109 protein-coding genes, 5 pseudogenes and 2 riboswitches (2 of these 116 cut by a window edge) are annotated in these 115,343 nt (G+C 39.3%); of the genes and pseudogenes, 33 read left to right on the top strand and 81 right to left on the bottom strand.

The window, feature by feature from the left end; genetic code table 11:
* From thrC to QYG89_RS06005, 4 genes are all read right to left on the bottom strand, one after another.
* Positions 1-259, bottom strand: the 5' end (the start) of a protein-coding gene (gene thrC / locus QYG89_RS06020; RefSeq protein ID WP_404315555.1) for a threonine synthase. The gene continues 803 nt to the left of window position 1, outside the view; 259 of the gene's 1,062 nt are visible here — the first part of the coding sequence; its start codon is at positions 257-259; the stop codon falls past the left edge of the window.
* On the bottom strand, positions 256-1,557 hold the full coding sequence (locus QYG89_RS06015; protein ID WP_404315553.1) for a homoserine dehydrogenase: 1,302 nt from the start codon (positions 1,555-1,557) through the stop codon (positions 256-258). Before QYG89_RS06015 ends, thrC begins: the two co-directional genes overlap by 4 nt.
* Before the next feature lie 527 nt (positions 1,558-2,084).
* A complete protein-coding gene (locus tag QYG89_RS06010) occupies positions 2,085-2,708 on the bottom strand; it encodes a hypothetical protein (protein WP_404315551.1) in 624 nt (207 codons plus the stop codon).
* Between the two features lie 134 nt (positions 2,709-2,842).
* Positions 2,843-3,901: a hypothetical protein gene (locus tag QYG89_RS06005; protein ID WP_404315549.1), complete on the bottom strand. Its 1,059-nt coding sequence runs from the start codon at positions 3,899-3,901 to the stop codon at positions 2,843-2,845.
* A 227-nt stretch (positions 3,902-4,128) separates the two neighbouring features.
* Here QYG89_RS06005 and QYG89_RS06000 point away from each other — a divergent pair, with 227 nt between their 5' ends.
* Positions 4,129-4,821 (top strand): hypothetical protein, encoded by a 693-nt coding sequence (locus QYG89_RS06000; RefSeq protein ID WP_404315547.1) that lies wholly within the window; start codon positions 4,129-4,131, stop codon positions 4,819-4,821.
* Between the two features lie 57 nt (positions 4,822-4,878).
* Positions 4,879-5,328 (top strand): SgcJ/EcaC family oxidoreductase, encoded by a 450-nt coding sequence (locus QYG89_RS05995; protein ID WP_404315545.1) that lies wholly within the window; start codon positions 4,879-4,881, stop codon positions 5,326-5,328.
* A gap of 254 nt (positions 5,329-5,582) precedes the next feature.
* Here the strand turns inward: QYG89_RS05995 and QYG89_RS05990 are convergent, their stop codons facing one another.
* The 13 genes from QYG89_RS05990 to QYG89_RS05930 all read right to left on the bottom strand — a co-directional run bounded on the left by QYG89_RS05990 (position 5,583) and on the right by QYG89_RS05930 (position 20,534).
* Positions 5,583-5,843: a hypothetical protein gene (locus QYG89_RS05990; protein WP_404315543.1), complete on the bottom strand. Its 261-nt coding sequence runs from the start codon at positions 5,841-5,843 to the stop codon at positions 5,583-5,585.
* 788 nt (positions 5,844-6,631) lie between these two features.
* Positions 6,632-6,838: a transcription initiation factor TFIIIB gene (locus QYG89_RS05985; protein ID WP_404315668.1), complete on the bottom strand. Its 207-nt coding sequence runs from the start codon at positions 6,836-6,838 to the stop codon at positions 6,632-6,634.
* A 91-nt stretch (positions 6,839-6,929) separates the two neighbouring features.
* Positions 6,930-9,419, bottom strand: coding sequence for a sensor domain-containing protein (locus QYG89_RS05980; RefSeq protein WP_404315541.1), 2,490 nt, complete (start codon positions 9,417-9,419; stop codon positions 6,930-6,932).
* A 1-nt stretch (position 9,420) separates the two neighbouring features.
* The gene (locus QYG89_RS05975; protein WP_404315539.1) at positions 9,421-9,600 is read right to left on the bottom strand and encodes a hypothetical protein; all 180 of its coding nucleotides are present in this window, start codon (positions 9,598-9,600) and stop codon (positions 9,421-9,423) included.
* Between the two features lie 18 nt (positions 9,601-9,618).
* Positions 9,619-9,703: riboswitch (cyclic di-GMP riboswitch) on the bottom strand.
* Between the two features lie 301 nt (positions 9,704-10,004).
* Positions 10,005-10,259, bottom strand: coding sequence for a BBE domain-containing protein (locus QYG89_RS05970; protein ID WP_404315537.1), 255 nt, complete (start codon positions 10,257-10,259; stop codon positions 10,005-10,007).
* Positions 10,172-10,366 carry a hypothetical protein gene (locus QYG89_RS05965; protein ID WP_404315676.1) on the bottom strand — a complete coding sequence of 65 codons (195 nt, stop codon included), beginning with the start codon at positions 10,364-10,366 and terminating at the stop codon, positions 10,172-10,174. The genes QYG89_RS05970 and QYG89_RS05965 overlap by 88 nt, the downstream gene beginning before the upstream one ends.
* A gap of 720 nt (positions 10,367-11,086) precedes the next feature.
* Positions 11,087-12,889, bottom strand: coding sequence for an IucA/IucC family protein (locus QYG89_RS05960; protein WP_404315535.1), 1,803 nt, complete (start codon positions 12,887-12,889; stop codon positions 11,087-11,089).
* Positions 12,886-14,049: an MFS transporter gene (locus QYG89_RS05955; RefSeq protein ID WP_404315666.1), complete on the bottom strand. Its 1,164-nt coding sequence runs from the start codon at positions 14,047-14,049 to the stop codon at positions 12,886-12,888. The genes QYG89_RS05960 and QYG89_RS05955 overlap by 4 nt, the downstream gene beginning before the upstream one ends.
* Positions 14,050-14,055: 6 nt before the next feature.
* Complete coding sequence (locus tag QYG89_RS05950) at positions 14,056-15,345, bottom strand: lysine N(6)-hydroxylase/L-ornithine N(5)-oxygenase family protein (protein WP_404315533.1); 1,290 nt, start codon at positions 15,343-15,345, stop codon at positions 14,056-14,058.
* Positions 15,324-15,923, bottom strand: a complete 600-nt coding sequence (locus tag QYG89_RS05945; protein WP_404315531.1) for a GNAT family N-acetyltransferase — start codon at positions 15,921-15,923, stop codon at positions 15,324-15,326. Before QYG89_RS05945 ends, QYG89_RS05950 begins: the two co-directional genes overlap by 22 nt.
* A complete protein-coding gene (locus QYG89_RS05940; protein ID WP_404315529.1) occupies positions 15,920-17,671 on the bottom strand; it encodes an IucA/IucC family protein in 1,752 nt (583 codons plus the stop codon). Before QYG89_RS05940 ends, QYG89_RS05945 begins: the two co-directional genes overlap by 4 nt.
* A complete protein-coding gene (locus QYG89_RS05935; RefSeq protein ID WP_404315527.1) occupies positions 17,649-19,169 on the bottom strand; it encodes a pyridoxal phosphate-dependent decarboxylase family protein in 1,521 nt (506 codons plus the stop codon). Before QYG89_RS05935 ends, QYG89_RS05940 begins: the two co-directional genes overlap by 23 nt.
* A gap of 3 nt (positions 19,170-19,172) precedes the next feature.
* Positions 19,173-20,534 (bottom strand): aspartate aminotransferase family protein, encoded by a 1,362-nt coding sequence (locus QYG89_RS05930; protein ID WP_404315525.1) that lies wholly within the window; start codon positions 20,532-20,534, stop codon positions 19,173-19,175.
* A gap of 460 nt (positions 20,535-20,994) precedes the next feature.
* Between QYG89_RS05930 and QYG89_RS05925 the strand changes: the two genes are divergently transcribed.
* The gene (locus QYG89_RS05925) at positions 20,995-21,477 is read left to right on the top strand and encodes a DUF2798 domain-containing protein (RefSeq protein WP_404315523.1); all 483 of its coding nucleotides are present in this window, start codon (positions 20,995-20,997) and stop codon (positions 21,475-21,477) included.
* 129 nt (positions 21,478-21,606) lie between these two features.
* On the opposite strand, the gene QYG89_RS05920 is transcribed toward QYG89_RS05925, so the two are convergent.
* The 3 genes from QYG89_RS05920 to QYG89_RS05910 form a co-directional block, all read right to left on the bottom strand.
* Positions 21,607-21,780, bottom strand: a complete 174-nt coding sequence (locus tag QYG89_RS05920; RefSeq protein WP_404315521.1) for an asparagine synthase — start codon at positions 21,778-21,780, stop codon at positions 21,607-21,609.
* A gap of 127 nt (positions 21,781-21,907) precedes the next feature.
* Positions 21,908-22,936 carry a spore photoproduct lyase gene (gene splB, locus QYG89_RS05915; RefSeq protein ID WP_404315519.1) on the bottom strand — a complete coding sequence of 343 codons (1,029 nt, stop codon included), beginning with the start codon at positions 22,934-22,936 and terminating at the stop codon, positions 21,908-21,910.
* Positions 22,937-22,950: 14 nt separating this feature from the next.
* Positions 22,951-23,196: a transcriptional regulator SplA domain-containing protein gene (locus QYG89_RS05910; protein ID WP_404315517.1), complete on the bottom strand. Its 246-nt coding sequence runs from the start codon at positions 23,194-23,196 to the stop codon at positions 22,951-22,953.
* A 207-nt stretch (positions 23,197-23,403) separates the two neighbouring features.
* On the opposite strand from QYG89_RS05910, the gene QYG89_RS05905 reads away from it, so the two are divergent.
* Positions 23,404-23,769 carry a carboxymuconolactone decarboxylase family protein gene (locus tag QYG89_RS05905; protein ID WP_404315515.1) on the top strand — a complete coding sequence of 122 codons (366 nt, stop codon included), beginning with the start codon at positions 23,404-23,406 and terminating at the stop codon, positions 23,767-23,769.
* Between the two features lie 107 nt (positions 23,770-23,876).
* On the opposite strand, the gene QYG89_RS05900 is transcribed toward QYG89_RS05905, so the two are convergent.
* The 4 genes and pseudogenes from QYG89_RS05900 to QYG89_RS05885 form a co-directional block, all read right to left on the bottom strand.
* Complete coding sequence (locus QYG89_RS05900) at positions 23,877-26,105, bottom strand: MMPL family transporter (protein ID WP_404315664.1); 2,229 nt, start codon at positions 26,103-26,105, stop codon at positions 23,877-23,879.
* Positions 26,106-26,179: 74 nt separating this feature from the next.
* Positions 26,180-26,812 carry a TetR/AcrR family transcriptional regulator gene (locus tag QYG89_RS05895; RefSeq protein ID WP_404315513.1) on the bottom strand — a complete coding sequence of 211 codons (633 nt, stop codon included), beginning with the start codon at positions 26,810-26,812 and terminating at the stop codon, positions 26,180-26,182.
* Positions 26,813-27,019: 207 nt separating this feature from the next.
* Entirely contained in the window at positions 27,020-27,511 is a 492-nt protein-coding gene (locus QYG89_RS05890) for a hypothetical protein (protein WP_404315511.1), read from the bottom strand.
* Positions 27,512-27,676: 165 nt separating this feature from the next.
* Positions 27,677-27,979 (bottom strand): annotated as a pseudogene (locus QYG89_RS05885) (TerC family protein); the annotation flags it as partial.
* A gap of 424 nt (positions 27,980-28,403) precedes the next feature.
* Between QYG89_RS05885 and QYG89_RS05880 the strand changes: the two are divergent.
* On the top strand, positions 28,404-29,693 hold the full coding sequence (locus QYG89_RS05880; protein WP_404315509.1) for a carbohydrate binding domain-containing protein: 1,290 nt from the start codon (positions 28,404-28,406) through the stop codon (positions 29,691-29,693).
* A 67-nt stretch (positions 29,694-29,760) separates the two neighbouring features.
* Here QYG89_RS05880 and QYG89_RS05875 read toward each other — a convergent pair.
* From QYG89_RS05875 to QYG89_RS05845, 7 genes and pseudogenes are all read right to left on the bottom strand, one after another.
* A pseudogene (locus QYG89_RS05875) lies at positions 29,761-30,059 on the bottom strand (transposase); the annotation flags it as partial.
* Positions 30,049-30,387, bottom strand: a complete 339-nt coding sequence (locus QYG89_RS05870; protein ID WP_404315507.1) for a hypothetical protein — start codon at positions 30,385-30,387, stop codon at positions 30,049-30,051. The pseudogene QYG89_RS05875 and the gene QYG89_RS05870, both read right to left, overlap by 11 nt.
* Before the next feature lie 70 nt (positions 30,388-30,457).
* Entirely contained in the window at positions 30,458-30,883 is a 426-nt protein-coding gene (locus QYG89_RS05865; RefSeq protein WP_404315505.1) for a hypothetical protein, read from the bottom strand.
* 298 nt (positions 30,884-31,181) lie between these two features.
* On the bottom strand, positions 31,182-31,847 hold the full coding sequence (locus tag QYG89_RS05860) for a TerC family protein (protein WP_404315503.1): 666 nt from the start codon (positions 31,845-31,847) through the stop codon (positions 31,182-31,184).
* A gap of 371 nt (positions 31,848-32,218) precedes the next feature.
* A complete protein-coding gene (locus QYG89_RS05855) occupies positions 32,219-33,289 on the bottom strand; it encodes an LLM class flavin-dependent oxidoreductase (RefSeq protein WP_404315662.1) in 1,071 nt (356 codons plus the stop codon).
* Between the two features lie 540 nt (positions 33,290-33,829).
* Positions 33,830-34,204: a YmaF family protein gene (locus tag QYG89_RS05850; protein ID WP_404315501.1), complete on the bottom strand. Its 375-nt coding sequence runs from the start codon at positions 34,202-34,204 to the stop codon at positions 33,830-33,832.
* Between the two features lie 66 nt (positions 34,205-34,270).
* Positions 34,271-34,891, bottom strand: a complete 621-nt coding sequence (locus tag QYG89_RS05845) for a phosphatase PAP2 family protein (protein WP_404315499.1) — start codon at positions 34,889-34,891, stop codon at positions 34,271-34,273.
* Between the two features lie 203 nt (positions 34,892-35,094).
* Between QYG89_RS05845 and QYG89_RS05840 the strand changes: the two genes are divergently transcribed.
* Positions 35,095-35,868, top strand: a complete 774-nt coding sequence (locus QYG89_RS05840) for an alpha/beta fold hydrolase (RefSeq protein WP_404315497.1) — start codon at positions 35,095-35,097, stop codon at positions 35,866-35,868.
* A gap of 241 nt (positions 35,869-36,109) precedes the next feature.
* The gene (locus tag QYG89_RS05835; RefSeq protein WP_404315495.1) at positions 36,110-36,727 is read left to right on the top strand and encodes a DUF2238 domain-containing protein; all 618 of its coding nucleotides are present in this window, start codon (positions 36,110-36,112) and stop codon (positions 36,725-36,727) included.
* A 110-nt stretch (positions 36,728-36,837) separates the two neighbouring features.
* Here the strand turns inward: QYG89_RS05835 and QYG89_RS05830 are convergent, their stop codons facing one another.
* Together QYG89_RS05830 and QYG89_RS05825 are read right to left on the bottom strand one after the other, a co-directional pair.
* Positions 36,838-38,106, bottom strand: coding sequence for a saccharopine dehydrogenase NADP-binding domain-containing protein (locus QYG89_RS05830; RefSeq protein ID WP_404315493.1), 1,269 nt, complete (start codon positions 38,104-38,106; stop codon positions 36,838-36,840).
* Positions 38,107-38,316: 210 nt separating this feature from the next.
* Positions 38,317-39,894, bottom strand: coding sequence for an FAD-dependent oxidoreductase (locus tag QYG89_RS05825; RefSeq protein WP_404315491.1), 1,578 nt, complete (start codon positions 39,892-39,894; stop codon positions 38,317-38,319).
* A 251-nt stretch (positions 39,895-40,145) separates the two neighbouring features.
* Between QYG89_RS05825 and QYG89_RS05820 the strand changes: the two genes are divergently transcribed.
* From QYG89_RS05820 to QYG89_RS05790, 7 genes are all read left to right on the top strand, one after another.
* A complete protein-coding gene (locus QYG89_RS05820) occupies positions 40,146-41,501 on the top strand; it encodes an arsenic transporter (protein ID WP_404315489.1) in 1,356 nt (451 codons plus the stop codon).
* Between the two features lie 134 nt (positions 41,502-41,635).
* Entirely contained in the window at positions 41,636-42,430 is a 795-nt protein-coding gene (locus QYG89_RS05815) for a hypothetical protein (protein WP_404315487.1), read from the top strand.
* Positions 42,431-42,642: 212 nt separating this feature from the next.
* A complete protein-coding gene (locus QYG89_RS05810; protein ID WP_404315485.1) occupies positions 42,643-43,728 on the top strand; it encodes a CotH kinase family protein in 1,086 nt (361 codons plus the stop codon).
* A gap of 55 nt (positions 43,729-43,783) precedes the next feature.
* Positions 43,784-44,164 (top strand): SET domain-containing protein, encoded by a 381-nt coding sequence (locus QYG89_RS05805; protein WP_404315483.1) that lies wholly within the window; start codon positions 43,784-43,786, stop codon positions 44,162-44,164.
* A gap of 557 nt (positions 44,165-44,721) precedes the next feature.
* Positions 44,722-45,783, top strand: coding sequence for a glycosyltransferase family 4 protein (locus QYG89_RS05800; protein ID WP_404315481.1), 1,062 nt, complete (start codon positions 44,722-44,724; stop codon positions 45,781-45,783).
* A gap of 291 nt (positions 45,784-46,074) precedes the next feature.
* Positions 46,075-46,221, top strand: a complete 147-nt coding sequence (locus QYG89_RS05795; protein WP_404315479.1) for a hypothetical protein — start codon at positions 46,075-46,077, stop codon at positions 46,219-46,221.
* A 223-nt stretch (positions 46,222-46,444) separates the two neighbouring features.
* Positions 46,445-46,837: a hypothetical protein gene (locus QYG89_RS05790; RefSeq protein WP_404315477.1), complete on the top strand. Its 393-nt coding sequence runs from the start codon at positions 46,445-46,447 to the stop codon at positions 46,835-46,837.
* Between the two features lie 27 nt (positions 46,838-46,864).
* On the opposite strand, the gene QYG89_RS05785 is transcribed toward QYG89_RS05790, so the two are convergent.
* From QYG89_RS05785 to QYG89_RS05775, 3 genes are read right to left on the bottom strand one after another with little or no spacing between them, the layout of a single operon-like run.
* Entirely contained in the window at positions 46,865-47,371 is a 507-nt protein-coding gene (locus QYG89_RS05785) for a (2Fe-2S)-binding protein (RefSeq protein WP_404315660.1), read from the bottom strand.
* 2 nt (positions 47,372-47,373) lie between these two features.
* A complete protein-coding gene (locus tag QYG89_RS05780; protein WP_404315475.1) occupies positions 47,374-48,207 on the bottom strand; it encodes an FAD binding domain-containing protein in 834 nt (277 codons plus the stop codon).
* On the bottom strand, positions 48,204-50,549 hold the full coding sequence (locus QYG89_RS05775; RefSeq protein WP_404315473.1) for a xanthine dehydrogenase family protein molybdopterin-binding subunit: 2,346 nt from the start codon (positions 50,547-50,549) through the stop codon (positions 48,204-48,206). The genes QYG89_RS05780 and QYG89_RS05775 overlap by 4 nt, the downstream gene beginning before the upstream one ends.
* A gap of 257 nt (positions 50,550-50,806) precedes the next feature.
* Here QYG89_RS05775 and QYG89_RS05770 point away from each other — a divergent pair, with 257 nt between their 5' ends.
* Both QYG89_RS05770 and QYG89_RS05765 read left to right on the top strand, forming a co-directional pair.
* Positions 50,807-51,442, top strand: coding sequence for a DUF2238 domain-containing protein (locus QYG89_RS05770; RefSeq protein ID WP_404315471.1), 636 nt, complete (start codon positions 50,807-50,809; stop codon positions 51,440-51,442).
* 119 nt (positions 51,443-51,561) lie between these two features.
* Positions 51,562-52,089 carry a PepSY domain-containing protein gene (locus QYG89_RS05765; RefSeq protein WP_404315469.1) on the top strand — a complete coding sequence of 176 codons (528 nt, stop codon included), beginning with the start codon at positions 51,562-51,564 and terminating at the stop codon, positions 52,087-52,089.
* Positions 52,090-52,232: 143 nt separating this feature from the next.
* On the opposite strand, the gene cspD is transcribed toward QYG89_RS05765, so the two are convergent.
* Positions 52,233-52,433 carry a cold-shock protein CspD gene (gene cspD / locus QYG89_RS05760; RefSeq protein ID WP_049661945.1) on the bottom strand — a complete coding sequence of 67 codons (201 nt, stop codon included), beginning with the start codon at positions 52,431-52,433 and terminating at the stop codon, positions 52,233-52,235.
* Between the two features lie 325 nt (positions 52,434-52,758).
* On the opposite strand from cspD, the gene yhfH reads away from it, so the two are divergent.
* Positions 52,759-52,890, top strand: a complete 132-nt coding sequence (yhfH, locus tag QYG89_RS05755; protein ID WP_404315467.1) for a protein YhfH — start codon at positions 52,759-52,761, stop codon at positions 52,888-52,890.
* A gap of 253 nt (positions 52,891-53,143) precedes the next feature.
* On the opposite strand, the gene QYG89_RS05750 is transcribed toward yhfH, so the two are convergent.
* The 4 genes from QYG89_RS05750 to QYG89_RS05735 all read right to left on the bottom strand — a co-directional run bounded on the left by QYG89_RS05750 (position 53,144) and on the right by QYG89_RS05735 (position 58,036).
* Positions 53,144-54,121, bottom strand: coding sequence for a metal ABC transporter solute-binding protein, Zn/Mn family (locus tag QYG89_RS05750; protein WP_404315465.1), 978 nt, complete (start codon positions 54,119-54,121; stop codon positions 53,144-53,146).
* A gap of 287 nt (positions 54,122-54,408) precedes the next feature.
* Positions 54,409-55,152: a type I methionyl aminopeptidase gene (gene map / locus QYG89_RS05745; RefSeq protein WP_404315463.1), complete on the bottom strand. Its 744-nt coding sequence runs from the start codon at positions 55,150-55,152 to the stop codon at positions 54,409-54,411.
* Positions 55,153-55,225: 73 nt separating this feature from the next.
* Positions 55,226-56,404, bottom strand: a complete 1,179-nt coding sequence (locus QYG89_RS05740; RefSeq protein WP_404315658.1) for a M20 metallopeptidase family protein — start codon at positions 56,402-56,404, stop codon at positions 55,226-55,228.
* 42 nt (positions 56,405-56,446) lie between these two features.
* The gene (locus tag QYG89_RS05735) at positions 56,447-58,036 is read right to left on the bottom strand and encodes a GGDEF domain-containing response regulator (RefSeq protein ID WP_404315461.1); all 1,590 of its coding nucleotides are present in this window, start codon (positions 58,034-58,036) and stop codon (positions 56,447-56,449) included.
* A gap of 290 nt (positions 58,037-58,326) precedes the next feature.
* Here QYG89_RS05735 and QYG89_RS05730 point away from each other — a divergent pair, with 290 nt between their 5' ends.
* Positions 58,327-59,067 (top strand): YwaF family protein, encoded by a 741-nt coding sequence (locus QYG89_RS05730; protein WP_404315459.1) that lies wholly within the window; start codon positions 58,327-58,329, stop codon positions 59,065-59,067.
* A 55-nt stretch (positions 59,068-59,122) separates the two neighbouring features.
* Here QYG89_RS05730 and QYG89_RS05725 read toward each other — a convergent pair whose 3' ends face one another.
* The 14 genes from QYG89_RS05725 to QYG89_RS05660 form a co-directional block, all read right to left on the bottom strand.
* Positions 59,123-59,860: an ABC transporter ATP-binding protein gene (locus tag QYG89_RS05725; RefSeq protein ID WP_404315457.1), complete on the bottom strand. Its 738-nt coding sequence runs from the start codon at positions 59,858-59,860 to the stop codon at positions 59,123-59,125.
* Positions 59,853-61,031 (bottom strand): ABC transporter permease, encoded by a 1,179-nt coding sequence (locus tag QYG89_RS05720; protein ID WP_404315455.1) that lies wholly within the window; start codon positions 61,029-61,031, stop codon positions 59,853-59,855. Before QYG89_RS05720 ends, QYG89_RS05725 begins: the two co-directional genes overlap by 8 nt.
* Positions 61,015-62,259: an ABC transporter permease gene (locus QYG89_RS05715; protein WP_404315453.1), complete on the bottom strand. Its 1,245-nt coding sequence runs from the start codon at positions 62,257-62,259 to the stop codon at positions 61,015-61,017. The genes QYG89_RS05720 and QYG89_RS05715 overlap by 17 nt, the downstream gene beginning before the upstream one ends.
* Before the next feature lie 12 nt (positions 62,260-62,271).
* Positions 62,272-64,170 carry a hypothetical protein gene (locus QYG89_RS05710; RefSeq protein ID WP_404315451.1) on the bottom strand — a complete coding sequence of 633 codons (1,899 nt, stop codon included), beginning with the start codon at positions 64,168-64,170 and terminating at the stop codon, positions 62,272-62,274.
* A 268-nt stretch (positions 64,171-64,438) separates the two neighbouring features.
* Positions 64,439-65,452 carry a ThiF family adenylyltransferase gene (locus QYG89_RS05705; protein ID WP_404315449.1) on the bottom strand — a complete coding sequence of 338 codons (1,014 nt, stop codon included), beginning with the start codon at positions 65,450-65,452 and terminating at the stop codon, positions 64,439-64,441.
* Positions 65,453-65,467: 15 nt separating this feature from the next.
* On the bottom strand, positions 65,468-65,671 hold the full coding sequence (gene thiS, locus QYG89_RS05700; RefSeq protein ID WP_404315447.1) for a sulfur carrier protein ThiS: 204 nt from the start codon (positions 65,669-65,671) through the stop codon (positions 65,468-65,470).
* Positions 65,655-66,287, bottom strand: coding sequence for a thiamine phosphate synthase (locus QYG89_RS05695; protein WP_404315445.1), 633 nt, complete (start codon positions 66,285-66,287; stop codon positions 65,655-65,657). Before QYG89_RS05695 ends, thiS begins: the two co-directional genes overlap by 17 nt.
* Positions 66,229-67,407 carry a 2-iminoacetate synthase ThiH gene (gene thiH / locus QYG89_RS05690; protein WP_404315443.1) on the bottom strand — a complete coding sequence of 393 codons (1,179 nt, stop codon included), beginning with the start codon at positions 67,405-67,407 and terminating at the stop codon, positions 66,229-66,231. Before thiH ends, QYG89_RS05695 begins: the two co-directional genes overlap by 59 nt.
* 14 nt (positions 67,408-67,421) lie before the next feature.
* A complete protein-coding gene (locus QYG89_RS05685) occupies positions 67,422-68,186 on the bottom strand; it encodes a thiazole synthase (protein WP_449727742.1) in 765 nt (254 codons plus the stop codon).
* A gap of 68 nt (positions 68,187-68,254) precedes the next feature.
* A riboswitch (TPP riboswitch) is annotated at positions 68,255-68,356 on the bottom strand.
* Between the two features lie 7 nt (positions 68,357-68,363).
* A complete protein-coding gene (gene mscL, locus QYG89_RS05680; RefSeq protein ID WP_404315656.1) occupies positions 68,364-68,780 on the bottom strand; it encodes a large conductance mechanosensitive channel protein MscL in 417 nt (138 codons plus the stop codon).
* 193 nt (positions 68,781-68,973) lie between these two features.
* On the bottom strand, positions 68,974-71,400 hold the full coding sequence (gene parC / locus QYG89_RS05675) for a DNA topoisomerase IV subunit A (protein WP_404315439.1): 2,427 nt from the start codon (positions 71,398-71,400) through the stop codon (positions 68,974-68,976).
* Positions 71,401-71,404: 4 nt separating this feature from the next.
* On the bottom strand, positions 71,405-73,360 hold the full coding sequence (parE, locus tag QYG89_RS05670; protein ID WP_404315654.1) for a DNA topoisomerase IV subunit B: 1,956 nt from the start codon (positions 73,358-73,360) through the stop codon (positions 71,405-71,407).
* Positions 73,361-73,601: 241 nt separating this feature from the next.
* Positions 73,602-74,012, bottom strand: a complete 411-nt coding sequence (locus QYG89_RS05665; RefSeq protein WP_404315437.1) for a CoA-binding protein — start codon at positions 74,010-74,012, stop codon at positions 73,602-73,604.
* Positions 74,013-74,054: 42 nt separating this feature from the next.
* On the bottom strand, positions 74,055-75,359 hold the full coding sequence (locus tag QYG89_RS05660; RefSeq protein ID WP_404315435.1) for a purine/pyrimidine permease: 1,305 nt from the start codon (positions 75,357-75,359) through the stop codon (positions 74,055-74,057).
* A gap of 180 nt (positions 75,360-75,539) precedes the next feature.
* On the opposite strand from QYG89_RS05660, the gene plsY reads away from it, so the two are divergent.
* Positions 75,540-76,121, top strand: a complete 582-nt coding sequence (plsY, locus tag QYG89_RS05655) for a glycerol-3-phosphate 1-O-acyltransferase PlsY (RefSeq protein WP_404315433.1) — start codon at positions 75,540-75,542, stop codon at positions 76,119-76,121.
* 89 nt (positions 76,122-76,210) lie between these two features.
* Positions 76,211-76,507: a HesB/YadR/YfhF family protein gene (locus tag QYG89_RS05650; RefSeq protein ID WP_404315431.1), complete on the top strand. Its 297-nt coding sequence runs from the start codon at positions 76,211-76,213 to the stop codon at positions 76,505-76,507.
* Positions 76,508-76,636: 129 nt separating this feature from the next.
* Here the strand turns inward: QYG89_RS05650 and QYG89_RS05645 are convergent, their stop codons facing one another.
* Positions 76,637-76,939 carry a hypothetical protein gene (locus tag QYG89_RS05645; protein ID WP_404315429.1) on the bottom strand — a complete coding sequence of 101 codons (303 nt, stop codon included), beginning with the start codon at positions 76,937-76,939 and terminating at the stop codon, positions 76,637-76,639.
* Positions 76,940-76,957: 18 nt separating this feature from the next.
* Complete coding sequence (locus QYG89_RS05640; RefSeq protein WP_404315427.1) at positions 76,958-77,380, bottom strand: acyl-CoA thioesterase; 423 nt, start codon at positions 77,378-77,380, stop codon at positions 76,958-76,960.
* A gap of 148 nt (positions 77,381-77,528) precedes the next feature.
* Here QYG89_RS05640 and QYG89_RS05635 point away from each other — a divergent pair, with 148 nt between their 5' ends.
* Positions 77,529-78,665, top strand: coding sequence for a M20 family metallopeptidase (locus QYG89_RS05635; RefSeq protein WP_404315425.1), 1,137 nt, complete (start codon positions 77,529-77,531; stop codon positions 78,663-78,665).
* Positions 78,666-78,690: 25 nt separating this feature from the next.
* On the top strand, positions 78,691-80,379 hold the full coding sequence (gene ggt / locus QYG89_RS05630; protein WP_404315423.1) for a gamma-glutamyltransferase: 1,689 nt from the start codon (positions 78,691-78,693) through the stop codon (positions 80,377-80,379).
* Positions 80,380-80,473: 94 nt separating this feature from the next.
* Here the strand turns inward: ggt and QYG89_RS05625 are convergent, their stop codons facing one another.
* From QYG89_RS05625 to QYG89_RS05615, 3 genes are all read right to left on the bottom strand, one after another.
* Positions 80,474-80,617 carry an FbpB family small basic protein gene (locus QYG89_RS05625; protein WP_404315421.1) on the bottom strand — a complete coding sequence of 48 codons (144 nt, stop codon included), beginning with the start codon at positions 80,615-80,617 and terminating at the stop codon, positions 80,474-80,476.
* A gap of 194 nt (positions 80,618-80,811) precedes the next feature.
* Positions 80,812-83,535 (bottom strand): aconitate hydratase AcnA, encoded by a 2,724-nt coding sequence (gene acnA / locus QYG89_RS05620; RefSeq protein WP_404315419.1) that lies wholly within the window; start codon positions 83,533-83,535, stop codon positions 80,812-80,814.
* Positions 83,536-83,698: 163 nt separating this feature from the next.
* A complete protein-coding gene (locus tag QYG89_RS05615; protein WP_404315417.1) occupies positions 83,699-84,640 on the bottom strand; it encodes a magnesium transporter CorA family protein in 942 nt (313 codons plus the stop codon).
* Between the two features lie 210 nt (positions 84,641-84,850).
* Here QYG89_RS05615 and QYG89_RS05610 point away from each other — a divergent pair, with 210 nt between their 5' ends.
* Positions 84,851-85,147, top strand: a complete 297-nt coding sequence (locus QYG89_RS05610; protein WP_404315415.1) for a hypothetical protein — start codon at positions 84,851-84,853, stop codon at positions 85,145-85,147.
* Positions 85,148-85,272: 125 nt separating this feature from the next.
* Here QYG89_RS05610 and QYG89_RS05605 read toward each other — a convergent pair whose 3' ends face one another.
* Positions 85,273-87,435, bottom strand: a complete 2,163-nt coding sequence (locus QYG89_RS05605; RefSeq protein ID WP_404315413.1) for a type IA DNA topoisomerase — start codon at positions 87,433-87,435, stop codon at positions 85,273-85,275.
* Positions 87,436-87,890: 455 nt separating this feature from the next.
* On the opposite strand from QYG89_RS05605, the gene QYG89_RS05600 reads away from it, so the two are divergent.
* Positions 87,891-89,357, top strand: a complete 1,467-nt coding sequence (locus QYG89_RS05600) for an HNH endonuclease (RefSeq protein ID WP_404315411.1) — start codon at positions 87,891-87,893, stop codon at positions 89,355-89,357.
* Between the two features lie 242 nt (positions 89,358-89,599).
* On the opposite strand, the gene QYG89_RS05595 is transcribed toward QYG89_RS05600, so the two are convergent.
* Positions 89,600-90,016, bottom strand: a complete 417-nt coding sequence (locus QYG89_RS05595) for an Lrp/AsnC family transcriptional regulator (RefSeq protein WP_404315409.1) — start codon at positions 90,014-90,016, stop codon at positions 89,600-89,602.
* A gap of 130 nt (positions 90,017-90,146) precedes the next feature.
* Here QYG89_RS05595 and QYG89_RS05590 point away from each other — a divergent pair, with 130 nt between their 5' ends.
* The 4 genes from QYG89_RS05590 to QYG89_RS05575 all read left to right on the top strand — a co-directional run bounded on the left by QYG89_RS05590 (position 90,147) and on the right by QYG89_RS05575 (position 93,896).
* Positions 90,147-90,911 (top strand): MBL fold metallo-hydrolase, encoded by a 765-nt coding sequence (locus QYG89_RS05590; protein ID WP_404315407.1) that lies wholly within the window; start codon positions 90,147-90,149, stop codon positions 90,909-90,911.
* A gap of 239 nt (positions 90,912-91,150) precedes the next feature.
* Positions 91,151-92,335 (top strand): MFS transporter, encoded by a 1,185-nt coding sequence (locus QYG89_RS05585; protein WP_404315405.1) that lies wholly within the window; start codon positions 91,151-91,153, stop codon positions 92,333-92,335.
* Between the two features lie 53 nt (positions 92,336-92,388).
* Positions 92,389-92,943, top strand: coding sequence for a GNAT family N-acetyltransferase (locus QYG89_RS05580; protein WP_404315403.1), 555 nt, complete (start codon positions 92,389-92,391; stop codon positions 92,941-92,943).
* Positions 92,944-93,437: 494 nt separating this feature from the next.
* Positions 93,438-93,896, top strand: coding sequence for a hypothetical protein (locus tag QYG89_RS05575; RefSeq protein ID WP_404315399.1), 459 nt, complete (start codon positions 93,438-93,440; stop codon positions 93,894-93,896).
* On the opposite strand, the gene QYG89_RS05570 is transcribed toward QYG89_RS05575, so the two are convergent.
* From QYG89_RS05570 to QYG89_RS05545, 6 genes and pseudogenes are all read right to left on the bottom strand, one after another.
* Positions 93,839-94,393: a recombinase family protein gene (locus QYG89_RS05570; RefSeq protein ID WP_404315397.1), complete on the bottom strand. Its 555-nt coding sequence runs from the start codon at positions 94,391-94,393 to the stop codon at positions 93,839-93,841. The genes QYG89_RS05575 and QYG89_RS05570 overlap by 58 nt on opposite strands.
* A gap of 305 nt (positions 94,394-94,698) precedes the next feature.
* Positions 94,699-95,295 (bottom strand): YdhK family protein, encoded by a 597-nt coding sequence (locus QYG89_RS05565; protein WP_404315652.1) that lies wholly within the window; start codon positions 95,293-95,295, stop codon positions 94,699-94,701.
* Between the two features lie 127 nt (positions 95,296-95,422).
* Entirely contained in the window at positions 95,423-97,840 is a 2,418-nt protein-coding gene (locus QYG89_RS05560) for a heavy metal translocating P-type ATPase (protein WP_404315395.1), read from the bottom strand.
* A gap of 151 nt (positions 97,841-97,991) precedes the next feature.
* Positions 97,992-98,195, bottom strand: coding sequence for a copper chaperone CopZ (gene copZ / locus QYG89_RS05555; protein ID WP_404315393.1), 204 nt, complete (start codon positions 98,193-98,195; stop codon positions 97,992-97,994).
* Positions 98,196-98,299: 104 nt separating this feature from the next.
* A complete protein-coding gene (locus QYG89_RS05550) occupies positions 98,300-98,587 on the bottom strand; it encodes a metal-sensitive transcriptional regulator (protein WP_404315391.1) in 288 nt (95 codons plus the stop codon).
* Between the two features lie 453 nt (positions 98,588-99,040).
* Positions 99,041-99,502, bottom strand: a pseudogene (locus QYG89_RS05545) (cytochrome c biogenesis CcdA family protein); the annotation flags it as partial.
* Positions 99,503-99,518: 16 nt separating this feature from the next.
* Between QYG89_RS05545 and lgt the strand changes: the two are divergent.
* From lgt to QYG89_RS05530, 3 genes and pseudogenes are all read left to right on the top strand, one after another.
* Positions 99,519-100,115: pseudogene (gene lgt, locus QYG89_RS05540) on the top strand (prolipoprotein diacylglyceryl transferase); the annotation flags it as partial.
* A 102-nt stretch (positions 100,116-100,217) separates the two neighbouring features.
* The gene (locus QYG89_RS05535; RefSeq protein ID WP_404315388.1) at positions 100,218-100,937 is read left to right on the top strand and encodes an urease accessory protein UreH domain-containing protein; all 720 of its coding nucleotides are present in this window, start codon (positions 100,218-100,220) and stop codon (positions 100,935-100,937) included.
* Positions 100,938-102,195: 1,258 nt separating this feature from the next.
* Entirely contained in the window at positions 102,196-103,686 is a 1,491-nt protein-coding gene (locus QYG89_RS05530) for a multicopper oxidase family protein (protein WP_404315386.1), read from the top strand.
* A 206-nt stretch (positions 103,687-103,892) separates the two neighbouring features.
* On the opposite strand, the gene QYG89_RS05525 is transcribed toward QYG89_RS05530, so the two are convergent.
* From QYG89_RS05525 to QYG89_RS05515, 3 genes are read right to left on the bottom strand one after another with little or no spacing between them, the layout of a single operon-like run.
* Positions 103,893-104,867: a F510_1955 family glycosylhydrolase gene (locus QYG89_RS05525; RefSeq protein WP_404315384.1), complete on the bottom strand. Its 975-nt coding sequence runs from the start codon at positions 104,865-104,867 to the stop codon at positions 103,893-103,895.
* A 36-nt stretch (positions 104,868-104,903) separates the two neighbouring features.
* The gene (locus QYG89_RS05520; RefSeq protein WP_404315382.1) at positions 104,904-105,581 is read right to left on the bottom strand and encodes a response regulator transcription factor; all 678 of its coding nucleotides are present in this window, start codon (positions 105,579-105,581) and stop codon (positions 104,904-104,906) included.
* Complete coding sequence (locus QYG89_RS05515; RefSeq protein ID WP_404315380.1) at positions 105,578-106,960, bottom strand: sensor histidine kinase; 1,383 nt, start codon at positions 106,958-106,960, stop codon at positions 105,578-105,580. The genes QYG89_RS05520 and QYG89_RS05515 overlap by 4 nt, the downstream gene beginning before the upstream one ends.
* Positions 106,961-107,103: 143 nt before the next feature.
* Between QYG89_RS05515 and QYG89_RS05510 the strand changes: the two genes are divergently transcribed.
* Positions 107,104-107,430 (top strand): four-helix bundle copper-binding protein, encoded by a 327-nt coding sequence (locus tag QYG89_RS05510; RefSeq protein WP_404315378.1) that lies wholly within the window; start codon positions 107,104-107,106, stop codon positions 107,428-107,430.
* 226 nt (positions 107,431-107,656) lie between these two features.
* Here the strand turns inward: QYG89_RS05510 and QYG89_RS05505 are convergent, their stop codons facing one another.
* The 6 genes and pseudogenes from QYG89_RS05505 to QYG89_RS05480 all read right to left on the bottom strand — a co-directional run bounded on the left by QYG89_RS05505 (position 107,657) and on the right by QYG89_RS05480 (position 112,444).
* Complete coding sequence (locus tag QYG89_RS05505) at positions 107,657-108,286, bottom strand: toprim domain-containing protein (RefSeq protein ID WP_404315650.1); 630 nt, start codon at positions 108,284-108,286, stop codon at positions 107,657-107,659.
* 314 nt (positions 108,287-108,600) lie between these two features.
* Positions 108,601-108,939: pseudogene (locus QYG89_RS05500) on the bottom strand (toprim domain-containing protein); the annotation flags it as partial.
* Positions 108,940-109,315: 376 nt separating this feature from the next.
* A complete protein-coding gene (locus QYG89_RS05495; RefSeq protein WP_404315376.1) occupies positions 109,316-110,293 on the bottom strand; it encodes a ring-cleaving dioxygenase in 978 nt (325 codons plus the stop codon).
* 26 nt (positions 110,294-110,319) lie between these two features.
* On the bottom strand, positions 110,320-111,288 hold the full coding sequence (locus QYG89_RS05490) for a ring-cleaving dioxygenase (protein WP_404315374.1): 969 nt from the start codon (positions 111,286-111,288) through the stop codon (positions 110,320-110,322).
* Between the two features lies 1 nt (position 111,289).
* Positions 111,290-111,910: an alpha/beta hydrolase gene (locus tag QYG89_RS05485; protein ID WP_404315372.1), complete on the bottom strand. Its 621-nt coding sequence runs from the start codon at positions 111,908-111,910 to the stop codon at positions 111,290-111,292.
* Between the two features lie 135 nt (positions 111,911-112,045).
* The gene (locus QYG89_RS05480) at positions 112,046-112,444 is read right to left on the bottom strand and encodes a DoxX family protein (RefSeq protein ID WP_404315370.1); all 399 of its coding nucleotides are present in this window, start codon (positions 112,442-112,444) and stop codon (positions 112,046-112,048) included.
* 863 nt (positions 112,445-113,307) lie between these two features.
* Between QYG89_RS05480 and QYG89_RS05475 the strand changes: the two genes are divergently transcribed.
* The gene (locus QYG89_RS05475; protein ID WP_404315368.1) at positions 113,308-113,454 is read left to right on the top strand and encodes a hypothetical protein; all 147 of its coding nucleotides are present in this window, start codon (positions 113,308-113,310) and stop codon (positions 113,452-113,454) included.
* Positions 113,455-113,575: 121 nt separating this feature from the next.
* Here the strand turns inward: QYG89_RS05475 and QYG89_RS05470 are convergent, their stop codons facing one another.
* The 4 genes from QYG89_RS05470 to QYG89_RS05455 form a co-directional block, all read right to left on the bottom strand.
* On the bottom strand, positions 113,576-114,310 hold the full coding sequence (locus tag QYG89_RS05470) for a DUF6843 domain-containing protein (RefSeq protein WP_404315366.1): 735 nt from the start codon (positions 114,308-114,310) through the stop codon (positions 113,576-113,578).
* Positions 114,311-114,639: 329 nt separating this feature from the next.
* On the bottom strand, positions 114,640-114,795 hold the full coding sequence (locus QYG89_RS05465) for a hypothetical protein (protein WP_404315364.1): 156 nt from the start codon (positions 114,793-114,795) through the stop codon (positions 114,640-114,642).
* A 4-nt stretch (positions 114,796-114,799) separates the two neighbouring features.
* On the bottom strand, positions 114,800-115,099 hold the full coding sequence (locus QYG89_RS05460) for an S-layer homology domain-containing protein (RefSeq protein ID WP_404315648.1): 300 nt from the start codon (positions 115,097-115,099) through the stop codon (positions 114,800-114,802).
* Between the two features lie 210 nt (positions 115,100-115,309).
* Positions 115,310-115,343: the end of a hypothetical protein gene (locus tag QYG89_RS05455; RefSeq protein ID WP_404315362.1), read on the bottom strand. It continues 281 nt past the right edge of the window; the window shows 34 of its 315 coding nt (coding positions 282-315); its start codon lies beyond the right edge, outside the window; its stop codon occupies positions 115,310-115,312.

Raw genomic sequence — 115,343 nt, 5'->3', positions numbered from 1 at the left:
TGTTGCCAGTGGAAGCACAGATCACCGTATTGCTGCCTTCTTCTTTCGCTTTAGCTACTGCCATTACCATACCACGGTCTTTAAAAGAGCCTGTTGGATTCGTCCCTTCTGTTTTCACATAAAGGTTGATGTCCAGCTTTTTAGATAGGTTATGGAGCGGAATCAGCGGTGTGTTTCCTTCCATTAAAGACAGCTGTGGAGTATTTTCATTTACAGGTAAAAATTCCCCGTATTGTTTAATTAGGCCTTCCCATTTCATTTCGTTCCCTCTCCTTCGACCCGGTAAAAGCTTTCCACTGCTTTTACTACACTCAGATCGTTTACTTGTGCTAGTACGTTTTGATAGTTTTCCATCGATGCTTTATGAGTCACGATCACGATCTCAGCAACTCCCTCTTCTTCAAGCGGCAGCTGAAGAATCTTTTCAAAGCTGATCGAATGGTTTGAGAATAATTTTGTCAGTTCAGAAAAAGCACCGACTTCATCACGGACGTGCAAACGAATGAAATATTTAGCAAAGCGCTCATTCGCTTCTTTCATTTGTCGATCAAACTGTGGAGCCAGCACACTGTGGCCATTAACACCAAGACGCATATTTTTCACAACAGCAAGGACATCGCTCACGATCGAAGTAGCTGTTGGCAGGCTTCCTGCTCCCGGTCCGTAAAACATCGTTTCACCGACTGCTTCACCGTACACATATACAGCATTGTATTCATTGTGAACAGAGGCAAGCGGATGACTCTTTTCTAAAAAGGTCGGCTGAACACTCGCTTCTACACGATCATTTTCCTGATCAGCATAGCCGATTAATTTCATCGTATAACCAAGCATGCTGCCATATTTTAAATCATCCTTTGTCACGCTTGAAATTCCACTCACAGATACATCATCAAGTTCTACATCCATAGAGAAAGCAAGGCGTGCTAAAATGGCCATTTTCCGCGCTGCATCCAGCCCTTCTACGTCAGCTGTTGGATCCGCTTCAGCAAAGCCCAAATCTTGCGCATCCTTTAAAGCTGTTTCGTAAGAAAGTCCATCTTCCGTCATTTTTGTTAAAATATAGTTTGTCGTTCCGTTCACAATTCCCATGATTTTTTTAATTTTATCAGAAGCAAGACCGCTAGACAATCCTTTAATAATCGGTACCCCGCCGGCTACACTCGCTTCATAGAATAAATCACAGCCATTTTCTGCAGCGATTTGCTGCAGCTCTGAGCCGTGCATCGCAATTAAGTCTTTATTCGCTGTCACAACTTGTTTCTTTAGATTTAAAGCGTCGATTATGTATTGACGTGTCTTGTCAATTCCGCCCATCACTTCAACAATCACATCAATTTCCGGGTCATTGATCACATCATATGGATCTGTAGTGAGGAGGCTGCTGTCGAGTTCGACATCACGGGATTTATCCAGGCTCTTCACTAGTACCTTCTTAATTGATACCGGACATCCTACTTGGTGAACGAGCTGCTCTTGATGATTTTGAATCATCTTTACAACTCCTGTACCAACCGTGCCTAACCCTAATAAACCTACTTTAACGTTGTCTTTCACAATTCCTCACTCCTATGTGTTTTTTTCTAGTGTACATTTGTTTTTCTATAGTAGACATTATATCGGTTTTCTTCATTCATGACAACCTATGATTTTATTAAAATCAAATCCTTTTGTCATTTCTAAATTTTATAAAAATTATTCACTCTTGTCACTTGATTTAATCATAAAAGACTGCCCGATTTCTATTCAACAGGCAGTCTGTCTTCTTTTGTTTCCTATGTAATTGTTAGCTAGTCAGCCATGCGGCAATCAACACGGCCGATGAACAACCACCGTATACGCCGTTCTCATGGATTTTATCGAACTTATCAGCTGTGAGTCTTCAACTTTGATTGAAAAGAAGTTTGAATCTTGAGCTCTAAGCACTGATCTTTGAGCTTTGAACTTTTATCCTAGTGTGCGAGAGCTTCGCATCGAATGTTTATACTATCTCATTATGATAAAAGTTATGAGCAGCTGTAAGGTCAAAGCTGCCGGCACCTGTTCAGTTTGATTGATTTTCGACTAACTAACAATAAGTTTATTTATTCAGGAATCTCGATTTCTGTCAACGTATTGGATGTAGATAGAACAAAATCTACCTCTGTCAAATACTCATCAATTTTCTTTTCAAGTTTTTCACATTCATTCCGCAGCTTCAACGGGTCAATGATCTTTGCTTCGTTTTTTTCCCGATAGCTTTTTATTAACTCGTTACTTTCGTCCACTTTCAACTTAGCTTCACGCCCGTATAGCACTTCTAGTTGACGATCCAATTGCTGCTTGACTTCTTCATTGATGTCTTCTACTTGCTCCGTGACAATTGAAAATTCTCTCTTCAGCTTTTGAAGAAGCTGCTGCTCATATTGAATAGATGTTTTTCGTTCAATCGCTTCCGCTACTGTGTACTTATTCCCTGCGATTTCTACTTGTGTCATGGCATTAGATAAGACAATAGCTGACTTGATCGCGTTCCGGCGTTTAATCAAATCCAACGTCGATTGATATGCTGAACGTGCTTTGTCTTCAAATTCTTTTGTTGTCGCAAAACCATTTACCAGCTTCTCCCCAATCGAAAAATCGATGAGTTGCGTTGAATCCATCGTTGAGCGGATACGCTTATCTAAAAGTTTCAGTTCAGCTAATGCTCTCGTAATAGATATTTTCACAAGTGGTCCCCTCCATTTTTTGCTTCAATATATTGATAGTACATGCTTTTAACATTTTCCAACATAAATCTCTCTTTAATCATATGAAAGATGCAAGTCCAATCACAATATTACTTATATGAACTTAACAAGACTCACGCCTTCCATTTACCTGCCCGTGTTTTTAGTTCTTGAACAATTTTTTCGGCTAATACGCCTTTATGTAATTTTCCAAATACCGTACGTACAGGAAGGTTATATCCTAATCGAGCTGCCTCGCTTGAAGTTATCCCTTGATTTTCAGGAACAATGACTTCCCATTCAACTTGTAAATGATATTCATCGGGCTGCTGTTCTCCGTCGGCGTTGATAAATATGCCTTGTCCTTCCTTCACCTCTCCATTGATTACTTTTCCAACAGCACAGATCCCCTTTTTATTTACATATGCCAGGATACTATCCCCCGTAGAGCTGCCCTCTAAGTTCCTTGAACCATTATCATACCCGTAAATGGCGGCAACATTTTTTTCAAACATCCTTTTGTAGGCTCCCTTGCCGTAACTCTCATTCGTATTAAAGATCCAGTGCCCAGCCCATGCTCCTTCAGCTTCGACTGATTCTGGCGTGTCTGTTACTCCATGCATTTTGAATAGCTTTGGATGTCCATTTTCATCAACGAATAATTCAAATGGCACAAATTCAATCGGCACACCGTACGACCTTAACCATTTGACTACTTTTTTTAGTCCTTCATCAGATTGGGGAGCTACGATGATAACACGCTGTCTTTTCCCAATCTCACTTATATTCATATCCTCCCGCTCGCTAAACTCCTTGAAGGCGTCATAAAGATTTCCCGCTCTCCATTTTGTATACTTATTAGCGATCTCATTCAGCTGATCATATCTAACCTCTGTCAACTCAGAGGCATAATCTAATAACTGGCCTACTGTTGTTCTATTAGACCATTCTCTTTTTATTTCCACAACGATTAAATTTCCTTTTGCATCTAATGCGAGGACATCGGCCATGTTTTTATAAGCAATAGACTGTCCGATGATCAGAACCTCCTCGTTTGGAAATAATACCTCTGGATGATCAGCGATTAAATCTTCAATATCCTTTTCTTTAATCCCTACTTGGGAAGCTGGTTTAACACTATATTTTTGACCTATTTTAAAAGTATTATTATCTTTTTCAATGTCAAATAACAATTCTATCAATCCTTTATCATGTTTTAATTATGTATGAGAGATGTCATCAATTTTGTGGAAGTCATCTACAATATTACCATAAATGACTTATTTTTCTGTAGAGGCGAAACTATATTAAACGACAATCAACTGTTAAACAAAAAGAATGAGTTGGGACAGTTCACTGTAAGAAGAAACCATTATAACCTATAATTTAGAAATAAGTATTTTACTGTGAGGATGGACAAATGAAAGACCTATTAACCAATTTAATTGAAAATGAATACTTGGAAAAATACCCGTCATTTAAAGAGTTCTGTCTCTATAAAGAAAAAGGCCTGCGTAAAAAAGCATTTAATTCGTTACATTCATTTATCGAAGAGGCAAAACATTGGGATCAAAATCAAAAGAAAGATTTTGTTAGTTGGCTTTTTAAGGTGTTCGAGAAATCAGAAAATGTACATCATATACTTGTGCACCCTCTAGAAGAAAATTTATTAAAACCGTTTCTTAAAGAATGGATGAGTGAAGAATCAAAAGACCCGCTGCCTTTTAGATGGTATGGTTTATTCTTTAATACCGAGAATCGTATGAAATACTTAGAAAAGGCACTCGAAATTGGAGGCAAAGGGGAACAACGGGTTTTACTAAAGATGATTGATATGTACTTCTATTCTCTGTGGTATTCTTTTCATCATATTTCGGAAGACTTATACCTCGGTGATGTAGAAGAAGATAAAAATATACTTTTAAAAACAGAAGAGCTTTGCATAGACGTGAAGGACGTTCATAGTAAAAAGAACGTAATTGAAACTGTTGATTACTACCAAAACCTATTGAAGGATTGGATTGATTTCAAAAGCCAAGATAAAGAAGAGTTTGTCAAATGGTGTGCTGATAACGGAAAAGAGTATGAGTGGACTGATTCATATTATTATTAAAATCGCCTTTCCCTCGAGATATAATATATTTGGAAGACTTTAAAAGGAGGAAAGAATGTGAATGATTCTTTTTACGATGAAGTCCGTGATCTTTATCAAAGACTGATCAATGCATGGAATAACCGGGATGCCCAAGGAATGGCCGAACAATTCACAGAGCAAGGAGTACAAATTGGGTTCGATGGAAGCAAAACAATTGGACAGGAAGACATTTTATCACATCTCACCCCCATATTTGAAAATCATCCTACACCTCCTTTTATAACGAAGGTGAGGGATATACGTCGTTTGGGAACTGATGCCGCAATTTTACACGCCATTGCTGGCATGATTCCACATGGAAAAGCAGATATTGAACCCGCAGTAAATGCTCATCAAACGATGGTTGCAGTTAAGAAAAACAATCACTGGCAGATTGAACTCTTTCAAAACACCCCGGCTCAGTTTCATGGAAGACCCAAGTTAGTTGAACAAATGACTGAAGAGTTAAGGCAATTAATCAAGTAGCTTTTCCTTGATTGTGCCATCCCCCCTTCGTTTTGGGTCTGCTCGGTTTGGCAGCCACCCACACCCAAAAAAATTGATCCAATCAAGGGAAAAGGGTAGAGATTTTTTGAGCGGTCTTCTCAATAAATACTACCCGTCCCTTGGTTGGATCAAAGCGGTCTTTATATCAGATGATGCTTCCCCACTCCAGCGCCGAAGCCAGGCGCGGTTTGTTAGTGTGAACTTCCACATACGGTGAATACAAACTCCTGATTTTACAAACCATCAACTTCTCTGTTTTTTTCCATTTTTTCATTGACTCTAGTTAATTGCTCGATTACTTCAGCCAATCCAAATAGTAATAGCGAAAAGATGATTGCAAATCCCCAAGTGACAAAAGCTGTTCCCCAGTTAAAGATTGAATTGCTTCCTGCCGTTACCGTTCCTAGGTATGGTGCAACAAACAAAGCGAGGACTATTAAAAACCAGCCAAATCCAGTGAGAACCTCTGCAAATTTATTTTTGCGTTCTTCCATTAAATCTCCCCCCTTTAATAAATTCTCGAACTTGTTACTTTGATACATCACTTTATCTTTGTAATATGTCAAAACAGACAAAATTAGAAGGACATAAAACCACATTTTCTTCTTTTCAAGAAAGGTTTCGTTCTTTCTATGTAAAGATGTAAATCTTAACAGATGACCTTGGAGTCCATGCTGGATGGGCATCGAAAAGGGAATTGCGGCCTTTTTGCTGAACACCCCTCGGGTATGTACTCCTATAAAATAAAGCAAGCAACGGTTCGATAGAACCATTGCTTGCTTTACAATGTAAAATCCAGTTACGAAAGTGTAACCAAGAAAAAGATAGTTTATTTTTCATCATACTTACTTTTACTTTGAATATGTCCCATTAAATGCTGCTGCCATAACGTGCGAGTAGGAATACGCAGCTTTTTTTACTTTAATGGAATTTCTATCTCGGATAAAAGTAATTCGGCAAGTTGGATGATCGTAAAATCCTTCGAATGCATTGATATACTATACTGCTGTTTTATCCTTAAATTTTTGCTGCTCCATCAATTTCATCTACATGTTCATCAACCACAACGTTAATATGAAAATCAAAGCTATTGATTGATTACTTCCTTCTCTTATTCTTGCAAAATACTCCCTCGAATAGAGCGTCCGACTTCTGAGTTCTTAACGGAGTGTGAACGGAGAAGCTGGACGCGGCTGCTCTTATTAAACTAGACCGATTTCGAATTTATTATTTTTTCTCCTGTCCTGATCAAATCTACAGATCTTATTTTACCTTCACATTCTTAAAAAAGTGTCCCCTTAAATTTTTCTGGCTTTTTTACATAACTCTCAATTATAAAGCCACATTCTGTGCAAATAATGTATTCAACATCCGAACCGAAGCTCATCTTATTGGCTGGGTACATCATCCCATATCCACTCTGCTTGCCCTTTCCTAACTCTTTCCCACCACATTTTGGACATTCTGTTACTTTCGCATATTGGTTCATTGAAAGACCCCTTTTTAAAAAAGTCACATCTATCTGCTTCATTTACTCTGTACCACCTTCAACAGAATGAACTTTGTCTTGTAATGCAAAATCATTCAATAGCAGAAAGCTGATTTAATAATCTTGATAGCTCTGAGCGTTCCTTTTCTGCCACTAGGAACTCTAGCCCGTATTGGAAAATGTCCGCCTGTACTTCGTTCATCCAGGAGACCGAGCCATACATTTTAATTGTTTGATGAAATAATTTCGTTTCAAATTCCAATATAATATTGGGATGAACGGTTAATCGCATATCCGATAAAAACCGCATCCCCTCTAAACCAATATTCTCAATCAATACATTAGTCTTCCCCAGCTCCACTCTTCGGCCGCCGATTTGAACGAGTGTCATAGAGGCTACTAAAGGAAAGTCAAGGTTCATTCCAGCATACCTACGTCTTCCATCTAACGTGTTAATACCTTCACCGTGACTTTTTTGCAGAATCTCAAATTTCCCTTTCTGTAATAATTGAACGAATTCATCAGCCGGGACAGGTTTTGAGAAATAGTAACCTTGAATCGTCTCACAATTGTAATTCTTTAGTATTTGGAGTTGTTCCTCAGTCTCAACGCCTTCTGCCACAACTTCCATCTTAAGGTGTTGGGCTAATTCAATAATCGTTTTCGTTATAAAATTAGAGTTATCTGGATCTTCTTTATTTAAGTCTTTAATAAAGGAGCGGTCAATTTTTAATGTATGAATCCTTCCTTTAAATCGTTTGAGGTAGGAAAGAGAGGAATAGCCGGTTCCAAAATCATCTAAAGAGATTCTAACACCAATACTTTTAAGTTCATCTAAGGTAGACAAAACGACCTTCTCATTTTCTAACACAGATGTTTCCGTTATTTCAATTTCTAAATATTTTGGATCAAGTTGGGTTTCTTCTAGAGTTTGTATAATATTCTTTACTAAATTCTTTTCCATAAATCGCCTGGCTGAGATATTAATAGATATAGGAATGGCTGGTAATCCCGCGCGCTGCCATGCTTTGTTTTGAGCACACGCAGTGTATTTAACCCACTTTCCTAATTCCGTAATTAAACCCGTTTCTTCTGCCAGTGGAATGAACTCTCCAGGTGATACCAATCCCCATTCCGGATGATTCCAGCGAATTAATGCTTCAGCACCTGTGATCTGAAAGGTTTGTGCACATACCTTTGGCTGATAATAAAATTCTAATTGATTCATCTCAATTGCGTTTCGAAGTCCCAATTCTAGACTAAAGGTTTTGTATGTTCCAATATTCATAGAAGAAGAATAGATATAATAGGTGTTTTTGCCACTCTCCTTCGATTTATAAAGAGCAGAATCTGCATTTTTCATTAAAGTCTGAGCATCCTGGCCGTCATTTGGATAAATACTTATTCCAATACTTGTTGTAATAAAAAGTTTATATCCTTCAATAAAAAATGGATCCTCTAACGATTCTATAATCGTTAGAGCATGCCTATTTATTTGATCCTCTCTCGTAATATTAGGTAAGATAACAGAAAATTCATCCCCGCCTAATCGAGCCAGTATATTTTTTTCACCCAGGCAAATATTTAATCTTTTTGAGATTTGTTGTAATAACTTATCTCCAATAGAATGACCGAGTGTATCATTTATATATTTAAATCGATCTAAATCTAAATACATGACAGCCAATTTCTGTTGCAGCGTGTTACTTATAATTAAGTTTTCTTCTAATTTTTCTTGAAAGAACCTTCTGTTTGGCAATTCTGTTAACGGATCATGATAAGCTAAATATTTGTTTAATTCCTCTGCTTTTTTCCGTTCCGTCACATCTTGAAGGGTTCCAACGATGGTGGATTTATTATGAGAATAGATTCTCTTCGAATGCGCTTCTACATCAATGATAGAGCCGTCCTTATTAATTATTCTAAAGGTATGATCTAACCCTGTATTACCCACAATTAATTGATTTGCCACAGCTATCATTCCAGCATGATCATCGGGATGAACATAGTCCAGAAAAGTGATTGGACTTGTTGAATCTTCAGCTCCTAACAAGCTGTGTAAACGGGGATTACCGTATATTAATTTTCCATTTTGAAGAATATAAACTCCAACAAAAGCCTCTTCTATTAAACTTTTGAACTTTAACTCTGTATCTATCAATTCATTTGCCGTTTCTTTTTCTTCCGTAATATCCTTCGCTATTCCTCCGACACCAATGACTTTCCCCTGAAATTTTGCCGGTATAAGTGTTAGGTTTATTTGAAGCAGTCCTTTGTTTTTATGAATAAAAATGGTATCAAGTTGCTGCACTCTCCCGGAAAGAACTTTATGGAAGCAATCTTTATATAACGGGACTTCACTTTCTTCTAAAAAGTGTTCTATTGAATTTGATACTATTTCTTCCTTTGTATAACCAAGAATGTCAGAGAATCCTTCGTTCGGTTTTTCGATAACACCCTCCGTATCTAGAAAAAAGACGGTATCCGGGTTGTGTTCAAATATGGCACGATAAAATAAGTTTAAATCATCTGGTTCTGTATGATTTGATCGAAGCTTCATCGTTTTGTTATTTGAGTCCACATTATATCCCCCTTTCCGCTAGATCGGCAGATACTTCCGCAAACTGATAACCATTTTTTCTGTGATGCTTGGTTTTATACATAAATTCATCAGCCTTTTTTATTAACGTTGTTGCGTACTTCCCATCTTGAGGATACAAAGAAATAAAAATTTTCTTCATTCTTAAAGTGATTTTTTTCATTTCTACATAAGTGCTCCTTTCGATAACCCAGCCGCCATAGTATTTTCCCCTTAGGCCTGTGGCTTTGCGCCATCGCTTTTCAACGATTTTGCCATTTTCGAGGTTCAAAATTAGAGATAACTCTGCATTGTTTCTTTTCAAATACAAAAAAACTTCTTGAATATGCCTCTCATAAATGAAAGATGGAACATTAAACTTACATAGTAAGTGAAGGCTATATATAATGTTACCATACATTTATCACCTTTCCACATGATCCAAACTATGTTAAATATTAGTACTTGAAAACTCCTTGCTTAATGTTCATAATCCCTAAAATCAGCCTGGCACTCGTTTGGCACCAGGCTTGTTATAATTTCATTTCATGGAATAAGGGCTGCAACAGCATTTAGCTGATTAACGATTTATGACCAATCAGCTCCTATTTGCGATTCAAGAAAAGACGCACTATTACTTTTTAACGGAAATCCTTCCGGGCTAATATTATAATTATGACGGAATCTATTATTCGGATCATAAGCTTTCTTTACTTCTACTAGCCGATCATAATTTTGTTGAAACGCATTAGTGGTTACACTTTCGCTTGCACCAATTCCATTAAGGTATAGGCATGTTTGCGGGACAATGGAAGCAGTCCTCCGTATAAAGAGTCGATCCATTGTTTACATACACCATCGTCTCCTGCCAGCGCTATAGCATCTACCAATAGGACAAATTTTGCATCCCGAATGGCAAATGGATTGGCCTGAATAGGCACCCGATTCATCTGTCCGCCAAGTGCCCATAGCTGCACAAGTATACTTGAGGCTGGAGCATTGTCTATTTTATAGAGAAGCTGATCAATGACTTCATCATTTCATCTATCAAAGTAAAGAGAAGTTGCATACACAGGGACGTGGTTCGGCATCATTGGGTCTAGCTTCTTTTAAAATTCTACAAATGGCACGACTCCTGTTTGATCAACAATTGGTTCGGCTAATTCGCGCAGCGGCTGAATGATCGTTTCTCCTTCTTTCGCATCACCTGCGTATATCCCTAAAAGCATAATGACCTTTTTATGATGCAAAAATCAGGGGGAAAATGGCGCAGGCGGCAGCTGTTATATTCATGGATATCGCTTCATCAGGGGCTTGAGCTAAAAATCGCTGCGCTTTTTTAAAATTTCTTTTGCATCCCTAAAAGCGTACATAACATCCAAAGCTAACAGTTCTGGACCTACAGCATGCAAGGCAAATTCAAACCCTTTAAAAACGATTAAATTTTCAGATTTTTTCTTCGAATCATCAACTTGTTATTTGCACTCAATCCAAAACACATAGATATGTAGCTATTTCACATAAAAAACCGCAATGACGAAGAATAAAAACTTCGTCATTGCAGCTTACGCTGGCATACCGTCCGATACATTCAACGATGCTCCTGTCATCGTACTTAGTGTATTATGTTTTTTTATACACTCCATAGTTAAACATTATCAAACTTACGTTTATTTCACTAACACACTAACCTCGTATAACGCATTCCTCACCTTCCCATATTCGCTTGCGTGAGGACGATCTCCGTCATCCGCATACCCATAATCAAACATTCTATTTCGGTTCAATGTTATTTTGGTGACTGTAGGACAAAATAAATCAAATAATGCAAACCGATCGCCTAACTGTGGATTCTGTGATTGGTAACGTAAAATTTCATTACGAACACTGCTCCAAAATCCGTGTTCAGTTACCCCTTCATGTTCTTCTAAAATCGTCGCTAAGTAGCGGAAATGACAAATAAATAAACCACATAAAATAAACTGCGTTAATCCTTCTGGCGCTTCACTTCTTAATACACTCTTAAGCTCTTCGGATAATGTTTGTAACTCTTCAAACGGTTGATCAGTTATATTCACATCATCAACAAAGTCTTTCATAATAATCCGGACAGGTGTAAAATCCTTTAACACAAGCACAGTGTTTTGACCATGGGGGGAAAATACCGTTCCGTATTGGTATAAATAATGCAATAGTGGCGGCAATATGGCCTTCATTAATGAATCAACCCATTGTTTCGGTGTTAAACCGGATTTTTGAATATACATTGAAACAAGCGCCTTCCCTGAATAATCTAGATGTAATAAAGCAGCTAATGTAACCGCCTGTTCTCCTTCTTCTAACTCTTCATAGACACTTTCTCTCCACACAACTCCAAGCATTTCTAAGTATTGATAAGGGGCATTTCGAATATTTGTAAACGTTGGATGATGAACATTTACTGTGGCTACTTCACCTAGTAACCCTATCTTGCACGTATCCCTTAAAAATGCATCCCGATCGCGAATACCTTTAATATATTCCGTTACTTGAGGCGCTATAACCGTACGCTCACTCGGCAGTCCCCGGTAAACAAGTGTATTTAATATACTCATCGGAAGCTTCACATGAAACTTTTCCCGATGAGTCGTATTCACAAATGTTCGAATAGACTGTTGGGGCAAATAGCTGTCTTCACCTTCCCCAAGCGGAACGATCCAATCATTGGCGATATACTCCGCAAAAAGGGGAACAATGATATTCACCCACTGCCATTCATGAACAGGTATATAATAGTAATCACTAGATGCCAGTCGGCGTTCCTTCAATATATCAGTAAATGATTCCAGTATCGCTTCACTTAATTCTTGCTTCATCATTTTTTCAAATGACAGTTCAGCTATTGAATGAAAAGAACACACTTGTTTGGCAACAGCAATCCATGAGAGCTGAATATGATTTTTCTGCTCTGGAGCAAATCTCACATAGTCATCAAAGCCAAAACCAATTCTCCCCTTGTTATATGTAATCCACGGATGTCCCGTCATTTCGCCTTCCAACTCGGCATAATCCATAGTAGAAAGTTCCTCTGCTGATGTTCGATTCTGCAAATACAAGTCAGCAACTAATGTATGAAAATACTCTTTCGCTAAATGTCCTGCCGTGGAGCTTGTCATTCCTTCTTCTTCTGACAATCCAATTAACAATTGCAGAGCTTGAGAAAGTCCTATTTCTTCGCCTTTAGACGTTACTTTTATCGTATCAGCAAGAACAGAATAGCTGTCAAAGAACCTTTCTTTTGCCTGATACGTATATGTTACTCCTTTTTTATCTTTCCATTGATACAATGTTACCTCTGATTGTTTTTGTATTTCTGTTGGTTCAATAATATGTTCATACATAAACTCTTGCAGCATTTTTGCAAGCAGCTGTTGATTGACTTTTTCCCACGATTGTTTCGTAAACTTCGAAAGATCTGTTTGGACAATCTTCATCCTTCATTCTCCTTTACTTCTTTATAAAGTACTAATGGTCTGTTGCGGATGGTGATGGCAATGACCGCTGCCACTAATAACAATGCACCGCATAGCAAAGGTGTATAAAAACCTGCTTTACTCACAGTTAATGCCAACAAAGGAGCAAAGAGCAGCGCCACATTTTGTACAGCAATGAACCAACTATAATAGTAAGCTGCCGCTTCCTGACACTGTCGAAATAAATAAATGTCTAGTACAACCATACTGAGATAAAAACAGGCTCCATACAACATTCGACTGATCATAAATATCCATAAGTTCTCAACCGATGCTTGTATCACTAATGAAAACGCACTAAGTGCCGTCACTATATAAAACAGCAGAATATCTCGATCTTTGAATATACGAATTGGCACACAACACTTCAATACAATAGCCATAATACTTGGCATCACATAGAGTAAAGCATTCATTTGATTGCTCACCTCGTACCGATCATCGACAAACAAAGTGAAATAAGGACGAATGACATGATGGCCAAGATGAAAGAAAAAGATAGCCGCCATATAGAAGAAAATGAGCTGTGCCTTAACTTTGAGATGTGTTCGCCCATCCTTCTCTGCCAAAGGTGATGTTAATAGTTTTGTCACTAGTAACACCAGCAGCATACAAAGATCCATACAAGCAAATACGAGATATACTTTAAGCGGAATGTCCCATGTAATGACGACACTTCCTAATACACTCGAAACAATAATAGCCGTATGTACAACCACCACATAAACGGTTGTTTTTTTCATTTTCTCTTCTTGTTGTTCTATCCTTCCTACTAAATAGGGATATAACAGATAGAAGCTGCTTTGAAATACTAGCAATAAAATCGATAGGATGAAAAAACTTGTGAATGTTGTACTTTCACTCAGAAGGGCCTTGAAAACAGCTGTCATAAAAAGTGAACATCCCACAACTTGCTGCATGGACCATTTCTTTAATACGATTCCCCAAACCGGTGTCATAATGATGACAACAAATCGGCAGCAAATGATGAACAAAGAAGTCATCTCTACTCCTTTTACACCAAATGCCTCCGAAAAATACTTCGGATAAAATGGAGATAATAACACTTCAGACGTGACCGTTAAAAACAAACATGCAAAGACAAATTGAGCTCGAGTCATCACTCATTAAAATCCAAACTGCTGAAAGACATTTCGTTTATACAGTGTATACACTTCTTTTCCAGCAATTTGATTAATAATGGCTGCATTTCTATATGCACCAAGTCCTAAATCAGGCGCTCCTACTCCGTGTGTATGAATCTCACCATTTTGAATAAACAATGAAGCTCCTTCAACACTTGTTTTGACTTTATATTGTTCATCAATTTCCAGCTGTCCATGATCCGCCAATTGCAAATATGGTTTCATTCCTTCTAAAAAGGAAGGGATTGTGTTTTGATAGCCGGTTGCCATAATCACCATATCACTTACTGCTTTTTCATATATCCCTTGTTCATATTGATACAATGTTAATACGTGACTATCTTCTTTTCGTTCGATATTCGTTAATTCGGTTAATGCTTGAATTTTGATTGGAGTTTTCTGTCCGCCAATGGTCCGTTCATACAACAGATCATAAATATCACTAATGGTTTTGAAGCTAATTCCTTTATAAAGCAGCGCTTGATTTTTTAACGCCTGCTCCTTCTTTTCCTGTTCTAAATGATAAAAGTAATGCGTATAGTCCGGAGAAAAATGCTCTAAACCAAGTTTTGAATACTCCATCGGATAAAATCCTTTGGAACGTGTATACCAACTCAGCTCATATTTCCGCTCACTTTGCTGCTGTAATAAATCGTACACAATTTCAGCTGCACTTTGGCCCGAGCCGACCACTGTAATACTTCTTGCCTGCAGCGTCTGCTCACGCTTCATCTTATAATGAGCAGAATGATACAATTGATCACTATACATCCGCTGAAAATCTTTTGGAATTATCGGCTGCGTCCCGACACCCATTACTACATGGCGGCTATAATACGTTTTATCAGCCTCCCCTTGTTGAACCGTTACTTCATAATACGTGTCTCCTTCTGTATGAAGCGTGATTGTTTTCACTTCACTGCTAAACTGCAAACCTTTTAAACTATTTGCGACCCACTGACAATAATGATTGTATTCATGGCGGGGAATGTGAAACCTTTCAAAAAAGTAAAATTGATACAGCCGTTCATGCTCATGCAAATAATTTAAAAAGCTATATGGACTTGCCGGGTCCACCATCGTTACAAGGTCAGCCATAAACGGAACTTGTAAAGTGGTTCCTTCAAGAAGCATACCGGGATGCCAATCAAATGTTGGCTTTTGTTCAAAGCACTTATATGTACATTCCGTTTTTTCAAGCAGGGCTGCTAACCCTAAATTAAATGGACCAATCCCCACGCCAATAACGTCTAAAATGTCCCGTTGTTCCATTCACTCCACCTTCTTTCAAACACTTTTCGTTCACAACTAAGCAGCAATCCCGTCTTATCGGGTAAATTTACTTTTTTTATAGGCTGAAAACCGCATTTCCTAAATACGGCTATCATTTTTTCATTACGAATATCCGGTTCTGCTACAACTCTTTTCGTTTCAGCGATTTCAAACTTTCTCTTTAGCAGGCTTAATAGCAATGGATAAATATATCCCTTTCCTAAGTAGCCTGGTTCTCCGATTAACAAGTGAATCCCCTGATCGTTTGGATCGTACGAATAATATTCGCCTATCACATCGCCTTCGACCGTATAGGATTCCCAATAGCTCATCGGCACTCCGTCTATTTCCCCTATGAGTAATTGTTGATGAGAATCATTTAAAAATGTTTGCAAATGATTCATATAAGCATCTTTATCAATATTTAAATTCCAATAAGGAATCACATGCGGTTCATGCATCCATTTATATAAATGGTCAAAATCCTCTTGTAAAGAGACAGGACGAAATGTAATATCTTGTTTCACTTGAGAGTCTCTCATTGTAAATGGATAGTCGGTTTGTAACGCCGGTTTCATTGTTTTACACCCGCCAATTGATACAATGGATTATCTATTTTTACATACACCGATTGGGTTTCCATGGCCCCAACTAATTCATCCATATCATGAACACGTGTTAAGAAATTGGCTTTGCAGGGAAGTTCTTTAGTTTCAAGCAGCGATACCACAAGCTGAGTATGATCTTGTGAAAGATACGATGTAAGTTCTTCTCGTAAAATCAACAGCAGATCCCGTTCATCGATCAGTCCACCCACTCCAAACGCATTGATCAGCCCAAATATATGATTAAAAAACAAGTAATAACGAAAACGCTCTTCAGCCACTGCATCATCACATACGGTATCGCTCTCTTCATTCAATGTTGGCAGCCATTCACGCAATTCCAATTCTTTTGATTTCATAAAATAGTAGCCTTGATTGTCTCGGTAATAAAATGTTGCTGGATATCCATCTTGATCCAGTTGAATAATTGAATTTTGTTGATGGGCCTCTAATGCAATTCCTTTCTGGGTATATAACCACATCATTGGTTTTAAGGTAATATCGATATAACGCTTAAACCAAATTTCACTCGCTTGTTCAGCCGTCAGATTTTCACTTCCGGCAATTTTTTTAATGATGTTTGCCAGCTGTGATGATTCATCGAATACATGGTCTTGACACAGGCCTGCTAGAAGGGTTGCATTATCTCCTTTTTTTCTAAACGGATTGTCGCGAATCATGACTTCAAATCCAAGCTCTTCATCACCTAACATGACATAAGCCGGATCTTTAATAAATTGAAAATCGGGATAATGGACATGTAACTCTCTTTCCAAACCTGCCTGCAGCAATCTCGTTACTTCCACACCGCGATGCAATTCCTTTACTTTATTTACACGCAGAGAGTTTGTAATTTTTACTGGAATCGAGAATTTATACATCACGTCAGCATCCGGACTATAGACGGTACGTACAGAGGATGTTGGATAAAATGGGACACCTTGCGGACCTAAGTAGGCAAGCTTTCCTCTTCTCATCCAATGAGCAACTTCCTCTTTCCCTAGTAAAAATCGCGCTTGCAGTGGATGCATCGGTATGAGTGTATACTCATCATGCTGACAATATTCCGAGACAAATTCTTCTTTGATCATTTTATCTTGTGTTAATTGCTTCTTTATGATATTCGTTGCTGACTGACTATACGCCGATTGCTCTTTAACGATTGAACGATGTGCTCTAAAATAATGAAGCTGAAACTTTCCTTTTAATTCAGGTGCAAATATGGATTCTTCTTCAGGTAAAATACCTTGATGGCTCTTTGGCGTTGGATGAAGCTGGTGACCAATTAACAATGATTGCTCTGATTGTAAAAATGTCTTATTCCACTTGTAACATTCTTCTAATTCGTGTTGCCTTTTTTCAATAAATAGATTCATATTTTCATAACTTAAAAGAACACGTACAATTAGCTCATTTACTCGTGAAAGATCATCCGTTACTTCTTTCAATAACATTGAAAGAAGCGTAATCATATCAAGCTCTTGTATTTCATGATGATCGACTTGATAACGTAACTCCCGCTTAAATAAGTGCCTCCCTGTTACAGAACGATATTTGACGGGGAAATAAAGCGTGACTGGCTGTTTCTGTAATTCAATGACCAACAATTCTTCGCTAGTTAATCCGTTTGCCGATTGCCATATCCCTTGTCCTGTTTCCCGAATATAACAATTGATTAGATTTTGCATTGTAATAAAATTAGCTGGTAACTGAGTGTTCACGTAAGTGTGCCCCCTTTTTCTCTAGATCTTTCCCGAGATGAATCACTTCAACTAACCGTTTAACCGTTTCATCAAAGGTAATCAATGGATTTAACATGGTTAATTTCAAATAGGATTTTCCTTGATCTTTTGTTTTCGCCATAATCAATCGGCCTGTTTCATAGAGCTGCTGTTGAATGGAATGATTGATCTTATTTTCATAGAATCGTTGCTTTTGACTGTCCGTGTAATAAATGTTCGGTTGATAACGAAAGACGATGGCATTCATTTCAGGAATATTCAACACGTCAATGTCTGTTCTTTTCAGTAAATAATCAGCTGTCTGTTTAGCTGTTTGGATCGTATGATCAATCATGTCACCAAACTCTTGTTGACCGACCGCTTGAAACGTCAACCACACTTTAAGGGCATCAAATCGTTTTGTCGTTTGAATACTACGATCGACTAAATGAAACCGTGAATCTTCTTCCGGATTTAAATAATCGGCATGCAGCTTGATGTGTTGGAACATAGAAGCGTTTCTCACAAAAAATGCACCGCAGCTAGCCGGCTGATAAAACCATTTATGAAAATCTATTGTAATAGAGTCTGCTTTATTTAAATGAGCTGCCAGATGACTATACTTGTGTGAGAATAATAAGGCTCCCCCATATGCAGCGTCTGCATGGAGCCATATATTCTCCCTTTCGGTTAATTGACTTATTTCACTAAGAGAGTCAATACTTCCAAAATCCGTTGTTCCAATCGTGGCGACAACCGCCAATGGGAGATTCCCTTGTTTTTTTACTTTTTCTATCTCTTCATACAATGTATCTATGCACATTTCATAACGGTCGTTTGTTTTTATACTGACAACGGATTCCATCCCTAAACCTAACTGAGCGGCTGATTGCTGGACGGTAAAATGAGCTTTTTCCGAGCAAAAAATCCGTAGTTTCTGCGCTTCTGCCGGCAGCCCTCGTTTACTTACATTTATAGAAAAATGCTTGGCGCAATATTCATTCCGTGCTAACAGCAAAGCCATATAGTTGGATTGCGTTCCGCCGCTTGTAAACACCCCTGAAGCTGACTCGGGATAATTGATCTTTTTAATCATTTCCTGAATCACACCATCTTCTATATAAGTAGCTGCTGGGCTTTGATCCCACGAGTCCATCGATTGATTTAAGGCTGAAATGATGACTTCAGCAGCAAGCGCTGGAATGATAGGCGGACAATGCAAATGAGCCATCGCACCAGGATGTGAAATATGCAGCGAATGCTCCATTACCAAACGCTGTATAGATCCCAAAATATGATCTAATGATTTTCCTTCATTTCCAATTATCATAAAATCCTCAATTTTATTTTGAATATCCGCCGTATCAATATGTTCATATGGTCTTTCAAGGCCTTGATAGTGATCACCAATTATCTCTGCTGCTTCTGACATATATTGATAATAATTCTCAATACTATTTGAAGATGAGGATAAAAACCATTGATTGAATGTATTCACGATTTACTTCACCCATTTCTTTTCAGCAGCTTTTATCGCGTCTTCCAAACGAACAAACACTTCATCCACTTGTTGCTTTGTTATAATTAACGGCGGCAATAGCCGAATCACCGCTCCGTGTCTTCCTCCTACTTCTAAAATGACACCGCGATCAAAACATTCTTGTTGAATCACTCTTGCAAGTTCGCCATTCCCCGGATAGCTTCCAATCGAATTAGGTGCTTTCGTCTTATCGACTATTTCAACGCCGATCATAAGACCGCGGCCGCGTACATCCCCAATTGACGTTACTTGATGCTGAAGGTTTTTTAGCTGTTCTTGAATATATTGTCCAAGTTGATGGGCATATTCAGGCAATTGATGTTCCTTGACATATTGTAATGTGGCTCGTCCCGCTGCCATTGCTAATTGATTGCCTCGGAACGTTCCGATATGTGCACCTGCTTCCCATTGGTCCAATTTTTTATCGTAAATAACAACAGATAATGGCAAACTTCCACCAATTGCTTTTGATAAAACAAGAACATCTGGTTCAATATCAGCATGTTCAAATGCAAACATCTTTCCTGTACGGCCGATGCCTGTTTGTACTTCATCAATAATTAGTGGGATATTTCTTTCTTTTGTTATACGCCGCAATTGTTTCAGCCATTCAATCGGTGCAGGAATGGATCCACCTTCACCTTGAACGATTTCTACAATGATTCCTGCCGGGGTGACAATTCCGCTTTCAGGGTCATCTAAAGTGTTTTCAATATACGTACTAATAAATTCATGTCCCTTCTCCCCCATTCCAAACGGGCAGCGATATTCATATGGATAAGGTAAAAAATGAGTATCAGGTACAAGAGCATGTATATATTTCTTTGGACTCGTCGTTCCACTAATGCTTAACGTGCCGTGAGTCGATCCATGATAACCACCTTGAAAAGATAGAATCGTGCGATTACCTGTTGCTGTTTTTACGAGCTTAAGCGCTGCTTCAATGGCATCTCCGCCAGTCGGTCCACAAAATTGAATTTTAGCCTTACGCGCAAATGACTCTGGTAAACTAGCAAACACTTCATCGACAAATGCTTCTTTCACCGGGGTCGTTAAATCTAATGTATGTAAAGGAATGAAATTGGCTAACACCTCTTGGATCGCCTGACGAACAACGGCATGGTTATGGCCAAGAGCTAACGTACCTGCTCCCGCTAAACAATCAATGTATTCTTTGTTATCCATATCCGTTATGATGGCACCCTCTGCTTTTTGAATGGCTAATGGCAAACGTCTTGGATAAGACCTTGCATTGGACTCGCGAATGTTTTGCATAGAAAGCAATACCTCATTTGAAACAGATGGTTTAACTAGAGTAGACATATCATATCCTCCTATCAACTTTTAACTGATAATGATTTTCATTAACAATTAAAATAATAATTGAAAATGATTTTCAATGTCAATTATTATTGTTAAAACACTACATTACTACTAATTTCAACCAATAATTTTTTAAGTTATTAAGACCTTTTGATCTACATAAGTTCAATCTAACTATTCTTTTATATAAGAGAAGGAGTTTTCTCATAAAGATCTGACGTTTTGGTTTTGAAACAACCCTACACAAAAAAGCTGTCTGTTAGTTGATATATAATTTTGACAAAATCTAACAGGATTAATGCGACTATCTATTTCAATCAATCATGTACTACTTTATTTTCCACCTCAAAACAACGGCGTCATTTAACATCATCTAAAACGTTCACAGAAATGTCACTTATGCAAAAAAATCTAAGCCTATATAATTACATTTATTCTCTATAAGAAAGGATGTTTTTATTTGCCTAGTAATAAAAAAGAAGGCATTATTTTTGGGCTATTTATGTGTTTTGGAATGGTTCTTATTATGTCAGCTTACAACACAGCTTTACATGGATTTTCCTCGTTTACAGCAGGGGGCGCAGCGATTCAATTTGTTATAACATTTATCATCGCTTTTATCGCAGAGTCACTAGTGGAACCGAGTGCACGTAAAATTGCATTATCGCTGCCTTACGATAAGTCAAAAGAAATCAACTTTATTATGGCTATAGCTTTTTGTATGGTTCCTATAATGGTCCTGTTTATGTCATCATACGGGCTTATTTTAACGGCATTAGTGACAGAAATTGAAGGTTCAATTTTCACTGCTTACCTTAAAACAGTTTGTCTAAACTTTATCGTGGCGCTTCCTTCACAATTACTAATTGTTGGACCAATCTCACGCAGGCTATTGACTAAATACATTAAACCATTAACCCAAAAGCCCAAATTAAACATGTAAACACAAACAAGCTGCTTTTTGGTATCTGATTTATTTTAGTTAGAGCTTTCAAAATAGAGGTCAATGTCTTGCCCTTTGATTGAACAAAAAAGAAGAAGGCGCGCCCTATGGGACTACGCCTTCTCCTAACTAACGCCGATGTTCAATAAGGTCAATGACACCCAATACCACATGTGCTAAACCGAAACCAAAAACGGTGTTGGCAATCATTTTATTTGAGCCTTGTTTTTGTTTCAAAGCATACCCTGTCGCAGTGACAGCTGAACCTAATGCAGTTGGAATTAGACCTTCACGAATGTTCATAGTAACATCCCCCTACACCGAAGTTAGTTGGTGTGTAGACACCATCCTTATTGTTTCCTCAATGAGCAGAGATATACGGATTTGATCACTATTAACTTCTCGCAAATACATGGTTAGGCTCGTCCTTCTATGTGAAATATTCTAATTTGGCATCTGGAAAAAATCTCATCATATAGGTATGGAGATGCTCTTTTATGTCCTCTTCTTCCTCTTTTTGATAGATGTATTTTCCAATTCCGTATTTCCCCCATTTATATCTTCTTTTTTCCTCGTCCAATTCTAATTTTGTCATCGGGTAATTTTTTTCGATCACTTTTTTGGCAGGCTTTGTAAAGCGGTGTTGAATAAACTCAAATGTTAAATCCTTTTTAGCTTCTGGAGGCAACTCCGCCGCAAGACGCTCAAACATATGATAGTATCCCTCTTCCCATCCTTCATGAAGATAAATGGGAGCGACAATGAATCCAAGTGGATATCCTGCTCTTGCGACTTTTCCGGCGGCCTCTAACCGTTTTTCTAATGGGGAAGTGCCGGGTTCAAAATTTTTTATGACATAATCTGCGTTTATGCTAAAACGAAATCTTGTTTTTCCATTATGTTTGGCATCAAGTAAATGATCAACATGATGGAATTTCGTTACAAACCTCAATTTTCCATATTGGGATTGTCCAAAATGTTCAATCGCCCGCTTTAACGTATGAGTCAAGTGATCAATTCCCACAATATCAGACGTACACGCTGCTTCAAATCGTGTGATTTCAGGCGCACGTTCTTCCATATATTGATCGGCCGCTTCTAAAATCTCATCAACATTCACATATGTACGAATATATGGTTTACTGCCCATCGTTGTTTGCAGGTAACAATAATGACAATGTCCCATGCAGCCTGTAGCAAATGGAATAGCGTATTCTGCGGAAGGTTTTGACGTATCAAATTTAAGCGTTTTTCTAATTCCTACTACTAGTGTAGATTTTGCTACCCGATACCTTTGGAAATCATTCTCTCCCGGAAGGTTTCGCACTTGATTATGGGAAGTGGTATAACGAATCTCCACATCCATTTTTTCAAACTTTTCTTTTAGCTCTTTTCCTAATGGATAGTCTAATGCTTTTGGCTCAAAATAAACGAGCTTTGGTGTAAATGGTTTCACCATTCCAATGCCCCCCTTTAAATGCCTCCAAAATAATGATGATAAGCCTGTTCCGCCTCTTCTTCTGTAGAATAAACCGCCATTTCATTTGTTAATGGATAGTACGTTTCATATAAAAATACAGCTAATTCGTTCGGATTTTCAGGGTTATTCACCACTGCTGCTTCCTGTATATTCGCTACATCCTGCGTATGCGGATTTCGGTAAAAAACATAGACAATATCTCCCGCACGGTAAGTATAATCCTCATTAGTAGGTTCCATTTTTTATCACCTATTTCTTCTATAGTTCAAACAAAGCTTTACTGTGAGTTTGCCTTTAGATGATCAAATTATGTTCCCTGATTATGGAAATAGATAAAATCACCACCTATAGAATCAATAGAAATGAAAATGTAGTTTAAACACTTTTGTTTAGCTCATAATAATCTTTGATACGCACATCTATAAAGAATGGGAGCTGATTGAAAAATGGATTTAGAAGCTAGAAATTCTACCGAAGCTGCACTTTACCACTATAAAGCTGGACTTGGTTTATTTACCGAAAAAATGCCAAATCTTGCAAGACAATTTAATGCTTTTACAGAAGAATGCTTTAAAGAAGGGGTTCTATCGCAAAAAGAAAAACAGTTAATTGCTTTAGGCATTAGCCTGTATTCTCAAGATGAGTATTGCATCATCTATCATACGAAAGGATGCCTTGATCAAGGCTGCTCAGAAGAAGAAATCCTTGAAGCGGTCGGAGTCACAGCAGCATTTGGCGGCGGCGCAGCGATGAGCCAGGCAGTTACCCTCGTACAAGAATGCATGGAGGAATTAAATCAACTGAAGCAGTAAGTCTTCAATCCCCTGATGAAATAAAAAATAATAAAAGGGCAGCCTGCAATGTATACGGCTGCCCTTTGTTTTTAATATTAGTTATCAGGTTGGTGTCTATTCAAAAGTTAAGCATTGCTCTTCATTTCTGCTTGCTCTGCGCGAAGTTTCTCAACTTGAGCCATCCGTTTCTTTGAAGGCCAAAAGATGGATTTTCCCAATATAGCTGAAATTGCCGGGACTAAAAACGGTCTAACGATAAATGTGTCTAAGAGTATACCGATAGCAGTAATGACTCCAAAGTGCACGAGAATTTGAATTGGCAAAGTAGTCAAAATGGCAAATGTAGCTGCTAGGATGAGACCGGCGGAGGTGATCACTCCCCCAGTTTCTGCAACCCCTTCTTTAATAGCATCTAAAAGGGGCATTTCTTTGCTTTTCTTCCAGATGCTTGAGATTAAGAAAATATTATAGTCCTCTCCAAGAGCTACAATAAATACGAACGCATACAGCGGGATAAACCCTTGAATAGCTTCCGCTCCAAACCCATAATGAAGTATGATCCAGCCTAAACCTAATGCACTGAAATAAGACAAAAGCACCGTGCCTACTAAATAAACGGTTGCTGTAATGGACCGCAAATATAGTAAAAGCAAAATAGAAATGAAAGTAATAATCAATGGGATGACAAGACTGGAATCAGACTTCGTCGTTTCACTTGTATCATATTGCTCTGCTGTTTGCCCGCCAATCCATACTTCATCACCTGAATCCATTTGTTTTAATACTTTTTTCATTTCCGGTATATGTGCCATCGCTTCGTTGGAATAAGGATTAGCTGTTAATTCAACTTCAAATTTGACAAAGCTGTTATCTTTTGCCCCTCTTGATACATCTGACACTTCTGCAACAAAAGGCAATTCTTCTAATTTCTCCTTGATCACAGCCTCATCATTCTTCGTTTTCACAACAATAGACACAGGAGCTAACTCCCCTGGATTAATATGTTGGGATAAAAGATCAAAACCTTCCCGGGATGGCATATCCTTTGGAAATGAAGATAGCGTGTCGTATGTGTATTCAATTTTTGCTGCAAAAGAAGCAAAAATCCCTAAAATAAGCAAAGTTGAAAGTGCGACTCTCCACGGATAACGACTGACGATATGACCTATGAACTTTCCTAAACCTCGCTCTTTGTTCCCTTTTTTATACGCTTTTCCTTTTCTTTTAGCCAGTTGCTCAGCCATTTCTTCGGTACGAGGCACAAAAGGATAGAAAGAAGCTCTGCCTAGTATGCTGAGTAACGCAGGAATCAATGACAGACTTGCTGCCATCATAATCAATATAGCTAAACTAAACGGAATCGCGAAACGATGAATCGACCCATAATTGGCTGTGATTAAGACAAGCAAAGAAACAACAACTGTTAAACCGCTCATAAAAATGGCACCAGATGAAGTAGCAAATGCGCGTCTTATAGCGCTAAATTTATTTTCCTCTTCTTTTAAATTTTTTCGGAATTGTGCAATTAAGAATAGACAGTAATCCGTACCTGCCCCAAATAATAAAACAGTCATAATGGCAATTCCTTGGGAATCATAGTCAATCATCCCTTCCCTGCCTAGAAACCCGAGAATTGGACTTATGAGCATGTAAGCCATACCAACCCCCACCAGCGGGATTAATGCCAATATAGGTGAGCGATAAATAACAAGCAAGAAGATTAAAACGATCATCACTGTACCAATTAATAATGAAAGATCTCCTTGGCTAAATAACTCTGTTGCATCTACGGCAATGCCTGCCGGACCAGTGATTCTCACGATCAAAGAATCTTTATCGGTTACTTTTGCTGTAAAAGGATCTGTTTTGAAAATCGGTTTCGAAGCTTTTTTAAGCTCCTCTAATCCTTGCTTGATTTCTTCTGTTTCGAGGTTCTGTTCAAAAACGACTGGCAGAACAAACGTTGTTCCATCCTCTGATATTTGCTCTTTTAGAACAGGCAGAGGCATTTGATGAAACGGCGGAACGTTTGCATGTTTAACCGGTTCATCTGTTAGTTTCTTAGTCAATAGTTGAATGGAAACAAGATCAGCCTCTGTTAATTGACCTGCCCTATACCATGTTAATAATGCAGGAGGACCGGTATTTGTTCCAAACTCCCGTTCTATTATTTCTTGCGCTTTTACCGAGTCCGTCTTCTCTAAGAAAAGATCAGCACGCTCATTCTTCTGTGAACTGGCCTGCGGGAGCATTAAGTTCAGAATAAGAATGAGCAAAGCCCAAGTAACAACAACAATCCATCTGCCTTTCTTTCCACTAACAAAAGACCCATAGCTCTCAAGACTATTTTTTATCAAGAATTTTCAACTCCTTTTATAAACTTATCAGTTGATAAGTACAAACCAAAAAAGAGGCGGCTTCGTGAAACTTAGCCACTTATACCCTCTAAAAATATAGTTACAATTAATTTTGCTTTTCGTTCTGCTTCTTCTCTTCTCTTGGAATCATTTAACTGGCGATGGGCTGGCGATTGTAGAAATGATTTCATCAAATCCAAAATAAATAAAGCAATCTCCATTATATTGCTGCCAATAGCCGTCAGGTCCCGTATTTGCTCCTTATGAACAGCTTCCTCTATTATAAAAACGACTGGATTTAAATAACTATCTAGCCACCATTCACGAATAAGTATTTGTGTGTCTTCGTCCATCTCATGCTGAAGGTCATGAAACATCTGAGTTAAATCCTCTTGATGATTCATTAACATGTAATAAGCGATTTGATACAATCGGTCTTTAAATGTGGAATAGTGATTTTTAATATGATACAAATCCGCCTTGGTTCGCTGCATAATTGACTTTACGACTTCAATATAAATCGTTTTCTTATTCTGGAAATGATGATACAATGCCGGCTGAGTCACTCCACAAGTTTCAGCAATTTGCCGTGTAGACACTGAACGATAACCGTAAGTCATAAACAGTTTTTGTGCTGTGTGAATAATCATTTGTTTCGTTTCTTGTATGGAACAGTCATGTTCATTACTGCGTTTCGAGAGCATAATGGCAAATCCTTTCCCTGCTTATCAACTGATTAGTTCAATAATATTATAAAAAGTTAAAAATTAAAACTTTTTGTTGAAAAAATTTTCAATCCGATCTTACTTCCATACACTTCGGACTCGAGTGACGATTAATCCAGCGGTTCGCATCTAGAATGGCAATAATCGATTGAATATTTACCTTTCCCTGCAGCCAATGGAACTTTTTTATTTCTCGTCTATCCTCTTCTGGATCATTTCATTAATTTTCTCCTTGTATCTTTCATCTGTGAAAATTTTTGGTGTGGTGCTGTTATGCTGTTTAGCGTGTCTTGCAAAATTTGAAGCACTCACCCATTGATTGCATTCAGGACAAGGAAGCTCTCCGTTTATCAGCCACTGTTTTATAGTGAATCTATTTGTATACATTTTTAATTCACTCTCATCACTTTCATAGTCACTATCCATCCTTTTGTGTTTATCTGTATGTACCATCGATGATTGAGCGCTTACTTTCTTTTCTTCGTCCTCTTCTTCCACGCCTTCCGTATCTCTTATTTCACGTTCTACAAGCAGGCAGACAGCTTCACTGATGGATAAACCCAATTCATCACAATGCGATTTAAATTCGCTGTATAGGCTTTCTGGAAGGCGTGCAGTCAATACCTCGGTTTTTTCTTTCCTTCTTTTGTTTCTTGCAAATCGTTCAAGATACCCCATGTTATCAGCTCCTCAAAAACATCTTACTCCCCTTATTCATTCTGTATACACCTAAATATTTCCTGCATCTTTTTTGTGAATATATTGAAAGTTTCCATCGAATACAAAACGAATACAAAAAACATTTTCAAATGACTTTTTTCTCCCGGATGAGAAAAACGAATACTATTCTCTTCTTCGTTTCAACTTTCCAAAGAACACTACACCTGCCACAATAAGAATAGTTAACCCCCATTTAATTAAAGGATTTTCGTCAAAAAAACCTTTTAAGAATCTTTCACCTACAATCATTTTAGAAGCAGTAAAGGCTAAAACCGCTGCTCCGGCCACCGCTAGAACATTATCTAGCCCCATTAAAGCATCGGCTATCACAATGGTTTTAATAGCCGACCAAAAACTTTGCCCCGCCTTCACATCATGCCCCTTCTCCTCAACGAGCAGTTTACAAGCAACCCATACAAGCAGGAGGACTTCTATCCAAGGCAAAGTTTTATGTGTAAAAATTGCTCAATGATGAACTACTGCGACAGATTACAATTTTAGCTCGAGAAAAGGAGAAGGAGGTTCAATTCAATTTCACTAGTCTAGAGAATAAAGTAACGGAAAACTTTGATTACCTATTAAGTGAAATTGATAGTGTAAAAACGCAAGTTACCGTAAAAACGATCGTTCAAACAGAAAAAGACCCCGAATAATAGTAACAAAAGGGCGCTTCTTGATTTAAGAAGCGCCCTTTCTTGGCAGGGATGTGCAAAAACATCCAGATTGGCAGGTATCGATAGTCACTAAACGATCTACCTAAAAGTACCAATGTTTAATACACGGAGTTTACTATATAATAGGTACGCACATGTGCCGAACAAAATATATAAAGGAAGAAGGTCTAACACGAATGAGGTACATACAACGAGTTATACTCCTATCCACTTTCTTTGTCGGATGCTTAATAATCGGTGCATTCTCAGACACCGCCGAAGCTAGCCTACTACCGGAAGTAAAACAGTACAAGGCTAGTGATACAACCTATTACATGTACACACCTGAAAAGGTGAACGCAAACACTCCTATTTTGGTATCGATCCATGGAATTGGAAGAAATACGGAGGAGCATTCCAACTTTTACGTACCTTACGCAAAAAAAATGGGATTTATTGTAGTAGCCCCCTTATTCCCTGAATCTAAATTTCCTGACTATCAAACTCTGGGACAAGGTTCTGATAAAAAGTTGATAGATATTATCAATGATGTGAAAGCACGTACAGGTTCGAAGGTTAGTAAAATCAATTTATCTGGCTATTCTGGCGGAGCACAGTTTGCCCATCGCTTTATGATGCGTTATCCAGAAAAAGTTGAGCGTCTTGCGATTGGTGCAGCAGGATGGTATACATTCCCTGACGCCAACAGAAATTATTGGCAGGGGCTAAAGTACTCCTCCGAAGTAGGAACGATGAATCCTGCTGAATTCCTAAAAGTACCTTCTTTCGTTATTGTTGGTGAATTGGATGACGAAAATGAAGGAACATATAATACTAGAAAAAGTATCACTGAACAACAAGGCGCTGGGCGTTATGCACGAGGACAAAATTGGATTAAAGCCATGCAAACGGAATCTAAAAAGTATGGATATAACACACCATACGAGTTTAAAGGTCTGCCGGGCGTTGGTCATGATTTCGGTGCAAAAGACATGATTGAACAACTTGTGAATTTCCACTTTCCACAAACAAACAGTCCAAACCTAGTATACGGCCCAAACATTTTGAAGAATGGAAGTTTTGAAACAAACAGTATAGCGAATTGGAAAGAATGGGTCCCAAAAGGACAATCAAGCAAGCTGGAAATTGAAGATTATAGCCCCATAGATGGGAAATACAATGTTGATATTTATTCAAGCAGGCCATACCATCAAACGCTATACCAACAGCTTTCAGTACCGAATGGCCGCTATGAAGTATCAGCATGGGTGCGACAAAAGCAATCTCCACCTGTTACATCCCTTATGCAAGTTTATTCTCACGGTGGACAACCTGTGAATGTAAACATTGACCATTTAAATACGTATGTAAAATTATCAACTGAGATAAATGTTACAACAAGCAAGCTAGGTATTCAATTCTATATCCATTCAAAAGGCGGTACTCGGTTAAAAATCGACAATGTGGAAGTTAGAAAAATTCAGTAAGGACAAATAATAAATCCAAAAAAGACCACATTTTATGTACTGAACCCCCAAAGTTAGACTTTGCTATTTAAGCAATCAGTTGGCTGGCATGAAGACGGTATTCAACCGGACTCATGCCAGTCAATTTTACTTTTATCCGATCATTGTTATAGTAAAAAATATAATCAGTCACTGCTTGCTCAAGCTCTTCAAACGAGCGATAAACCTTCCCATAGTACATCTCTTGTTTCATTATCCGAAGAAATTTTCCATTGGTGAATTATCCCGACAGTTTCCTTTTCGGGACATACTTTGAAATATACCATTATCTTTTAGTTTCTTAACATATTGCTTCATTTGATAACTCCAGCCCTGATCAGAGTGTATAGGATGTACACGTTACTCCAAGTTTATTGGTAATCCGTAAGAGCTTTTTGTAATTGACGATATAACCCGTTTTTCGCAGCTGCCTTGTCGTCTTCTGATTCGCTTCATACTTATCGGCAATTGCCTGAACGGTTTGCGAGTGAAGATTGTACGTTTGTTTTCGGACGGACTGAACCTCCGTTTTACTTAGCCATTTGCCATAGATGAAAAAATAAGAAGACTCGCAGACGATGTCATTCCAGACAGAAGCCGCTTCCCTCTGCATGGTTCTCAGTTTCGCATACAGCTCTTCCTCATAAGGAATTTGAAAGGAATGCGTGACAAACATCTTCTCTCCCTCTCCTTCTCTTTCAGTGATAAGACAACGATAACAGAACACTTGCAACTGGCGGGGCTTTTTATTTCTCGGCTGTTCTCTCCTGTATCATTTCATTAATTTTCTCCATGTATCTTTCATCTGTAAAAATTTTTTGCGTGGTGGTGTCATGCTGTTTAGCATGTCTTGCAAAGTTTGAAGCACTCACCCATTGATTGCATTCAGGGCAAGGGAGCTCCCCATTTACCAGCCATCGCTTCACTTCGAATCTATTTGTATACATTCTAATTACACCGACTTCATCTTCAACTATACCTTCACTTCTTTTGTAGTCATCCGTATGTGTTTCCGCTGTTTGAATGCTTACTTTCTTTTCTTCTTCCTCTTGTGTATTTATAGAATACAATTTGTATACATAACAAATACAAATTAACCACTTTTTAAATACCTTTCTCTTCTTTGATGGACGGCGTATCTCATCCAGTAACAAAAGGATGGATGAGCACAAAGAACAATGCCTCGATTCTCTATACAACCTTTTGAAGCCCTTTTCAGAGGGGGAATATGGTCAAAAGATTTGTCCTGAACCAAGAGGGTTAGATGCTGGCTATACACGGCTGCAATATTCGATTCATCGTAGTCGGCTGCACATGGTCTTTTTTAAATCCATAAAGGAACAGCTAGGTGAAGAAGCGATCATAAAAGTAAAAAAAGAAGGCGGGCCTTTATAGGACTTCTCCTTCTTCCGGCTAACCTCCGCTTGACGGTTAAAGATATTCAAGTTTACATAAAAAAGTTCCCATAAACTAATACCACTTTTTTCTTTGTTTTAACTTTCCAAAGAACACCACACCTACAACAATTAGAATAGTTAATCCCCATTTAATTAAAAGATTTTCATCAAAAAAACCTTTTAAGAACCTTTCACCTACAATCATTTTAGAAGCAGTAAAAGCTAAAACTGCCGCTCCAATTGTAATTAATATAGGAAAACGTTCGACCCATTTTACAATCATTGTGCTTCCCCATACGACAATTGGAATGGAAAACAATAAGCCGATCGCCACTAGAGAAAAATTCCCGTGTGCAGCTCCGGCCACTGCCAGAACATTATCCAGCCCCATTAAAGCATCGGCTATAACAATGGTTCTAACAGCTGACCAAAAACTTTGCCCCTCCTTCACATCATGTCCCTTCTCTTCAACGAGCAGTTTACAAGCAATCCCTACAAGCAACAGACCTCCTATTAAAAGCAGCCCAGGTATTTTCAGTAGCCAAACAACGGCTAAAGTTGCAACGGCCCTTATTTCTATTGCCCCAATGGTTCCCCAAAAGATGACTTTCTTTTGCTGTTCTTTTGGCAGGTTTCTTGCTGCCAATCCAATCACAATTGCATTATCTCCAGCCAGAACTAAATCAATGACAATAATGGCTAGTAAAGCTGACCAATATTCTGGTGAAAGAAACTCCATATGACATCACTCCTCAGATTCATGATCCGATCGTCTTCAGACAGCAGCGCGAAGGAATATAACAATAGATGTATACTTTGAAGCCCTCAATCCTTTCTTCAACCTAAGAATTCCGCTTCCTAATTTATTTATTTACATAAGCTATTTTATGCTTGTCTTTTTTGCCAATGACATTTGAACAAGCATAAGGGTGATTGCACAAAGAATTGATGACGAATATAAAATGTATACAAAATAATACAAGTTCAAACACACCTTCACTTGAACCGTTTGATGGTTCAAGGTAAAACATTCCTTTCATAAGAAACAAAAAACCCAAATATCGGACACTTATTAAATAGGCGTCCGATATTTGAGTTTCAAATGCTAAACTACCTGCTCGTTTCTTTCCGAACAATGGGAGCTACCTCCACAGCTAATAATTCAATAGCTTCTGCTACTTTTTTAAACGGCAAACCGCCTATGTCCATCTGTGCAATGAAACGTTTATGCCCAAAAAGCTCATATTGGCGAAGGATTTTCTCAATGATCTGCTGTGGACTGCCAACGAACAAAGCAGTATCCGGGCCGGTCATTTGCTCAAAATCTGCTCTTGACATCCTCCCGCCCCTCCCTAGCTGACGGTTAACGTATGTCCAGTAATTTGAATAATAGGGGTAGAACTCGTCCGTCGCTTGTTGGGTTGTCTTTGCGATATACCCATGTCCCGTTACTCCTACCTTGAGACTTTCTAATTCATGTCCAGCGTCAGTACCGGCTTTACGGTATACATCAACCAACGGCTTAAATCTTACTGGATCACCGCCGAGGATAGCTATAGCCATTCCAACACCTAATCTGCCAGCACGGGCCGCACTTTCCAGTGTTCCTCCCACACCAATCCACATTGGTAACCGATTTTGTAAAGGCCGGGGGGCAATTTCAGCATTCCTCAATGAGGAGCGAAAATGACCATTCCATGAGATTGTCTCGTTTTCACTAAGCTTTAAAAATAAATCCATATTTTCTGAAAACAAGGCATCGTAATCATTTGTATCAAAACCAAAAAGAGGGAAAGATTCCACGAACGCCCCTCGACCAGCGATTATTTCTGCACGTCCATTCGAAAGCAAGTCCAATGTAGCAAAGTCCTCGAACAAGCGTACAGGGTCAACAGTGCTTAACACTGTAGTGGCGCTTGTCAATTTGATTCGTTTAGTTATTTGAGCAATAGCTGCTAAAACAACAGAGGTAGACGATATTGCATAGTCTAATCGATGATGTTCACCAACTCCAAAAACATCTAGTCCCGACTCGTCAGCGAGTTTTGCTGCGTCGATGATTTCCCTAATTCTCTGTTGGACATTAACTGTTTTACCGCTATAAGGGTCTGGACATAGATCTCCAAGCGTATAAAGACCAATTTCTACTCCTGAATTTTTACATTCCTCTTCTTCTCGCATCACAGCTTTTTCCTCCAGTTAAGACTATCAGTTACTTTTTGTAATTTATTATATTTATATAACTTAATCTCGTCAAGTGTTGATTCTGCAAAAAATGGTTTGATTCTCTGTCATTTACTTAAAGGATTTTCTTCAAAAAAGCTTTTTAATCATTTTCCACCTACAATCATTTTAGAAGCAGTAAAAGCTAAAACTGCTGCTCCGATTGTTCCTCCAATCTTCAATTTGAGAATTCCTTTTCCTCATTTATTCATCTTTACTCGCAGATCATTCAGGCAGATGAAACAGGCAACAACATAGTTATAAAGTAAAAGAAGAAGGCGGACCTTTAAAGGACTCCGCCTTCTTCCGACTAACTTCCGCTTGACGGTTAAAGATACCAAAGTTAACATAAAAAAGTTCCCGTAAACCCAGGGAACTTTTTTATTATTTTAATCGAAAGATCTTATTTAATACAACAGTCTGCTTCGCTTTTAATCAGCTAACAAAAAGTTAGCCGACAATTTTTTAATATTCCCCTTTGTAGCTTATTCTAAAAAATTAAGGACTTGTTCTGCCGCTGTATCTGTGCCTATGGGGGTTAAATCCGTCAACAGTGGTTACTCCGTTGAATTCATGATAATGACCGCCGCCAGGAAGAGGAATGGCAGGACCAGTTGTCCCTGCTATCCGATGATAATGCCCATCATCCATAGAGGTAAAAGTAAAATACCTATGCATATGCTGGACCCCTCTCGGCGCTGGTTCAGTCGTTCCAGCATACCTATGGCTATGTCCAGCATCGTAAGAAGTCACTCCTCTAAATTCGTGAACATGGACAGGTCTTCCATCCCATGAAGTGATATAAAGGCGATGGGAATGCATAAAGTCTGAATCATCTGAATGAAACATGAACCCAGTCACAGGGATTTCCATTTGCATAACTCCTTTTTGCTTTTTAACACTATATGAAATGAAGACAAAAAGGATTTATGAAAAGGATCAGACCAGCACTTTTCGATCAGATGAAAATTCATATAGATAAATGATAAAAATCAAAAATAAATAACCGCCGCATGCCCCAGCTGCAATATCCGTAAGATAATGTACACCTAAATAAACTCTGCTTACGGCAATAAGGGTTACCGTCGCGATCGTCACAGCTAACCATATGAATAAACGCTTCTTCCCTATCTTAAAAATGTGTGTCAATAAGTAAAACAAAAAGCCAAGAAAAGCGGTAGAATTCATCGCATGTCCGCTTGGAAAACTATAACTGCCGGCTTCAATTATGGCATTAAATGAAGGGCGCTCTCTTTCAAACAATTCTTTTAACAAGCGGTTGGCCCCTCTCACTCCCCAGAATACCAGCATCACAAAGAAAGCCTCACGATACAGCTTTTTCACTACTAATACAATTGAAACAATTATAGCAACAGGAAGCAGCACTTTGAATGACCCGATTTCAGTAAACAAATAAAATAAACCGTTTAAAAATTCTGTTCGAATTCCTTCGAAAAACAAAATAATTTTTACATCGTATTTTTGTAATAGCGGCTGTTCAATATTTAACATAAGCCCAGCCAGCACGATCAAACTGATCCAAAAGAAAAGTTTTTTCATCTTTTTAATATCCTCCGGTTAGCCTAAGCAGCTCTTGATTTATCTGCTAATTATACTTTGGCAAAACAACAACTATTTTTTCACGAATCGCATGCAGCAAGGATAAATTTTCTTCATTTGCGAAAAATAGTAACAATACATAGTATTTTCTCTTTTTAAAACTTAAAACGCAATATTTAACATTCGTTTGGAGGTATCATTCATTGTCATTCGTAAATATAAGTGGTGTTGACCTTTATTATCAAGTTCAAGGCAAGGGGACTCCTATTATTTTTATTCATCCCCCATTGCTTACGAGTGTGACCTTTATCCGCCAGATAAATGAGCTATCCAATCATTTCAAAATAATTGTTTTTGATATTCGGGGACATGGAAACAGCTCTTTTTCAGAAGAAATATTAACTTATCCTTTAATTTCACATGATATAAAACAATTATTAGACCATCTAGAAATAGATCAAGCCTTCATATGCGGTTATTCAACTGGAGGATCTATTGTCCTTGATTTTTTGCTGACATATCCAGAACGCTCTTTAGGCGGTATTCTTATAGGAGCCATGTCAGAAGTAAAGGATCCATCATTAAAAAATAAAATTACTTTAGGAGTAAAGCTAGCGGAATGGAAGGCGCTCACAATTCTTGCCTTATCTGTTTCCTTTACTAATTCAAATACAAAAAAGCTCTTTAAGGAACTGTATCTTCATGCGAACAAAGGCAAAGCCAAAAATATTGAACAATATTACCGTTACAGCTTGTCTTATAATTGTACAGCTCAACTAGATCAAATTAAACTCCCCGTTTTATTGCTTTATGGAGAAAAAGATGTGGCATTTCATCGCTATGCCCGCTTATTAAACGAGAAGCTTCCTGTCAATGAGCTAATACTCATAGGGGACATAAAACATCAGCTTCCTACCAAGGCTGCCTGGGAAGTGAACTATTTCATTAAACGGTTTATATCGACCCAAAATAATTAATAAAGCTAATCATTCTCTCTAGTTTTCTGTTCTCTCTCCTGGAAGAAACGAGATTGACTCAATACGTCAGACTCCCTTGAGTCAATTCCTTTCCATATTGGATGCGCAAATTTTTCAAGGAAATGAACGACCTTAGTAAATTCATGAGGCTGCTACGGAAAATGGCTTGGAGTGATTTATATACAAAATTGCATTTTTTCAAATACCGTGAGTAAACAACCTTTCAGGAGGAGGGTAAAAAGTGATAAGAGATAAAAAGAAAAGCATAAAGATTCATTTGTTTTTACTATTCATTGTTATCGCAGTGTTGATATGGTCAGTGATCAAGCCTGCAAGTTACATAACATGGGCTGCAGAGGCTGTTCCTGCTATAATCGGATTAATCATCGTCATTGCAACGTATAATAAATTTCGTCTTACTACTCTTTCTTATATTATTATTGTCATTTTAGCAGTTACAATGTTCATAGGAGGTCATTACACTTACTCAAAGGTTCCCCTTTTTAATTGGATAAAAGATACCTTTGATTTAAATCGAAATCACTACGATCGCCTTGGCCATTTTCTAAAGGGGCTGTTTGCGATTGTGACAAGAGAAATCTTAATTCGAAAAACCCAAATAATCAAAGGTCTCTGGTTATTTACTATTAGCATTTTACTTGCAATCTCAGCATTGTATGAAATCATCGAATGGCTAGCTTTTACAATCACAAAAGGAGGAAAAGCATCTGAAAACTTTTTAGGTATGCAGGGCGATATGTGGGATGCACAATGGGACATGTCATTGACCCTAATCGGATCCATCCTTTCGCTGCTTCTCCTTTCAAAATTACACGACATATTTTTGAAAAAATTGTAAAAAAGAGCAAATAGGAAATTAAAAAAACAGAGAGCTAAAATGTTGAACAACTCTCTGTTTCCATCCATTCTTCAACGCAACTAAAGGCTTTTAGGATATGTCCGCAGACTCTAATGACGGAACTTTTTCATTCTTTGAAGCAAAAGACCATCCGTATGGTTATTTTCTCCTGTAACAAAATCTTTCATATAATAAGTTAAATATTGGCCGTACTGATTGTCTGTTTTTAACAATAGTTCATCTACATAATAAACTCCTTTAGGTATTTGGTCTAACAACAGGACCGATAAGGAAGCATAAATGCCGCAGGCTACTTGAAAGTAGGTGGCATTTGTTTTGTATTGAGAAAGGATAGAATCATTGTTCAACACATTATACATATACCGTTCTTTGTCTTCGTATACAAGAAGGACCCCGACTAAATCTTCCCCTTCTATTGCTTCATCCAGCGGATCAAGCACCTTCATTTCATGGTTCCACAATTCATCTACATCATCAAGGTTTGAACGAATGAGCTCTGTTGTATGGTCATTTATTTTATAGAGAAACCCGCCTTCCATATCATACAGCTGGCATAAAGTATACACTTCTTCGTGAGGCATTAAACAACCGTTAAACTGTTTATCACCTAACGTTACTTTAAATTCAAAATTATAAACATTTTCATATAGAAAGAGTGGTGTATGATGTTTCATAAACATTGGATAGCTCAAGATCGCCTCATCAAGGAAACTTTCTGGCGACCAAGTTGTATAAATCACATTCTCTTTTGCCATTTCCTTATTCTTAAAGAAGGTTGTGTCATGCTCCACAATATAGCAGCCAAGCGGCTTTTCTTTCGGGTCTTTTTTTAACAGCTCTATCGCCATCCATTGAACGACCCCTGGATTCATGCCTGAGCCAATAATAGAAGATGAATTTGAAAAACTGTCTTTATGATTTTCAAAGTATTTAATTCTCTCCATCAAAGGAAATCCTTCATATAACTCTTGATGTTCATCCACCATTCTGCTTTCTAAAGCGGTATTTACATAATGGATACCAAGTTGATCACAGCACTGCAGCATTTCCACCGTATCTGCACGTGAAACATCAATCACAATCGTTGTTTTTGTATGTTCAAGATGGTTGATCAATTTCTGAGTATCCTGTAAGTCCAGCTGATGACATACAAATTTATCCTGTATATAAGGAAATAACTCGCCATAATAGGCCGGCTCTTTTTGATTATGATCGATTAAATGAATCGTGCAGCTAGTCATAACGTGATGGATAACGTCTTGCTCATCCTGTGCAGCTTTATTTAATATGGAAAGCACTGCTTTTGCCACTCCTCCAGCACTTCCTAGAATAGTGATCACTTTCCGTTGTTCATTCATTCCAGCACCTCGTCCAATCTCTTTTTATATAATATATGTAAAATAGATTGAAACAGTATAGATAGTTCCCCTATAAAACTCAATAAATGTTTGAAAATTTAGATGTTTATCAACAAAAACAACCTCCTGATTTCAGCCATTTCAGCTCAAATTCAGGAGGTTGTGAAAAAGTTAAATGAAAAATATTCAACCTGCATTCAAAAGTAGTTGTTAATAACCTGAGTCGTCTGATGCAAGATTGTCCAGCATCGTATAGTCGTACTGCTGTAACGGCTTTTCTGCCGGTCCTTCAATGACTTCCCCCGTATACGAAAATCGAGAGCCATGGCAGGGACAGTCCCATGACCGGTCGCCGCTGTTCCACTCCACTTCACACCCTATGTGCGTACAGGTTGTATCTACAATGTGCAGCTTCCCGTCTTTATCTTTATAGGCTCCTTTTCTGTGCCCGTTGACAGTAATCACAGCTCCTTCGTCGTTAGATAAGTCATCAGCCCTCGTATTTGGCATCTCAAGTTTTCCTTTAATTAAATGACCGACTACATTCGCATTTTCCACTAAGAAGTTTTTCAGACTCGGATGGGCATAAAATCGAGACGGTGTATATAGACTTTCATAAGCACTCTTTTTGCCTAGAATCATATCCCTAAACAGCAAAGCTGCGGCTGTACCGTTCGACATCCCCCACTTCCTATAACCGGTAGCGATCAGAATATTAGGCTGATCCGAAGTTATTTTCCCTATGTAAGGAATTTTGTCTAACGTAACTAAATCCTGAGCTGACCAGCGATAGATAATATCATCTAAGCCAAAAACCTGTTCGCCAAACTCCTCTAACGCTTTATAATGTTCCATCGTGTCTTTCCCTTGACCAGTCTTATGGCTTTCTCCTACAATCAGCACCATTTCTTCTCCATTAACTGTTGCCGCGCGAAGAGAACGGATTGGCTGATCAGCACTGATATACATGCCTCCTGGATAAGGTTTCTTTGCTTTAACAGCAAGGATATAGGAACGATCGGCATACATCCTCGTAGAGTAAAAGCCTGTTCCTTCATAAAACGGAAAATGTGAACAGGAAAGGACGCGGCTGCCGGTTACACGCGGTCCCTCACTCGTAAGAACCGTTGGCCGCTCTCCTGTTTCAATATTTACAGCTGTCGTATGCTCAAAAATAAGCCCGCCTTTTTCCGTGATCTTGTGGATGAGATGTATTAAGTATTTAATTGGATGAAACTGTGCCTGATTTTTCATCACGAGAGCATTTTTTACTTTTATATTAAAAGGAATGCTGTCAACTAGTCCGCCTTCGATACCGATCTTTTCGTATGCATCTGCCTCTTTACGAAGCTTGTCAGCATACTGATCAGTCGTTGCATATATGTATGCGTCCTGCTCACTAAAGTCACAATCGATTTGGTGTTCGTCCACCATTTGTTTAATAAAGTTTAAAGCGTCCGTATTGGCTTCATAATACAATCTCGCCTTGCTTCTTCCAAAGTTCTGAATGAATTCATCGTATATTAGATCATGTTGGGCAGTGACTTTCGCTGTTGTATGCCCTGTTGTACCATTTAACAGTTTTCCAGCTTCCAACACAGCAACCTTCAATCCTTCATTCGCTAATAGATAGGCAGATGTGATCCCCGTAATACCGCCCCCAACAATCACCACATCCACCTGGATGTCATCATTTAATTGAGGAAACTCCGGTAAGTCAATAAGGTCTCTCCAGTATGGCTCAGGTACTTGTGGCAGTTTTCCACTTATATCATCATGATGGGTCACGCTAAAACCTCCATTCGATATTTCAATATATAGTAGGATTTCCATTTACCGGAGAACTATACTTCATTTCTTATCACCGGCAGCTCCCCTTGTTCTAACTCTTTTAGACTTATCATAAAAGGACAAACACATATTAAAAAAAGTTAGTCAAACACCTAGTGCGTATCCCAAAAAAAGGCATATAAATAATAACAAGGGAGGACAAGGGGCGCCTTACGCAAACTATCTTAAATAAAAAGGAAGAGTTAATAATGAATTTCCAAATGGTTTTTGCGGTATTAGTGTTTTTTATGACGATGGCTGTCATCTTTTGGAGGCCGAGGGGCATAAATGAAGCGTGGCCGGCTGCGATTGGTGCCGGGCTTATTTTTCTAACAGGGGCCATATCCTACGTAGATATTAAAGACATTATCGATAAAATAGGCGGAGCCTCTATTACTATCATAGCCACTATTGTTATGGCTGTCATATTAGAAAGCTTTGGGTTCTTCCACTGGGCAGCTGCAAGGCTTGCAAGTTTATCTAAAGGTTCGGGTTATCGTCTTTACTGGTATATCCAAGTATTATGCTTTTTAATGACACTTTTATTCAACAACGATGGCAGTATTCTAATCACCACTCCAATTTTAATATTACTCTTAACAAACCTCCGCTTGGAACACCATCACCAGATTCCATATCTCTTAAGTGGGGCGTTGATTGCCACAGCTTCGAGTGCACCGATCGGGGTAAGTAATATTGTCAACTTAATCGCATTGAATATCGTGGACATGACACTTTATATGCATACAGCCATGATGTTTGTCCCAGCAACATTAGGATTATTGTTCATGTCTTGGCTTATGTTCATCGTAGTAAAGAAAAAGCTGCCAAAAACACTACCAGATTCTTCATATGATATAGAAGAAATCTTTTTCGAAAAACATTTTCATCCATTAAAAGGTTCTATCTCCGTTAACACAAAACAAGAACGTACGAAATTTATGATGAAAGTGTTGTTGTTTGTCTTTGCTATGCGCTGTCTTCTCTTTGTTGCCTCTTATCTATCCATTCCAATTGAACTAGTAGCAGTACTAGGGTCACTCATCCTACTCGTATGGCGATGGTACCATTTACGAACAAACCCTATTGACATATTGAAAAAAACTCCGTGGCACATTCTGATTTTCGCATTTTCTATGTACATGATTATCTATGGTCTCCATAATGCAGGACTGACAGCTATGCTTGTAAATATATGTGAGCCAATCGTAAATGAAGGCTTGCTCTATGCCAGCTTTGTTATGGGAGGATTGGTCTCTGTCCTATCCAACTTCTTTAATAACCACCCAGCTTTAATGATTGGAACAATTACGTTAACAGAAATGGGATTAGACCCAATCACTTTAAAGACGATCTATCTTGCCAATATTATTGGGAGCGACATGGGTTCATTGCTATTGCCCATCGGAACCCTTGCCTCACTTATTTGGATGCATATCTTGAGACAAAATAAGATTAAAGTAAAATGGAAAGATTATTTAAACGTTTCATTGATCGTTATTCCTCCAACAACCATTCTCACTTTGTTTTTACTATACTACTGGGTCCAAATGGTCTTCGCTTAGAATCATCCCACTATTTTATCTGTTTAAATGGCTGAAAATTTTTTATTTTTTCTCCCATTAGGTTATTTACCATTCATGTTAAATAAATTTTTGCATACGATGTAGTCAGCATGTTTATAAAGGAGAGATTTTCTATGCCAAAAAGAAAAAAAGGTAAGAAAGGTATGGGCACTACGACTACAGGAACTACAAGTACAGGTACTACAAGTACAGGTACTACAAGTACGGGTACTACAAGTACGGGTACTACAAGTACAGGTACTACAAGTACGGGTACTGGTGGAACAGGCACAGGTACTGGCGGAACAGGAACGGGCACTGGTGGAACAGGAACGGGTACTGGCGGAACAGGAACGGGCACTGGTGGAACAGGAACGGGCACCGGCGGAACAGGCACAGGTACTGGTGGAACAGGAACGGGCACCGGTGGAACAGGAACAGGCACTGGTGGAACAGGAACAGGCACTGGTGGAACAGGAACGGGCACCGGTGGAACAGGCACCGGCGGAACAGGAACGGGCACTGGTGGAACAGGAACGGGCACCGGTGGAACAGGCACCGGCACCGGCGGAACAGGCACAGGCACCGGCGGAACAGGAACGGGCACCGGTGGAACAGGAACAGGTACTGGTGGAACAGGAACGGGTACTGGTGGAACAGGAACGGGCACCGGTGGAACAGGAACGGGCACCGGTGGAACAGGAACGGGCACCGGTGGAACAGGAACGGGCACCGGTGGAACAGGAACGGGCACCGGTGGAACAGGAACGGGCACCGGCGGAACAGGAACGGGCACTGGTGGAACAGGAACGGGCACTGGTGGAACAGGAACGGGCTCTACAAGTACGGCCAGCTCTACGACTACAGATACGAGTACTACGAGCGGCCCAGGTAAAGGGAAACGTGGAAAACGCAGAAGACGCCGTTAATTAAAAATGCTTGAGCCTGGTCAATAATGATTGGCTGGGCTCAAATATGAAACGATCATATGAACGATATCAAAAACTTTCCAATTAAATGCGAAGCAGTAATACTACGTTGAATTTTAAGGGATCAATGGTGTAATGAATGGTCAACTTAGATACCAGTATACGGGTATCAATCTATCATCTTGTGGAATAAGAGAAAGGAAAGAGAAGATATGTCTGATCTAATTCCATCTTATTTTTTGATCATTGAAGAAGGCGATCTTGAAGATTTACGTTCTAATATATGGATTGATGATCCTGTCCCTGCTTACTTGCAGGCAAAAGATGTCACTTATGATGTCGATATTTCCTACCGTGGATCATACACACGGAACTTCCGAAAAAGATCCTATCGCATTGTGTTTATCGAACCGGAAAGATATGATGGAGCACGAGAAATTCATCTAAATGCGGAATATAGAGACCCCTCTCTTATGCGTAATAAACTGTCCCTTGATTTTTTTCAAGACATGGGTGTATTGTCTCCAAATAGCCAACATGTAAATTTAATTCGAAATGACTCGCTTAAAGGTGTTTATTTACAATTAGAGTCCGTGGATGATTTATTCTTTAAAAAAAGAAACCTTCCTTCCGGCCCTATTTATTATGCCGTTAACAATAATGCCAACTTTTCCTTAACGAGAGAGGAAAAACCTAAAAAATCACTTCTTGCAGGCTACAAACGAATGTTTGGAAATGAATCAGATGACGATTTCCTCCACGATTTTATAAACAAAGTCAACACGACCCCTCCCTCCAAATTCTATGATGAAATTTCTCAGCACCTCAATATGGATACATTTTTACGGTGGCTCGTTGGAGCTGTTTGTACAATGAATAATGACGGATTCACCCATAATTATGCATTGTATCGGAACAGCGAGACTAGTTTATTTGAGATTCTCCCTTGGGACTACGATGCAACCTGGGGAAGAAAAGTCGATGGCGGAATCATGAGATATGACTATGTTCCACCTGGTGGAAAAATGAATAACCAATTATGTTTTCTTTTGCCGAAAGTACCTGAATTACGAAAGCTGTACAGAGATTTATTAGAGGAAACTTTAGAAACGAAGTTTACGATAAACTATTTAGAAGATAAGGTCATGTCATTACATGAATCTTTGCGGCCAAATGTGCTGCTGGATCCTTATAAAAAAAGGAAAATCGAAATATTCGATGGTGAACCAGAGATTATTTTTCAATTTATCCGCGATCGCAGCCGCTATTTGAGAGAGCATCTAGCGAAATTCAACTAAAAGAACCCCTTTCTTATTAAAAAACAATTAAGAACTGTAGGATGGTGTCGTTATTGTGGGGCTCATATATATAAAAAACACCGAAAAATATGGTAATGGAGTATATGCTGGACGTGATATAAAAACAGGCGAACTCATTGAAGTTTCTCCTATTTTAGTATCAGATAAAACCGAGTGGAAGTATTTAAGAAAAACAGTCCTTGTGGATTACTGTTTCTCTTGGGGGAAAAATTATAAGCATACAGCCATTGCCCTAGGCTATGGAGCCTTATTTAACCACTCTTATACACCGAATGCTTTATTTGATTATAATGAAGACAATTTATCAATAGACTTTTACGCAAGGAATGATATTAAAAAAGATGAGGAGATCACTATAAATTACAATGGAGACCCTGATGATCGATCCGCATTATGGTTTGATGTCATCGATTAAGCTGTCACTCCATACCGAAAAGCGAAAGTTCTCATTCTAGAACCTTTATAAATACTTAACCGCTTCTTTCTGGCTGACATTTGTTAATAGATCTCACTAGCCTGCACATTTCGCTTAACTTGTGCAGGCTTTTTGATGCAACAACCATTGAATCTACACTGTTATTTCATATAATCAGCGATTGAAAATCATAGAAATGTGCCAACAATTTCTTTTTTCCACCCTTTATCGGCTCATTAAGAGTGCTTTCCCTTCTTTTCGTCACAAGAAATTTCGGGTATTATTAATACTAACAACTATTGTACTGTTCGGTACTTTCTTTTATTATCAGATTAAGAGGTTCTATCTCATCTATACTTCAGAAAGATCCGACAGTTCAATCGTTTGTTTATTAGTGGCAGCCGCTGGATCAATTTTTACTATTTCTTACTGACAAAAATCGAGTTTTCTATGAAGCTTATGAGAAGAGCAGTAAAGGAATGATACTAGACAACACGAAATTCACTACAGCGTTTCTCAGCGCCATAATAGCACTTATTCAAAAGGAGCTTTATACATTGAATATACAACTTTTTCTAGCTTTTGCTGTTTCATTTATTACCGTTTTAATTGTTACACCTTTTGTCATTCGATTAGCAATAAAAATAGGGGCCGTTGATAAACCGAATCAAAGGAAAGTCCATCAAACGTTAATGCCGCGGTTAGGCGGTTTAGCCATTTTTATCGGTGTAGCAGCCGGCTTCTTTGCTTCGGGTTTATATCATGAACGTGTGGCTACTATTAGTATAGGAGCATTATTAATTATTATTCTAGGAATTTTCGATGATTTGTATGAGCTTTCCGCTAAAATAAAATTCCTCGGACAAATTTTGATCGCCGGGTTAGTTGTCAGCTCAGGCCTAACAATTGATTTTATCGCTATTCCGTTCGTGGATGAAAGATTACAGCTTGGATGGCTTGCTTATCCTTTTACTATTTTTTGGATTGTAGGTATTACGAATGCGATCAATTTGATCGATGGATTAGATGGCTTAGCTGCAGGCATTTCATCCATCGGGATTGCATCGATCGCTATTTTAGCGGCCCTGTCAGGAAAAGGATTAATCCTGACTCTAGCTTTAATCGTTCTAGGGAGCACGCTTGCTTTCTTATTTTATAATTTTCATCCAGCTAAAATTTTTATGGGAGATACAGGTGCGCTCTTTCTTGGGTATATCATGGCGATTTTATCCCTTCTCGGATTATACAAAAGTGTAACGCTGTTCAGTTTTATTATTCCCATTATTATTTTAGGTGTCCCTGTATTTGATACGACCTTTGCGATCATTCGCCGCATTATTAATAAGAAACCTATTTCAGCTCCAGATAAATCGCATCTTCATCATAGAATTTTAGATTTGGGATTGTCTCATAGAAATACGGTACTTGTTATTTATGGATTTGGTATTCTTTTTAGCATAGCTGCGATCCTTTTATCGTCTGCTGCTCTGTGGGTATCCTTGGCCATATCGTTCCTTCTCTTAGTCATTCTTCATCTGATCGCAGAGCTCGTTGGTGCCGTCGGTGAAAGATACAAAGCCTTTTCTAAGATCTACAGAAAATTGTCCGGCCGATCCTAAAAGATCGTTTGTAAGCAGCTCGAATAGGGTGTCCCAAAGTATAACTTTTAGGGACATCCCTTTTTTTGTATAGTTCTTTAAACTTGTCCGTTGATTTCTGTTCCAGTCGCTTCACTTTCCCGCAGGAGTCTTCGCGCCTTCTGCTACAATCAGCTTCGTTTGAACTTTGTGATACGTTAACATTCGTCAGAATTGACACCCTTTATTTACACATGTAATAATCAAAGTAATTCGTGTTTTATCTTTTATACTTCTGCTTCATTTTAATAATCTAACGGGAGGCTGAATGGGATGAAAACAAACTCTGACGCAAAAAAAATTTCTGTTAATTCAACTGTTTCCTTAAAAGGAATTGTAAAGGCGATCTTTAACGATACGATTCATATACAGGTTGGCGGGAAAATTATTACGATCCCCACTTCTCATATCACTCCATGAGAACATGCTTAACAACATAGAATAATCGGACTTTCCTTTATTAAAATAAATAAAAGAGGAGCTGACGATGGTCAGCTCTTTTTTGTGTACCTTTCCGAAATCCTTTTTACATTTGAAATTGGACGTATCCTTGCCTAAAAAGTTGATAAATGTACTTATTTTAGGAAAACTATATGATGGGCAGGTTATTCCGGCCAAGTTCAACTGAAAGCAGGTCATCTACATGAATGAGCAACAAAATGAACAGCAAGAGCAGCTGGAAAACTTTCAACAACAACTTCAGCTGCAGCAACAGCAGATCGAGCAAAACCAAGCACAGATGGAGCAGCAATTTCAAACAAAAAAACAACACACATTGCAAGCACTCCTACAAGCGGAACAAACGATACAGCAACATGCCTCTATGACAAATCTACAGCCTTTACAGCAGGCCCAGCAGCTTCTGCAGCAGGCTACACAGCAGCTGAATCACATGCAGGGCCTCGCCGTTACACAATCAACAACGGCTCAACAACAGCAGTTGGAGCAAGTACAGCAACAAATTGAGCAGGCATCACATACGCTTTCGCTTATTCAATCGCTGAACAATGAGAATAACAGTTTTAAAAAAGGATAATTGTATGTACCCTCGACTTTCACAAAATTAGTCGAGGGTGTTTTTTGTTTCATTCAGTAGTGTATTTTCCTCTTGCAGAACAGCTTTAACGGCTTCTTTGATTTCCTGATATCCAGTACATCGGCAGAGATTGGATTGCATCCACTCTTCAATCACTTCTTCTTCTGCATCAGGATGCCGAGCTTTTAAGGCGTGACAGTTTAAAATAAAGCCAGGTGTACAATATCCGCATTGAATAGCCCAATGGCTCACAAATGCTTGTTTGATGGAGGAATCTTCCAAACCTTCTATTGTCGTAATGGTCTGATCTATTTGTTCAATCGTTAAAGACAAACAAGAATGCATCGGCTCTCCATTAATTAACACGGTACAAGCCCCGCAGTCACCATTCTCACAAGATCGTTTTGCACCGGTTAATCCTAGTTGTTCTCGTAATGTGTGCAGGAGAGTGTCAGCGAATCGGATTATCACGTCATGGCTCTCCCCATTAACATGGAGACGAATCACTGATTTGGATGTGTTATTTGAAATCATCATTATTTCCCCTCCAATGCTTCTATCATATCCTGCAAACCATTTTTTAACACAAATTCACGGTAACTGGCTGATCCGTGAAGATCTTGAACAATGGGGGCAGGAAGATGGGCAACAGCCTGGTCAATCTTCTTCTCTGTTGAAAGTGATGAATCATTTAATGCATCTTCTATCTCCGGTGAACGAAAAGGATATTCACAGACCCCGCTAAAAGCGACCCTCATTCTGTTCTCTTTTGCGAGCGCTGCAATAGAAACAACCGGGTACCCTACTTTGGACATTTTCGTTCTTTTAAAACTTGCATAGGGCAGATCGATATAATCTTTCTTAATGACAACTTGGATAAGAAACTCCCCGGGCTTCATGTTGATTTCTTTTTGAAAAATCTCTGCTAGTGGAACGATTCTCTCCTCTTCACTTCCAGCAATTTTCACTGTGGCATCCGATAATAATAAGGGTAAGATACTTTCCCGATACATTAATTTACTATGAATGTTCCCTCCAAGAGTAATTTTGTTTCTTGATGTATGATCAGCAATTCGTTTCACGGTCTCTCCAAGCAGCGGAAACAAATTGGATTCTGCAATTTTGTTTAATGAAACAGCCGCTCCAATGACTAATTGATCGCCCTGAACCTCCAGGATATGGCATTCATAAATTCCTTTGAGATCAATAACCGCATCAGCCGTTATTTTATTTACCCGGGCAAATGTAATAAACTCCGTGCCGCCGCAATAGAAAACAACTTGCTTTCCATTTTCACTCATCATTTGAAACGTTTGAACCGCCTCATTGACAGAGGCGGGTTTATAATATTCAAAATCAAATGGAATCATTGTCCGCCCCCCTTTTTCGCTTGCCATATCATTTCCGGGATGAGGGGTAATTGATTCAGTTCTACTTGTGCCGCTTCGGAAAGTCCATTTGCCAGTGCGGCTGGTGCACCGATGACCCCGTATTCTCCTATTCCCCGGGCGCCATACGGTCCGTCTGCGGCTGGTGTCTCAATAAAGTCGACAAGATATTCATCTGGCTGTTCCCCAAACCGCATCATCTCATAACTTCGGAATTGAGGATTTTGAACAATACCCTGCGCATCAAAAATAAAAGATTCACGGCTGGCGAAGCTTAGGCCGAGATACATGCCTCCCCTCATTTGCTGTACAGCCATTGCTGGATTAATAATGGTCCCGCCATCGATAACCGTTACTGCTTTTAGAATCTTGTACGTAAAATCCCGCGTGTCCCATTCAACCTCTACCGCCTGGGCGCCAACAGACCACCAAGGACCCGGCTTTCCAAATCCTGTTTCTTGATCCATCGGGGTTAAGTGCCTTTGAATATGTTTTCCATGACCGACCACTTGTCCCTCGATTGCATGGCCATTGGGATACTTGTATCCAAGGGCTATGTCCTTGATCGGTACTCCATATTCGGGATTAGCCTTCAAATACACACGGTTTCCGCCCACTTCCAGATCTTCCACTGAGCATTGTAAAACGATAGAAGCCGTTCTTTTCAATTGGGAAATCGCATCCTCCGCAGCAGCTAAGACCGCCCGGCCCGCTAAAAAGGTCGTACTGCTGGCCACCGTACGCCATTGATGAGGATCATATTGTGTGTTTACTTCCATCTTCACATGAATTTTATTCATTTCCATGCCGAGCTTTTCGGCTAGAATTTGTGCAAGAAGCGTTTTCGTTCCCTGTCCAAGTTCGATAGCTGCACAGTTTAAATTGACACTGCCATCCGCTTCGAAAGTTAGAATGACTCCTGATTCGGCATTTGTTGCTGTTGTCGATGTCTTCCAAAACAAGCTGATTCCCTTGGCGCGTACTTTGCTTTTCTCGACTTCTATCCGCCGCCCTTTATTCCATTGAATAAGCTCTTTAGCCCGGTTGATGCATTTCTCAGCGTCACCAATGTTGTTGGCGGTTAACAGGGCCTGAGTAGGAGAAGTGTCTCCTGGTTTAATCACATTTTTCACCCTTAATTCAATAGGATCGATGTTTAACTTTTTGGCTAATTGATCCATCGTTCTTTCCACCGCAAATGTTAATTCCGGATGACCGTATCCCCGGAAAGATGTAGCAAAAGGGTGGTTCGTATACATACAATAAGAGTCACACCATACGTTTGGTACATGGTAAGGGCCCGTACAGTCGAGCGCTGCTGCTCTAGTAATACCTGCTGCTTGGTCCGTATAAGCACCGGAATCAATTAAAAAGGTATACTGCCCCGCAAGTAATTCCCCATCTTTGCTTGCTCCCAGTTTAATCGTAGCTTCGATCCCGATATGTCCGGGAGCCGTAATCATATCCTCTTCCCGCTCATACTCTAATTTTACTAGTTTGCCCCCCACTGCCTTGGATGCTAAATAAGCAAGTGGTTCTAATTGAACGGTCCCCTTTCCGCCAAATGCTCCGCCAATCATAGGAACATGGACGATAATATTTCCGACTTCAATATTAAAAAATTGATTTAACACCTTTTTAATGGTAAACGGGGATTGGGTACAGGAATGTACAATGACTTTGCCGGCTGGATTAATTTCCACCCGTGTCGCTCTCGTTTCCAAAGCTGCATGATCGGAAAGGTTAAAGGAATACGTCGCTGTCACTGTTTCCTCACAGTTTTCCCACTCAGAGATGAAATCCCCTTTACGAATCTTAATATGGCTTCCTATATTTGTCCCCGGAACGGGATAGACATTGCTAATAATTTTCATATATTGGCTGGAGTCTTCATGGACTAAAGGCGCCTCTTTTTGAAAGGCTTGGCTGACAGAATTCACTACCGGCAGAGGTTCATAATTCACCTTTACCTTTCGGGCCGCTTGCTTCGCCTGATGTTCATGATCAGCTACAACAATGGCGATCGGTTCACCATAATAACGTACTTTCTCGAATGCTAAAGGAGGCCGATCCGCTAAAATAGGACCAATATGAAATGGAAACACCTTCCCAGTAACGATGGCGCGTACCCCTGGCATTTGCCACGCTTCCTCCGTATCAACCGATTGAATCCTAGCATGAGCATATGTGCTTGTTACCAGCTTTGCATGCATCATTCCCGGCATCAAAAAGTCTCCAACGTATCTGACTGTTCCCTCTGCTTTTTCTACTGCATCAATTCTTTGTTCTGCTTTGCCAACAGATGTCCATATCTTGCTGTTCATGACGCATACCTCCTGTTTAATCGATCATTCCACTTCACTTCTCAGATCGATTTCCTAGTAACATAAAATTGTTCAGCATATAACTTCCATTTTCCCCTGATATATGAAAAGGTTATACCTTTAATCATTTTTTCTCCCATAAAACAGTTATTTGAAAGGCAGGCGTAAAAAGTAAATGAAAAGGCAATAATAAGGATAGCGTATGTTTTTCGCTGTACGTTTGTTTCTTAGTGATTAATCTTTTAGGAGTGAAAGAATTGGGGGAAACGAAAGACAGAAAGATTCACTTATTTTTATTGCTAGTCGTTGCGGCTGTTTTTATATGGTCCATCATCAAGCCTTCTGGGTATTTAGAGTGGGCATTAGAGGTGAGCCCTGCTGTGGTTGGGATCATTATCTTATTAGCTACCTACAATAAGTTTCGTTTCACCACACTGTCTTACGTAATTATGGCCATCCTATCCATTCTCATGTTTATTGGAGGACATTACACTTATTCAAAAGTGCCTCTTTTTGACTGGATCAAAGATGTTTTTGATTTGAAACGAAATGATTATGACCGATTTGGCCATTTTCTAAAAGGATTATTTGCTATTGTTGTAAGGGAAGTTTTACTGCGAAAAACAGCACTTATAAAAGGAAGTTGGTTATTTGCTATTTCGATCAGCATTGTGATTGCCGTCGCAGCCCTTTATGAAATTATTGAAGCAATATTCACTAAGCTGTCGGGTGGAGGAGAAGCAGCTAAAAACTTTGTAAATACGCAAGGAGATATATGGGATGCTGAATGGGACATGGCTTGTGCCTTAGTCGGTTCAATCCTTGCCTTGCTTATTTTTTCAAACTTGCATAACCGGCTTCTAAAAAAGGATCATCACAAACCTAACGTTTGAACGACACACCTTTTTCCATAACTAGATTTCCTGTTTTCACATGTCCTTTTTATATCATTGAAGCACATGATATCGGGAATGCTAAAATACACATCCCGTGACACAAAGGAAGGTTAAGCATGAAATTCACAACAAAGCTAATAATAGGAACGATCATTATCATCGGCCTGATGGGGGCCGCCATATATGCTATGACAGATGATACAACTCAAACAAAAGAAGCGGGCATTGACGAAATAAAGGCAGAAAGAATTGCGTTAAGAGAACTAAATGGAGGCATAGTGACGAAGATTCATATGGAAGAAAGCCCTGATGGGTCTAAAGAATACGAAGTGACGATTGTCAAAAAGGATCAAACATTTGAAGTAGACATCGATACCTTAACAGGTAAAGTTTCAGAAATTAGTCAATATGAACTTAAAAAAAATAAGCCTCAAAATATTTCAACAAACATCTCTATAGAAGAGGCGAAGAAAATAGCCTTAGATCAAGTAAATGGAAGAGGAACAGTAACCGAAATAAATTTAGATACTTTTCATAATCGCTTAGTTTATGATGTGGAAATAGGGACCATTTATCGACGTGAAGCGGAAGTGTTTGTAGATGCGGCTAACGGAAAAGTGTTGAAGTTTAAAGAAGTCGATTAGTTTCACTTTTTGAGATTTCATCTATTTATTCTTTTCGGACCCTGCTTTAGAAACGATTAAAATGTCCTTTAGACAGTTATATATTGATCGCCACATAACGAAAAAAGACGATGCATGTACATCGTCTTTTTTTATATGTGTGATTATTGTTTTTCTACGTTAGCAGCTTGTGGTCCGCGTGGTCCTTCAACAACTTCGAAAGAAACGCTTTGGCCTTCTTCTAAAGTTTTGTAGCCATCGCCTTGAATAGCTGAGAAATGTACGAATACATCGTCTTGTCCTTCAACTTCGATGAATCCGAAACCTTTTTCTGCATTAAACCATTTTACTTTACCTTGTAACATGTAAATATCCTCCTCGAGCTTCACGTGCTCATTCATTTCTTGCTGTTTATTACTATTTCAAGACGAAAACAATGTTATTCAAACTTGCTCTCTTTTGAAACGAACTTAAACAACTTCCTTTACTATACCACCTATCTAACAAAAAAGCAAGAAAATGTAGGGTTGCATTTTAATACCGTTCCAGTTTGCTGCTTCACGCGGGACTACAGAACTAATTTTCAATATCTTTCATTTTGTTATTCACAATCAAAAACAAGAAGAATATACTGTTGTATAACAGAAAAAATAAAAAATAACTGTTTTATAAAAAGGAGGAAATACCTGAATGATGAGCCCATTAGAATTTTTTAGATCCCTTCCACCCAAAACATGTCCTGAATGCGGAGAACATATGTCTGAACAAGCAGAATCGTATATGATGGAATGTGACCGCTGCCTGTCAAAACGAGAAGAATAACATATACCAAATGAACTTCTCACTCTTCTTCTTCTCATCAGTATCGACCGGTTACATCATGTCTCTTTTCATATGAAAGTTCAATTTATAACTGAAAGGCTTTGTTACCCCCTGTTGATTTCCGCTGCGGGCGCTCGTTTTCCACTCTAATCAACAAATGAGCAAGATCAACACTAGTCGTTATATAGCCACATAAAAAAGGACGGCCTCGCAGTCAGTTATTCACTCACTTTGAAGACCGTTCTTTTTATCCTTATTTCTCTATTGCTTTTTTCAATGTTTGAATGTTTTGTTCCATCAGCGTAAAATAATCTTCCCCACTTTTTTCATCTTCCTTCGTAAGCACGGAAAGGTTATGAATTTTCAACGCTTCTGCCTTTAATTCCACTTGTACCACTTTCGCTACTTTCGGCGTCACGTTTTGTTCGAAGATCACGTATTTAATTTGGTGCTCTTTCGCTGTTTCAATGATTTCCTTCAGTTGTTTTTGTGAAGGCTCATTCGTAGGTGACAGACCGGCTACGCTAATTTGCTTAATCCCGTAATTTTTTTCCCAATAGCCGAAAGCTGCATGTGACACGAGAAATTCTTTGTTATCAGCTCTATCGGCGACTTCATGGAATTCTTTATCCAGCTTTGTTAATTTGTCTTTTAATGCTTCATAGTTTTTTTCAAACTCTTTTTGATGTTCTGGATCAAGCTCTGATAGTTGTTCTTTAATTACTCCTGCCATCTGCATGGACAATGTCGGGTCTATCCAGATGTGAGGATCGATACTTCCATGTGTATGTCCATCATGTTCATGATCATGATGATCTCCTTCATGTTCCTCAGCTTCTTCTTTATGGTGATAAAGGCTGTCTAAATCAATTTCTTCCCCTACTTCAACCACGCGGACATCTTCACTTTTCATTGATTCTTGCACTTTCTTCCCAAACGGCTCAAGCCCAAGTCCGTTATACAAAAATAAATCCGCACCCGCAATATCCAGCATTGTTTTAGATGTCGGTTCGTATGTATGCTCATCTACTCCAGCAGGCAGAACGCTTTTCACATCTACATATTGTTTACCGATTTCTTCCGTAAAAAAAGTTAACGGATAAATGGTTGTATATACTTTTATGGATTCTTTTTCTTTGCTATGATCTTGTTTATTCGCTTCTTTTTGTCCACAAGCCGCAAGAAACACGATGACCGTGAAAATAAAGAAGATTTTTAGAAAACGAGACAATGTAGTTCCTCCTAAACAATATAAAATAGATAACTAGGAAGATTATATCGAAATCATTCCGTTTTGTAAATAGTAACGATTTCGATTTGTTAGTTATTTATAAAATTTAGGCTTTGTTAGATTTCTGCTGGAGCGTCTCTTTCTGCGGGGTTTCCCCGTGGACACGCTTTTTCCGGAGGAGTCCCGCTCCTTCCCCTCCAATCAACAAAGGGGAAAAATCAACATTAGTCATGAACATAGCCAAAATTAAAAAACCAAATGCACACAGCATTTGGCTCTATATTCATTTATTTCGTTAAAATAATGGGTTCATCTTTTGTAATGACAATCGTATGTTCAATTTGTGCAACGAGGCTGCCATCCGGTGTTTTAAATGTCCAGCCATCGCCTCCTTCTACAATCATCTCCGCTTTAGCAGAAATAAATGGTTCGAATGCAATCACCATGCCCTCTTTCAATAATGCATTATCCCACGGATCAAAGTAATTTAAGATGTGATCTGGAGCTTCATGAAGCGCACGCCCAACGCCATGGCCTGTTAAATTCTTGATCACTGTAAATCCATTGCGCTTTGCTTCGTTCATGACTGCTTTACCGATTTGATTTTGCTTTGCTCCGGCTTTTGCTTTCAGCAGACCGCGCTCCAACGCTGTTTCCGCTGTTTCGCATAGCTTAAAGAGTAAAGGATCGCCTTCCCCTACGACGAATGAAATACCAGTATCTGCAAAATAACCTTCGTATGAGCCAGACACATCGATATTTACAAGGTCACCTTCTTTGATCACCCGGCTGCCCGGAATGCCATGCGCTACTTCATCATTTACACTGATGCACGTGTATCCTGGAAAATCATATTCGCTTTTTGGACCCGATACAGCTCCTTTTTCCGCAAATAATCTTCCGCCCAATTCATCCAATTCTTTCGTCGTTACGCCGGGCTTTGTTGCACCCCGCATTTCATCACGGATTTCCGCAACAATTTTACCGATTTTTTTCAACGACTGCAGTTCTTCTTCGGTTTTTATAATCATCGAACTCTTCCTTTATCTTAAATTTCTCTTCCGTAACATACTATACAGAAATTACATCTTCTTGAAAAGCGGCTTATGCCTGTTCATTTAAAAACTTCCAGGCAGCAGAGGCTAAAATTTTACCGGCATAGAGCATAGCCTGTTCATCAATGTCAAACATCGGATGATGGTGCGAATAGACTGCGTTCTTTGCAGGATTGCCCGCACCGGTTAAAAAGAAAGTACCCGGAACTTTCTGTAAATAATAAGCAAAATCTTCTCCAACCATTAATGGTTCAGTGATGTAACAGTTACTGCTGCCGAGCACTTCTTCAGCACACGACTGGACGAAATTTGTTTCAGCAGCATGGTTCATAACAGGCGGGTACCCTTTTACATATTGGTATTGATAAGAAGCTCCAGCCCCTTCGCATAACGAGCGGAGAATAGCCTCCATCTTCTGTTCAACCATTTGCCGCACGTCTGCTCGTAAGGTTCTCACTGTTCCTTTAATAGAGACCTTCTCCGGAATAATATTAAAAGCATCACCGCCATGAAAGGCTCCAACAGAAATGACCGCTGAATCAAGAGGACTAACGCTTCGGCTGACAATTTGCTGTACTAATTGCACCCAATTTGTGCCAATAACAATCGGATCAATCGTTTCATGAGGCAAGCCGCCATGACCGCCTCGTCCAATGATCTCTACTTCAAAGTGATCAGCTGATGCCATAATCGCCTGCGGCTGAAAAGCAGCTTGTCCAACTGGAATCGTTGACCATAAGTGAGTACCGAAAATAGCGTCCACCCCATCCAGGCATCCATCTTTAATCATCTCCCGCGCGCCGCCGGGAACAAGTTCTTCTGCAAATTGATGAATGAGCACGACAGTTCCGCATAAGGCATCACGTTTCTCCTGAAGTGCTTTGGCAACTGACAGCAAGGTGGCTGTATGGGCATCATGGCCGCATGCGTGCATTTTACCAGGAACAGTCGAACGATAAGGCACTTCTTTTAAGTCTTGAATCGGCAACGCATCAAAGTCAGCCCTCAATGCAACCGTTTTCCCCGGCTTCTTCCCGCGAATGATCCCTACTACTCCCCGTCCGCCGACTCCTTCTTTCGTTTCGATTCCCATCTCTCTAAGCGTTTGGGCAATTAGCTTCGGTGTTTCTTCTTCTTCAAATGATAGTTCCGGATGTTGATGCAAATATCTTCTCATTTTCACCGTGTCTTCGAAGTTATTTTCTAAAGAGTGATAGATTTCTTCCAGCACAACAACCTCTCCTTTTTTTATCGTTACAAGAAAAGCAGACTAATCAACGATTCTCATAGCAAGCCGGCGGACGCGGGCTTCCAGCTCTTTAATACTGAATGGCTTTGTCAAATAATCGTCCGCACCGAGCTCCAGCGCTTTGACAATATCTTTCTCGCTTTTTCTTCCTGTCAGCATAATAATGACAAAGTCTTCTTCTGGAAATTCTTGACGCAAACGCTGCAGTACTTCAATACCGTCTATCTTTGGCATGACGCCATCAAGTAAAATAATATATTTCCCGCCCTGTTTATACCAGTTATCATTAAAAAAGGCTTCTCCTTCTTTAAAGGAACGAATGTCTGTCTGATACTCTCCGAATGACATGCTTTGAAGCTGATCTTCAAGCATCCGGCGAATCACTCCGTCATCATCAATAATTCCAATTCGCAGCAGCTTCTCCTGATCCAGAGGAGAATCTACCTCTTGATAATTCGTCACTTTACCGCGGCCATTAACTTTAGAAGAATAAAGAGCGAGGTCCGCTTTCTTTAAAAACTCTTCCGGCTGATCATCTGCATGATTCACCTCGATCACTCCCCCAGAGAAGCTGCAGGAAAAGACATATTCTTCGAACGTAAATACATGTTGTTTAAACTCCTCAATAATCGATTGAATCATTTGTTTCGCCTTTACTGCCGTACAATTCGGCATAAGTAATACAAATTCCTCTCCTCCAAAACGAATAAAGAAATCTCCTTGATGAATCCGGCTTCTCACGATGCGGCTAAATTCCTTTAACACTTCATCTCCCACAGCATGACCGTATGTATCATTGACTTTTTTAAAATGATCTAAATCAAGCATAGCCACAGAAAAAGGAAGGGCTGATTCTCTTAACAGGTGAAGCTGTCGTTTGATTTCCACATTAAAAAATTTGCGGCTAAACGCTCCTGTTAGTTCATCTATGAGCACAATCCCCTTCATTAAGTTAGAGTAATTTATTTTGTTCTTCATACGGATCATCAGTTCATCCGGCTCCACGGGCATTTCAATATAGTCAAGCACTCCGGCTTCATAAGCTTTTATCCGCTCTTGTTTGCCTCGTTTTGAACTCACGGCAACAATCGGGGTAAAGCGATTGCCGGCTGTCTCGTTAATCTCTCTGAGCAGTTCCATCCCGCTGTCTTTAGGGAGATCTAAATCAATAAGCAAGAGGTCTGGATGCTTTGTTAAGAAGAGGAACAAGCCTTTCTTTGCTGTCATAGCAGCCAAAACTCCCCACCCTTCATTTTCCATTTCCTTCCTCAAAGCGGTCAGCCTTTCAATATCACTTTCGATAAAAAGGATCACCTCACCTCTTTTCTCAGCCCGCTGTTTTTTTTGAATGGATCCATCATCGTTTCTCAACAGCTCAGCCAAAAAAGGCCGCCATTCTTCCTTGCTCCAATTTTTATTTCCTCCTTTATTTAGTTGTTCAAGCTTAACAGAGGCACTGTCGGCCAATTCCTTTAATCCGATGGAATCAGCTGCTTTCTTGAATAAATAAAGAAATCGATATAGCTCTCTTTCAGTAACGAATGGCTGGCTGCTCCAGCGTTGAAAAGTTGTATTCATTCTCTTCATAAAAATGTCTTGATATGTTTTCAAGTGCAGCCCCCCTTCATACAATCTATGTTTCTCGTTCTCATTCTAGTTTTTATCGTTTATGCCATCTTTGATTCCACGTTTAACTGTCACCAACGCTCGTCATCAAAAGTAAATATAATATATTTTCTTCGGGGTTCTTTCCCCTTGGCTGCCTCTATAATATAATTATACCAACATTAACTCTTACTCACATCTTATTGTTGCGTTATATATAGATGGTGCTTGTTTTTTCTCAAAATATCAATCATAGACTTGGATAGGAAACATTATCTAAACAAGGGGGCAGAATCATGAATTGGCTCAGCGGCAGCTATGAGCATGTTCATTTTTACATGTTTTCCACTAGTCATATCGTTGTATTAGTGCTTTTACTCTTGATGATCCTTAGTCTATTTATCTATAGGAAGAAGCTGGCGGATAAAAACACACGGATAGGTGAATGGACAGCTGCCTTTTTCCTGCTTGGCATGGAAATCGCTTATCATTCATGGATGATTGGGACAGATCTATGGACAGTAAACCGCTCCCTCCCTTTAGAACTATGCAGCATCGCTACATTTTTGACCATTTTCCTGCTCATTACAGGGAACAAGCTATTATATGAAATTTTGTTGTTCATTGGTTTATTAGGAGCATCTCAGGCATTAATTACTCCTTATTTGTATTTTGATTTTCCTCATTTCCGCTTTTTTCACTTTTTCTTTACACACTTACTTATCTTTTGCACACCCCTTTATTTTACTTGGGTGAAAGGGTACAGGCCTTCCTTCTTGTCCGTTGTAAAAACAATGATCTTCCTTAATGTCCTAGCATCTATGATTTTTGTCATTAATAAGTTAACAAATGGAAACTACCTTTTCCTGCGTCATAAACCTGAAACAGCGAGCATGATCGATTTGCTGGGTCCTTATCCTTGGTACATTCTTTCATTAGAAGCCGTCGCGTTCACTTTAAGTATCGTTATCTGGCTGCTGTTCAGAGAAAAATCAGCAACGGCTGTTGTTGAAAGAGAGTTTCATCACTACTTTTAACTAAAAAATAAAGAACGGCCTGAAGACTAAACGCCCGGGCCGTTCCCTCACTCACTTACTTATTCAGCTTCTGCTTTAAAAGTTGAAAGATGATGTCCTCCTCATTTTTCCAGTCATCACCGCACCGTTTCAATAGAGCAGCCGCTTCATTCATTGTTCCTATAAAATGAAACTCCCCCTGTTTTAAGACCCCTATTCTCGTACACATATAGATGATTTCGTTCACATCATGTGTGATATATACGATCGTTTTTCCATCGCTGGCCAATTGTTTCATCAACTCATTTATTTCAAATTTAGACTGAAGGTCAATACCGACTGTCGGTTCATCCATCAATAAAAGATCGGGTTCATGAATTAAAGAGACGGCTATGTTAAGCTTTCTTTTCATGCCGCCTGAAAGCCGTGATGCTTTCTCCTCCCATTTGCCACAAAGCTGAACAGACTCGCAAAGCTCCTTTAATTGTTCTTCCTTTTTCTTACTCTTTGATACCTTGTTCCAAAATAACATATTCTCTTTGACCGTCATGTCCTCCCAAAGAGCAATATCCTGCGGCACATAGCCAATTTGCCTGCGAACAGCTTTCGCCTGCTTCACCGCATCCAGCCCTTTGATCGTTACCTTTCCGGCAGAAGGAATGGTAATGGTCGCTAATATGGAAAGAAGGGTGGACTTTCCGGCCCCGTTCGGCCCAACCAATCCAAAAATTTCTCCTTTGTCTACATGTAGATTTACCGGGCCAAGTATTTTCTTTTTACGGTAATATTTCTCCACATTCTTGATGCTAATCATTGAGTTTCCCTGCCTTCCAAATCGTCCAGATCCATATAAAAAAAGCGGCTGCAGCCATGACCACTGTGTTTCTCCATATGGGCGGACTTCCCCACTGATGGCCATTTCCTGCGGCTGTTAAAGCAGCCTGTGGAAACAAACTGCTTATTCTCTCGATATCAACAAACCATTCACTAGCTGGGAAGAAGCTTCCTCCAATAAGAGCAAACAGCAGCGTACCACTTAATACCGATAAATAAAAAGATCCTAAATGATGATGATAAAGCGCAAATAACAAAGCCGTCGCTGTACAAAAAAGGATAAAAACAGCCATAACAACGAATATAACTACCCGGCCGGTGATTATGTTCAAGTGATGAAAAGCTAGGACAGACAAGCCTGCTTGAAACAATTGAATGGTCAGAGAAGCAGCCGAACATTGGTATAAATAAGCCGGCAGCCCCATACTGCTTGCACGGATGCGCGGAAACACAGTCAGTCGTTCCTTCACAGCCCAGTCTGTCAGTACAAAGCAAGACAACAGTGTGAAAAAACTCCACAAACCGAGGTAAGAGGAAAATAATACAGAGGATCGTTCTTTTTTCTGCACTTGGTTTTCACTTGTCCATGTTTCATAGTGTACAGTCATCAACGGTGCTGGCTGCCATTGGGCCATTGTATAATTAAAAGCCTGCTTCCATATCGCTCCACTTTCCACGTGACTCCCATTTTTTTGTTCATACAGCGAGACCACTTTATTAGCTGCTTTAACCGCACTCGCCTGTTTAATGACTTCACTCGCTGTTATTTCACGCACAATGCCTGCCGCGGCAGAAAGAGGAGAAGTCCATAGCTCAATCAATTGATCATGTTCCCCTTTTAGCAAGCGTGTTTGAAAATGTTCTTTCATAATAATGACACTGTCTACTTCTCCCTGCAGCAGCTGTTTTTTTGCAGATAAAGCCGTTACACTTTCAACCGTCAGCTCCGGCTGCTTTTTTAACTCCTTTATTACGCTTTTAGATAAGTTCGTTCTATCTTCATCTACAACCGCAACTGGAATAGTCAGTGCTGCCTGCTGTTTGCTTAAGAACATTCCGAAGCAAAGAGAGGCTGTGAGAGGGATAAACAGGAAAATCCAAGTTAACGGCTTTCGAATGAAATATTTCCCTTTGCTAACGTACACACCCACTGGCTCTTCTCCTTTCTCTCATCCGCCAATATAAAATAGCGATCGTAATCAAACTAAAGGAACAAGCAATGGATAATAGAATAAAAGAGAGCTTTAAGAATGTTTGAGCCGAATGTTGATAAAAAAAGGTAAGCATATACTCAAGTGCCCAGGCATTAATCGTAAGCACATTTATTTGTTCCAGCCAACCGGGAAAATACACAGCAGGAATAATGTGCCCCCCCGCAGTGGTTCCTACGAATAAACAAGCTAAACCTACAAGCAAATAAAGCTTTTCATCCGCCAGCAGGGTGTCGATCATAACGAAAAAAACAGCAAATAAAAAGGCCGTCAGAATAAAGCCGCCAGTGAAACGCAAGGACTCAATATGCAAATTCACCATGCCGCTGATCATCAATAAAATAACAGTGATCATACTGCTCATAAGCACAACGATCAACACGAAGGTCATTTTTGCAGCGGCTCCATGGTAAGAAGAGAAACCTACAGTGAGCAAGCGGCGGGAAAGTGCCTTATTCATCTGATTGTTAAAAAGAAAAAGGCCGGTGAAGCTCCAAACCATCATCATTAACGTTAAAAAGGAAACCGCATAATAGTGCCATAGATTAATTTGGTAAAGAGCCGCTTGTTTTTTCTCTTCAAAAATGTTCCCTCTTCCCAATATATCAAGAGAAAACGAGACGACATTTTTTTTAAATTCTTTTTTCCTTTCTTCTTTTGTAAAATCCATTTCTTTCATAAAGTAATGAACCGTATTGATCCCGCTTTGAGCAGCGGATGTAAAACCGGCGGCACTTTCCATTACTTGCCGGACGAGTGCAGCTTGCAGCGGCCGCTGTTCGTTTCCGACAACCGTAACAGGTGTATTGATCCCCTTCGCAACATCTTTACTAAATCCACGGGGAATGTAGACAACGGCGGCGGCTTTATTTTCCTCTAACAGCTGCTTTGCCTCCTTCCTGTCCGACTCTACCGTCCTCATAATCGAATTCAAATGCTCACCTTCTGTTAACTGGCTGATCACTAGTCTCGTTTCAAATGTAGGGTCTTCATTGACGATGACGAGCTGAAACGGATCGACAAACCGTTCTTTTTCTAATCCTTCACTTCCAATTAAACCGACAATAAATAAAAAGAAAATAGGAGACAGCCATAAAAACATGGCTGTGATCCTATTTTTCCAAAGGAGCTTTATATTGAAAAGCGTAAATGTAAGGATTGTTTTCATATATGCCCCCGTCTAAAAAATAGCTTCTTCCTCTTCGGATGATTGACTATTAAACATTTCTTGAGCAGCGGCATCTTCTTCATATAAATCTTCCGCATGGGAATCACCACCGAATGGGTCTCCCATAGGGGCACCTCCGAGCAATCCAAATCTGCTCATGAGACTCATCACGTTTAAGCCTACCTCCTGCTGAATTTGTGCCAGCTGTTCGTCAGTAATTTCATTCACATTCAGACTGCCGGGCTGATTTTCTTTAAACGCAGGAACAGTGACTTTATCTACTAGTTTCGTTTTCGTATCTACTACAAAAGAAAGGGTTCCGCCATTCATTTCATCATCCACAGTGACCTCAACATCCAGCTTTTCATTAGAATACTCTTTATCAAGGTTCGTGTCCTGTACTTGTTTTACTTTGCCGCTAATCTCCGATGGCACTTCATAAGCCGCATCTCCCTGGACTTTGAGAGTGAACGCCCGATCAATATTCTGTTTGCCTTTTGAATCACCAGCAAAAGTTGATTTCATATTAAAATTGGCTGCTTCTTCTTTCGCTCCATGGAGGGAAATGCGTAAATCCTCTGTACGCTTATCATCTTTGCCTTTCATGTCATTTGTCACTTGAACAGTTACTTTTTCTTCTTTATTTTCTTTCGGCATCGCTTCCATTGTAAACTCTTTCATACGCTGCTCATTTCCATAAGGAACGTTCTTTGTATGAATCTTCAAGGCTACTTCTTCAGCGGACGGATTGGCTACTGTCATCTTCATTGTCCGGTCGATAATCTGCTCTTTTTTATCTATGAGCAGCACAGAGGACAAGCCATTAGGAAATTCTACATCTTGTAAGCTTTCCTTTGCTTCTTTTAAACTATTAACGATTTCTTCTTCCATTTCTTCACGGCTCGGAATCTCCCCGCTTACTTCTGTTGCAGCTCCTGCTTTTATTACTTTTTCCGCTCGAACCGCTATCATGCTATGAAGCTTTTTATCTTTGATCAACCGATCCATATACTCGTTCATTAAGCTTTTTGTCTCTTGCGATGAAAGTGAGAGAGTCACTTTTCTCAACTTCATCTTTTCACCTTTAAACTCATATTCTACCCCTTTTTCCAGCTCAAAGTTTTCATCTTTCAGCTGATCAACCAAAAAGGCAGCGTAACGTTCCGTTAAATAGTTAACGTCTTCTTCTTTCAGTTCGAGGTCTTTCCACTCTACTGGTGAAAGCTCTAGTTTTTCCGGGCCTGTGTAGGAGGGATCCATCTTTCTCATAAACTCGCCGTACTCATCTAAGTTCAAATAAAAGAACTTAGAATAAAGAAGAGGAACCTTTGCGCCCATTTGTTGATCTGTATGAACAAACTCCATATCGAGCGCTTTTTCACCTTCAAGGTTCAAGGCGATATTGTAATCCCCTGCGTTTTTCTTTGGATCTTGTTTCATTTTTGCTGTGATCGTCGCATTTTTGAGCATTTCCATAACCATCGCTGCGTCTGGATCATTTTGTAAACTATCCATTTCCAATCCAGCGCGAAGTGTCATTTGGGAAGTAGACGGCTGTTCCATTAACTTTTTCGAGAATTCAAATGACTCTCCGTATTTTTCGTCAAAATCTGCTTTCGCTTGCTCATAAGCATGATATTCCGACAATAAAAAAAGCTCTTTCGGAGACTTATTCAGCAGAAAAGCAGCCGTTGCCCCTCCTCCTAACAGTAAAACGACGAGGGCGATGACCCAAGGCAGCTTCCCCCTTGATTTTTTAACTATGTCGTTCTGCTTATTCGTTTCATCAGCTTCCAATGCAGCCGAAAACTCTTGATTGGATGCTTGCCCAGCTGCGGTTTCTTTGCCGCAAGAAGGACAAAACTTGGTTCCTGCTCCGATCGGGTTTCCGCAGTGTACACAATTTTTCATTTCATCTCTCCCCTTCTTTTTTCAGCCCTATTTACGGCTCCTTACTAGCATAAGGAACAAAAAAAACGTTTGCCATAGATTCGACAAAACAAGACAAAATCTCCTATTCTCTTTTCATAAGGATATGTACTCTCTTCTTGTTATATCGCTGCCGCCGGAAAATTAGAACAAGAAAAAGTGCTCTCTTTTCCGTTCTATTTAACTACACACAAAAAAGAAGCTTCTCACAACGGAAGCTTCTTTTTGAATCATTTTTTATGAACGGCGTTTACCCTAGAAGCTGCTGGTAAAGTTTTTTTGCACTTTCCGGGTCTTTGGATCCGTGCACCAGCATTCGGCCGTCTTGGAAAAGCACGATTCTTTTTCCTGAAATGACAGCCGAGAGCAAAAAGCCATTTGTCTTTACTGTTGCGCCTTGCTGCTCCATCGTTGAAGCCAGCTGCGTTAAATTAAATGTTCTGTTTTTTGGCGGCCTTACTTGGACCGTATCTCGGCCGCAAAGAACGGCTGTCTTCGTGCGATTATCTTCAGCTAAATACGGATAACTTGCTTCCTTCCCACATGATGGACAGTGTTCTTTCTTTAAAACAGCTGTATTAATTGCTGAATGCGTATTTTTCCACAAGTCAAATGAAACTAGTTCCCTGCGTACATCTTTCCATCTGTCAGCAAGGATTTTTAATGCCTCTGCGCCTTGAAAGGCAGTTGTCATTTGTACGGCTGGTGCAATGATTCCTGCTGTATCGCACGTCATTCCCTCGGCTGGCAGGACATCAAGCAGACAAGTAAAACATGGCGTTTCCCCCGGAATGATAACACAGCTGACCCCTTGACTGCCGACACAAGCTCCGTATATCCACGGCACGTTATACTTTTGAGATAAATCGTTGATTAAAAATCTCGTCTCAAAATTGTCGGTTCCATCGAGCAGCAAGTCAGGCCTGCATGTATTCATTACATCAGAAAGTTCTTCCGGTCCTCCATCTGCCGTGATAGCAGTGATCTTCACATCTGAATTAATCTCTTCAAGCCGTTTCCTCGCTGCTTCTGCTTTTGGCAGATGATCCTTTACATCCTGTTCTCTGTAGAGCTGCTGCCGCTGCAGATTGGTCCAATCAACATAATCACGATCAATAATCGTTAACTGGCCGACCCCAGCTCTGACAAGCATTTCTGCCAAAGATGATCCAAGTGCCCCCGCCCCGACAATGAGTACGTGTTTGGCGGCATAAGGCTGTTTTTCTTTTAGAAATAGTTCCTGTCTGGAATAACGGTTATCCATCGTGTATCCTCCTTCTTACCCGCCGCCGACAAACTGAACGATTTCAATGCGGTCTCCTTCTTGTACTTTCGTTGATTCCATCTTTTCTTTTGGCACGATCTGGCCATTGCTTTCGACAATGACCGCTTTCCCTTGCAGTGAATAAACTGCGAGCAGATTCGTAAGTGTGGGCTCTGATAAAACGACTGTTTCCTGTTTACCGTTAATAACGATATTCATACGTCTGTTTTTCCTCCTTATTGATTTCATTTCGATAATATGCAGCAGTATCTGCCGGATCTTTACTCCCGAAAATCCCCGACATCACAGCGATTCCGCTTGCACCAGCTTCTTTTACTTCTTGAATATGATGCGGCATAATTCCTCCAATCGCTATGATCGGCATGTTCACAGCACGTGTAGCCGCTTTCAGCTGTTCTAAGCCAGCTGGTGTTCTGCCGGGTTTAGAAGCCGTCGGATAAATATGACCGAACAAGCCCCAGTCCGCCCCATTACTCTCAGCTTTTATAGCAGCAGCCGGTTCATGAATGGAACATCCTGCTTTCATAGAAGCAGTAAACGGCTTTACTATCTGTAACGGAAGGCTGTTTTCAGTCAACTGTACGCCACCGGCTTCTGCTGCCAGCGCTACATCTACCCGGTCATTTACAATGATCTTTTCCGCGGGTACATCAGCCTCTATAAACGTTTGCACCCAGTGAAACAATTCTTTAGCGCTGCGATGCTTTTCCCTAATATGGATGTAGTCGACAAATGGGTGAATGATGGAGGCTATGTCAGACGCCTGCTCCAGCTCTTGCTTCCCTGTCGTAATTGCGTGAAGTTGAAAAGACATTTGTCTCCTCCTCACTAGCTAGAATATCCCAATCTTTTGAAACCGGCTGATAACCGAGCTGTTTCAACCTTGTTTTCACTTCATCTACTGTACGTGTATCAGAGATTTCAAATTGGCTGTTATCCTCTTTTTTGTTTGCATATCCGCCGACCACGGTGGAAGAAGCTGCAGACATTTTTGTTACACCGAGTTTAATCAGATGATCCCTAAGTGCCGCCTCTTCGCGGGTAGACAGTGTAATGCCTGCACGCGGCATAAAAATCCGAAAAGCAAGCATGGCTTGAACCAGATCTTTATCTTCTACAAGAACTCTCGGCTCAAATCCTCCTAAGTTCGGACGAATGCGGGGAAAAGAAACAGCAACGTCAGTTTCTATATATTTTTTCTGTAAATACTGGGCATGCATTGCGGTAAAAAACACTTCTTTTCTCCAGTTATCCATTCCTAGCAATGCTCCGATATTAATAGACCTCATACCGGCCTCGCAGCCCCGCTCTGGTGCATCGAGACGATAACGATAATTTCTTTTTGGCCCTTTTAGATGAATTTCCTTGTAAATGTCTTCATTATATACTTCTTGATATACAGTCAGTCCATCCACGCCTGCTTGGAAAAGCTGTCTATACTCATTCGTATCAAGCGGCTGTACTTCAATAGCAATCGAGGCTGCGTGACTTCTTAAAATTTTTGCACTTTCGGCTAAATAAGAAACAGAAGAATGAATGCGTGATTCCCCAGTCAATAAAATGACGTGCTGAATCCCCATCTCTTTTAATGCCTTTGCTTCTTGATCAATTTCTAATGCTGTTAATTTCCGTCTTGGAAAGTCATTGTCAAAGCTAAAACTGCAATACGCACATTTATTCACACAATAATCAGTCAAATAAAGAGGCGCATACAAAGAGATCACTTTGCCAAAATGCTGAACAGTCAGCTTATGGGCTTTCTGCGCCATCTCCTCTAAACGCTCCACTGCTGCAGGCGAAAGGAGCACGAGTAGATCATTCTCGTTCAAATTCGTTTTGCTTAACACTTTATCTACGTCTTTCACTGTGACACGGTCTAGCATTTCTTCATACGGTTTATTTTTGATTTGATCGTATACATCGTAAAAGCTCATGTTACCCCTCCTTTTTAACGTAAGAAACCAGTTAACGGTGATGAAGCGTTAGCCCTTTGTGAAACAGATCCTAGGCCTGCTAAGTAAGCTTTTCTTCCGGCGATGACAGCTAGGTTAAATGCTTCTGCCATACTGATCGGATCATCAGCTGTAGCAATCGCTGTGTTCACAAGAACAGCATCTGCTCCCATTTCCATCGCCTCTGCTGCTTCAGATGGTCTTCCGATACCGGCATCAACAATGATTGGCAGCGTCTTTTCCTCTATTAAAATCCGAATCATTTCCTTCATACGGATACCCCTGTTTGAACCAATCGGTGAACCAAGCGGCATAATAGCCGCTGCGCCGGCATCCGCCAGTTTTTTCGCTGCCATCAAATCCGGGTTCATATAAGGAAGGACAACAAATCCTTCATTGGCGAGTATATCCGTAGCCCGAATCGTTTCTTCATTATCCGGCAATAAATATTTTTGATCGGAAATTACTTCGATTTTAATCCAGTTGCCCATCCCGGCTGCTCTCGCCAATCTCGCAATTCTCACTGCTTCTTCGGCATTTCTCGCCCCTGATGTATTTGGCATAATAATCATATTCGGCGGAATGTCTTCTAAAATGTTTTCATGACCAGCCTCCAAGTCTACCCGTCGGACGGCTACTGTGACCACCTCTGATCCTGACTGTGCAAAAGCTTGTTTCATCACGGAATGATCCGCAAATTTCCCTGTACCTGTAAAAAGACGATTCGTTAATTTCGTTTGACCAATCATTAATTCATCCATCATAATTCCTCCTTTTTACAATGAAAAAGAGCCTACCACAGTGGCAGGCTCTTTTATGTATATTAAATAACATAAAATGCAAGCTTCCCTCCGTTGGTACTAACCAAATCAGGTTCAAGAGTTGGATAATGTTTATCCTCTCAGCCTTAAAGGCACCCCTAGCTAACTTTCTTTTATTTAATTATCTCTATTATACTCTGAATTTTCTAAATTGTTAAGTTTTTTGTCTAATTTTAATAGATCTCTAATTTCTGTGAGCAATTCTTCCTCTTTTGATAGTGAAGGCGGTGTTTCTTCCGCTTTTTCCTGATGGTACAGTTTGTTAAACAGCTTAACGAATAAGAAAATAGAAAAAGATATAATAAGAAAATCAACAATCGTTTGCAGGAAGTTGCCATATTTAACGACAGCTCCTCCAAAATGAAACGCTAAATTTGAAAAATCAACTCCCCCGATCAGCAAACCGATCAAAGGCATAATCATATCGTTTACAAGTGAAGTAACAATCTTACCAAAAGCTGCTCCAATAATAACCCCAACGGCTAAATCAATGACATTGCCCCGCATAGCAAACTTCTTAAACTCTTGAAACACAGCCATTACATTCCTTTCCATTATCTTTGCTTTCTAACTATAACAAAAGCATAGTAAACTGTCCTTCTTTTATTACATATTTTATTAAAGTTTCTAGGATACTACTTTGAATTTTGCACATAATGAATTAAAAATAAAAATACGTGGCAACCAGCCACATATTTTTATTTTTTATACAGTCAATATTTCTTTTTTATTCTTCCGATCTAATTACTTTCCAAACGGCTGTTATTTCTCCGCTCTCCTTCTCATCCAAAACGAATGACCCGTTCGAATAACGATCACTCGGTTTTAACGTAGAAAAATCGAAGAGTTCCCTCTTTCCCTTCTTTGTTTGCAGTACGACCGATTCCCCTCGTTCAATCGTCGTTAATTGAACGACGCGATGAGGATTTCCTTTCAATTCCCGCAGCATAAGGACACCCCTTGATGCCCGTGATACCGGCTCAAATTCAGTTGACTTCATTTTCTTTACGGCTCCGCGCTGTGTAGTGAGCAGCAAATCTTTTTCTTCATTTGATTCCCACACTTCTACACCGACCAAATAATCACCGTCTTTTACGTTCATTCCTTTTACTCCTGCTGCACGCGGTCCTACGATACTTGCCTCATCCTCGGAAAATAAGAGTCCGTAACCGAAAAATGTCGACAAGAACACTTGTTTTTTTCCGTTCGTTAAATGAACTCCAACTACTTCGTCATCATCTTTTAGCCTAATAGCTGTTAACGCTCGTGAATAGCGCTGCACTTTGTAAGAAGATAATTCTGTTCGCTTAATTGTGCCATTTTTCGTAGCAAATAATAAATAGGACGGTTCCTGAAAATCTTTAATAGCAAAAGCAGCGATAATGAACTCTTCTTTTTCGATAGAAACAAGACTGGCCACATGCTGGCCAAGATCTTTCCAGCGAATATCAGGCAGTTCATGAACAGGCAAATACAAATAGTTTCCTTTATTCGTAAAGATGAGTAAAACATCGGTTGTATTTACTTCTTGTTTATAGAGGAGATAATCTGTTTCCTTCATCGCCAAGTCTTTTCCGCCTGATGCGGAATAGGAACGCAGGCTTGTCCGTTTAATGTAGCCGTCTCTTGTCACAGTCACGATCACGTCTTCATTTGGAATTAATACTTCAAGACTGACTTTTATTTCTTCAATTTCTTTTTCAATGACTGTCCGCCGCTCGTCATTGTATTTTCTCTTCATCTCTTTTAATTCTTTTTTGATGACAGTTGTCAGTTTCTTTTCACTCGCTAAAATGGCAGTCAGCTGCTCGATTTCAGCTGCCAGTTCTCCAGCCTCTTTCTGTAAAGCTGTAATGTCTGTGTTCGTCAGCCGGTACAATTGCAAGCTGACGATCGCTTCTGCCTGCGCTTCTGTAAAATCAAAAGCAGCCATTAAATTATTTTTGGCATCCTTCTTATCTTTCGATGCCCTAATGGCCGCAATGACTTCATCAAGTATTGACAGTGCTTTGATCAATCCCTCGACAATGTGCTGCCGGGCCTGCGCTTTCGCTAAATCGTATTCCGAGCGCTTCGTAACGACTTCTTTCTGGTGACTTATGTAGGCATCTAATAGTTCGGCCAAGCCCATTAATACAGGCCGCTGATTATGAATAGCAACCATATTAAAACTATAACTGATCTGCAAATCACTTGCTTTGTATAAATAATTTAATATTCCTTTCGCATCGCCATCTTTTTTTAATTCAATGACGATCCGCAGGCCGGTACGGTCGGTTTCATCCCTTACTTCCGCGATGCCTTCCACTTTCCGGTCAATTCTGAAATCATCTATTTTTTTGACGAGATTTGCTTTGTTCACATCGTATGGGATTTCTGTAATAACAATTTGCTTCTTTCCGCCCCTAATTTCTTCAATGTCCGCTTTTCCGCGTACAATCACTTTTCCTTTTCCGGTCTTATACGCTTTTTCAATGCCATCGACACCTTGGATAATCCCGCCCGTTGGAAAATCCGGCCCTTTTATCACTGTCATTAAATCGGCTACCGTACATGCAGGACGTTCCATCCTCATAATGACCGCATCAATCACTTCGCCCAGCTGATGCGGGGGAATGTCAGTAGCGTACCCGGCAGAAATTCCCGTTGAGCCATTCACTAATAGGTTAGGGAAACGCGCCGGCAAAACAGTCGGCTCTTCTGTCGTATCATCAAAATTCGGGATAAAATCGACGGTCCGTTTTTCAATATCTTTTAACAGCTCTCCAGAAATAGCGGAAAGCCTCGCCTCTGTGTAACGCATAGCAGCCGGCGGATCACCGTCAACAGAGCCGTTATTGCCGTGCATTTCCACGAGCAGCTGGCGGAGCTTCCACTCCTGACTCATTCGCACCATCGCATCATAAACAGATGAATCGCCGTGTGGATGAAAATTGCCGATCACGTTTCCGACCGTTTTGGCCGATTTCCGAAACCCTTTTTCATGCGTATTGCCTTCTGTATACATCGCATATAAAATCCGGCGCTGAACCGGCTTTAAACCATCGCGGGCATCAGGCAGTGCCCGTTCTTGGATAATATATTTACTATAGCGGCCAAACCGGTCGCCTAATACATCTTCAAGGGGCAGATCTTGAAACACTTCTTTTTGCATCTAGTTATTCCTCCTCGCCGACTGAAAGGTTTTCATTTTCTAATATGTTGCTGTCGTCTTCCAGTCCAAACGCGACATTCGATTCAATCCATTTGCGGCGCGGTTCGACCTTATCGCCCATTAATGTCGTCACACGGCGCTCTGCACGGGCCGCATCATCGATCAATACACGAATAAGCGTTCTTGATTCAGGGCTCATCGTCGTTTCCCACAGCTGGTCGGCATTCATTTCACCGAGACCTTTATAACGCTGCAGCATACACCCTTTTCCTACTTTCTTCATCGTTTCTGCCAGTTCATCATCTGTCCAGGCATATTCAATAATTTCTTTTTTGCCGCTGCCTTTGCTCACTTTGTAGAGCGGCGGCAAGGCAATATATACTTTTCCCGCCTCAATTAGCGGCTTCATGTAACGGTAGAAGAAAGTAAGCAGCAGAACTTGAATGTGTGCGCCGTCTGTATCAGCATCTGTCATAATGATGATTTTGTCATAATTGGCATCATCCACATTAAAATCCGGCCCTGCTCCCGCACCAATGGCATGAATAATGGTGTTAATTTCCTCATTTTTAAAGATATCTGCCAATTTCGCTTTTTCCGTGTTAATGACTTTTCCTCGAAGCGGAAGAACAGCTTGAAAGCGCCGGTCACGTCCTTGTTTAGCCGAGCCTCCGGCGGAATCTCCCTCTACTAAGTACAGTTCATTTTTTTGCGGATTGCGCGACTGCGCCGGAGTCAGTTTACCAGACAGCAATCCGTCATTTTTCTTACGTTTTTTGCCGCTGCGGGCATCTTCCCGGGCTTTTCTCGCTGCCTCTCTCGCTTGAGCCGCTTTAATCGCTTTTTTGATTAACAGCGTACTTGTCTCGGCATTTTCCTCGAGAAAATAAGACAGCTGAGCAGAAACCACACTGTCCACAGCTGAACGGGCTTCACTCGTCCCCAGCTTCCCTTTTGTCTGCCCTTCAAATTGCAGCAGCTCTTCTGGAATACGTACCGAGACAATGGCCGCCAACCCTTCACGAATATCAGGCCCCTCCAGATTTTTATCTTTTTCTTTCAACAGATTCACTTTGCGGGCATATTCATTGAAGACTCTTGTCATGGCAGAACGGGCACCAGCTTCATGTGTCCCTCCGTCTTTCGTCCGGACATTATTAACAAACGACAAGATCGTTTCTGAATACCCATCGTTAAACTGAAAGGCAAAATCTACTTCAATGTCGTTTTGTTCTCCGGCAAAAGAAACGACTTGGTGCAGCGTGTCTTTTTCTTCGTTTAAATATTTAACAAATTCTTCGATGCCTTTTTCGTAGTGAAACACTTCTTCTATTTTATGACGTTCATCTTTCAGCGTAATTTTCATGCCTTTCAGCAAAAAAGCTGATTCTCTTAATCGTTCACTGAGTGTATCAAAATTATAATTAATAGTACTGAAAATAGCTGGATCGGGCTTAAAATGAATCGTTGTACCTGTTTTCTTCGTCGCGCCTTTTTTTTCAAGCGTCGTCACTGGGATTCCACCATTTTCGAAGCGCTGCTCATACATAAAACCATCCCGATGAATCGTAACGACGAGCCATTCGGACAAAGCATTGACAACTGACGCACCAACCCCGTGAAGCCCGCCGCTCGTTTTATATCCGCCTTGTCCAAACTTTCCACCGGCATGAAGAACCGTTAAAATCACCTCAGTCGTTGGTTTTCCCATTTTATGCATTCCCACAGGCATGCCACGGCCAAAATCCTGCACGCTGACCGATTGATCCTTATGGATCATTACTTTAATTTCATTTCCATAGCCTGCGAGTGCTTCATCTACGGAATTATCAACGATTTCATATACTAAATGATGCAGTCCTCGTGTATCGGTTGACCCGATATACATTCCCGGCCGCTTTCTAACTGCCTCCAGTCCCTCTAGCACCTGAATGGCATCATCATTATAATCAAATGTCATTTCTTTTTTTGCCACAAAAATACTCCTTTCAGCCTTTCACAATGAACAAACAAACGTTCGTACATTCATTATATCATAAAAATAACAACGCTTCATCAAATAACCATCGTTCGATAGAATTCCGTTCTTTTCTTTTTGCTCTACTTTATTGTATGGTCACCATATCATTTATGCAAATTAAGCCACAGCAAAAAACAAGCGGAACTGAAGTGAACCCCTTGCTTTTTTGCTGATGATCGATTTATTTAGTTAACGCGTGTTCCACTTTAATGCATCGATCCATAATCACTGTTTTGCCTTTTCCCTTTAAATATTCGTACGCTTCTTCATTGGCCACGCCGAGCTGCGCCCAAAAAACACCGCAATCCATCTCAGCAAACTCTCTAGCGATCTCCGGCAAAAACTCAGAGCGGCGGAATACGTTGACGATGTCGACCGGCTCGTGAATATCTTTGAGGGAAGCAGCTGCTTTTTCTCCAAGTACTTCATCCACTGTTGGGTTGACGGGAATAATTCTGTATCCTGCTTTCTGCATCGCTTCTGAAACCATATAGCTCGTCCGGCTCGGATTGTCGCTTAGTCCGACTACAGCAATCGTCTTTGCCTTCTTCAACAATTCTCCTATTTCTTCTCTCGTTGGATTTGTAATCATAGATACCCTTCCTCCTTACTTTATTAGTTCGCCTTTATCCTATCATTCCCCTTTTTTCTGAGTGCGCACACGTAAAAATTGCTCGACACAAATGGCAATCATTGTACCAAAAATCAGTCCATTATTTAAAATGGACGCGGCAGCGGCCGGAAAATCAATAAAGGCAGCAGCAGGTACAAACATCACGCCCACTCCGGCTAAAAGAGCAATACCTGCGACTATCCGGGCACGACCCTGGCTTTTTTCCTTCTCCATTTCCGCAAAAGCAAAACCAGCCATGCGTGAAAAAATAACAAAGGTGACAGCATATCCGACAGGAGACGGCAAAGAGGAGAGCACATTCATAATCGGCGGAAATACACTCATTCCGACAATGAACAGCGAACCTGTCAAAAATGGCTTAATAGAGACATTTCCAGTCTGAGCTACAAACCCCGCTGCCCCGGCAATAGGAACGGAACCAATAGCTGAAAAACCTCCTCCAAGCATTTGATTGATACCTGCGGCTATACCAGCACTGCGGTAACTTCCTTTTTTATTGCCGCCATTTAAACGGCCAATTACCTCTTCCATCACCCTAATCGAAGCAATCATATTAGCGGTTAACAGAAGAGTGATAAAGGCCGCCGTTACAATGGTACCGGAGTCAAGCAGCGGCGGCCCAAAAACGAACAAGTTTGGAAAGTGAAATATTCGATCTCCTGATATCGCGGGAAATGAGGCCTCGCCAATGATGGAAAAAAACAGCCATCCAAAGCCTAATGAAATGATCACCGAGTACTGCCGCACCCATTGGATGCGGTGAGCAGAAAGGTAAAACGCAGCGACAAGGGTAACTGCACTGCCTGCCATTACAAGCGGCCGAACGGTCCCCTCTTCATTCGGCAAACCGAGCATTCCGTTCAAAAACGAACCGCTCAGCTGCAAAATCAGCAGCAGTAAATAAATAAATGTTACTGTCGGTGTAAACAGTCTGGCCATTTTCTCCAGCCAGCCGCCGGCAGCGAGTAAAATAAAAAATACCCCTGAGACAATCATCCCGCCTTCTAAACTTTGCAGCACTTGTTCGGTTGATGAATAGATCGTTCCTGTAAATCCTGCATAAATCGCAAAAACTCCCCACCAAAGCCCTGCTGGACCCTCATTAATAGGCAGGCGGTGCCCGATCAACGCCTGAATGATACCGGAAAGACCAAGAACAAACATTGTCCGCTGCACAAATTCAGCCGTATCTGCTGCCGATAAATGAAATAAACCAGCAATAGCAATCGGAGCGACAAGTGAACTTGCCAGCATGAAAAACATCCATTGTACAGCACTAAAAAACAATTTCATCCCTTCACCCATTTCCTTCTAAAAGTGGCTGATATTATCCATTGAGAGTACGCTAATTTTTTCATTCAAGCAACGGAAAAGTTCCCTTTTCTCCGTTATCCCATGTTAAAATAAGAATCAGTATCAAAAGCATTCATACCTATTATTTTGGCTTTGTTAAAATGTTAAAGAATGAATAAAAGGGGCACGATTATGATTATTGCAGTTATTATTTTATTAGCCTATTTACTCGGGTCGATCCCTTCTGGCTTAATTGTCGGCAAATGTTTTTTCGGCATTGATATCCGCGAACATGGCAGCGGAAACCTTGGTGCAACGAATTCTTTTCGTACACTTGGAGTAAAGGCAGGCATTGTCGTTACTCTCGCTGATATTTTAAAGGGAACAGCGGCGACACTGCTGCCTCTATGGCTTAGTCCAGATCTTGATCCGCTTATTGCTGGTGTAGCAGCCGTTATCGGTCACATGTTCCCTGTATTTGCTGGTTTCAAAGGAGGAAAAGCAGTAGCGACTTCTGGCGGTGTCCTGCTTGGTGTGCAGCCGGTGATGTTTCTTGTTATTCTGCTTAGCTTTTTTATTTCCCTCTATTTAACTAAATATGTTTCCTTATCATCCATGATTGTCGCTGTTGTTGCCGTAACATACGCGATCATTCTTGGCAGCCTGCCGCTGATCATTGTTGTAGGTATTTTAGCTTTTTTCGTTATTTATCGGCATCGTTCCAATATTTCCCGTATCAAGAATAAAACGGAGCCAAAAATTACATGGATGTAAAACAGATGCTTGACTTTATTGGTCAAGCATCTGTTTTTGTCCTTTCCCTTTTCCGTGATACACTTAGAAACAGCGGAGGTGAATGAAGCATGAACATTCAATTAGATCCAAGGGTTCTTATCTGGTTTAAAGATGAAATGAATGTAAGTTCGGGGCACTACATCCGCTTTTTTGTTCGATATGGCGGCTCGAGTCCTCTCCATCAAGGTTTCTCACTCGGCGTGAGTAAAGACGAACCTATTGAAATAGGAACAAAAATCGAAGCAGATGGCGCTGTTTATTTTATCGAACAAAGTGATCTCTGGTACTTCGATAATCATGATTTATATGTTAAATATAATGAAAAACTAGACGAGCCAGAATACGAATATATAAAACAATCGTAATAAAAAGCGAAAAGGTGTATGCCCCTTTTCGCTTTTTATCATTTCACTTTGTTACACCTGTCTGTTGATTTCCGCTGCAGGCACTTCAGTCAACAAAGCAGTCAGATCAATAATAGTCATGAACATATCCTATAAGTTAAATCTTTCAATATGGCTGTACAGCCCTTCTTTTTGCAAAATTTCTTTCTGTCGGTCTCCAAGAAGATCAAAGTGTGAATAGCCGTCTTCTCTACGGTCAATCCACTCTTTTCTCAGTCCATATTCCGCTCCCCACCGAGCGAGTTTTTCTAAGTCCCGGCATCCTGCTTTTGTAACGGTGCGGCAATGAGGAAACCTTTCATCAACCCAGTAATGCGTTAAAAAGGCAATATTCCCTGCGTCGATTTGCTGCTTCCACTCTTTTAATTCCTGTCTATGTATGCCAAATGCCATTCTCTTCTCCCGCCTAGATCATGCTTGTTTCTTATTTTCTTCGTATACTTTGTGCCATTCTGGAAACACCCGTTTCATCGACACCGGCCGAAACGTATCTTTTTTAACGATCGTATGAGAAGTCTTGCCTTTCAAACATACTTCCCCTTCTTTATTTTTAATTTCATAGCCGTATACTGTTCGGACTCCATTATATTCTTCAATCCATGAATACACCCAGGCAGTATCTCCGTAACGAAAGGGCTTCTTATAAGAAAGCTGTATATCCAGCACCGGAGAGACATACCCTTCTTTCTCCATATCTGCATAATGAAAGCCTAAATCCTCAATTAACTGTGTGCGGCCAAGTTCAAGCCAAACGACATATTGGCCGTGATAGACAACCTGCATCGCATCTGTTTCTGCATAACGCACTTGTACTTCTTTTTCTGAAACGAGCATCTATCCAATCTCCCTTATCTCTTTTTTGGAAGCTATTTATCCTGATTTATACAGTATAGCTCACTCTAATTATAAAAGAAAGAACGTTAAAACAGCGATCAATTAGGGTATGAATAACGAACATACTCATTTTACAGGAGGGGTATTCGTGAAACAGTACATCCAAAGTAAAAAACAAGAAATGATCGATCTTTTAGAATCTATCGTCAATATTGACAGCAGCTCTTACGATAAAGAAGGCGTAGATCGTGTCGGCGCCTTGTTAAAGGAACAATTCGAAGAAATAGATATGCATGTGAAAATACACCGGCAAGTGAATGTAGGCAACCACTTGGAAATTAAAGCGAAACAGGACAGTACTCCTAAAATCTTGATCATCGCCCATATGGATACGGTATTTCCAAAAGGAGAAGCAAAAAAGCGCCCTTTTTCTATTATTGGCGATAAAGCATATGGGCCGGGTGTAAATGACGAAAAAGCAAGCCATGTTCAAGCACTTTATGCGATGAAAGCCTTACAGGCAAGCGGCTCCCCGGCTATTAACAATGTCCATATTATTTTTAACAGCGATGAAGAGATCGGCTCGGTTTCATCAAAAGCTTTAATCGACGAAGCAGCAGCTGACAAAGAGTACAGCCTTGTCCTCGAATGCGGACGGCCAAATGATGGCGTCGTAACAGAAAGAAAAGGCGTCGGTCATTTCAAGATACATGTACAGGGAAAAAGCGCCCACGCAGGAGTAGAACCAGAGATCGGGATCAGTGCGATTGAGGAGCTGGCTCATAAAATCATCCGTCTGCAGCAGCTGAACGATTATGATCAGGGATTGACCGTAAATGTCGGTTTAATCAGAGGCGGACTTTCCGTTAACACTGTCGCCCCACAGGCGGAAGCGGAAATTGATGTTCGGGTCAAAAACAAAGAACAGGCCATGAACCTGACGAAAGCCATTCATGAAATTGCTGCAGAAGAAACAGTTGATGGCACGAGAACAGAACTGACTGGCAGCATTGGCCGGCCTCCGATGGAACGAACCGATGCATCGGAAGAATTGTTTCAGCGTGTGCGGTCTATAGGAAAAGAGCTTGGTTTTAACATCCACGAAGTGAGTACGGGAGGAGGATCGGATGCGTCCTACACAGCAGCCAAAGGCATTCCCACTATTGACGGCCTCGGTCCAATCGGTGAATTCTCGCATAGTGAAACCGAGGAATATACCGATTTACCTTCTTTCATCAATCGAACGATACTACTTGCCAAAATCATTGAACAACTTTCTGAATAATTTATAAAAATTCGAGGTGAAGAACATGGATATAAAAACCATTATGAACAATCAGAAAAGAGAAAATGGAAACCAGCGCGCATGGGGAAATGCCGGTATGACAGCAAGCGCTACGGAGGAATCCTCTTCTATTGGAGCCCGTATATTAAAAGCCGGCGGCAATGCGATGGACGCACTTGCTGCTATGCAATTTGCGCTGGCCGTCTCCGAACCATTTAACACAGGTCTCGGTTCAAGTGGATTCATTATGTATTATGATGCTAAAAAACAAGAAGTGAAAGTGATTCAGGGACATTCAAAAGCGCCAAAGAATGCTAAAAAAAATGTATTCATAGACGAGAAACAAGACATTATTCCTTTCTTAGAGCGCTCAACACCTGGTACCGCTGTGGCCATCCCCGGCATCTTAAAAGCGTTCGATCAAGCCATCAAGCTTTACGGAAGTAAGACATGGGGAGAATTAATTGAACCTGCTATTCAGTTGTCACAAAAAGGGATAAAAGTAAATAAAACATGGGTATCGGGCATTGAACGATTTGGCAATCGGCTCGGAGACGAAGGAAGATCCTTTTTCTTTCCGGACGGCGTTCCTTTAACAGAAGGAGAGATAGTCGTTAACGCAGACTTAACGGATACTCTAAAAGAACTGCAAACAAACGGCGCAGATTCTTTTTATGGAGGAAGGCTTGGTAAAGAAATAGTAAAGGAAGTGAAAAAACTACATGGCTGTTTAGAACTAGAGGATCTTGCCGTCTATGAAGCAGAAGTAAAAACACCTCTTCAAGCATCTTACAAAGGCTTCGATGTAATAGTTCCAAGTCCGCCAAACGGGGGCGGCTTCTCTCTTCTTTATATGCTGAAACTGCTGGAAAAAATGAATATTGGTCAATATCATGTTCATTCATGGGAAAAATATTATTTAATTGCTGAAACCTTACGAATCATGGCAGCCGACAAACTATCCTTTATGAGTGATCCTAGCTTTTATGACGTTCCTATTGAAGGCCTTCTTCATCCCGACTACTTAGAGGAACGCAGTAAATTGTATAACTTCAAATTTCGCAATGACCAAGTGACGGCCGGCAACCCTTGGAGATTTGTAGAAAACATGAAACCGAGCGGCTTACAAGCACAGCTTTTTGACATCGGTTCAGAAACGACCCACTTTATCGCTGTAGACAAAGATGGAAATATCGCAGCCTGTACCTCTTCATTAGAACATACTTTCGGTTCAGGAATCATGGTTCCAGGATGCGGTTTTTTGTTAAACAATGATATGACAGATTTTGATCCTTCTCTTGAAGGCATTAACAGTGTAGAACCAAATAAATACCCTGTCAGCATGAAAACCCCAACCATCATCTTTAAAGATGGAAAACCATTTTTGACGCTCGGCTCACCCGGGGGCCCGACTATCGTCGCATCTGTACTGCAAACGATCATTCATGTCATTGATTATGAAATGGATTTAAAAGACGCTATAGAAGAACCCCGTATTTTTAATAGTACAGGACCATTAATCTGGTGGGAAGAAGGAGTACCTCATGATGCCAGACAGGCATTAAAAAAGATGAATTATCAATTCGATAAAATTGCTCTTCCGATGGGAAACGTGCAGGCCGTCCTTTTTGATACACAATCTCATCAACTGTATGGAGCCAGTGATTCTTCAAGGCCAGGAATCCCTGTAGGCGTCAATCAATCTGAAAATTAACCAAAACAAAAAGCTGTTTCAATTAGCCTATTCATCTGTGTCAATCAAAACAGACGAAGAGAGTTGAAACAGCTTTTCCTATGTAGGTACTCCGTTACTTTGCTTCACGGAAGCGCCTCATCTCCAAACGTGCCTCTAACCTTTCTTCTATCACTTTCATGGCAATAGGATCTTCTAACAGCTCGCGTTTATTCTCCTTTACGAGTTCAGAAAATGACTTTCTTTGTATTTTTCTCATCTTACATTCCCTCCTTCCTTTAGGTCATTATAAGCATTGTTCCCTTATGAACAAGATTTTATACTAAATTTTCAAACAACTTTAACAATGAGTCGAATGTTCCACAACGTTCTTTCATTTTATTGTAGAAAACAACAACCATTCTCTACACAACAAAAGAGGCCAGCGATATGCCAGCCTCTTTTACACGTCCTTTATTTTGCTTCAATGTTTTGCAGTTTACCGCGAAGCACCATTTGCAGAATGCCTCCATTGCGGTAATAATCTACTTCTACGTCTGAATCAAAGCGGGCAAGAGCTTGGAATTCCTTCTTGCTGCCGTTTTCGTCTGTAGCTGTAACGGTTACGATGTCACGAGGTTTGACATTGTCATCTAAGTTTACTTCGATGACTTCTTTACCAGTCAATCCTAATGTTGTTGCATTCTCACCCATTTTAAACTGTAATGGAAGTACACCCATCATTACGAGGTTTGAACGGTGAATACGCTCGTAACTTTCAGCGATGACTGTTTTTACTCCAAGAAGATTTGTTCCTTTCGCTGCCCAGTCACGGGATGAACCCATTCCGTAATCTTTTCCAGCAAGAACGACAAGTCCTGTACCATCTTCTTGATACTTCATGCACGCATCATAAATTGCCATGACTTCGCCTGTTGGCCAGTAAGTCGTAAATCCTCCTTCTGTTCCAGGAGCGATTTGGTTACGAATACGGATATTAGCGAATGTTCCGCGCATCATTACTTCATGATTGCCTCGACGAGAACCGTAAGAGTTAAAGTCACGCGGTTCTACACCTTTTGAGCGCAAGTATTTGCCTGCAGGCGTGTCTTTACCGATAGCACCGGCAGGAGAAATGTGGTCTGTCGTTACGGAGTCACCGAATTTACCCATAACGCGCAAACCTCTAAGCGCTTCAATTTTCTCAGGAACTGCCGACAACCCTTGGAAGAATGGCGGGTTTTGAATATACGTTGAATCTGTATTCCAGCTGTAAAGAGCTTCGTTGCTCGTTTGAATTTGATTCCAGCGAGAGTTGCTGTCAAATACACGCTCGTATTCTTTACGGAACAATTCTGGTGTAACAGCGCGCTGTACAACTTCTTTTACTTCTTCTGTTTCTGGCCAGATATCTTTAAAGAAGACATCTTTGCCGTCTTTATCTTTACCGATTGGATCTTTTGCGAAATCGATGTTGACTGTACCGGCTAAAGCATAAGCAACAACTAATGGCGGTGAAGCAAGGTAGTTTGCTTTTACAAGCGGATGGATCCGGCCTTCAAAGTTACGGTTACCTGAAAGGACAGATGTCACTAAAAGATCCGCATCAACAATCGCTTTTTCGATTTCATCCTTCAATGGACCAGAGTTACCGATACATGTTGTACAACCGTACCCTACAAGATTAAAACCAATTTTCTCCATGTATCCTAATAATCCAGCATCACGAAGATAACCAGTTACAACCTTTGATCCAGGTGCCAATGATGTTTTTACATATTTCGGTACTTCTAATCCAAGTTCCACTGCTTTTTTCGCTACTAAACCAGCAGCAAGCAGCACGTACGGATTAGATGTATTCGTACAAGATGTGATGGCAGCGATCGCTACAGCGCCTGTTTTCATCTCAACAGATTCACCGTCAGCAAATTTAACTGTTGTTTCTTTATCTAATTCCTGTGAAGTTAATCCGAATCCTTGGTTGCCTTCCGGAGCACTGATCGCTTCTTGGAAAGACTTCTGCATGCTAGAAAGCGGAATTAAATCTTGCGGCCGTTTCGGACCAGATAAATTCGGCTCAATTTCAGCTAGATTTAATTCAACAACATCCGTGTAGACTGGATCTTCGTTGTCAGGAGTAAAGAACATACCGTTTTCTTTCAAGTATTGTTCAACGACTCTGATATGGCTTTCTTCACGGCCAGTTAAACGCATGTAGTCTAGTGACTCAGCATCAACCGGGAAGAATCCGCAAGTTGCCCCATATTCAGGTGCCATGTTGGCAATCGTTGCACGATCTGCAAGCGGCAGCTGAGATACACCAGGACCAAAGAACTCAACAAACTTGCCGACTACACCTTTTGCACGCAGCACTTGTGTCACTTTAAGCGCCAAGTCTGTTGCTGTCGCGCCGTTTGGAAGTTCGCCTATTAATTTCACACCGATTACCTCTGGAACTGGGAAATAAGAAGGCTGGCCAAGCATACCTGCTTCAGCTTCAATTCCGCCGACACCCCATCCAAGAACACCGATACCATTAATCATTGTTGTATGAGAGTCTGTTCCAACAAGCGTATCTGGGTAAGTTTCAAACTCGCCATTTGCCGTTTCGATCGCATGCACAACACTAGCTAAGTACTCAAGGTTTACTTGGTGAACGATCCCTGTTGCCGGTGGAACCGCACGATAGTTGTCAAACGCTTTCTGTGCCCAGCTTAAAAATTCGTAACGCTCAGCATTGCGTTCAAACTCAAGATCCATGTTTCTCTCAAGCGCTTCTGGAGTGCCATATGTGTCTACTTGTACAGAATGGTCAATAACAAGATCCACTGGAATTTCAGGGTTAATAACGTCTGGATTTCCGCCCATGTCCGCCATTGCTTTACGCAATGAAGCAAGATCCACTACAACCGGAACGCCTGTAAAGTCTTGTAAAATAACACGTGAAGGCTTAAATGGCACTTCAGCTTCACTTAAATCAGCAGCTCCCCATTTAGCTAAATTCTCCACATGGTCCTTTTTAATTACATAGTCGTCGTATTGACGCAATACCGATTCTAATAATACTTTGATCGAATATGGCAGGCGGGATACTTTCGCCACACCCGCTTCTTCTAAAGCTGCTAAACGATAGTAATTGTAGCGCTTACCATCAAGCTCAAAATTTGAACGGGCATTAAATACATCATTCTTTGCCATCCCGATTCCCCCTCTTTGTAATAAGTATGTAAGCATAGCTGAAAAGCTCAAAGATGGAATCCTCTGCTTTTCGTATAATTTCATGATAGTACAATGATTAACATAAGTAAATAACGATAATCAAATCAAGTTTGATAAGCTTCTCTTATTAATTTAAAATGAATTATTTAAAAAATGAGTCTTTTCTTTTTCCACGCAAAATATCGCCCATCCAGCCTTTTTTCAACAAATATACGTACAAAATAAGCGTCGTCAATCCAATGATTCCCCAAGAAAAGACATAACCAAATTTCCAATCAAGCTCCGGCATATTTCGAAAGTTCATTCCCCAAACAGCCCCCCATGCCGCCACTGGGGTAAACAAGGTAGTCAGTACTGTCAAGGTTTTCATAATTTCATTTCCCCGATGTGCTGATACTGTATTTTCCAGTTCCACCATAGCTGCAAGTTCTTTATCGTACTCATTCACTAACATTCGGGCTCGTTCCATACGTTTTCGGGCTCGTTGAAAATGAATTCCTTTCGAGATCTCACTGCCGAACGTTTCCTCTAAGCCATACTGAATTTCAAAAAGAGGAATAATTAAATTCTTCCATATTAAAAGCTCATGGCGGTTTTTTGTTGTTTCATCAAGAATATCTATATTGTTTTTTTCTTTAATCCGCCAAAGCAAATCCCTTAGACGAACTTCAAACGCATCAATCTTTCCGAGAAAATGCTGAATCAAATCGCCAATCATAACGATAAAACCTTCTATTGGGCAATCGGCCTTATTCATTTTCTTTTTCATTACATTCTCATCTACACCATCAAGCAGTGACAAATCTAATTGATCCGTGATTAAGCATGTTCTCATTAAATAAAAGTGAAATACATGCCTTTCTTCTTTTTCTTCTACATCCTGATAATAGACGAGTGATCCCCATATGGTTTCTTTTCCCTCTTCACTCGTATCCATTTGCAGGTGATTCGTTCTGTTTTCTTTCGCTGCCCTAGCCCACTTACCATATGAAGGATATTGTTTAGCAAATTCGGCTGCTCGGTCCATTTGCGTGTGGTTAAGTTCATGCCATGACCACTTGCCGCCATTAAAAGTATGCTCCAACTGTGCTCCTCCTATTACCTAGATTTCAACTATTGATCTACCCTTTATATAAGAAAGGAAACATACAGAAGCAGGATTGTTTTAAATTAATAAAACAAACAAAATGGGTGTTTTCATTGTCCTGTATCTGGGTAAGTATCCTATAAGAAGCTGCAGCGGCTTGCATAAGAAAGGAGCAACAGATTGCAGTTTTTAAGGAGGTATTTTACTATGTTTGGAAAAATGATGGAAAGTACTCCATACAGCAAAAGCGGAAGTCTCGGTTATATTCTTCTAGGAGCAGGAGCGGCTGCCTGGTGGCTTTCAAAAGAGGAGAATCGGGCTAAATTTGACCATTTTGTGCATACTGCAAAGAAGAAAATGAATAAAGAGGTCCAGCCTTCTAAAGAGGTATTTCCTGTCGAAAAAGCCGGTCATCCGCACCCTGAAGATATCGCTGATAACAAAATGGTCGATGAAGGAGCGCAGTTCGGGGTTCATTATTACAACGAAAAAGAGCAGCAGTAAAGGACGAACATGAAGTGATCCCATAAAGTTAGCCACATTATTTCATTAGGCTGCTCAGGCATGAGTACGGTATTCTACCGGGTTCATGCCTTTTAATTTTGCCTTATTCCGTTTGTGAAATATAGTTACTTATTAAACTCCATTTTCCAACTAAAATATTCATTATCCGGATTTTTTTCATATCGCAAATTAGCATCAAATTTATTGCCTTTTTTGCTTGTTAACCCCTTTACAGCTACCACTCCATTTTTCAAAAGAGTTTTTACCATCGTTTTAGTCGGTTTCTTCTTCATAGAAGCTAAGAACTTGTCGTTTTTCCAGATAACGAATTTACATCCGCTTTTCCAATTGCTGCAGCCGAAGCCCTTTTGCCCTTCAATGATTCCATGCCCGCACAGGGGACACTTTCCAAGTATTTCAGCTTGTTTCTTCTCTTTAGAGACTTCACTGATGACGACTTCCTGATCGCTTTTTATTTTTTCAACTGCCTTCGAAGTAAATTCAGAAATCGCATGCAGGAAAGATTCTTTTGTGAATTTTTGTTTTTCAATATCTGATAACGTTTTTTCTAATCGCCCCGTAAATTCTAAATCAAATAATTCCTTCACCGGGAACGTTTCTACTAGTTTTCTGCCGAGTTCAGTACATATTAAATTTTTATTTTGCATCGTAATGTAACCAATATCTTTTAATTTCTTGATGGTTTCGGCCCTTGTTGCAGGAGTTCCAATACTATAGCCGCTTAGAATGGAAGCAAGCATTTTCTCGCCTTCTTCACTTTCCTCGCTTCCGCTGCCTTTTCCACAGGTTTCCATCACCCTTAGCAATGTCTTTTCTATATGATTCTTAGGAGGCTTTGTCACATGAGACGATACATTTTGCTTTATTATATCCACATGCTCATTGATCGTAACGGCTGGTAACAGTGTATCTTTTGATTCAATTCTTTCAAGCTTTTTCCACCCAACAACCGTTTGCACTCTTCCTTTAGAAATAAACACACCTTTTACCTCGTTAACGTTCGCTTTAGTTGTGATTTTCGTTTCTTCATATTCCGCTATAGGCATAAACTGAATAATAAAGCGATTTCTAATGGCGGTATAAACGACCTCTTCGTCCTTAGTTAACGATTTAGGCACTAAATAAGTGGGGATAATGGCGCTATGGCTCTCAACCTTAGCATTATTAAATATTCGTTTCGTTTTCTGAAATTTAATCTCCTCTTCAAAAGGCAGTCCTTTTTTTAAGACATCCAGCACTTTAGCCGCCTTTCCGACAAGACTCTCTTCTAAAGCAACACTCGCTGTCCTAGGGTATGTGATCAATTTTTTCTCATAGAGAGACTGGGCTACTTTTAACACTTTGTCGGAAGTCCAGCCTTTATATTTACTTGTAATAAATCCTTGTAAATTCGAAAGGTTAAACAAATAAGGCGGGAACTCCTTTTTCCGTTCTACCTTCTTGTCAATAATTGTTCCGTTCTGATTGGTTAGAGCCTGTTCAATTAGTTCAAGAGGCTCTTTACTTTTAAATTTTTCCTGCCCCTCTTCAAAATAAGTCCCCTCGTACTCTTCGCCGCCTTTCGTTTTAAAGACAGCTGTTAACTTATAATAATCTTCCGGTACAAAATTTTCGATTTCCTTATCACGATCGTAAATAATTTTTAATGTTGGCAGCAAGACCCTTCCAATATTTAAAGCCTGGCCTCTTCCCTTTTGGTACTTTAATGTAGCGACTGAAGTTAAATTGATGCCAATCAGCCAGTCTGCCCACTGGCGGCTCAAGCCGGCATCTTGAAGAGGCTTCATCTCAATATTTGGTTTAATATTCTGAAGGCCCTTTAACACCTCTTCGGGTGTCCACTCGTTCAGCAATAATCTATATACTTTTTTCTGGGACTTAAGATTATAAATAATTGTGTCACCAATAATCTGGCCCTCGCGATCATAGTCACAGGCTGAAATCAGGGCTTCTACGTCATTTCGTTTGATTAAAGAATAAATAATTTTTAGCTGTTTTTTTGCTCCAAGGTCTTCTTTTTCCCTGTTACGCGGATCGCTTTTTACTTTGTAACGAAAACTGGATGGGATGAAAGGAAAATTTTCCATGCTCCATTTTTTCAACTTTTCATCATAATCTTTTGCGTCATAAAGCTGCAGTAAATGCCCAAAAGCCCAAGTAATGATATAGCCATTGCCCTCAAAATAACCATCTTTCTTCGTTTTTATTTTTAACGCGTCGGCAATGTTCTTAGCTACAGACGGCTTTTCTGCAATAATAACTTTCATTCTGTAAAACTCCCTAATCAATGTAATGGTAACTATTATATCTATTTCCTTCTATAGTTTAAAGAAATGATTCTTTAGATTTCTAAAGAGTGATGAAGATTCGGTTAGAAGGAGCAAGAAGAGTTTGAAAGTTACCCGTGTATAATGAAGTCTTAGATAAACCCTTCCCTAATATCTGCTATAAACTCATTATCCTCTAATAGTAACAATATCGCTAGCGTCACTGTAAACAATAGGAGGACCTCTATCCAAGTCTAAATAAATATTAATCTCAAAAACCATGGTTTTTGAGAGAGGCAAAATTGTAGTAGAAATCCCTTAGAATTAGAGGATTTTTTATATCAAAACTTATATCGAAATCTATATGTCTTAAAGGGATATTTTTGATAGTAGGAAGAAACTTGATTGTAGTATATTGAAAGAAACGGCTTAGGAAATGGAGGGTTGAGATAAATATGAAGGCTTCAGAGTTGTATGAGCTATACATAATAAGTGAGTATAAAAAGAAGACTTCATTAGGAGCGTACCAAGCAAAAGTAGACAAATTCATCAAATTCTTTAGCAACCCTAATGTAGAGGATTTATTTAAGGGGGAGAACATACGAGCGTTTGTGTTTGATGAAGGGCAAGATCCTGGTGGAAAATACAATGCAATCCATAACTTCTATAAGTTTTACTATGAAAAGTATCTCGAGTTGCCTCAAATAGAAATCCCTATATTCCCTATCAATAAGAAAAAGGAGATAATAGATGTCTATAAATCAGAAGGCCAAAAAGCAGGAACTGTATATATTCCAAGAGAAGTTGGATTAGAAGTGTTGTTTGAAGATCATTTCTATCAACACTTAAATAGCAGAAATGCAGAATTGACTATTAAAGCAGCTTTCGCTTTGGCATTATCTGCCGGATACGATAGTGGTGAGATTGATCCAACTAACAACAAATCAGAAGGAATTATGACGTTAGACGATTTTATCATTGAAGAAGATTATGTAAAGGTGCGTAACTTTTATACGCAATCTCATGTACCGTGGATTATTATACAAGGAGAAAATGCTGTTCATATTAAGAATTATTGGGAAGTGCGGAAAAACGCTCAAGTTGAACGGGAAAAAGATAAGAAACGGTTTATCGCAAAAATTTGGAGTTCCAAAGAGCTGAAGGAATTTAATGCAAATAGAGAGCAAAAGAAGAAAATTTATGATCCTAACCCGATAATTTCATATATGCTAAAGTACATCTCTTCGCACCTGGAACTATCAACATCCTTAAATATCACCCACCTTCGCTCGAATATGATTCTACATGCTTTATTTAAAACAAAAGGGGCAGCATTAAAAGATATTATAGAGATTTTTGGCTTTCCAACCTATGTTAAAAATTCATTTGAAATATACTGTGAAGAGATCAACACAGATGTAAACAGCTACTTCACTCCATATTCCTTAGAAGCGGGCACTACAGAAGAAATGGAAGAAGAAAAAAAAACTCAAAAATCTAAAGAAAGCTTGATCGACAGACTCGTTAGAGACTCTAGTAAAGTCAAAAAGTTAAAAAAAATTTACCATAATTGTTGTCAAGTTTGTGGGGAATCTATTACTCTATTAAGTGGTGTAACATACTCAGAAGTCCACCACATCCAGCCATTTAACAAGGATCACCAAGGAAATGATAATATCCCAAATATGCTTGTACTGTGCCCAAACCATCACCAACTCTTTGACATGGGCATCCTTGCGCTAGATCCAGAAAATCACACAACCATCTTGCATGTAGATGAAGCCCTCCCATATCATCAGAAGCTTTCTCTGTTAAAACATAGATTGTCCTTCACATGCGTTCGTTATCACTACGAAAACATCTTTCTTCCATTGAAAACTAAATTGTCGAAAGAAATTATTATTCCATTAAATGATAAATAAAACTGCCTCTAATAGTTTAGAGGCAGTTTTAGGGTGTCTGTTTAAGTAATAATAAAGTTATTAAATTTTGTTTTAAAAGATAGGAGGCTTGCTACATTTTATTGTAGTAAGATTCCTTAAAGTTGTTTAATTCTTATTCAATTAAAGCTACCCGTTAGCTTAAGTGAAAAGCATCACATTTTTTTAACAAATTAGGGCACTTTCGCATGCTCCTGACTCAATCCAAGTCTAGTACAAGTTTCTTAATGCAGCTTATCAATCATAATGGATAATTTGTAGTTTGCATACTTGTTTAACTCCAATAAAAATTGGTTTAACTCTTTATGACCCGGAAACCTGCACTCCAGAAGGTAACAACCCTCTCCACTGATTCTGTAAGTATTGAGGATATATCCCTCCTTTGTTTGGATAAATGAAAGGCAAGGTTGATGGTTTGTACCCTCAATATAGATATTGAGGAAAGCATACGTATAGCAGCCTAATTTCGCTTGATTCACTTTGATGCTATACCCCTCAATCACTCCATTGTCCTCTAATTTCGCCACTCGCGCTGCGGCTGCTGGCCCTGTTAAGTGGACTCTCTCCCCTAATTCTTTCATCGTAATCCGGCTATTGTTAGAGAGCTCCTCTATAATTTTCTTGTCTGTTTCGTCCAACAAACGGCAACTCCTTTCAAAAATAAAGTAAAACAGTAAAAACACTTAATTTTATCTGTGTATTTGAATGTTGCTCATATTATACACTTAACTCCGTCAGCAAACACACATGAAAAGAAAGGGAGTTGTAAAGATGAAGATTACACAAATACGAAATGCAACAATCGTTGTAGAGTACGCAAATAAAAAGTTTTTAATTGATCCTATGTTAGCAGAGAAAGGTACGTACCCACCTTTCCCTGATTCGATCGGACAAGATAAATTTAATCCTTTGGTAAGTTTGCCAACATCAATTGATAACATTCTGGATGGCATAGATGCAGTAATTGTTACTCATCTACACCTAGATCACTTTGATGATGTGGCAAAAAACGTATTGCCAAAGGATATCAAAATGTTTGTTCAAAATGAAGCAGATGCAAAAGAAGTAAAAGCATGTGGTTTCAAAAATGTAGAAGTACTACAACAAGGCACTGTTTTTGAAGGTATCCAGTTAGTAAAAACAAAAGGTGAACATGGTAGAGGCGAAGAGTTATTAAAACTTATAGGTGAAGTTTGTGGAGTAGTATTCAAGCATCCAAGTGAGGAAGTTTTATATGTAGCTGGTGATACAGTTTGGTATGATGCTATCGAAGACGAGATTCATACACATCAACCCGAAATCATTGTAGTTAATGGTGGAGACAATCAAACATTAGAATTTGGTTCGCTCATCATGGGGAAAGAAGACATCTATGAAGTTCACAAGGCGGCTCCGAGTGCTAAGATTATTGCTGTTCATATGGAAGCTGCTAACCATTGGGCATTATCACGAGAAGAATTAAAGAACTTTAGTAAAGAAAAAGGATTCTCAAGTAATATTTTAGTGCCCGAAGATGGTGATTCTTACAAAATGTAATATGAATACTAATTGCATCTAGCTAGGGATACAGTGTGATGTACACCTGTACAAACCAAATGTTAAAATCACAGCTAGCCATATGGAAGCTGTTAACCACTGGGGATTATCCAGGAAAAATTTGAAGAAATATGCGGTTGAAAAAGGGTTTTCTCCCAAATTGCTTATACCAGAAGATGGCGAATGAAACAAATTTCAAATAAAGAAGTAATTATTAAACACGGGAAGGAGGTTTTATATTGAGCCAAGTAAATTCAAAGTTATGGACTAAAGATTTTATTATTCTTTCTTTAGTCAATTTCTTTTTGGTCCTAATATACATGCTGTTAAATGTAATAATTGCGCTTTATGCTGTAAACGAATTTAATGCATCTACTGAACAAGCCGGCGTAGTAGTCGGTATCTTTATCATTGGAGCATTAATAGGTCGACTGGTTACCGGAAAAGTTATTACCAGAGTTGAATACAAACGAATATTAATTATTGGGCTTATCTTTTTTACAATAACAATACTGCTTTATTTTATAGATTATGGTCTCCCCTTATTAATTGTTAGCCGATTTTTAAATGGACTAGCTATAGGTATAGCAACTACAGTAATTGGTACAATAGTGGTTCTTGCCATACCGAAGTCAAGAAGAGGGGAAGGTATTAGTTACTTTGCCGTTAGTACAGCATTAGCTACAGGACTAGGACCTTTTTTAGGTCTATATATGACTCAACATACTGGATTTAATATCATTTTTCTTTTCTCCCTTTTACTTGGAGTCGCTAGTACGATAATTGGTTTCTTAGTTAACGTACCCATGGCTCCGAAAACAACAGAGGAAAAACGCGGAGGATTTAAAATTTCGAATTACATTGAACCAAAAGCTGTACCAATAGGTATTATTGTTCTTTTAATGACTTTCAGCTTTTCAAGTGTACTTTCTTATATAAACCTTTATGCTATTGAATTGAATTTGGTCAGTGCTGCTAGCTTTTTCTTCAGTATTTACACCATCAGTGTATTGGTGTCTAGACCGTTTACTGGAAAACTAGTGGATCGTAGAGGAGCAAATTATATTATGTATCCGGCTTTTTTACTTTTTGGAGCCGGAATGCTTCTTCTTAGTACAGTGGATAAGTCGTTAACCCTATTATTAGCGGGAGGGTTAATTGGTCTGGGTTTTGGAAATATTTCCTCTGTCAGTCAGACTGTAGCCACCTTGAAAGTAACACCTGAACGTATAGGTTATGCTACTGCTACTTTCTTCATCTTTTATGATATAGGGAATGGATTAGGTCCGTTTATTTTAGGGCTTATAATTCCTTTCACAGGGTATTCCACTATGTATGCAATTCTAGGAATTATGGTTTTTGCTGTATCCTTTCTTTATTATTTTTTACATGGGAAGATGGAAAGAGAAAATCACTCTCTTTAAAAGAAAAAATCCATTAATGAATTCAGTTTCTATAGGAAAAAGGAGGTCATAATATGGGTTTAGAACTAAAATCATTAAATAAAGACTCAAAGGATGTTAATAAGGTAAGTGATTTGCTTTATGGAGCATTCCCTGAAGTAGAGAGGCTTCCTTTGGATCTGTTATTTGATAGAGCAAATTTAGATGGGGTAGACTTTCTTGCTATTTACGACGAAGATAACTTTATAGGGTTTACTTACTTAATAACTCATAAAAACCTGACATATGTTCAGTATTTAGCTATAGATAGTCATTCACGCTCCAAAGGGTATGGAAGTTTAATTCTTTCACGTATAAAAGAAAAATACTACGACAATCAATTAACTCTTAATATAGAAGCTCTAGATAAAAGTGCAACAAATTATGAGCAAAGATTAAACAGAAAAAACTTTTATTTACGTAACGGTTACGAAAGCTCAGGTTTCCTTTTTAAGGATCGTTGGGGCATGTATGAAATTATGGTAAACGGAGAAGGAGAGATTAACCAAGAAGAATTCTCTGATTTAATAAGGGGGTTTACAGGTAATTCATTGTTCTTGTATTTAGAAATACAGATACAGTTGGCTTGAAAACGAGATTGTTAAAAAGGCTATTAATAGCCTTTTTAACACCAATTTCATATATAATGCTGGATTTTATACATCCTTGATAAATCAACGTTGTCGGCTTATAAAGAAGCCTAGCAGCCTGGAATCTCTTATTGAACTAACCTGCCCCATTAGCTTAAGTACATCTTTTCACAATCTTAACGAAATAAACCTTATTGAGCTCGTAGAATTTAGATTATACGCATAATAAAAACTTTTTAATAATAGTCTATATCCTCTTACAAATATTGTTGTCCAATGCTAATAATATTTGAGTTTGTCGAGAAAAGAAATAATAAAAGAGCATGTTTAATATGTAGCATTCCTGTCGATATTGTTGACGTAGATATATACCATACTACTCATTTTTTAATTGTACATATTTTTCCTTCTCCAATGTATAAATGTAGAGATATAGTATAATAGTAACAGACGCAATATATCAGCTACACTAGCGACATTTATTGGAGGTAAGCATGGAAAAATTAATAGATGAATTGATTGCTGATTATAAAATGGAAACACAAGATACAGAAGGTAACTTTTTAATAGAAAAACTAGAATATGATATCTCGTTTTTGGTTAAAGTCGCCAATAACTGCAAGAAATGGTCAGCCAAGGATATAATGGTGGCTGAAGATGATCAGGAGGAAATAATAAGAAAAATTAGTGAACTAACCGAGAGATATGTAGAAGACTTTAAAACAGAGGATCGTGACCCGGAATTTTTATATAAATATAATACTGCTGGACTACTAGTCTATTCTAATATGATACAGAACTATTTTGCAGATATTGCTTATGAAGAACCACTTCTACACTCTAATCAGGTCAAAAAAGAAAATCCGGATATGCATGTTGGTCTAGTTATAGAAAATTATGAAGGGAACGCATATCCTCCTAGTGATGAAATGAATTTAATTGTCCATCGATGATATATTTCTTTAAATTCATTTGTCACCTGAGCTTTTGGCCGCCCAAAAGTTACACCGTTTTTCGAAGCAACATCAATCCCCTCACGTTGTCGCTTTCGAATCCGCTCCCTTTCTTCTTCCGCCATCCAGGAAAGAATCTGTAGAACAAGATCAGCAATAAAGGTTCCCAGGCTGTCCTTATACTGAGTGGTATCGAGCAAAGGCATGTCTAAAACGATGATATCCGCCTCAATATTTTTCGTAAGGTCGTTCCATTCATGAAGAATCTCTTCTTTGTTTCGTCCAAAACGATCAAGTGAATGAATGTAAAGGACATCCCCTTTGCGAATGATACGTTTCAACAATTGATACTGGACGCGCTCGAAATTTTTCCCGCTTTGTTTATCCATGAAAATATCTCGTTGATCAATCCCCATTTTTTTCATGGCCTCAAGCTGCCGTCCTTCATTTTGATCTTTGCTGCTGACTCTTATGTACCCAAATTTCCGAACATCCATTTTTTACTCCTTTTGGTACTAATTCTCTCTTCTATTCTATCAAAAGCGTTCGAAAAAGTGAGTGAAAAACAGCGAACGTCCGGAAATTATTTTAAAACTTAAACGAACGTAAAAAATAGCCTTTTTTGAGCAAAAAACAACCGTCCGTAAAAGTGTACTTTTACGAACGAAGCAAGGAATTGAAGATTTCCCGTCGGCAAAACACAAATTTGTAAAATTAAGTTTCCAGCACTAAAAATCCCAGCCGCTCACGAACATAGATGAGCAGCTGGGATTGAATGTTTTACAATGAACTACACTCAAATTTATTTAATTGGTGACAGTTCACTCTCTATTACCCATTTATGGTTTTTCACTTCATCTTCCGTTTCGGTATCTGTATAACTTACCATATACACGGTCGTTTGTTTTGCCGAGTCAATGACAGCAGTAGCTCCATTCATTCCTTCCATATGATCCGCATTTAATACGACTTCATCTCCCGGTTGGAATGGCTGATCTCCTGCGCCTTCAAGTTCTTCATGAATGACCCACTTGTGATCTTCTACTTTTTCACCGCCAGTCGTTGGCGTGTAGGTAACAGAATAGACCGTTGTATCGAAAGCTCCATCGATGGTTGCCACTGCTTTATCCATTCCAGGCATATGATTAGCATTTATCACTGCCTCGCTGCCGACTGGATAAGTTGGATTTTCTGCAACAGCTAAATCTTCCGGTACTTCACCCGAACTTGAATGATTCATCTGTCCATGTGAGCCTGAATGGTCTTCCATATTTTTGTTTGTTTCCGTTTCCGCATTTTTATTATTAGCGGGCTCTGCTTCATCCTTGCCGCCACAAGCAGATAAGACAAATGCCATAACTAAAGTGGCGACCAATGATAAGAATTTCTTATTTTTCATCATCCAAAACCTCCTTCAGCATTTAAAAATCATTTTATCAAATAAATGTGCAGAAACTATGGATGACGCTCAGGTTCACAATAAAAAATAGAACCGTTATTTATCCCGTCACCCATTTGTATCCTCTTTATTTCTTTAAATTAACTTTCTGAAGACGTAACGCATTCAAAACTACCGATACAGAACTAAATGCCATTGCTGCACCAGCTACCCAAGGTGCTAGTAAGCCAATTGCCGCGACCGGTATCCCGATAGTGTTATAAAAGAAAGCGAAAAATAAGTTTTGCTTAATATTTCGCATTGTTTTTCGACTCATGATAATTGCATCTGCTACGCTGTTTAAATCTCCACGCATTAGTGTAATGTCAGCTGCTTCAATGGCGATATCTGTACCGGTTCCGACGGCCATTCCAATATTTGCTGTAGCGAGGGCTGGAGCATCATTGATACCGTCCCCGACCATAGCTACATTCTTGCCTTGCTCTTGAAGTTTCTTGACCTCTTCACTTTTCTGCTCTGGTAAAACCTCTGCAATAACCTTTGACACACCTACTTGCCGGGCAATAGCTTCTGCAGTACGTTGATTATCACCAGTAAGCATGATGACTTCCAGACCGAGATCCAGCATCCGAGCAATGGCTTCTTTAGATGTTTCCTTTACCGTGTCAGCTACTGCGACAATACCAGCAATTTTGCTATCTACTGCGATCAGCATGGCTGTTTTTCCTTCGCTCTCTAGCTTTTCCATTAATGCGCCTAAATCCTTGATTCCTACATTGTGTTGGTTCATTAATTTTCTTGTTCCGACCAACACTTCCCTGTTATTCACTGCCGCCCTGATCCCATAGCCTGGCAATGCTTCAAACTCAGTAGTTTTAAGAAGCGTAATGCCTTTTTCTTTTACACCATTGACAATGGCTTGCGCTAAAGGATGCTCGGATTGATTTTCAGCGGTACCAATCAATTGAAGAATTTCCTCTTCTTCAAAATCATTTGTTACTGAAACGTCCGTCAATGCAGGCTCTCCTTTTGTGACTGTTCCTGTTTTATCTAAGACCACTGTATCGATTGATTGGGTGTTTTCCAAATGCTCTCCTCCTTTAAAGAGAAGACCCATTTCAGCGGCTCTACCCGAACCGGCCATAATTGAAGTTGGTGTAGCCAAACCGAGTGCACAAGGGCAAGCGATAACCAAAATTGAGATCGTCGGGATAAGAGCCGAACGGAAATCGCCCGGTGTCACAACAAAATACCAAATGAAGAAAGTAATAACCGCGATACCTACTACCACTGGCACAAAGATGCCGGAAATTTTATCAGCTAAACGCTGAATATCTGCTTTAGATCCCTGTGCCTCTTCAACCACTTTAACGATTTGCGCCAGTGCCGTATCTTTCCCCACTTTTGTCGCCTTTATTTTCAATGACCCATTTTTATTAATAGTGGCACCTATAACGGTGTCACCATCTACTTTATCAACCGGAATACTCTCTCCTGTAATCATCGACTCGTCGATTGCTGAACGCCCTTCTAGGATTTCACCATCCACTGGTATTTTTTCACCCGGCTTTACTAGAATGGTTTCTCCCTCTATAACTTCTTCAATCGGAACTTCTACTTCAGCTCCGTCTCTTAAAACACGGGCTGTTTTTGCCTGCAGACCAAGCAGTTTTTGAATGGCCTGGCTTGTTTTTCCTTTCGCACGCACTTCAAATAACTTGCCAAGTACAATGAGTGTAATGATAACAGCAGAAGCCTCGAAATAAAGTTGAGGCACTCCTATTCCACCTGCCTTCATCCATTCCCAAACCAAATAGATACTGTAGAAATACGCAGCACTTGTGCCAAGAGACACAAGTACATCCATGTTTGCACTTTTATTTTTTAAAGCATGGTAGGCCCCTTTATAAAACTGGGCCCCTATAATAAACTGTACTGGGGTCGCTAATGCTAACTGTACCCACGGGTTCATGAGTAGATGCGGCAGATAGATAAAAGATATAAATTCAAAATGTGCAACCATCGTCCACAGTAATGGAATCGTCAAAATGAGTGAGAATAAGAATTTTCTCGATTGCTTTCGGATTTCCTGTTCTTTATGATCGATCTTTTCCTTACTGTCTTGCTTCGGAATCAATTCATACCCCAGCTTATTAACAACTTCAATCATTTCCGAGGGCTTTACTTGTTGATCGTCGTATTCAACTGTGATTGTTTCCAGTGCAAAGTTAACATTTGCATTGGAAACACCATTCATCTTATTAATTCTTTTTTCAATCTTCGTCGCACAGGCCGCACATGTCATACCAGAAATATCAAAGTCCGCCTTTTCCTGAACAACACTATAGCCAAGCTTTTCAACCTTTTCTTTAAACTCATTTGCATTTGTTTTTGTTGGATCATAGATGATCGTCGAACGCTCCAATGCAAAGTTCACGTTTGCTTCCTCTACGCCCTCTATTTTCGAAAGTCCTTTTTCAATCCGATTGGCGCAGGCTGCACACGTCATCCCATTAATTTGCAGCGTCTTTTCTTCAGTCGCCATTTTAAATCCCTCCAATACATGGCAGGGGTATATTTCATTTAAAAAGAAAGATCCTACCTGAAGGTACGATCTTATCTACTGATTTCTACCCCCGCCTGGTATAAGCAGAAAACCATTCATTAACTAAATTTTTTAAAAAGATGGGAGAAAATCAGACAACATCATAACCTTGTTCTTCAATCGTTTCCTTAATCTGATCTAATGTTGTTTGCTGGTTATCAAATTCAACAGTTACTTCGTCATTGTTAAGATCAACCTTCACGGAAGAAACACCTGCAAGTTGACCAACATTTCCTTCGATTGAATTGACACAATGATTACATGACATTCCTTGTACTTTTAACGTTTCTTTCATTTTAAAAACCTCCTGTTTAGTTAGTACCTTTATTTTACCATACCCTTGTATTGTATATAAGTTGGTAAATAAAAAATGCTTTTAATATTTCTAATAATAGTGTCTTACTTAGTCATCGCTTTCATAACGTCCATTAATTCCTTTATGGCGTTTTCACCATCATTTCCTTTAATAGCATTCGCCACACAGTGGTGTGTATGATCTTCCAGCAGAGCTAAGGAAACCTTGTTTATCGCTGACTGGATGGCACTAATCTGATGTAATATATCCACGCAATAACGGTCATTCTCTATCATCTGATGAATACCTCTCACTTGCCCTTCAATACGCTTTAAGCGATTAAGAAGCTGCTTTTTATTTGGCTGGACCGTTGTTTTCATCATCTCTTGCATGATCCACGCTCCCTTCATTATACATATACCCTGTAACCGTATATTATCAACTCCGTTTAATTCTGTCAATAATCAGTTTTTACTTTATCCGCCCATTTTAAAAGTATCTTCCTTTTCAACGTTACTTTGAGTAAAGCATTATTTTGAGATGGTTAAGGATACAAGCCAAGTGAAATCATGTCTTACTTTAATAATAAGTTACCCTTTTCTACGATGGTTATGCGTTCTGAATACACAGCTTCAGCCGAATCTCTCTCAAGATGAACTTATTTTTCTAAAGTCATTTTTTTAAACAGCTGTCGCCTTTTATTCATATAAAAGGCGACATCCCTATAACAATAATTTCATATGCTCTTCAGTCAATACCCCGCCATCGATAATTCCTTTTCTGTAGGAATTATCATGAAACACATTAATTCACAGAGATCAAGTTGTTCACTAGTTATCTCTCCACTAAAAACCAGTAAATCCTCCAAAAAACGGCATTAAGTAAATAATGATTTTCGTCATCCAGTCAAAAAACAACATAATTCCCATGACAATCATAATATAGCCGCCCACTTTCATAATGACCCCGCTATGTGTTCGGATCCATTTCATGCGGCTGATAAAGAAGGATAGAATAAAAAATGGGACAGCAAACCCGAGAGTATAAGCGATCATATAAAGTAAGCCTGACCCTGGATTACTTGCAGCAAGTGCGAAGACGGACATCAAAATAGGACCGGTACAAGGTGTCCAGCCGGCCGCAAAAGCAAGACCGATTAACATCGACCCCAAGTAACCCCCAGGGCGGTTTTTAAATTCAAGCCGGCGGTCAGTCATCATGAATTTAGGTTGGAAAATCCCTGTGACAACGAGACCGAAGAACACGATAAAAATAGCGCCTATTTGTCTGATTAAATCTTGGTATTGAAACAGCATTTTCGCTTATTATGTATTGTTCCAGTGGGATTATTATTCTCAAAATCTTAATGATATAGTTAAAGTTTGGGAAGGCGGAATTGCTATTCATGGGGCTTTAATCGGGGCAGTAGCTACTACAATTGTTTATGCTAAGAAAAAGAAACTTTCCTTTTAGCTTTTGGCTGATATTGCTGCCCCAAGCCTCATCTTGGCTCAAGCCATTGGAAGATGGGGAAACTTCATAAATCAAGAGGCACATGGAGGACTGGTGACAAGAGGTTATCTAGAGGAATTAAAATTACCGGATTTTATTATTAATCAAATGTACATAGATGGACAATATTATCATCCAACTTTTTTGTATGAATCTTTATGGAATGCAGTCGGCTTTTTGATTCTCTTGTATTTAAGAAGCGCCAAATTGAAAACAGGCGAATTGTTTCTTCTTTATGTAATTTGGTATTCAATTGGTAGATTCCTAGTGGAAGGTTTACGGACAGACAGTTTAATGCTGACTGAAACCATCCGTATAGCTCAGTTAATGTCTATCACTCTGATTTTCGCAGCAGTAGTTTTCATATGGTATCGCCGTCTATTAAGCGGTATTAAAAAGTCTAAATAAGAGATCTCTTTTTAACGGTGAAAAGAAGAGCACATGGACTTTCTGTGATACCAAGTGGCCCGAACGAGAAGCTTTGCATCATATCTTCTGAGGAGATTTAAAATGTACACCTTATTAAATGATATTAGTAATTTTTTAAATAAGCCTTTTATGAACATGGCGAATAATAGCGAGGCAATTCCGATAATAGGAGCACTTGCTTTAGGCTTAGTCGGAGCACTGGCACCATGCCAAATCTCTGGCAATATAAGTGCTATCACTTTATACGGCAATAATGCTCTTCAAAAGAGCATTAACTGGATGGAAATATTGTTGTTTACTTTAGGGAAAGTAGTTGTATTTTCAACGTTGGGATTAATTGTCTGGTTATTGGGAAAAGAAATTGAACCTATGCTTATTCAAGTTTTCCCTTGGATTCGTAAGCTCATGGGGCCTCTGATGATCGCTGTAGGACTGTTCATGATAGGAATAGTTAAAATTAAATGGAACGCCCTTCAAATAAAAATATCCCCTAAAAAAAGCAAGTTGGGTTCATTTTTAATGGGCGCGACATTTGCCTTAGCATTTTGTCCAACTATGTTTGTCTTGTTTTTTGTAAGCTTAATGCCTTTAGTGTTATCTACTTCCTATGGCGCGATCTTGCCTGGGATATTTGCCATCGGAACGTCTTTTCCGCTAATTCTTTTCGTCACTTTTATTTGGTTTTTTGGTTTTGATGGAACTTTACTTAAACGCGGAAGAAAAATAGGAGCATATGTTCAAAAAGCAGCTGGCGTGTTTATGATTTTCTTAGGTGTTTTAGACATCTTAACATATTGGTGATGAAAGTTTTAACAGGCAAACAAAAGTGCTGTATGGTGATTTTTGTACCTTTTTATAAATTTTTGAATTATCCCCTTGTAAGGACCACCCATCGGTTGGTCCCCTTTATTCTCTCCCTATTAATTTACACAGTAACACAAATAAATGAACAAAATAGATATCATTATTTAGCGACTATTTAAGATAGTCTCTCTAATCAGACTGTTTAAGATAGTTTTTAAGGAATCTTAGGAAGACATATTCTCTATCTGTTTTTGTAAAAGTTTTATTTGTTGTTGCATTTGCTCAATTATTCGTTGTTCCTCCCCCTTGTTCTTTCTTATCAAGTTCTGATACAAGAGCTTTCTCCAGAAAAGTAAGTATTTCTGTCGCTGTAACCACGGCCCAGGTCGCCACATAAAGTTCAATGACGCTAGTGGTCAGACACTGTACATAGAACACAAGGTGCAACAGTTATGATCATGACATCCCACCTTCGCAAGTTCGCACTCACCGTACATGTCACTTCCTAGGTCGGCTGGCTTGTCACGGTCGTTGACTTCCTAGCACTCGTTGTCGCTGCTCTGACCACCCGATATGCTCAGACGGTGTGTACCGCCTGGATCGCGATGGAGTTGATTGGTTGGTTCGCCATCGTCCCGTTGGCTCTCACCTCGCTGCTAATCGGGCTTGTCATATCACTGGGCACTCCATGGGGCTTGTTTCGGCACTATTGGGTTCTTTTCAAATTCCTGCAACCATCCTTGCCACCACCGTCTTGCTGTTAAACATGCAGACAGTGAGTTTCCTAGCAGGCATAGCCGTAGAGACAGAAAGTGCCGATCTCGGCGGGCTGCTGGTGTTGCTTGTGGCCCCAATACTATCGGTGTACAAGTCCCGGGCCTGACCTGGTATGGGTGGCGTAAGCAGCGCGAGCAGCGTACGGGATCACAGCCGTAGATGTAGCGACTTCTGCTCCATACTGGCACCTATCTCGCGTCAGCATCGACCATATACCAGGTTTTATGTGCGAGCCCTCTATAAAATCAATTCAGATAATCAATAAACATTACTTTATTGATTAATTATCGAAAATCCTTAAAATGTTAACCGTTTCTCCAAAGAATCTTCAAATCTTTTTTCTATACTGTGGCTACACCATCAGAAACTGGAGGGAAGTCTGCGCATTAATTTTGACGGTTTTCATGCACACTTATTTTGTGTATATTTTTTGTTACGCTTCAAAAGAAGTATTCAAGAGAAGAGGGGGAAATAATTAATGGGAATAAAGATAAAGATTGCTGCAACGGCGATTAGTATATTGGTTATCAGCGGTTGCAGTAATAAATCACAACCTAACGAGGAAATGGATCATTCCACTATGAATCAAGAAATGGAAGAGATGAATCATGACATGATGGAAGGGCATATGAGTCATGATGATGTGGTAAGTTTAAACGATTCAACAGGGGAAAATGAATTGAAAATTCCTGTCGCGCTCGAACGTAGTAATGAGGAAGGTGTCCTATACACCGTTAGAGCACAAAAAGGGAAAACAGAAATATTTGATGGTATTGAAACAAATACGTATGGGTATAACAAATCGTTTCTAGGCCCAATGCTTCGTCTTAAAAAAGGCGAAACTGTAAAGATTAGAACGATAAATGAGCTTAATGAGAATACAACTTTTCATTGGCATGGACTAGAAGTGTCAGGAGAGGAAGATGGCGGGCCACATAACATTCTTAAACCCGGAGAAGAAAACGTCATTGAATTTAAAGTGACACAGGAAGCGGCAACGTTATGGTTCCATCCCCATCCAGAGGGGAAAACTGCTGAACAGGTATATAACGGGCTTGCAGGCTTAATTTATATCGAAGATGAGAATTCAAAAAGTCTTGGATTACCAAATGATTATAGAAAGAACGATTTTCCATTGATATTTCAAGATAAAACATTTGATGATAAGAAGCAATTGAATTATAGTGCTACAATGAACGATGACGGAACAATCGGCGATACGTTACTGATCAATGGAACTCTCAATCCTAAGTTGACTGTAAACAAAGAGAAAGTACGTCTCCGTTTATTAAATGGATCTAATGCGAGGGATTATACATTTAAATTCAATACAGGGGATTCCTTTCTTCAAATCGCAACGGATGGCGGCTTCCTAAATGAACCAGTTACTTTGAAAGAGGTTACGCTGACGCCTTCCGAGAGAGCAGAAATTATTGTTGATTTTTCACAGATTAACACAGCAAATGACTTGGCGTTAATAAATGAGGATGGATCCGTCCTTTTACCATTTGAGGTCATTGATCAAAGCGGAGTGACGAGTAGAGTTCCGAAAAAATTGAACGATTTTTCATTGACAGATAAAGAGATGGATCTGCCTGTCACAAAGAAAGTGGAACTCTTTGGGATGATGGACATGGTAACGATAAATGGAAAGAAATTTAATCCGAAAAGAATTGATTTCACACAAAAGCAAGGGGTCACTGAAGTATGGGAGATTTACAACAGACCAGATATGATGGGTGGAATGATTCATCCGTTCCATATTCATGGAACGCAATTTAAAATACTCTCCCGAGATGGAAAAGAGCCACCGAAAAATGAACGGGGATGGAAGGACAGTATCTCCATAAAGCCAGATGAGAAAGTGAAAATAGCTATACAATTTAAACATAAGGGTGTGTATATGTTCCATTGTCATATTCTTGAACATGAAGACAACGGCATGATGGGACAGGTAAAAGTGGAATAAACATCAATCCGCTAATAAGTTAAAACCCAAATTATCTAGGCAAATGTCATACTTCTCTACCGAAACAGCCAGTGTGTATCCTTTAACACTGGCTGTTTGTCACTTCCACAATATTGAAGCAAACTGTGGGATCTACAAGTCAAAAAAATTTGCAAAAATTATGGATTGAGCTCATGGCCTAACACAAGAAAAAACAGAGCAAGTCTTTACTCTGTTTTCCCATTTGACAGTATTTTAGTCCAGCCTTCTTTCTGATCTTGTGTTGTATACACATCATTTTTGGCAGTCACAAACATCATTTCATTCTCTTTCTGATAGTTAACCTCTAGATAAATAGGAGGGTTTTCTGCAGTTAAAGAAAGCTCATTAAGTTTCTTATCCTGCTTATCGTTCAAATTTATTTCGTGCAAGACAGGCTTGTTGCCTTCTAACATTGAGTACACGATGGAATCTTCCCTAAAAACCAGTGAGGTAACGGTTCCTTTTGTTTGAATCAGGGAAAAATCTTTACCATAGTTCTCTGATAGAAAGATCCCTTCCTTTGCATAAATAGCAATCAAATTATCTTTTGACGGGTGAACATCCAGGCCCCCAAGCGAATCGGACGTTACCCCATTTAATTTAGCCTGCGTCCAGTCTTTTCCTTCATTTTTTGTATAAAATACTCCTGTGCCTATTTTGGAATTTGGCATTTCATTTACAGCATAAATAGTTCCTGTTTCGTAGCTGGCTCCAAGGTAATGAAAGTCTGTTTCCCCATAGAAAGCTAATTTTTCCAAGCTTTTTCCTTCACCTGTGCTTTTCGTAAGGCCTAAAGGATTTTTTAAGTCTGACCCTTCTTCCGGGTGTCCACTGGCATAAAAGCCGTCTTTAAACGTTTGAAACCCCATATAATCATGGTTATTTTCTGTCGTTTTATACCATGATCCATTTTCATATTTGAAAAGACCACTATGTGTGGCTATAACCGGCGCTTGTTCTTCTCCCAAATATCCTGCTCCATGAATATGCTCGACCTTCTCACTTTCTGCTTTGACAAAATACTCTTCTTTCTCGTTATTGGAGCATGCTGTTAATAAAAATAAGGCAACAGTCCCGCTTATTAGTATTCTATTACTTTTTTTCAACTTTAAATTCTCTCCCTTTTTACAATAATGAACGCGAGTTATTATCTTTTTCATTCCAATAACCCACCTTAATGTTTTGAATTGGATCGTTCAATTCTTCGTCATCCATTTGTATCCGACTCCCCAAACAGTAGCTAAATGTAAGTCAACTGGAAAGTTTACCTGTCTCAATTTATCACGAATGTTACGGATATGGGAATCAATCGTCCTGTCTTCTGTAATTGCATTGTTTCCCCAAACAGCTTCAATTAAATGCGTCCGTGAGAAAACTTTGTTGGGATTTTTCAGTAGTAAGCCCAGCAAAGAGAACTCTTTTGGAGTGATTTGAATAGACTGTCCTTCATAGATTAATTCATGAGCTGCTCCATCCCACAAAAGCTCCTTAAATTCAATTTTTACCTTGCTTTTGTCTTCTACTCTCCTGAATAGAGCTTCTATTCTTGCAAGCAATTCTGCTTCATCGAATGGCTTGGTTACATAATCATCGGCACCTATTTGCAGTCCTTTGACTATATCCTCCTTCTCATTTCTGGCCGTTAACATAATGATAGGAACATCTGAAAACTCTCTTATTTGGCTGCAGGTGCTCCACCCATCCATTTCTGGCATCATGATATCTAATAAGATTAAATCAGCAGCATTATTTTTCATGTAGGAAATGGCTTCCACCCCTGAATTCACTTTGATACATCGATAGTTGGATGATAAGTAAATACTTAATAAATCAAGCATTCTTGTTTCATCATCCACAAGCAATACTGTTTTCATTCTGTCATCTCCTCTATCTGAATAAAAAACGCACTTCCTTTGCCAAGTTCACTTTTCACCTCAATGCAGCCTTGATGTGCCTCTACCAGTTCTTTTACAATCGATAGCCCCAAGCCTGTCCCGCCAAAATCTCTGGAACGGGATTTATCTACCCTGTAAAACCGCTCAAATATAAAAGGAATGTCTTCTTTAGGAATGCCACGCCCCTCATCCCTGACCTCGATTAAAACATCTCCCTTTTCTCTTTTAACAAAGACGCTTGTTTTGGTGTATGGATCTGAGTATTTGATGGCATTATCAAATAAATTTAAAAAAATTTGTTCAAATCTCATAGGATCGATTAAAACATGTATATTCTTATTACAATTAATCTCAAGGTTCATATCTTTTTCTTTAAATGCTGGTAGCATCTTTTCACAGATAGCATGTAAATAGGAACATAACTGTACTTTCTCCTGATGAATAACAAAAGTATTTTTATCTATTTTGGCTAAGTCAAACAAATCTTTAATCATGTTCGATAATTTTTCAGATTCTTCATAAATGATACCGAGATAACGTTCTCTATCTTCATCCGCAAGGTCCCTTCGTCTAGCTACATCCGAATATCCTTTGATATAAGTTAACGGTGTTCTTAATTCATGAGATATACTGGACAAAAACTCACTTCTCTCTTCTTTAAGATGCTTTAAATCTTTTGCGAGAATGGTTATAGATCGGGACAGATCGCCTAGCTCATCTTCTCCCATATTAGGTAAGTGAACAGAAAAATCTCCCCTGCTCAACTTTTCTGTGGCCCTCTTCATTTGAATAAGAGGAGTGGTTATAGATTTGGTAAGGAAAAGAATCGTTAAGATTAAAAGAGTAACGGTTATGACTGCAGCAACTAAAAAATGATGGTTTAGTCTTGAGATCAAGCCCTGTACCTGATCAGTGCTTTTAAACATAAACACATACCCTTTTTGTTGTCCATTAACGGCGTAAGGGCTGACAGTAGAAATATACTTTTCACTTTTCCACCTGTTCTCCAGTATTTTCCCGTTACGAGGAACAGATTCAATCTTTTTATATAAAATTTCTTTCTCTTCCTCAGCTAGTTTAGAAGAAGAGATAATTATGTTCTTCTCCCGATCAGTAATAATAACTTCCGTGTCGGCATTCCATTCCATTACAGCAATATGATGAAGAGTATCCTCATTGTATGAATCTTCCAGAACTTCTCTGTGATTGTTCCCTCTTGCCTGCAATGCAATTAATTCTTCCTCTACTCTGCTTTTCACCATGCTTGTATGTAAAAAAAAGAATAAGCAGACTTCAATTATCAACATAACAAAGAAAAACCAAAGGCCTAGTTTTATGGTTATTTTATTGATTATCATCACCACTTTTTAATTCACTGCCTATATCATACCGAATAAGCATCGATTTTTTGTGCAGTTTTTAAGGAGTTTTTATTAAAACGTTAAAAAATAAACGAAGCGGGTAGACTTTAATTGATAAAAAAATAAAGGAGGATGTTTTTATGAATGCAACGTACGAAGAATGTATTAAAGCTTGTATCGAGTGTATGAAAGCCTGTAATGCTTGTTATGATGCGTGTTTAAACGAGAGTGATATAAAAATGATGGTTGACTGTATCCGATTAGACAGAGAATGTGCTGACATTTGCTCATTTGCCGCAAAATCCATGCAATCTAACAGCCCGTTTGCCAAACAAATTTGCCAGTTATGTGCTGATATTTGCGAAGCATGTGGAAACGAGTGCAAAAAACATGATCATGATCATTGCCAGAAATGTGCTGAAATGTGCTTCCGTTGTGCTGAAGAGTGCCGTAAGATGGGAGCTTAGAGCTTAATCTAATGTGGGTAGGAACCAATTAGAACAGCCTATACACATGATCGTGTATAGGCTGTTCTAATCTGTTTGTTTTGCTTTCTTGTTTGATCAGTTCACTATATTCTCAAATAGGCAAAATAAAATAATAATCTTTATACTTTTAACTCTTCAATGGTATTCAAAAACTTGTCATAACTGTCTTTTCAAAGAGAATAAATTCGTTTAAAAACGATAAAATTCATCTTTCTGCTAAGGCTCCCGGTTGTTTTTGTGGGATTGCTTTCATTGAATTTGGTTTCCTTTCTTGTTTATTTCCTACCTTCTCTTTTAGCTCATCGTTCCAGTCTTTTTCATTACTAGGAATATCGATCTTTAACATGTCATTATTGACTACCTGCTTCACCTTCTCAATAAATTCTTTTCCAGCTTTATCATTATCAACCGCAAGAACAACGTTGTTAATGTTTAATCCTTCTTTTTTAGCTTCAAGGTAGGAATGGAAAACTGTTTTTAGTTTCATCCCATTCCTGCTTACCATTCGAGCGTTTGTCAATTTTTCTTGCTTAATGCTCCAATAAGAGAGTAGATCAATAGGACTTTCAAAGAAGTAAATGGTATCAGGCCGACCTACATCTGCTGTAAAACCTGATTGTTCCTTCCCATTTTTCAAGATTTGCTTAAATGAAACTCTCTTATTATCTATTTTGATAGTACCCTGTCGCTCTGCCCCAATGATTTTTCCTTTGCCGCCTTTTTCTCTCCATTTAAAGACGACATTCTTTTTTTGGTCTTGAGCAATCAGGTCTTTTAAGATTAACCAATTTACCAGATGGGAATCTATTTTGCAGTCATTGGTTAAATAGCTGATTGATCGTTTAGGGGTAGCGTCAGGAAAATGCGGATTTACAACGTTAAGGAATTTTAATATTAAAAAGCCTGATTGCTGAACTAATCTTGGACGTTATCTTTAAGTTCTAAACCCCTCCATTTTCAGTATCAAATTCCCCAAAAGCCAGACAAGCTAAATTTAATAAAAATGCACATATTAGCCCACTAACGAAGCTAATTATGTGCAATAAACTATTTATGTACACGGTCAAAATAGTATCTATATACATATGTACCAATGGATCGGATATAAAAATTAATTAAGTACACATGTTTTTATATAGATATGCCAGCGTCACAGGCTGAAATCAGGGCTTCTACGTCATTTCGTTTGATTAAAGAATAAATAATTTTTAGCTGTTTTTTTGTTCCCAGGTCTTCTTTCTCCCTGTTACGCGGATCGCTTTTTACTTTGTAACGAAAACTGGATGGGATGAAAGAAAAATTTTCCATACTCCATTTTTTCAACTTTTCATCATAATCTTTTGCGTCATAAAGCTGCAGTAAATGCCCAAAAGCCCAAGTAATGATATAGCCATTGCCCTCAAAATAACCATCTTTCTTCGTTCTTATTTTTAACGCATCGGCAATGTTCTTAGCTACAGACGGCTTTTCTGCAATAATAACCTTCATTCGATTAAACTCCTTAATCAGTGTAATGTTAAATATTATATCTATTTCCCTGTATAGTTTAAAGAAATGATTCTTTGGAATTTTGAATGAGTAATGAAACTGCAGTTCGAGGAAAGGTAAGGAGTTTAAAAGTCATTGAAAATTAAAGTAAAAGAAGTTTTAAAAAATGGCATTCTCACTGGCTATATTAATCATTTGTAACCTTCAAATGGTTTTAGTTTACCAGCCACAGCAGGCTTCTTGATTCGTTATACAATAATAAAGTGTCAAAAAATAGGCGGCGCTTCCTCAGCATCGCCTTTCTTCCTATCGAAGTTGCCTATCATATATCTTCCATTATCCTTCGTAAATATCTGTTTTGTTTAATATTTTCCTTTTATTCTTTATTCAATTCCTTTGTACTTCTCACTGTATCAATTGGGCGAACTAATTTTTCTATTTCTGCACGCTTAGGCTCTAAAAATGGAGGCAGGGATAACTTTTCCCCAAGCGTTTCATAAGGTTCATCTCCCATAAAACCAGGACCATCTGTAGCAAACTCAAATAAAATTTGTGGTGCAACTCTTGCGTATAATGACTCAAAAAAGTGGCGATTTACATGACCAGATGTATGGAATCCAAAACTACTCATCCGCTCAATCCATTCCTCTAATACTGGGCGGTCCTCTACTCGGAATGCCACATGGTGTACCATGCCAAAACCTTGTCGGGCTTCAGGAAGAACCGCGTTATATTCTACAATGACTGAGGCGCCATTTCCGCCTTCACCAACTTCAAACAAATGAAATGATCCTTCTTGAGCAGTCTCTTTAAATAGTAGAACTTTTTCCATCATTTCTTTAAAGTAGTCAAAGTTCGCAATACGAACAAAAACAGGTCCTAAACCAGTAATTGCATATTCTAATGGAATTGGACCCTTTTTCCAAGGTGTACCGGATTCCACCCCTTTATTGAATTCATCTGAAATCAATTGATATTTCTGGTCATCAAAATCAACGAAAGAGAGAGTTTTCTTACCAAATTGTTCTTTGATTCCAGCATGTTTGACTTCTAGACGATCAAAACGTTTTACCCAATAGTCTAACGCAGCATCACTTGGCACACGGAAAGAGGTCTTTGAAATTTCGTTTGTACCATGTACGCCTTTTGGAATGTCAGGGAAGTCAAAGAAAGTCATGTCTGTTCCTGCGCTGCCTTTATCATCTGCAAAGAATAAATGGTAGGTTTGAATATCATCTTGATTTACCGTTTTTTTAACTAAACGCATACCTAAAACATAAGTAAAAAATTCATAGTTCTTTTCTGCACTACTTGTAATAGCTGTTACATGATGGATTCCTTTTAGATTGTTCAATTGATATCCCTCCAATAAAGCTAGATTTAATCTAAGATTAATGGCCGTAATTTTCCTTCGATTTCTTTTCGTTTTGGTTCCAAAAATGATGGAAGTGCTAGTTTTTCTCCCATTGTTTCCATTGGTTCATCTATCGTAAATCCTGGTGTATCTGTTGATAATTCAAATAAAATACCATTTGGTTCCCTGAAATATAATGCCTTAAAGTAATACCGTTCAACTTTCCCTGAATTGGGTAACCTGTATTCTTTCAAACGCTTTGCCCATTTATCGTATTCTTCCTCATTCGGAACACGGAAGGCAACGTGGTGAACACCTCCACGACCTAAACTGGCTCTTGGCAAATCAGGTCTTGTTTCAATATGAACCTCCGCGCCGCTCCCGCCTTCGCCAGTTGCATAAATCAATATATCCGGATAATCTCCTTCAAGTGACGGATAAGAACTGACAAATCGAAAGCCCATAACTTCTGTTAAAACACCAATAGTTGGTTCTGCATTTGCGACTGTGAAGGTTACAGGTCCTAAACCAATAATGGCATGTTCTAACGGAATGTCCTCCCTTTGCCAAGGAACTCCTGCTCTCACACCTTTTTCACCGTTATCGGCCGCTAGGATTAATCGAGTCCCCTCGAAATCTCTGAAAGCCAATGTATCGCGATTTGCTCTTTTTCGAATATCATCATGTTCAACCCCATATTGTATAAAACGCTCTTTCCAAAATAACAATGAATCTGAATTTCTAACCCTTAATGATATAGTAGAAATATCTGAAGTTCCCCTGTATGTTTTTCCAAGATGCGGAATATCAAAGAACGTCACGTCAGTCCCTGGAGTTCCTTCCGCATCAGCATAGAAAAGATGATAGGATTCCGTGTTATCTTGATTAACGGTTTTCTTTACCAATCTCATTCCTAAAATTTTTGTGTAAAATTCATAATTCTTTTCCGCTTTTCCTGTCAATATTGATACATGATGTAATCCTAAGAGCTCCACCTTATTTCACTCCTTTAACAATCGTTTCATACCATTTGGCCGCAGCCTCTACTTCTTCCATGGTCAATTGATGTCCCCTATTTTCCCAGTGAAGCTCTACATTTGCCTGAGCCTTTTCTAATAACGATTGCAGTTCAACTGATTCCATTGGTGAAATTAATGGATCATTTGTTCCAGCAGTAATAAAAATTGATTTTCCTGATAAAACAGGAAGGGCCATGCCTTTTATGGGCACCATCGGATGGTGGAGTATAGCGCCCTTTAAAGCATTTTGATAGTGAAACAATAAACTGGCAGCGATATTTGCACCATTGGAATAGCCGACTGCAAAAATGTTATTGCGGTCAAATTCATATTTTTGTGCTGCTTTGTCAAGAAACTCATTTAATTCTTTTGTTCGAAATTTAAGATCCTTTTCATCAAATACTCCTTCTGCCAATCTTCGAAAGAAACGGGGCATCCCATTTTCTATTACATTCCCACGCACACTTAATACAGGAGCCTCATCATCAATTTTCTCTGCAAGAGGTAAAAGGTCTAGTTCATTTCCGCCCGTACCGTGAAGTAATAATAAAGTAGGTTTGAATGGATTCGAGCCTTTTTGAAATATATGTTTCATCATTTTTTCTCCTCACAACCACAAAGGGTAAATTGTTTGTCTCAGTTAATTAGACTGAAATTATTTTTTCCATTTAAAAATTGCTAACACATATAGAGTATATTCATTTTTAAGTAAATAACTTTAATTTGAGTCATTTTAGAATAAGAATGCATCTAGAGCATATTGTCCAGGGCCAACTAAAGCTATACCGATTGCAACTGCCAGCAAAGTTAAGTTATACTCATAACCGTTTGATGTTGCCCATATTCCATTTGGACCGTGCACTTTCACAATCGCCATTACCATGGTTCCCGCAATGATTATTCCTGCAAGTGGAGTAAAGAGTCCTAATGCAAACAATGCTCCCCCAACAAGTTCTGCTAGTCCTGCAAGCAGGGCCATGGTTACCCCTGGTTTCATGCCAATGGATTCAAACCAGCCTCCTGTACCTTTTAATCCATAACCACCGAACCAGCCAAATAATTTTTGAGCACCGTGACCTACAAAAAGAAAACCTACTACTAAACGAATGATTAATAAACCAACATTTATCATGTCAAAATCCTCCTAAATTTATTTTATCTCGAATTCGAGATATTAGTTTAAAAAATGCAAGTTTAAAGTTTATTCCTTACTTTTCTTAAAAGATCCACCAAAGTCTCTGCCTCACGAGAATGTAATGAATCAAACGTGTCTTCAACTACCTCATACGATCCCAGCATGATTTCGTTCATCAATTCATTTCCATCATCAGTTAATATTGCATATATAACTCGGTGATCATTCGGACAAGCATTTCGGCCTAATCCCTCCTTGTTCCAGCCTATCTATGACATAGATCACTGAACCGTTCGAGATCAATATTCAATTTCCGATTTGTTGAACTGCTTGCTTCATCCTTTGATAAAGTACCTCTAAAACAGAAAATCCGGTAATACCTAACTTATTTTTGCATTACTATTAAAAAGGGTTGATTATTGCGGCTCTTCTCCTTTTATGTCGCCTCCTCGAAGTTATCTCTAATTTAATTATCTCGAACACGAGATAATATTAATACTTATCATTTTTTTTGTCAATCACTTTTTTATTTTAAGTTTGTTATAAATTTCTTTTTTGTTGAACGACGCTCCCAGTCAACTTAAGTACTGAGTACATCATATCTTGTGTAAATAAACGGACGTTCGAAAAAATGTACTTTTGCGAACGAAGCGAGAGATATCAATCTTGCAGGAGCGTGCTAATAAAGTATAAATATTTATGTTGAGATATTTCATTAATGAACTGCGCCATATCTTTTTTTCTCATATAAGCTTATGTTCCATTGCTTAACAAAGAATCTATCTTATAGCGGAAGTTTAGAGGGTGAAAGTGATGGGAAAATTCAGATAAAGAGGAACAACAAAGGAGGAAGTTGTAAAATGAAAGACAACAAAGAACAATTATCTAATACACCGACAACTGGTAAGCAACAGAATCCTAATTCAGAAGAAAATACACAGCCATCATTTCCTGTTCACCCTGACACAGAGTCAGCTGGAGCTGGTGGAATGGTTTCACCGGATTAAAAAACAAATAAAGTATAAGCAAGAGAGCTCTGCAGCTGGGGAGTTCTCTTGCTTAAATCTTATCAGGATAAGCACCATGTTAGTTCAACAAAAAACGTTTATCAAAAAGTTCACTTGCAATTTATTGTTCAACCCCATAGTATTGCTTCAATATTTCACGGATAATCTTTTCTTCATTTTCTTCCGAACCATGACTTTCCGTCACAAACTCATCGCTACATTTATCTTTTATTAGCTTGAACCCTGTATAATGAAAATCGATTTCTTCGTCACCCTTAGATGTTGAAAATCCACCTGTTCCGAACGGGCTAACACATTTATTGCTTATAGGCGTTCGATTACTGTTTTCATCTACGTAATAGTATTTATCGGTTACAGTGCCATAGTCCATATCCGGTTTCGAAGTTAAGAAATATCCTTTTTCATTAATAACATGTACTTCATAACCATCCTCAGTTTCAACCATCGGTGCTCCTTTTATATTGTAGAAAGTATAAACATCTCCTGCAAATCCTTTAGGTATCAAGTAAATATCATCAGTTTCATTGCTTTTATCAATAAAAAAGAGCGTTATTGTCGTTATAGCACTTGCTATTAATATACTTAAAGCTACCTTAATTATATGGGAGAATCGTTTACTCCTCCCAATTAACATATAGATACTAAAGGCTATTATACTCAGCATGAGCAGAATTGGCGTGATGTAAATCAGTCCAAAGATGAAACTTTCACCAATTGAAAAATAGTAAACATCAGGCTCTCTTTTTGATAATGGGGTGTAATTTATTAATGAACCAACTAGTGAAATAGTTAACGATAAAATTACGGATACAATAATAACTTTTAATAACCTCATGATAGAAATGCTCCCCTATCAATTAAATTTATAAAAAAAATTAATCCTTGGCCATTTTTTATGTACCTTTAAATCTAAACTCCATCTTTATCTTAACAAATGAATGAATAGGAAAATACTCATGTGTTTTTAAGTTTCTTCTTTAGTTACATGGCTTGATTAAAGAAAAGGCATACTGACTTATTCATAAGTACGCCCGTTTATAAAGCAATCAAAAAAACAGTGCGAGATAAAATTTATCTGCACCGATCGAGTTCTTATTTAGTTGTTTCACTTCGGTATAAGAACAACGCCATTTCTCCTCGAGTAATGGGTGCGTTTGCTCCAATTTAGGTAGATGATTTGCCCCGCGTCGCTTTATTTTTCACTAAAGCTTTGACCGCTTCTTCATAACGAGGAGATACATCTTTAAATGAAAGTTCGACGCCATCGACTTTTAATTTATATGCCCGTTGAATCAGCAATGCCATTTCACCGCGGGTCATCGTATCATCGCCCCCCGAAATAGGACGGGGTTTTCCCATTGGCTATGTTTGCCTCTTTTAAAGCAATCACAGCTCCCCATGCCCTTTTTGGTAAATCGGAATAAGGTGTATTCGTTGAGTTTGTAATATCCAGATCCAATATTTTAGCGAACCAAATAGCTGCATCTACTCGCTTAATATTGTCATATATCCCAAATTCATTTTTTGAAAGCCCATTTGTCATTTCTTTATCTACCAATAAATTGACTGCAGACGAATATCTGGCCGTGACATCTTTAAAGTCCGCTTCATGTTTGACTGACATCTTATACACTCAGCCCTGCCAAAGCACTTGAGCAGAGGGTATAAATTAATAGGTGCCTTTCGGAAGGGCCATTCTCCTCGATGAAATTTCTGGTTTCCCACTGCCTCCACTACTAATGTGGGAATCATATACGGTATCCATTTCATCTGTTAATTGGCAGCCACTAAACTCCGATGAAAAACCAACCGCCAAATAACCATTATATTCCATTTATATTTTATAGTAATCGAATTTATCTGTATAA

Source organism: Bacillus lumedeiriae (genome assembly GCF_044891285.1).
In the GTDB taxonomy this organism is placed as follows: Bacteria; Bacillota; Bacilli; order Bacillales; family Domibacillaceae; genus Pseudobacillus; species Pseudobacillus lumedeiriae.
The sequence above is the reverse complement of the archived record's forward strand: the minus strand, read 5'-3'. Positions and strand labels throughout refer to the sequence as shown.

Excerpts from the sequence above, each read along its gene's own strand:
- QYG89_RS06000 (WP_404315547.1), top strand. The coding sequence starts at position 4,129 with ATGAAAGACCTATTAACCAATTTAATTGAAAATGAATACTTGGAAAAA.
- QYG89_RS05990 (WP_404315543.1), bottom strand. The coding sequence starts at position 5,843 with ATGGAAGAACGCAAAAATAAATTTGCAGAGGTTCTCACTGGATTTGGC.
- QYG89_RS05985 (WP_404315668.1), bottom strand. The coding sequence starts at position 6,838 with ATGAACCAATATGCGAAAGTAACAGAATGTCCAAAATGTGGTGGGAAA.
- QYG89_RS05975 (WP_404315539.1), bottom strand. The coding sequence starts at position 9,600 with ATGAAAAAAATCACTTTAAGAATGAAGAAAATTTTTATTTCTTTGTAT.
- QYG89_RS05970 (WP_404315537.1), bottom strand. The coding sequence starts at position 10,259 with ATGGATCGACTCTTTATACGGAGGACTGCTTCCATTGTCCCGCAAACA.
- QYG89_RS05965 (WP_404315676.1), bottom strand. The coding sequence starts at position 10,366 with ATGAATCGGGTGCCTATTCAGGCCAATCCATTTGCCATTCGGGATGCA.
- QYG89_RS05960 (WP_404315535.1), bottom strand. The coding sequence starts at position 12,889 with ATGAAGATTGTCCAAACAGATCTTTCGAAGTTTACGAAACAATCGTGG.
- QYG89_RS05955 (WP_404315666.1), bottom strand. The coding sequence starts at position 14,049 with ATGACTCGAGCTCAATTTGTCTTTGCATGTTTGTTTTTAACGGTCACG.
- QYG89_RS05950 (WP_404315533.1), bottom strand. The coding sequence starts at position 15,345 with ATGGAACAACGGGACATTTTAGACGTTATTGGCGTGGGGATTGGTCCA.
- QYG89_RS05945 (WP_404315531.1), bottom strand. The coding sequence starts at position 15,923 with ATGAAACCGGCGTTACAAACCGACTATCCATTTACAATGAGAGACTCT.
- QYG89_RS05930 (WP_404315525.1), bottom strand. The coding sequence starts at position 20,534 with ATGTCTACTCTAGTTAAACCATCTGTTTCAAATGAGGTATTGCTTTCT.
- QYG89_RS05920 (WP_404315521.1), bottom strand. The coding sequence starts at position 21,780 with ATGAACATTCGTGAAGGTCTAATTCCAACTGCATTAGGTTCAGCTGTC.
- splB (WP_404315519.1), bottom strand. The coding sequence starts at position 22,936 with ATGGTGAAACCATTTACACCAAAGCTCGTTTATTTTGAGCCAAAAGCA.
- QYG89_RS05910 (WP_404315517.1), bottom strand. The coding sequence starts at position 23,196 with ATGGAACCTACTAATGAGGATTATACTTACCGTGCGGGAGATATTGTC.
- QYG89_RS05905 (WP_404315515.1), top strand. The coding sequence starts at position 23,404 with ATGGATTTAGAAGCTAGAAATTCTACCGAAGCTGCACTTTACCACTAT.
- QYG89_RS05895 (WP_404315513.1), bottom strand. The coding sequence starts at position 26,812 with ATGCTCTCGAAACGCAGTAATGAACATGACTGTTCCATACAAGAAACG.
- QYG89_RS05890 (WP_404315511.1), bottom strand. The coding sequence starts at position 27,511 with ATGGGGTATCTTGAACGATTTGCAAGAAACAAAAGAAGGAAAGAAAAA.
- QYG89_RS05880 (WP_404315509.1), top strand. The coding sequence starts at position 28,404 with ATGAGGTACATACAACGAGTTATACTCCTATCCACTTTCTTTGTCGGA.
- QYG89_RS05870 (WP_404315507.1), bottom strand. The coding sequence starts at position 30,387 with ATGTTTGTCACGCATTCCTTTCAAATTCCTTATGAGGAAGAGCTGTAT.
- QYG89_RS05860 (WP_404315503.1), bottom strand. The coding sequence starts at position 31,847 with ATGGAGTTTCTTTCACCAGAATATTGGTCAGCTTTACTAGCCATTATT.
- QYG89_RS05855 (WP_404315662.1), bottom strand. The coding sequence starts at position 33,289 with ATGCGAGAAGAAGAGGAATGTAAAAATTCAGGAGTAGAAATTGGTCTT.
- QYG89_RS05850 (WP_404315501.1), bottom strand. The coding sequence starts at position 34,204 with ATGGAAATCCCTGTGACTGGGTTCATGTTTCATTCAGATGATTCAGAC.
- QYG89_RS05845 (WP_404315499.1), bottom strand. The coding sequence starts at position 34,891 with ATGAAAAAACTTTTCTTTTGGATCAGTTTGATCGTGCTGGCTGGGCTT.
- QYG89_RS05830 (WP_404315493.1), bottom strand. The coding sequence starts at position 38,106 with ATGAATGAACAACGGAAAGTGATCACTATTCTAGGAAGTGCTGGAGGA.
- QYG89_RS05820 (WP_404315489.1), top strand. The coding sequence starts at position 40,146 with ATGAATTTCCAAATGGTTTTTGCGGTATTAGTGTTTTTTATGACGATG.
- QYG89_RS05815 (WP_404315487.1), top strand. The coding sequence starts at position 41,636 with ATGCCAAAAAGAAAAAAAGGTAAGAAAGGTATGGGCACTACGACTACA.
- QYG89_RS05810 (WP_404315485.1), top strand. The coding sequence starts at position 42,643 with ATGTCTGATCTAATTCCATCTTATTTTTTGATCATTGAAGAAGGCGAT.
- QYG89_RS05795 (WP_404315479.1), top strand. The coding sequence starts at position 46,075 with ATGAAAACAAACTCTGACGCAAAAAAAATTTCTGTTAATTCAACTGTT.
- QYG89_RS05790 (WP_404315477.1), top strand. The coding sequence starts at position 46,445 with ATGAATGAGCAACAAAATGAACAGCAAGAGCAGCTGGAAAACTTTCAA.
- QYG89_RS05785 (WP_404315660.1), bottom strand. The coding sequence starts at position 47,371 with ATGATTTCAAATAACACATCCAAATCAGTGATTCGTCTCCATGTTAAT.
- QYG89_RS05780 (WP_404315475.1), bottom strand. The coding sequence starts at position 48,207 with ATGATTCCATTTGATTTTGAATATTATAAACCCGCCTCTGTCAATGAG.
- QYG89_RS05775 (WP_404315473.1), bottom strand. The coding sequence starts at position 50,549 with ATGAACAGCAAGATATGGACATCTGTTGGCAAAGCAGAACAAAGAATT.
- QYG89_RS05765 (WP_404315469.1), top strand. The coding sequence starts at position 51,562 with ATGAAATTCACAACAAAGCTAATAATAGGAACGATCATTATCATCGGC.
- cspD (WP_049661945.1), bottom strand. The coding sequence starts at position 52,433 with ATGTTACAAGGTAAAGTAAAATGGTTTAATGCAGAAAAAGGTTTCGGA.
- yhfH (WP_404315467.1), top strand. The coding sequence starts at position 52,759 with ATGATGAGCCCATTAGAATTTTTTAGATCCCTTCCACCCAAAACATGT.
- map (WP_404315463.1), bottom strand. The coding sequence starts at position 55,152 with ATGATTATAAAAACCGAAGAAGAACTGCAGTCGTTGAAAAAAATCGGT.
- QYG89_RS05730 (WP_404315459.1), top strand. The coding sequence starts at position 58,327 with ATGAATTGGCTCAGCGGCAGCTATGAGCATGTTCATTTTTACATGTTT.
- QYG89_RS05725 (WP_404315457.1), bottom strand. The coding sequence starts at position 59,860 with ATGATTAGCATCAAGAATGTGGAGAAATATTACCGTAAAAAGAAAATA.
- QYG89_RS05715 (WP_404315453.1), bottom strand. The coding sequence starts at position 62,259 with ATGAAAACAATCCTTACATTTACGCTTTTCAATATAAAGCTCCTTTGG.
- QYG89_RS05710 (WP_404315451.1), bottom strand. The coding sequence starts at position 64,170 with ATGAAAAATTGTGTACACTGCGGAAACCCGATCGGAGCAGGAACCAAG.
- QYG89_RS05705 (WP_404315449.1), bottom strand. The coding sequence starts at position 65,452 with ATGGATAACCGTTATTCCAGACAGGAACTATTTCTAAAAGAAAAACAG.
- thiS (WP_404315447.1), bottom strand. The coding sequence starts at position 65,671 with ATGAATATCGTTATTAACGGTAAACAGGAAACAGTCGTTTTATCAGAG.
- QYG89_RS05695 (WP_404315445.1), bottom strand. The coding sequence starts at position 66,287 with ATGTCTTTTCAACTTCACGCAATTACGACAGGGAAGCAAGAGCTGGAG.
- thiH (WP_404315443.1), bottom strand. The coding sequence starts at position 67,407 with ATGAGCTTTTACGATGTATACGATCAAATCAAAAATAAACCGTATGAA.
- QYG89_RS05685 (WP_449727742.1), bottom strand. The coding sequence starts at position 68,186 with ATGGATGAATTAATGATTGGTCAAACGAAATTAACGAATCGTCTTTTT.
- parC (WP_404315439.1), bottom strand. The coding sequence starts at position 71,400 with ATGCAAAAAGAAGTGTTTCAAGATCTGCCCCTTGAAGATGTATTAGGC.
- parE (WP_404315654.1), bottom strand. The coding sequence starts at position 73,360 with ATGACATTTGATTATAATGATGATGCCATTCAGGTGCTAGAGGGACTG.
- QYG89_RS05665 (WP_404315437.1), bottom strand. The coding sequence starts at position 74,012 with ATGATTACAAATCCAACGAGAGAAGAAATAGGAGAATTGTTGAAGAAG.
- QYG89_RS05660 (WP_404315435.1), bottom strand. The coding sequence starts at position 75,359 with ATGGGTGAAGGGATGAAATTGTTTTTTAGTGCTGTACAATGGATGTTT.
- plsY (WP_404315433.1), top strand. The coding sequence starts at position 75,540 with ATGATTATTGCAGTTATTATTTTATTAGCCTATTTACTCGGGTCGATC.
- QYG89_RS05650 (WP_404315431.1), top strand. The coding sequence starts at position 76,211 with ATGAACATTCAATTAGATCCAAGGGTTCTTATCTGGTTTAAAGATGAA.
- QYG89_RS05645 (WP_404315429.1), bottom strand. The coding sequence starts at position 76,939 with ATGGCATTTGGCATACATAGACAGGAATTAAAAGAGTGGAAGCAGCAA.
- QYG89_RS05640 (WP_404315427.1), bottom strand. The coding sequence starts at position 77,380 with ATGCTCGTTTCAGAAAAAGAAGTACAAGTGCGTTATGCAGAAACAGAT.
- ggt (WP_404315423.1), top strand. The coding sequence starts at position 78,691 with ATGGATATAAAAACCATTATGAACAATCAGAAAAGAGAAAATGGAAAC.
- QYG89_RS05625 (WP_404315421.1), bottom strand. The coding sequence starts at position 80,617 with ATGAGAAAAATACAAAGAAAGTCATTTTCTGAACTCGTAAAGGAGAAT.
- acnA (WP_404315419.1), bottom strand. The coding sequence starts at position 83,535 with ATGGCAAAGAATGATGTATTTAATGCCCGTTCAAATTTTGAGCTTGAT.
- QYG89_RS05610 (WP_404315415.1), top strand. The coding sequence starts at position 84,851 with ATGTTTGGAAAAATGATGGAAAGTACTCCATACAGCAAAAGCGGAAGT.
- QYG89_RS05605 (WP_404315413.1), bottom strand. The coding sequence starts at position 87,435 with ATGAAAGTTATTATTGCAGAAAAGCCGTCTGTAGCTAAGAACATTGCC.
- QYG89_RS05600 (WP_404315411.1), top strand. The coding sequence starts at position 87,891 with ATGAAGGCTTCAGAGTTGTATGAGCTATACATAATAAGTGAGTATAAA.
- QYG89_RS05590 (WP_404315407.1), top strand. The coding sequence starts at position 90,147 with ATGAAGATTACACAAATACGAAATGCAACAATCGTTGTAGAGTACGCA.
- QYG89_RS05580 (WP_404315403.1), top strand. The coding sequence starts at position 92,389 with ATGGGTTTAGAACTAAAATCATTAAATAAAGACTCAAAGGATGTTAAT.
- QYG89_RS05575 (WP_404315399.1), top strand. The coding sequence starts at position 93,438 with ATGGAAAAATTAATAGATGAATTGATTGCTGATTATAAAATGGAAACA.
- QYG89_RS05570 (WP_404315397.1), bottom strand. The coding sequence starts at position 94,393 with ATGGATGTTCGGAAATTTGGGTACATAAGAGTCAGCAGCAAAGATCAA.
- QYG89_RS05565 (WP_404315652.1), bottom strand. The coding sequence starts at position 95,295 with ATGAAAAATAAGAAATTCTTATCATTGGTCGCCACTTTAGTTATGGCA.
- QYG89_RS05560 (WP_404315395.1), bottom strand. The coding sequence starts at position 97,840 with ATGGCGACTGAAGAAAAGACGCTGCAAATTAATGGGATGACGTGTGCA.
- copZ (WP_404315393.1), bottom strand. The coding sequence starts at position 98,195 with ATGAAAGAAACGTTAAAAGTACAAGGAATGTCATGTAATCATTGTGTC.
- QYG89_RS05550 (WP_404315391.1), bottom strand. The coding sequence starts at position 98,587 with ATGCAAGAGATGATGAAAACAACGGTCCAGCCAAATAAAAAGCAGCTT.
- QYG89_RS05535 (WP_404315388.1), top strand. The coding sequence starts at position 100,218 with ATGTACACCTTATTAAATGATATTAGTAATTTTTTAAATAAGCCTTTT.
- QYG89_RS05530 (WP_404315386.1), top strand. The coding sequence starts at position 102,196 with ATGGGAATAAAGATAAAGATTGCTGCAACGGCGATTAGTATATTGGTT.
- QYG89_RS05525 (WP_404315384.1), bottom strand. The coding sequence starts at position 104,867 with ATGAAAAAGATAATAACTCGCGTTCATTATTGTAAAAAGGGAGAGAAT.
- QYG89_RS05520 (WP_404315382.1), bottom strand. The coding sequence starts at position 105,581 with ATGAAAACAGTATTGCTTGTGGATGATGAAACAAGAATGCTTGATTTA.
- QYG89_RS05515 (WP_404315380.1), bottom strand. The coding sequence starts at position 106,960 with ATGATAATCAATAAAATAACCATAAAACTAGGCCTTTGGTTTTTCTTT.
- QYG89_RS05510 (WP_404315378.1), top strand. The coding sequence starts at position 107,104 with ATGAATGCAACGTACGAAGAATGTATTAAAGCTTGTATCGAGTGTATG.
- QYG89_RS05485 (WP_404315372.1), bottom strand. The coding sequence starts at position 111,910 with ATGATGAAACATATATTTCAAAAAGGCTCGAATCCATTCAAACCTACT.
- QYG89_RS05480 (WP_404315370.1), bottom strand. The coding sequence starts at position 112,444 with ATGATAAATGTTGGTTTATTAATCATTCGTTTAGTAGTAGGTTTTCTT.
- QYG89_RS05475 (WP_404315368.1), top strand. The coding sequence starts at position 113,308 with ATGAAAGACAACAAAGAACAATTATCTAATACACCGACAACTGGTAAG.
- QYG89_RS05470 (WP_404315366.1), bottom strand. The coding sequence starts at position 114,310 with ATGAGGTTATTAAAAGTTATTATTGTATCCGTAATTTTATCGTTAACT.
- QYG89_RS05465 (WP_404315364.1), bottom strand. The coding sequence starts at position 114,795 with ATGACCCGCGGTGAAATGGCATTGCTGATTCAACGGGCATATAAATTA.
- QYG89_RS05460 (WP_404315648.1), bottom strand. The coding sequence starts at position 115,099 with ATGTCAGTCAAACATGAAGCGGACTTTAAAGATGTCACGGCCAGATAT.